General features: G+C 40.1%; 101 protein-coding genes, 1 other RNA gene and 13 pseudogenes (1 of these 115 only partly in view). 62 read left to right on the top strand and 53 right to left on the bottom strand.

The window, feature by feature from the left end; all coding sequences use genetic code 11:
* Positions 1–315: 315 nt before the first annotated feature.
* Entirely contained in the window at positions 316–1,077 is a 762-nt protein-coding gene (locus JEU79_RS18890) for a spondin domain-containing protein (protein WP_198265355.1), read from the top strand.
* Positions 1,078–1,193: 116 nt separating this feature from the next.
* On the opposite strand, the gene JEU79_RS18895 is transcribed toward JEU79_RS18890, so the two are convergent.
* Positions 1,194–1,631 (bottom strand): sulfur globule protein CV1, encoded by a 438-nt coding sequence (locus JEU79_RS18895; RefSeq protein WP_198265356.1) that lies wholly within the window; start codon positions 1,629–1,631, stop codon positions 1,194–1,196.
* A gap of 250 nt (positions 1,632–1,881) precedes the next feature.
* Here JEU79_RS18895 and ssrA point away from each other — a divergent pair.
* From ssrA to istB (JEU79_RS18920), 5 genes and pseudogenes are all read left to right on the top strand, one after another.
* Positions 1,882–2,241: a transfer-messenger RNA gene (gene ssrA / locus JEU79_RS18900) on the top strand.
* A 328-nt stretch (positions 2,242–2,569) separates the two neighbouring features.
* Positions 2,570–3,253: a hypothetical protein gene (locus tag JEU79_RS18905; protein WP_198265357.1), complete on the top strand. Its 684-nt coding sequence runs from the start codon at positions 2,570–2,572 to the stop codon at positions 3,251–3,253.
* Positions 3,247–4,143, top strand: a complete 897-nt coding sequence (locus JEU79_RS18910; protein WP_198265358.1) for an IS66 family transposase — start codon at positions 3,247–3,249, stop codon at positions 4,141–4,143. The genes JEU79_RS18905 and JEU79_RS18910 overlap by 7 nt, the downstream gene beginning before the upstream one ends.
* A gap of 48 nt (positions 4,144–4,191) precedes the next feature.
* A pseudogene (gene istA, locus JEU79_RS18915) lies at positions 4,192–5,683 on the top strand (IS21 family transposase).
* Positions 5,684–5,737: 54 nt separating this feature from the next.
* Positions 5,738–6,429: pseudogene (gene istB, locus JEU79_RS18920) on the top strand (IS21-like element helper ATPase IstB).
* A 650-nt stretch (positions 6,430–7,079) separates the two neighbouring features.
* Here the strand turns inward: istB (JEU79_RS18920) and JEU79_RS18925 are convergent.
* Together JEU79_RS18925 and JEU79_RS18930 are read right to left on the bottom strand one after the other, a co-directional pair.
* Complete coding sequence (locus JEU79_RS18925; RefSeq protein WP_198265359.1) at positions 7,080–7,451, bottom strand: hypothetical protein; 372 nt, start codon at positions 7,449–7,451, stop codon at positions 7,080–7,082.
* An 81-nt stretch (positions 7,452–7,532) separates the two neighbouring features.
* A complete protein-coding gene (locus tag JEU79_RS18930; RefSeq protein ID WP_198265360.1) occupies positions 7,533–7,859 on the bottom strand; it encodes a hypothetical protein in 327 nt (108 codons plus the stop codon).
* Positions 7,860–8,375: 516 nt separating this feature from the next.
* On the opposite strand from JEU79_RS18930, the gene JEU79_RS18935 reads away from it, so the two are divergent.
* The 4 genes from JEU79_RS18935 to JEU79_RS18950 all read left to right on the top strand — a co-directional run bounded on the left by JEU79_RS18935 (position 8,376) and on the right by JEU79_RS18950 (position 11,258).
* Complete coding sequence (locus JEU79_RS18935) at positions 8,376–9,344, top strand: transposase (RefSeq protein WP_281400979.1); 969 nt, start codon at positions 8,376–8,378, stop codon at positions 9,342–9,344.
* A gap of 56 nt (positions 9,345–9,400) precedes the next feature.
* A complete protein-coding gene (locus JEU79_RS18940) occupies positions 9,401–9,748 on the top strand; it encodes an antibiotic biosynthesis monooxygenase family protein (RefSeq protein WP_198265362.1) in 348 nt (115 codons plus the stop codon).
* Positions 9,749–9,941: 193 nt separating this feature from the next.
* Positions 9,942–10,385 (top strand): hypothetical protein, encoded by a 444-nt coding sequence (locus JEU79_RS18945; RefSeq protein WP_198265363.1) that lies wholly within the window; start codon positions 9,942–9,944, stop codon positions 10,383–10,385.
* 441 nt (positions 10,386–10,826) lie between these two features.
* Positions 10,827–11,258, top strand: coding sequence for a hypothetical protein (locus tag JEU79_RS18950; protein ID WP_198265364.1), 432 nt, complete (start codon positions 10,827–10,829; stop codon positions 11,256–11,258).
* A gap of 177 nt (positions 11,259–11,435) precedes the next feature.
* On the opposite strand, the gene smpB is transcribed toward JEU79_RS18950, so the two are convergent.
* A complete protein-coding gene (smpB, locus tag JEU79_RS18955) occupies positions 11,436–11,909 on the bottom strand; it encodes an SsrA-binding protein SmpB (RefSeq protein ID WP_198265365.1) in 474 nt (157 codons plus the stop codon).
* A gap of 109 nt (positions 11,910–12,018) precedes the next feature.
* Between smpB and JEU79_RS18960 the strand changes: the two genes are divergently transcribed.
* From JEU79_RS18960 to JEU79_RS18970, 3 genes are read left to right on the top strand one after another with little or no spacing between them, the layout of a single operon-like run.
* Positions 12,019–13,485 (top strand): sodium-dependent transporter, encoded by a 1,467-nt coding sequence (locus tag JEU79_RS18960; RefSeq protein WP_198265366.1) that lies wholly within the window; start codon positions 12,019–12,021, stop codon positions 13,483–13,485.
* A gap of 32 nt (positions 13,486–13,517) precedes the next feature.
* A complete protein-coding gene (locus JEU79_RS18965; RefSeq protein WP_198265367.1) occupies positions 13,518–13,949 on the top strand; it encodes a type II toxin-antitoxin system RatA family toxin in 432 nt (143 codons plus the stop codon).
* A gap of 33 nt (positions 13,950–13,982) precedes the next feature.
* Positions 13,983–14,354: an RnfH family protein gene (locus tag JEU79_RS18970; RefSeq protein ID WP_198265368.1), complete on the top strand. Its 372-nt coding sequence runs from the start codon at positions 13,983–13,985 to the stop codon at positions 14,352–14,354.
* Here JEU79_RS18970 and JEU79_RS18975 read toward each other — a convergent pair.
* Positions 14,336–14,926, bottom strand: a complete 591-nt coding sequence (locus JEU79_RS18975) for an outer membrane protein assembly factor BamE (protein WP_198265369.1) — start codon at positions 14,924–14,926, stop codon at positions 14,336–14,338. The genes JEU79_RS18970 and JEU79_RS18975 overlap by 19 nt on opposite strands.
* Positions 14,927–15,087: 161 nt before the next feature.
* Between JEU79_RS18975 and fur the strand changes: the two genes are divergently transcribed.
* The gene (fur, locus tag JEU79_RS18980; protein ID WP_198265370.1) at positions 15,088–15,507 is read left to right on the top strand and encodes a ferric iron uptake transcriptional regulator; all 420 of its coding nucleotides are present in this window, start codon (positions 15,088–15,090) and stop codon (positions 15,505–15,507) included.
* Between the two features lie 16 nt (positions 15,508–15,523).
* Here fur and recN read toward each other — a convergent pair whose 3' ends face one another.
* Together recN and JEU79_RS18990 are read right to left on the bottom strand one after the other, a co-directional pair.
* Positions 15,524–17,236, bottom strand: coding sequence for a DNA repair protein RecN (recN, locus tag JEU79_RS18985; protein WP_198265371.1), 1,713 nt, complete (start codon positions 17,234–17,236; stop codon positions 15,524–15,526).
* Positions 17,237–17,271: 35 nt separating this feature from the next.
* The gene (locus JEU79_RS18990; RefSeq protein WP_198265372.1) at positions 17,272–18,177 is read right to left on the bottom strand and encodes an NAD(+) kinase; all 906 of its coding nucleotides are present in this window, start codon (positions 18,175–18,177) and stop codon (positions 17,272–17,274) included.
* Between the two features lie 299 nt (positions 18,178–18,476).
* Between JEU79_RS18990 and hrcA the strand changes: the two genes are divergently transcribed.
* From hrcA to tnpB (JEU79_RS19050), 12 genes and pseudogenes are all read left to right on the top strand, one after another.
* Positions 18,477–19,523: a heat-inducible transcriptional repressor HrcA gene (hrcA, locus tag JEU79_RS18995; RefSeq protein ID WP_198265373.1), complete on the top strand. Its 1,047-nt coding sequence runs from the start codon at positions 18,477–18,479 to the stop codon at positions 19,521–19,523.
* A gap of 70 nt (positions 19,524–19,593) precedes the next feature.
* Positions 19,594–20,223 (top strand): nucleotide exchange factor GrpE, encoded by a 630-nt coding sequence (gene grpE, locus JEU79_RS19000; protein ID WP_198265374.1) that lies wholly within the window; start codon positions 19,594–19,596, stop codon positions 20,221–20,223.
* Positions 20,224–20,325: 102 nt separating this feature from the next.
* Complete coding sequence (gene dnaK / locus JEU79_RS19005) at positions 20,326–22,245, top strand: molecular chaperone DnaK (protein WP_198265375.1); 1,920 nt, start codon at positions 20,326–20,328, stop codon at positions 22,243–22,245.
* 142 nt (positions 22,246–22,387) lie between these two features.
* Entirely contained in the window at positions 22,388–23,545 is a 1,158-nt protein-coding gene (dnaJ, locus tag JEU79_RS19010) for a molecular chaperone DnaJ (protein ID WP_198265376.1), read from the top strand.
* Positions 23,546–23,723: 178 nt separating this feature from the next.
* On the top strand, positions 23,724–24,314 hold the full coding sequence (locus JEU79_RS19015) for a DsrE family protein (protein ID WP_198265377.1): 591 nt from the start codon (positions 23,724–23,726) through the stop codon (positions 24,312–24,314).
* Positions 24,315–24,346: 32 nt separating this feature from the next.
* On the top strand, positions 24,347–25,153 hold the full coding sequence (dapB, locus tag JEU79_RS19020; protein ID WP_198265378.1) for a 4-hydroxy-tetrahydrodipicolinate reductase: 807 nt from the start codon (positions 24,347–24,349) through the stop codon (positions 25,151–25,153).
* A gap of 328 nt (positions 25,154–25,481) precedes the next feature.
* Positions 25,482–25,829, top strand: a complete 348-nt coding sequence (locus JEU79_RS19025; RefSeq protein WP_198265379.1) for a fibronectin type III domain-containing protein — start codon at positions 25,482–25,484, stop codon at positions 25,827–25,829.
* 50 nt (positions 25,830–25,879) lie between these two features.
* The gene (locus JEU79_RS19030; RefSeq protein WP_198265380.1) at positions 25,880–27,352 is read left to right on the top strand and encodes a tail fiber domain-containing protein; all 1,473 of its coding nucleotides are present in this window, start codon (positions 25,880–25,882) and stop codon (positions 27,350–27,352) included.
* A gap of 207 nt (positions 27,353–27,559) precedes the next feature.
* A pseudogene (locus JEU79_RS28845) lies at positions 27,560–27,730 on the top strand (helix-turn-helix domain-containing protein); the annotation flags it as partial.
* A gap of 18 nt (positions 27,731–27,748) precedes the next feature.
* Entirely contained in the window at positions 27,749–28,081 is a 333-nt protein-coding gene (locus JEU79_RS19040) for a transposase (RefSeq protein ID WP_198265381.1), read from the top strand.
* Positions 28,082–28,160: 79 nt separating this feature from the next.
* Positions 28,161–28,484 carry an IS66 family insertion sequence element accessory protein TnpA gene (tnpA, locus tag JEU79_RS19045; protein WP_198262602.1) on the top strand — a complete coding sequence of 108 codons (324 nt, stop codon included), beginning with the start codon at positions 28,161–28,163 and terminating at the stop codon, positions 28,482–28,484.
* Positions 28,481–28,648 carry an IS66 family insertion sequence element accessory protein TnpB gene (tnpB, locus tag JEU79_RS19050; protein WP_198265382.1) on the top strand — a complete coding sequence of 56 codons (168 nt, stop codon included), beginning with the start codon at positions 28,481–28,483 and terminating at the stop codon, positions 28,646–28,648. Before tnpA (JEU79_RS19045) ends, tnpB (JEU79_RS19050) begins: the two co-directional genes overlap by 4 nt.
* A gap of 108 nt (positions 28,649–28,756) precedes the next feature.
* Here tnpB (JEU79_RS19050) and istB (JEU79_RS19055) read toward each other — a convergent pair whose 3' ends face one another.
* Genes istB (JEU79_RS19055) through JEU79_RS19065 form a run of 5 tightly spaced genes read right to left on the bottom strand, consistent with a single transcriptional unit; the run spans position 28,757 to position 31,446 of the window.
* Entirely contained in the window at positions 28,757–29,518 is a 762-nt protein-coding gene (istB, locus tag JEU79_RS19055; protein ID WP_425511178.1) for an IS21-like element helper ATPase IstB, read from the bottom strand.
* A 13-nt stretch (positions 29,519–29,531) separates the two neighbouring features.
* Complete coding sequence (locus JEU79_RS28130) at positions 29,532–29,828, bottom strand: hypothetical protein (protein ID WP_343074973.1); 297 nt, start codon at positions 29,826–29,828, stop codon at positions 29,532–29,534.
* Positions 29,803–30,300, bottom strand: a complete 498-nt coding sequence (locus JEU79_RS28135) for a Mu transposase domain-containing protein (RefSeq protein ID WP_343074988.1) — start codon at positions 30,298–30,300, stop codon at positions 29,803–29,805. Before JEU79_RS28135 ends, JEU79_RS28130 begins: the two co-directional genes overlap by 26 nt.
* Before the next feature lie 14 nt (positions 30,301–30,314).
* Positions 30,315–31,055, bottom strand: coding sequence for an IS21 family transposase (istA, locus tag JEU79_RS28140; RefSeq protein WP_343074989.1), 741 nt, complete (start codon positions 31,053–31,055; stop codon positions 30,315–30,317).
* Positions 31,048–31,446 (bottom strand): hypothetical protein, encoded by a 399-nt coding sequence (locus tag JEU79_RS19065; RefSeq protein WP_198262753.1) that lies wholly within the window; start codon positions 31,444–31,446, stop codon positions 31,048–31,050. The genes istA (JEU79_RS28140) and JEU79_RS19065 overlap by 8 nt, the downstream gene beginning before the upstream one ends.
* A gap of 750 nt (positions 31,447–32,196) precedes the next feature.
* Between JEU79_RS19065 and JEU79_RS26835 the strand changes: the two genes are divergently transcribed.
* Genes JEU79_RS26835 through JEU79_RS27680 form a run of 3 tightly spaced genes read left to right on the top strand, consistent with a single transcriptional unit; the run spans position 32,197 to position 33,726 of the window.
* The gene (locus tag JEU79_RS26835) at positions 32,197–32,637 is read left to right on the top strand and encodes an IS66 family transposase zinc-finger binding domain-containing protein (RefSeq protein ID WP_246540406.1); all 441 of its coding nucleotides are present in this window, start codon (positions 32,197–32,199) and stop codon (positions 32,635–32,637) included.
* Positions 32,606–33,166 (top strand): IS66 family transposase, encoded by a 561-nt coding sequence (locus JEU79_RS27675; RefSeq protein WP_281400982.1) that lies wholly within the window; start codon positions 32,606–32,608, stop codon positions 33,164–33,166. Before JEU79_RS26835 ends, JEU79_RS27675 begins: the two co-directional genes overlap by 32 nt.
* Entirely contained in the window at positions 33,130–33,726 is a 597-nt protein-coding gene (locus tag JEU79_RS27680; RefSeq protein WP_281400983.1) for an IS66 family transposase, read from the top strand. Before JEU79_RS27675 ends, JEU79_RS27680 begins: the two co-directional genes overlap by 37 nt.
* Positions 33,727–33,930: 204 nt before the next feature.
* Here JEU79_RS27680 and JEU79_RS19075 read toward each other — a convergent pair whose 3' ends face one another.
* From JEU79_RS19075 to JEU79_RS19085, 3 genes are all read right to left on the bottom strand, one after another.
* A complete protein-coding gene (locus JEU79_RS19075) occupies positions 33,931–34,275 on the bottom strand; it encodes a hypothetical protein (protein ID WP_198264664.1) in 345 nt (114 codons plus the stop codon).
* Between the two features lie 135 nt (positions 34,276–34,410).
* Entirely contained in the window at positions 34,411–34,608 is a 198-nt protein-coding gene (locus JEU79_RS19080) for a hypothetical protein (protein ID WP_198265383.1), read from the bottom strand.
* Positions 34,609–34,642: 34 nt separating this feature from the next.
* A complete protein-coding gene (locus JEU79_RS19085) occupies positions 34,643–35,065 on the bottom strand; it encodes a hypothetical protein (RefSeq protein WP_198265384.1) in 423 nt (140 codons plus the stop codon).
* 466 nt (positions 35,066–35,531) lie between these two features.
* Here JEU79_RS19085 and JEU79_RS28850 point away from each other — a divergent pair, with 466 nt between their 5' ends.
* From JEU79_RS28850 to JEU79_RS27685, 5 genes are all read left to right on the top strand, one after another.
* Positions 35,532–35,735 carry a transposase gene (locus JEU79_RS28850; protein ID WP_484637336.1) on the top strand — a complete coding sequence of 68 codons (204 nt, stop codon included), beginning with the start codon at positions 35,532–35,534 and terminating at the stop codon, positions 35,733–35,735.
* A gap of 169 nt (positions 35,736–35,904) precedes the next feature.
* Positions 35,905–36,234, top strand: a complete 330-nt coding sequence (gene tnpA / locus JEU79_RS19090) for an IS66 family insertion sequence element accessory protein TnpA (RefSeq protein ID WP_198265385.1) — start codon at positions 35,905–35,907, stop codon at positions 36,232–36,234.
* On the top strand, positions 36,231–36,596 hold the full coding sequence (tnpB, locus tag JEU79_RS19095; protein ID WP_198262804.1) for an IS66 family insertion sequence element accessory protein TnpB: 366 nt from the start codon (positions 36,231–36,233) through the stop codon (positions 36,594–36,596). The genes tnpA (JEU79_RS19090) and tnpB (JEU79_RS19095) overlap by 4 nt, the downstream gene beginning before the upstream one ends.
* A 105-nt stretch (positions 36,597–36,701) precedes the next feature.
* Positions 36,702–37,745: an IS66 family transposase gene (gene tnpC / locus JEU79_RS19100; RefSeq protein WP_281400984.1), complete on the top strand. Its 1,044-nt coding sequence runs from the start codon at positions 36,702–36,704 to the stop codon at positions 37,743–37,745.
* A 49-nt stretch (positions 37,746–37,794) separates the two neighbouring features.
* Entirely contained in the window at positions 37,795–38,193 is a 399-nt protein-coding gene (locus tag JEU79_RS27685; RefSeq protein ID WP_281401081.1) for an IS66 family transposase, read from the top strand.
* Between the two features lie 236 nt (positions 38,194–38,429).
* On the opposite strand, the gene JEU79_RS19105 is transcribed toward JEU79_RS27685, so the two are convergent.
* Complete coding sequence (locus JEU79_RS19105) at positions 38,430–38,987, bottom strand: hypothetical protein (protein WP_198265386.1); 558 nt, start codon at positions 38,985–38,987, stop codon at positions 38,430–38,432.
* Between the two features lie 61 nt (positions 38,988–39,048).
* Here JEU79_RS19105 and JEU79_RS28855 point away from each other — a divergent pair.
* The 3 pseudogenes from JEU79_RS28855 to JEU79_RS19130 all read left to right on the top strand — a co-directional run.
* Positions 39,049–40,107 (top strand): annotated as a pseudogene (locus JEU79_RS28855) (IS3 family transposase); the annotation flags it as partial.
* 620 nt (positions 40,108–40,727) lie between these two features.
* A pseudogene (locus JEU79_RS19125) lies at positions 40,728–41,889 on the top strand (IS3 family transposase).
* Between the two features lie 581 nt (positions 41,890–42,470).
* Positions 42,471–43,007: pseudogene (locus tag JEU79_RS19130) on the top strand (IS30 family transposase); the annotation flags it as partial.
* Between the two features lie 286 nt (positions 43,008–43,293).
* Here JEU79_RS19130 and JEU79_RS19135 read toward each other — a convergent pair.
* The 5 genes and pseudogenes from JEU79_RS19135 to JEU79_RS28860 all read right to left on the bottom strand — a co-directional run.
* A pseudogene (locus tag JEU79_RS19135) lies at positions 43,294–43,572 on the bottom strand (IS3 family transposase); the annotation flags it as partial.
* Positions 43,573–43,600: 28 nt separating this feature from the next.
* Positions 43,601–45,128 (bottom strand): annotated as a pseudogene (tnpC, locus tag JEU79_RS19140) (IS66 family transposase).
* Positions 45,129–45,203: 75 nt separating this feature from the next.
* Positions 45,204–45,560, bottom strand: a complete 357-nt coding sequence (gene tnpB, locus JEU79_RS19145) for an IS66 family insertion sequence element accessory protein TnpB (protein WP_198262841.1) — start codon at positions 45,558–45,560, stop codon at positions 45,204–45,206.
* Positions 45,557–45,880, bottom strand: coding sequence for an IS66 family insertion sequence element accessory protein TnpA (gene tnpA / locus JEU79_RS19150; protein ID WP_198262602.1), 324 nt, complete (start codon positions 45,878–45,880; stop codon positions 45,557–45,559). Before tnpA (JEU79_RS19150) ends, tnpB (JEU79_RS19145) begins: the two co-directional genes overlap by 4 nt.
* An 84-nt stretch (positions 45,881–45,964) precedes the next feature.
* Positions 45,965–46,846, bottom strand: a pseudogene (locus JEU79_RS28860) (IS3 family transposase); the annotation flags it as partial.
* A gap of 231 nt (positions 46,847–47,077) precedes the next feature.
* On the opposite strand from JEU79_RS28860, the gene JEU79_RS19170 reads away from it, so the two are divergent.
* Together JEU79_RS19170 and JEU79_RS19175 are read left to right on the top strand one after the other, a co-directional pair.
* A complete protein-coding gene (locus JEU79_RS19170; protein WP_198265390.1) occupies positions 47,078–47,413 on the top strand; it encodes a hypothetical protein in 336 nt (111 codons plus the stop codon).
* A gap of 83 nt (positions 47,414–47,496) precedes the next feature.
* Complete coding sequence (locus tag JEU79_RS19175) at positions 47,497–48,045, top strand: hypothetical protein (RefSeq protein ID WP_198265391.1); 549 nt, start codon at positions 47,497–47,499, stop codon at positions 48,043–48,045.
* Between the two features lie 389 nt (positions 48,046–48,434).
* On the opposite strand, the gene JEU79_RS19180 is transcribed toward JEU79_RS19175, so the two are convergent.
* Both JEU79_RS19180 and JEU79_RS19185 read right to left on the bottom strand, forming a co-directional pair.
* Positions 48,435–48,626 carry an Alvin_2107 family globule sulfur oxidation protein gene (locus JEU79_RS19180; protein ID WP_198265392.1) on the bottom strand — a complete coding sequence of 64 codons (192 nt, stop codon included), beginning with the start codon at positions 48,624–48,626 and terminating at the stop codon, positions 48,435–48,437.
* A gap of 245 nt (positions 48,627–48,871) precedes the next feature.
* Positions 48,872–49,996, bottom strand: a complete 1,125-nt coding sequence (locus JEU79_RS19185) for an anthranilate phosphoribosyltransferase (protein ID WP_198265393.1) — start codon at positions 49,994–49,996, stop codon at positions 48,872–48,874.
* Positions 49,997–50,361: 365 nt separating this feature from the next.
* Here JEU79_RS19185 and JEU79_RS19190 point away from each other — a divergent pair, with 365 nt between their 5' ends.
* From JEU79_RS19190 to JEU79_RS19220, 7 genes are all read left to right on the top strand, one after another.
* On the top strand, positions 50,362–50,793 hold the full coding sequence (locus JEU79_RS19190; RefSeq protein WP_198266080.1) for a tetratricopeptide repeat protein: 432 nt from the start codon (positions 50,362–50,364) through the stop codon (positions 50,791–50,793).
* Positions 50,794–50,874: 81 nt separating this feature from the next.
* Entirely contained in the window at positions 50,875–51,918 is a 1,044-nt protein-coding gene (locus tag JEU79_RS19195) for an AAA family ATPase (protein WP_198265394.1), read from the top strand.
* 32 nt (positions 51,919–51,950) lie between these two features.
* Positions 51,951–53,237, top strand: a complete 1,287-nt coding sequence (locus JEU79_RS19200; protein ID WP_198265395.1) for a vWA domain-containing protein — start codon at positions 51,951–51,953, stop codon at positions 53,235–53,237.
* Positions 53,238–53,280: 43 nt separating this feature from the next.
* Positions 53,281–54,453 carry a sulfur reduction protein DsrS gene (locus JEU79_RS19205; protein WP_198265396.1) on the top strand — a complete coding sequence of 391 codons (1,173 nt, stop codon included), beginning with the start codon at positions 53,281–53,283 and terminating at the stop codon, positions 54,451–54,453.
* Between the two features lie 133 nt (positions 54,454–54,586).
* The gene (locus tag JEU79_RS19210) at positions 54,587–54,844 is read left to right on the top strand and encodes a glutaredoxin domain-containing protein (protein ID WP_198265397.1); all 258 of its coding nucleotides are present in this window, start codon (positions 54,587–54,589) and stop codon (positions 54,842–54,844) included.
* A gap of 41 nt (positions 54,845–54,885) precedes the next feature.
* Complete coding sequence (gene cysG / locus JEU79_RS19215; protein ID WP_198265398.1) at positions 54,886–56,331, top strand: siroheme synthase CysG; 1,446 nt, start codon at positions 54,886–54,888, stop codon at positions 56,329–56,331.
* A 48-nt stretch (positions 56,332–56,379) separates the two neighbouring features.
* Positions 56,380–56,655: a segregation and condensation protein A gene (locus JEU79_RS19220; RefSeq protein WP_198265399.1), complete on the top strand. Its 276-nt coding sequence runs from the start codon at positions 56,380–56,382 to the stop codon at positions 56,653–56,655.
* 223 nt (positions 56,656–56,878) lie between these two features.
* On the opposite strand, the gene JEU79_RS19225 is transcribed toward JEU79_RS19220, so the two are convergent.
* The 10 genes and pseudogenes from JEU79_RS19225 to JEU79_RS19265 all read right to left on the bottom strand — a co-directional run bounded on the left by JEU79_RS19225 (position 56,879) and on the right by JEU79_RS19265 (position 63,950).
* Positions 56,879–57,409 (bottom strand): hypothetical protein, encoded by a 531-nt coding sequence (locus tag JEU79_RS19225; RefSeq protein ID WP_198265400.1) that lies wholly within the window; start codon positions 57,407–57,409, stop codon positions 56,879–56,881.
* 30 nt (positions 57,410–57,439) lie between these two features.
* Positions 57,440–57,682, bottom strand: a complete 243-nt coding sequence (locus tag JEU79_RS19230) for a hypothetical protein (RefSeq protein WP_198265401.1) — start codon at positions 57,680–57,682, stop codon at positions 57,440–57,442.
* A 94-nt stretch (positions 57,683–57,776) separates the two neighbouring features.
* Positions 57,777–58,088, bottom strand: a complete 312-nt coding sequence (locus tag JEU79_RS19235) for a hypothetical protein (protein WP_198265402.1) — start codon at positions 58,086–58,088, stop codon at positions 57,777–57,779.
* Between the two features lie 277 nt (positions 58,089–58,365).
* Positions 58,366–59,526 (bottom strand): annotated as a pseudogene (locus tag JEU79_RS19240) (IS3 family transposase).
* Positions 59,527–59,720: 194 nt separating this feature from the next.
* A complete protein-coding gene (locus JEU79_RS19250; RefSeq protein WP_198265403.1) occupies positions 59,721–60,497 on the bottom strand; it encodes an IS4 family transposase in 777 nt (258 codons plus the stop codon).
* A 764-nt stretch (positions 60,498–61,261) separates the two neighbouring features.
* Positions 61,262–62,022, bottom strand: a pseudogene (gene istB / locus JEU79_RS28865) (IS21-like element helper ATPase IstB).
* Between the two features lie 13 nt (positions 62,023–62,035).
* A complete protein-coding gene (locus JEU79_RS28155; protein ID WP_343074942.1) occupies positions 62,036–62,806 on the bottom strand; it encodes a Mu transposase domain-containing protein in 771 nt (256 codons plus the stop codon).
* Positions 62,807–62,810: 4 nt separating this feature from the next.
* Positions 62,811–63,173: a DDE-type integrase/transposase/recombinase gene (locus tag JEU79_RS28160; RefSeq protein WP_343074991.1), complete on the bottom strand. Its 363-nt coding sequence runs from the start codon at positions 63,171–63,173 to the stop codon at positions 62,811–62,813.
* A gap of 62 nt (positions 63,174–63,235) precedes the next feature.
* Complete coding sequence (locus JEU79_RS28165; RefSeq protein WP_343074992.1) at positions 63,236–63,559, bottom strand: hypothetical protein; 324 nt, start codon at positions 63,557–63,559, stop codon at positions 63,236–63,238.
* Positions 63,552–63,950, bottom strand: a complete 399-nt coding sequence (locus JEU79_RS19265) for a hypothetical protein (protein WP_198262753.1) — start codon at positions 63,948–63,950, stop codon at positions 63,552–63,554. The genes JEU79_RS28165 and JEU79_RS19265 overlap by 8 nt, the downstream gene beginning before the upstream one ends.
* A 514-nt stretch (positions 63,951–64,464) precedes the next feature.
* Between JEU79_RS19265 and JEU79_RS19270 the strand changes: the two genes are divergently transcribed.
* Genes JEU79_RS19270 through JEU79_RS19280 form a run of 3 tightly spaced genes read left to right on the top strand, consistent with a single transcriptional unit; the run spans position 64,465 to position 65,919 of the window.
* Positions 64,465–65,079 (top strand): transposase family protein, encoded by a 615-nt coding sequence (locus tag JEU79_RS19270; protein ID WP_198265404.1) that lies wholly within the window; start codon positions 64,465–64,467, stop codon positions 65,077–65,079.
* 34 nt (positions 65,080–65,113) lie between these two features.
* Entirely contained in the window at positions 65,114–65,419 is a 306-nt protein-coding gene (locus JEU79_RS19275; RefSeq protein WP_198263231.1) for a hypothetical protein, read from the top strand.
* A 26-nt stretch (positions 65,420–65,445) separates the two neighbouring features.
* Positions 65,446–65,919 carry a hypothetical protein gene (locus JEU79_RS19280; protein WP_198265405.1) on the top strand — a complete coding sequence of 158 codons (474 nt, stop codon included), beginning with the start codon at positions 65,446–65,448 and terminating at the stop codon, positions 65,917–65,919.
* Here JEU79_RS19280 and JEU79_RS19285 read toward each other — a convergent pair.
* Complete coding sequence (locus tag JEU79_RS19285; protein ID WP_198265406.1) at positions 65,904–66,146, bottom strand: hypothetical protein; 243 nt, start codon at positions 66,144–66,146, stop codon at positions 65,904–65,906. The genes JEU79_RS19280 and JEU79_RS19285 overlap by 16 nt on opposite strands.
* Positions 66,147–66,335: 189 nt before the next feature.
* Between JEU79_RS19285 and JEU79_RS19290 the strand changes: the two are divergent.
* Positions 66,336–66,590, top strand: a pseudogene (locus JEU79_RS19290) (YtoQ family protein); the annotation flags it as partial.
* Between the two features lie 146 nt (positions 66,591–66,736).
* Here JEU79_RS19290 and JEU79_RS19295 read toward each other — a convergent pair.
* Positions 66,737–69,106 carry a reprolysin-like metallopeptidase gene (locus JEU79_RS19295; protein ID WP_198265407.1) on the bottom strand — a complete coding sequence of 790 codons (2,370 nt, stop codon included), beginning with the start codon at positions 69,104–69,106 and terminating at the stop codon, positions 66,737–66,739.
* 262 nt (positions 69,107–69,368) lie between these two features.
* Positions 69,369–69,926, bottom strand: a complete 558-nt coding sequence (gene mepK / locus JEU79_RS19300) for a peptidoglycan L,D-endopeptidase MepK (RefSeq protein WP_198265408.1) — start codon at positions 69,924–69,926, stop codon at positions 69,369–69,371.
* 220 nt (positions 69,927–70,146) lie between these two features.
* Here mepK and JEU79_RS19305 point away from each other — a divergent pair, with 220 nt between their 5' ends.
* Together JEU79_RS19305 and JEU79_RS19310 are read left to right on the top strand one after the other, a co-directional pair.
* Complete coding sequence (locus JEU79_RS19305; RefSeq protein WP_198265409.1) at positions 70,147–71,733, top strand: L,D-transpeptidase family protein; 1,587 nt, start codon at positions 70,147–70,149, stop codon at positions 71,731–71,733.
* Between the two features lie 99 nt (positions 71,734–71,832).
* A complete protein-coding gene (locus JEU79_RS19310) occupies positions 71,833–72,084 on the top strand; it encodes a glutaredoxin domain-containing protein (protein WP_198265410.1) in 252 nt (83 codons plus the stop codon).
* A gap of 66 nt (positions 72,085–72,150) precedes the next feature.
* Here JEU79_RS19310 and JEU79_RS19315 read toward each other — a convergent pair whose 3' ends face one another.
* The gene (locus JEU79_RS19315) at positions 72,151–72,564 is read right to left on the bottom strand and encodes an SEL1-like repeat protein (protein WP_214660631.1); all 414 of its coding nucleotides are present in this window, start codon (positions 72,562–72,564) and stop codon (positions 72,151–72,153) included.
* A gap of 456 nt (positions 72,565–73,020) precedes the next feature.
* On the opposite strand from JEU79_RS19315, the gene JEU79_RS19320 reads away from it, so the two are divergent.
* The 4 genes and pseudogenes from JEU79_RS19320 to JEU79_RS28870 form a co-directional block, all read left to right on the top strand.
* The gene (locus tag JEU79_RS19320) at positions 73,021–73,458 is read left to right on the top strand and encodes a hypothetical protein (protein WP_198265412.1); all 438 of its coding nucleotides are present in this window, start codon (positions 73,021–73,023) and stop codon (positions 73,456–73,458) included.
* 200 nt (positions 73,459–73,658) lie between these two features.
* Entirely contained in the window at positions 73,659–74,507 is an 849-nt protein-coding gene (locus JEU79_RS19325; RefSeq protein ID WP_198265413.1) for a response regulator, read from the top strand.
* A 125-nt stretch (positions 74,508–74,632) separates the two neighbouring features.
* On the top strand, positions 74,633–75,151 hold the full coding sequence (locus JEU79_RS19330) for a DUF3087 family protein (RefSeq protein ID WP_198265414.1): 519 nt from the start codon (positions 74,633–74,635) through the stop codon (positions 75,149–75,151).
* A gap of 287 nt (positions 75,152–75,438) precedes the next feature.
* A pseudogene (locus tag JEU79_RS28870) lies at positions 75,439–76,387 on the top strand (IS3 family transposase); the annotation flags it as partial.
* A gap of 59 nt (positions 76,388–76,446) precedes the next feature.
* On the opposite strand, the gene JEU79_RS19345 reads toward JEU79_RS28870, so the two are convergent.
* The 12 genes from JEU79_RS19345 to JEU79_RS19400 all read right to left on the bottom strand — a co-directional run bounded on the left by JEU79_RS19345 (position 76,447) and on the right by JEU79_RS19400 (position 89,633).
* Complete coding sequence (locus JEU79_RS19345; RefSeq protein ID WP_198265415.1) at positions 76,447–77,787, bottom strand: hypothetical protein; 1,341 nt, start codon at positions 77,785–77,787, stop codon at positions 76,447–76,449.
* 262 nt (positions 77,788–78,049) lie between these two features.
* Positions 78,050–78,298, bottom strand: a complete 249-nt coding sequence (locus JEU79_RS19350; RefSeq protein ID WP_198265416.1) for a hypothetical protein — start codon at positions 78,296–78,298, stop codon at positions 78,050–78,052.
* Entirely contained in the window at positions 78,295–78,570 is a 276-nt protein-coding gene (locus JEU79_RS19355) for a type II toxin-antitoxin system RelE/ParE family toxin (RefSeq protein WP_246540418.1), read from the bottom strand. Before JEU79_RS19355 ends, JEU79_RS19350 begins: the two co-directional genes overlap by 4 nt.
* A gap of 17 nt (positions 78,571–78,587) precedes the next feature.
* Positions 78,588–78,809 carry an addiction module protein gene (locus tag JEU79_RS19360; protein ID WP_198265418.1) on the bottom strand — a complete coding sequence of 74 codons (222 nt, stop codon included), beginning with the start codon at positions 78,807–78,809 and terminating at the stop codon, positions 78,588–78,590.
* A 367-nt stretch (positions 78,810–79,176) separates the two neighbouring features.
* Positions 79,177–80,040 carry an IS3 family transposase gene (locus JEU79_RS19365; protein ID WP_198263029.1) on the bottom strand — a complete coding sequence of 288 codons (864 nt, stop codon included), beginning with the start codon at positions 80,038–80,040 and terminating at the stop codon, positions 79,177–79,179.
* Positions 80,018–80,164 carry a hypothetical protein gene (locus tag JEU79_RS19370; protein ID WP_198265419.1) on the bottom strand — a complete coding sequence of 49 codons (147 nt, stop codon included), beginning with the start codon at positions 80,162–80,164 and terminating at the stop codon, positions 80,018–80,020. Before JEU79_RS19370 ends, JEU79_RS19365 begins: the two co-directional genes overlap by 23 nt.
* 215 nt (positions 80,165–80,379) lie before the next feature.
* Entirely contained in the window at positions 80,380–82,323 is a 1,944-nt protein-coding gene (locus tag JEU79_RS19375) for a cytochrome b/b6 domain-containing protein (RefSeq protein ID WP_198265420.1), read from the bottom strand.
* Between the two features lie 163 nt (positions 82,324–82,486).
* Entirely contained in the window at positions 82,487–84,007 is a 1,521-nt protein-coding gene (locus JEU79_RS19380) for a multiheme c-type cytochrome (protein WP_198265421.1), read from the bottom strand.
* A gap of 277 nt (positions 84,008–84,284) precedes the next feature.
* Complete coding sequence (locus JEU79_RS19385) at positions 84,285–84,953, bottom strand: pseudouridine synthase (protein ID WP_246540419.1); 669 nt, start codon at positions 84,951–84,953, stop codon at positions 84,285–84,287.
* Positions 84,946–86,415 carry an exodeoxyribonuclease I gene (sbcB, locus tag JEU79_RS19390; protein ID WP_198265422.1) on the bottom strand — a complete coding sequence of 490 codons (1,470 nt, stop codon included), beginning with the start codon at positions 86,413–86,415 and terminating at the stop codon, positions 84,946–84,948. The genes JEU79_RS19385 and sbcB overlap by 8 nt, the downstream gene beginning before the upstream one ends.
* A gap of 3 nt (positions 86,416–86,418) precedes the next feature.
* Entirely contained in the window at positions 86,419–87,789 is a 1,371-nt protein-coding gene (locus tag JEU79_RS19395; RefSeq protein ID WP_198265423.1) for a hypothetical protein, read from the bottom strand.
* Complete coding sequence (locus JEU79_RS19400; protein WP_198265424.1) at positions 87,789–89,633, bottom strand: VWA domain-containing protein; 1,845 nt, start codon at positions 89,631–89,633, stop codon at positions 87,789–87,791. The genes JEU79_RS19395 and JEU79_RS19400 overlap by 1 nt, the downstream gene beginning before the upstream one ends.
* A 408-nt stretch (positions 89,634–90,041) precedes the next feature.
* On the opposite strand from JEU79_RS19400, the gene fabB reads away from it, so the two are divergent.
* Together fabB and JEU79_RS19410 are read left to right on the top strand one after the other, a co-directional pair.
* The gene (gene fabB, locus JEU79_RS19405) at positions 90,042–91,289 is read left to right on the top strand and encodes a beta-ketoacyl-ACP synthase I (protein ID WP_198265425.1); all 1,248 of its coding nucleotides are present in this window, start codon (positions 90,042–90,044) and stop codon (positions 91,287–91,289) included.
* A 152-nt stretch (positions 91,290–91,441) separates the two neighbouring features.
* The gene (locus tag JEU79_RS19410) at positions 91,442–92,347 is read left to right on the top strand and encodes a response regulator (RefSeq protein WP_198265426.1); all 906 of its coding nucleotides are present in this window, start codon (positions 91,442–91,444) and stop codon (positions 92,345–92,347) included.
* 16 nt (positions 92,348–92,363) lie between these two features.
* Here JEU79_RS19410 and JEU79_RS19415 read toward each other — a convergent pair whose 3' ends face one another.
* Positions 92,364–93,038 carry a hypothetical protein gene (locus JEU79_RS19415; RefSeq protein WP_198265427.1) on the bottom strand — a complete coding sequence of 225 codons (675 nt, stop codon included), beginning with the start codon at positions 93,036–93,038 and terminating at the stop codon, positions 92,364–92,366.
* A gap of 85 nt (positions 93,039–93,123) precedes the next feature.
* Between JEU79_RS19415 and JEU79_RS19420 the strand changes: the two genes are divergently transcribed.
* Positions 93,124–93,324: a hypothetical protein gene (locus tag JEU79_RS19420; RefSeq protein WP_214660632.1), complete on the top strand. Its 201-nt coding sequence runs from the start codon at positions 93,124–93,126 to the stop codon at positions 93,322–93,324.
* Positions 93,302–94,165, top strand: coding sequence for an IS3 family transposase (locus JEU79_RS19425; RefSeq protein ID WP_198263029.1), 864 nt, complete (start codon positions 93,302–93,304; stop codon positions 94,163–94,165). The genes JEU79_RS19420 and JEU79_RS19425 overlap by 23 nt, the downstream gene beginning before the upstream one ends.
* Positions 94,166–94,200: 35 nt before the next feature.
* Here JEU79_RS19425 and JEU79_RS19430 read toward each other — a convergent pair whose 3' ends face one another.
* The 3 genes from JEU79_RS19430 to JEU79_RS19440 all read right to left on the bottom strand — a co-directional run bounded on the left by JEU79_RS19430 (position 94,201) and on the right by JEU79_RS19440 (position 97,800).
* Complete coding sequence (locus JEU79_RS19430) at positions 94,201–94,545, bottom strand: response regulator (protein ID WP_198265429.1); 345 nt, start codon at positions 94,543–94,545, stop codon at positions 94,201–94,203.
* Positions 94,542–97,061 carry a PAS domain-containing sensor histidine kinase gene (locus JEU79_RS19435; protein WP_198265430.1) on the bottom strand — a complete coding sequence of 840 codons (2,520 nt, stop codon included), beginning with the start codon at positions 97,059–97,061 and terminating at the stop codon, positions 94,542–94,544. The genes JEU79_RS19430 and JEU79_RS19435 overlap by 4 nt, the downstream gene beginning before the upstream one ends.
* 82 nt (positions 97,062–97,143) lie before the next feature.
* Positions 97,144–97,800 (bottom strand): histidinol-phosphatase, encoded by a 657-nt coding sequence (locus JEU79_RS19440; protein WP_198265431.1) that lies wholly within the window; start codon positions 97,798–97,800, stop codon positions 97,144–97,146.
* 141 nt (positions 97,801–97,941) lie between these two features.
* On the opposite strand from JEU79_RS19440, the gene JEU79_RS19445 reads away from it, so the two are divergent.
* Both JEU79_RS19445 and ptsP read left to right on the top strand, forming a co-directional pair.
* Positions 97,942–98,433 carry an RNA pyrophosphohydrolase gene (locus tag JEU79_RS19445; protein WP_198265432.1) on the top strand — a complete coding sequence of 164 codons (492 nt, stop codon included), beginning with the start codon at positions 97,942–97,944 and terminating at the stop codon, positions 98,431–98,433.
* Between the two features lie 87 nt (positions 98,434–98,520).
* Positions 98,521–100,000 carry the 5' portion of a phosphoenolpyruvate--protein phosphotransferase gene (gene ptsP, locus JEU79_RS19450; protein ID WP_198265433.1) on the top strand. It continues 803 nt past the right edge of the window, so the window shows 1,480 of its 2,283 coding nt (coding positions 1–1,480); the start codon lies at positions 98,521–98,523; the stop codon falls past the right edge of the window.

The following is a 100,000-nucleotide window of genomic DNA, read 5'->3' on the forward strand; positions in this document are numbered from 1 at the left end:
TGTTTGTTAAAAAATTCGTGGGGATCCCTCAGCTGTTAATTATTAACTAAAATCCAGCCTAGTCAAATTCAAAACACATTTTATCACAAATATCACCAAGCAAAAATATTCTCTTTACATATCATTGTGCTTATTTGTAGCGTTAGTTATTGTGTGATTCATAACTCAATTCAAACCGAAATAATCACAATTCAGACACGTTTTAATCACGAATAAGTTAAACAATCGTGATTATTTTGTGATGATTCAACGATGAAAATACAAGGATAATACAAACTCATTTTATTGACATGGTTTCAAAACAAGGAGAGAACAATGAGTTTTAAACTAAAATCCCTATCAGGTACAATCAAAACATCATTACTTATGATGTCCTTAGCGCTACCAATGGCTGCACAGGCGAAAGATATTTCGGTAAAAATAACCAACCTGACAAATGGTTTTTATTTCACCCCGTTAATCGTCACTGCCCATAATGACGATGTAAATTTTTATGACTTGGGTGAACCGGCCAGTGATGCACTACAGGCGATGGCTGAAGGTGGTAATATCAGCGGCTTAGTTGCCGAAGCGGAAGAAGAAAATGCTGATGTGGCGACTAATCCTGCCGGTGGTTTATTGGCACCGGGCAAATCAGCAACAGCCGTTCTAAAGAAGCTGAATCACCATAATAAATATCTGTCAGTGGCGGCGATGCTATTGCCAACCAATGATGGCTTCTTTGCTGCAGATGGCATAAAAATCCCGAAGCGCGCAGGCACTTATACTTATTATTTGAATGCTTATGATGCAGGCACTGAAGCTAATGATGAAATTATCAATGGCGGTGGCGCACCTAACTCACCGGGAATCCCAGTTGCCCCCGGTGGTGACGGTGGTATTGGTGCTTCGGGTGTAACAACAGAAGAAGCGAATAAAACCGTTCACGTACACCGTGGTACTTTAGGTGATGACATTGCTGAAGGTGGCCGCAGTGACTTAGATAGTAGTATCCATACTTGGCTAAACCCGGTAGTAAAAATGGAAATCACCGTTAGCTGTAATAAACGCCATTATTATGGCAAAGGCTGTCGTTAAGACTCATTTTTAATATTCCAGTAAAACAAAAAAACCGGAAGCATGCTTAAATGTTTCCGGTTTTTTTATGGATAGAAGCCTAGCTTAAAAATGCTAGTGCTCGCTATTATCAATACTTATTTAGTTGCCGTCGGTGCTACTGCTGGTGCAGCAACAGGTGCTACAGGAGCACGATAGCCATAAGGAGGATAACCATTAGGTGCATAACCACGGTTATCATAGCGGTTGTCGCCATAAGTGTTCATGCGATTATCCCAATTGTTATAGCCATTGCCATAGGCATTTCCCGTCATGGCGCTGCGTGAATTACCACGACCGCGACCGCGACCACTGCCTTTAATAGTGATTTCAAAATCACCATCCATATCGGCATCACCAGAACCATCACCCCAACCATTGCCATAGCCATTACCATAAGCATTGTTGTTCATGTTGTTATAGCCGTTGCCATTCCAGTTAGTGTTACTATTGCTGTCATCAGCCCACCAAGCGCTAGCGGTCATAGAAAGGCTAGTCAGACCTGCCACAGCAGCTGCAATTATTAGCTTTTTCATTTTATACTCTCCAGTATCCTGTTTCTCAGCATTGTTAATCCCTTTGTCGTTTTTTTAGGATTATTAATACTTTAATCGTGTTTTCTTAATGTGTGTGATAAGTATATTTGTATTTATTAATATAAACAATTAGTGATTCCCCTAATGTTTTACATTTTTCTTAATATATACCACAAGTTAAGCCTATTTTCTCTGTTTTGAGACCTTAGAGATTGAAAAAGCCCGGCTTCGCCCCTATAATTATACATAAGGGGATGAAATGGCTTCGACAGAGATTGGACCCCTAATGTTCATGCCGAGTGATTTCAGTACTCTCGTTAAAAAGTCTGGAAACCTAAAGTAATTGCAAACGATGATAATTACGCTCTAGCCGCTTAAAAACCAGCTAGCTTTTGACAACCTTTATCTGTGGGGGTTACTCAGAAGTCACTTTACACAGTTTTCGCCCGCTATTCAGTCCGAGTTTAGCAGGTTAAACTTAAACGGACTCGTGAGCTTCTGTCCTGGCTACCCGCCAGAAACTCATTAAAACTATCGGTAGTGCTAAGCATGTGAAAGGCAGAAGGCAGAATGTTTTTGGACGCGGGTTCGACTCCCGCCATCTCCACCAATCATACTAAAGCGATACTAAAAAGGACTCATTTGAGTCCTTTTTTATTGCCTCAAATAAGCGTAAAATCAGCATCTTACTAAGGAATTCTGTAACTTCTCAATAAGTCTGTGCAAAACTTGAAATAAAAACAAAAAAAGTCTTGACAGCATTTTAGAGGACAAAAATTGCATTTTCACTGCCCCATGTAATTTATCCCTATAAATGATCCTGTCGATCTGTCTCAGATCGAAATAGAATATTTTTGAATATTATCTTAACTGAGAGGGAGTTTGATCAACACAGGGCAAACTAAAGAGCCTTAAAAAGCCATGATACAATTGTTTTATTGAAAACAACCTGTATTGATTATAGTGAAAAATTACCTCCAATTCCAGAGATACCTGAAGAAGAAAAGACACCGGTAGTCCGATTACTCCTTGCTTTCATGGAGCAACAACAGGAAATCATTCAAAACCAACAGGTTGAAATCGATGCCCTTAAAACAGAAGTTGCTAAGCTTAAAAAGCTACCTCCAAAGCCTAAAATAAGAGCCAGTAAATTGCCAAAGGATGATGACAATGATAATCCGACAGGTCATTCAGGAAGCAAGAAAAACAACTCAGGAAATGGGACTAGTAAAAGTCGTAAACGAAAGAAGAAATTGGCTATTCATAAAACCACCGTTATCAAACCAGATAACCTGCCAGAACATTCACGTTTTTTAGGGTATCAGGATTATTTTGTTCAGGAGCTGCTGATTAAGCCTTTCAATACTCGTTATCGATTGGCTCGCTATAAAACACCTGATGGTGATACCTGTATAGGAAAATTGAGCTTTGATACACATATAGGACATTTTGGCCATACATTACAGAGTTATATCGTTTATCAATATTATCACCAGAGAGTGACTCAGCCATTGATAATACAACAATTAACAGAATTAGGTTTTGATATTTCAACGGGTCAGATCAATGAGATTTTAATCCATGACAAAGACCATTTTCATACTGAAAAAATACATTGCTAACTGCCGGTATCAACAATAGTACTTATATCCATGTTGATGATACGGGTAGTCGTCATGATGGAAAGAATGGTTATTGTACTCACGTTGGCAATGAAACCTTTGCCTGGTTTTCAAGTACTCGATATAAGAGCCGGATTAATTTTCTACAATTGTTACGAGGTGCTGCTGTTGATTATACGCTCAACGATGCAGCACTTGATTATATGAGAGCAGAAAAATTACCTCACAAGCCATTGAGCGTTATTGAACAAAGTCATCAGACTTGCTTTGATAATGAAGAAGCCTGGAAATACTATCTGCAGAACAATAGTATCATAACACAACGGCATGTTCGCATTGCCACAGAAGGCGCTTTACTGGGGGCATTAATTAACAGTGGCTTTCCAAGTGATTTGGTGATTGTGAGTGATGATGCAGGACAATTTGATATTTTGTTGCACGCATTATGTTGGATACATGCAGACAGAGTGTTTCAGCGGATACTACCACTCAATGAGCGACATGATAAAGAACTGAACTGGGTACATACTCAGATTTGGGAACTATTTTATGATCTCAAACAATATAAACTTGAGCCAGATGATCCGTTGAAGTCAGCGATTGCTGAACATTTTGATGAATTGTGCCGGACTAAAACAAGCTTTGAAACGTTGAATCAGGCACTGAAACGATTGGCAAGAAATAAAACAGAATTACTGCTGGTATTGGAACGGCCTGATATTCCTCTTCATAATAATTTGAGTGAAAATGATATTCGAGAATATGTTATTAAGCGTAAAATTAGTGGTAGTACACGCTCAAAGGATGGGCAACTTTGCAGAGATACCTTTGTCAGTTTAAAGAAAACTTGTATTAGGCGACAATTAACTTGTCCGGTCGGCGACAACTAGCTTGGCCGGTTTGATACACTCCAGACACATTAATCGAGAAGGATTTTTATGTCTGGAAAATCAATTACCCAAGAACAGGTCAAGTTATACATGTCACATCGAAAACAACCGAATCACACTCAAGCTTCATCAGCAGCCAAAGCAGGATTTTCAGAAAGATCAGCGCGACGCATTGATACAGGTAAGCACCCCGGCGGCGGCACACAGCCCAGACAGTACAAAACTCGAAAAGATCCCTTAAATGGTGCTTTTGAACAACATTTAGTGCCCTTACTTGAGATTGAGCCCAAACTACAGCCCATTACCTTATTAGAAGCACTGGAAGAGCTAGAACCCGGTCAATTTGACAACACTCACCTAAGAACACTGCAACGCCGAGTCAAACGCTGGCGTGCTCAGGAAGGACCGGAGCAAGAAGTTATTTTTCAACAAAAACACATTGCCGGTGATATGGGTATTTCAGATTACACCTGGGCTAATGAGCTTAAAATCACGATTGACGGAGAAGAGTTTAAACACAAACTTTATCACTACCGATTGGTTTATAGTGGCTGGACTTATGTTCAAGTTGTCTTAGGTGGAGAGAGCTTTGAATCTCTTTCTTCAGGCTTACAAAATGCGCTATGGCAATCAGGCGGTGTCCCTGTAAGCCACCGAACCGATAGCCTAAGTGCTGCATTTAACAATCATTATGAACAAGAAAAGCTGACCGAGCGTTATGAAAATTATGTCAATACTATGGTATAAAAGCCACTCGAAACAATAAAGGCATTGCCCATGAAAATGGAGCCATTGAATCCCCTAATGGTCATTTAAAACGCCGAATCGAACAAAAGCTACTCCTTCGTGGCAGTCGAGATTTTACCGCCTTATTGGATTATGAAGCCTTTATTGATGACATCGTTCGCCAAATAAACATACGCTGTAAAACACGATTTAATGAAGAAAAAGCACACTTAAAACCGCTTCCCAGCCGCCGCACCAATGGCTTTAGTGAGCTCTATGTTAAAGTCACCACAAGGAGTACCATTTCAGTTAAACGAGTCACTTATACCGTACCCTCCCGATTGATTGGTACCACGTTATTGATCCATATTTATGATCAACATTTAGATTGTTTCTATGGTCATGAATTGACCTTAAGTTTAAAGCGTATTTATGCACACCGCCATATCCGTTCGCGTTCAATCAATTATAAACATATCATTCACTCGTTAGCCAAAAAGCCCAATGCCTTTAAATCATCGGCTTACCGAGATGATATTGTCCCAGAAGGTGATTTCACCCTGATTTGGGAAAATCTCAAACAAACGGGCATTCATGATGATGATTGCCGTTACATGGTGAGCTTGCTGTCCATTGCCGATGCCTATGATTGTGAAGCAGCGCTGGGTCGTTTTGTCTTAGCCTCGTTAGAAGCCGGCAGTCGAGTTTCCATCAAAGCGTGCCGTGACTTTTTGCGCCCATGTCGGTTGATAGACCTCAGTACACCAGTCAGCAACATGACTTATCGACCTACAATGTATTACTGGGGAATTAATATGGCCAATGCACAAAGTTTACCGTTTTACTCAAAGAATTACGTTTAACGACCATGGTCAAACAATGGCAGCAGGTTTCACAAAAGCCATTGAATTAGATTGGGAGCCTGAATTATTTTTAGCCCATTTATGTGAATTAGAAACCAGTTACCGGCATGACAATAAATTAAAGCGCTTATTAAGAGAAAGCAAACTACCCATTGGTAAACAGTTATCACAGTATGACTTTAATGAAATAACCGGTGTGACAGCCCAACAGCTCAAACAAAAATTACTCAGTTAGACTGGCTCAGGCAAGGACATAATCTGCTTTTATTTGGTGCCAGTGGTCTGGGGAAAACGCATTTAGCCGCCGCTATTGGTTACGCACTCATCGAGCAATCAGTGCGGGTTAAATTCATGAGCAGCACTTCATTGGTGCAAATGCTTCAAAAGGCAAAAGAAGCGTTATCTCTGGAATTTGAACTGAAAAAGCTGGATAAATATGAGTTACTTATTCTTGATGATATTGGCTATGTCAAAAACCAATAGTGAAAGCCAGGTACTATTTGAATTAATTGCGCACCGATATGAACGCAATAGCTTGCTCATTACCTCAAACCAGGCTTTCAGTGAATGGGATAGTATCTTCACTGACAATATGATGACAGTGGCTGCCATTGACCGACTCATTCATCATGCGTCTATTTATCAAATTGAAGGCGACAGTTATCGTAGAAAACAAGCGATGAAAGGCTTAGATTAATGGCTAACTCATTGATCGCTGAACATTTTAAAAGCAAGATAAAAAGCATAGAGCGGGCGAAAAGCCAAAAAGCTCAAAGTGGCCTCGTGCAAGAGCAAAAGCCGCACATCGGTCGCTTTTCGCCCTAGAGCCAGATCAAGAGCAGCGACTAAAGAAAAATCAAGTTAAAAAGAAGAGCAGACAATTAAAGGAGAATAATCGATTGTAAAAAACTCACTATGAATAAAATAATAAATTAGAAACCGGCCAAGCTAATTGTCGCCAACCGGACAAGGTAGTTGACGCCAGATAGAAAGGCAAAGTTATCAAAGTTGATACTTTTACTGGGAAATTAACCGCTGAAAATGTTGAACGGGTACGTCAAAATGGAATTAATTTTAAAAAGTCACCAATTATTTGCAGCAGTGTAGGGAAGTCTATCTTATCGTCTAAATCAAAATTATCAGAGGCATGGGATGAGATCTACTTAATTATGACGAGTACGAAAAATTCTTCTTGGGCTCCTGATACTGCAGAAGACAATAAAAGACGAATCGAAATTCATATAAAACCAACAATAACAGTTTCTGCCTCTCGCTCAACACTCGCCCAAACCCGCTTATTTCTAATGGGGGTTCGAAAAGGAACGACATTATCATCTTCTGCTACTTTCATAATAGATTCAGCAGCACGAATATGAGATTGTACGGTATAAACGGCAGCCACTTGTGCCATACGTTTTCGGTCTTTTTCTCTCCCTGATTCAGACGACTTTTGAGCTTCTTATTCTTCTGGGCATTTTTCTTTGTGCATTCTCTTAAACCTTCAGGTCGCATAACTATCCCTTTTCCATCAAGGTTAAGACCAGCAAATCTGATGTTTTTCGGGTTCAATAAATCGTTTTTCTTATAAAAACCTTCAAAATCCTGAGCAACATCTCTCACTATATTGAGGCGCTGTCTTTTGGGCACATGACCAGCAGTTGTACTATCAATACTTTCAACGACATCATCGAATGAACCTCGAATGGCTTCTTTAGACACTCTGAAATAAATACCATCACTGTAGCTGTTAGTTGATAAATTCAGTTCAGCATCAATAGGAAATAAACTGTCTTTATTTCTTTAACTATAACCATTTATGGTGGCAGTGACCTGACCAAACAAACTATTCAGCGAACGATGGGTGTTTGTACGGACATAATTCAGCTTGTCTCCTGAAACGGTGTTAACACAGCTTCTTTTTTCCTCGTTGGCGGCTTTTAAATCAAGCCAGCCCTGCAGTAGTCGTCTTAAAATTTCCTGACCTTCCTTGTTAATAAAATCTTCTATGTCACCATGTTCACAATTTTTATGTTTATCTGTTTGTAATTGTTTAATCAACTGTTCAAGTTGATCCTGAGCACCAGAAAAGAATGAATAATCGTTTGAATTTAGGTATGCTATGTTCATGAGAGAGGTCTTTTTATTGGGTTATGAAACTAAGAAGCTTATAAAACAATATTTTGATCTTTCTTCACTCATCAAAGCGGAGAAGAGCCATTAACTATTAAATTTATTGTTTATTTTCATCGTTTTAGAAGATCTGCACACATAAAGTTTCACCTCTTCGAACAGCAACCAAAGAGGCTGGTAAATTGTTGCGTTCAAATAAACTCTACGTAAACAAATGGTAGTAATATGGAAGTACTATGTGTTACTGATTAGCTCAGACTTTATCTGGCAGTTCCCCATTTTTTTAAGATGTCTGTCAGATGAGATTTTATCTAAATTCTTTTTTTCCAAAAATAATTACCATCAATTTAAGTACCGATTGGAGCAAGTCCACATAGTTGTGGGCGAGTAATAAATTTTCATACTGAGTAATATAGATTCATACTAAATATTAGGTCGTATTAGTCAAAAGTAAAGAATAAAGGGGTCAAGAATAATATTCACTATTTATTTTAAATTTGTTATGCTTGACATATGCCCAGACCACTACGAGTTGAATACGAAAATGCCTGTTACCATGTCATGAATAGAGGGCGTGCTCGTCACGATATATTTCATGATAAAAAGTACTACCAGTTGTTTTTAAACACACTTGCAGAAGCTCATAAACGTTTTGGTATACAAATACAAAGCTACTGCTTAATGCGAAATCATTACCATCTCCTGATAAAAACGCCAGAAGGAAATTTGGGGCGTGCTATGCGGCATGTTAATGGCTTATATACTCAACGCTATAATCGTATGAGAACCACTGACGGCCCCCTTTTTAGGGGGCGATACAAGGCAATATTAGTAGAAGAAGATAGTTATCAGTTGCAATTATCACGTTATATTCATAGAAACCCGCTTGAAGCAGGTATTGATGTGGAATTAGAACTCTATCCCTGGAGTAGTTATGCTTATTATTTGGGTAAAGAAGTTGCGCCAGAGTGGCTCTATCCTCAGGAGATATTAGCTCAGCTTAATACGCTCCATAATGTGTTTGAAAAATATCAAGCTTATGTTGCCCAGGGGGTTGATGAGGAATTAAAAGAATTTTACAGTAAGGGAAATATCGTTCCTTTTTTAGGGAGTGAATCATTTCGTGAATGGGCATATCAACAAAGACAAACAGACGAACAGGAATTAACAAAAGAAATTCAGAAGATATTTCGCCCGAGTATTGAAAGTATAATAATAAAAACAAGTGAACATTTTAAAGTAAGCAAGCAATCAATCACTCAAAGTCAACGAGGTCGAGTAAAAAATAATATACCTCGATGGGTGGCAATGTATTTGGCACAGGAAATTGCAACAGCTAAGCTTAAAGAAATTGCTGAAAAATTTGGTTTGAAAAGTGTCGGAAGTATTCCAACGACTATTAAAAAACTAAAGTGCCTACTAGATAAAGATAAAGTATTATTAAATATCATTGAAGAAATAAATGATGAATATGATTCTTGACCCCTTTTGTCTTTTGTGACACCTTTTTTTTTCTTTTGTAGTTAAGGAAGCAAAAAATGATTGCAGTAATTTTTGAAGTCTTTCCTGCACCAGGGAAAAAAGCTGAATATTTAGAGATAGCAGCAGAATTAAAGCCGCAACTGGAAAAAATTGATGGTTTTATTTCAATAGAACGTTTTGCTAGTTTAGCAGAGGAGGGCAAGGTCTTATCCTTGTCTTTTTGGCGGGATGAAGAGGCGATTGCGACATGGCGAAACCTAGAGTCACATCGTTGCGCTCAGGCCAAGGGGAATGACAGTGTGTTTAGTGATTATCGTTTGAGAGTTGCTGATGTGAGCCGTGACTATGGCATGAATGAACGAGATCAAGCGCCAGAAGATAGCCAATATAAACAAAGTTCCTGAGTGCTAGGTGGAATAGGCGAGTTTAAAGTTAAAAAGAGTAAATGAAATTAAAAAATGCAATTTGATAAGATATTAGAAGAGCTGAACAAAGCTTCTCTGTTTGAGCTTTATCGTTTAAGTCAGGCTATTTGGACTCAATTAGATGATCCTGAACGCAATTAACAGATAAGACATCAGCTTCGAATGGGTCAGGATGTCAGTTATTAGTTATTTTGATATGCAAGAAAATAGGTTAATTGATGCGATTATTTTGGGTGTAAAAAGAACACGGGTATTAGTCAAGAATAAACATAATGGCGAACAATGGAATATTTATTTTTATCAACTCAATTTAGATGCGACGAATGTGGATATAAAACCTCGTCAAGAAGCAGGCATCGATAGAAATTCTTTAAAAGTGAATGATTATGTCAGTTTTATTGATAATACCGGTCAGGAAGTTTTTGGTCAGGTGTTTAAATTAAACCCTAAAACAGCGGGTGTGTTAGTGGGACAGTCGAGATGGCGTGTTAATTATCGTTCTTTAAATTCCGTACTGGATGGGCAAATGGGTGAACAACTGATTTTAGATTGTGATGTGATTAACCTAAAAAAATCAGTTGAACCTACTGCGACCGCCTTATGCACTGAATCTTAAGGATTTTCCAGAACATTTTGACTTCACCCGTAGGGTGACTACGAATAAAGCCAAAATAACCTATAAAACCCTTAACCTTCAGCACCTAAGTCGTTCTCGCTACGATTCAACTGATTATTTTAGGATTAAGAAAGAATAAATAGGGCGCTGAAAAATTGATCATAAAAAAGCTAGTGCTAGCGCATGGCTCTAAGGGCATTCACTGTTAACCTAGAAGAATAATTTTTAAAAAGATTTAAAAAAACAATATTAGTTGTTGCTAATGTAATAAATCGGATATATACTCTACTTAACTAATAAAGAAAATGAAAAAAGAGCTTGTTTGTTTTGAGTTGTTTTTATCATTTTTAATGTACATCGAGCTATATTTTATTTGTTACCCCGCTTTTTTTAGGTAGCATAAAACACACTAAAATAACGTTCTATACTTTGGAGAGTATCATGAAAAAATTATTAATTGCTGCAGCAATCGCTGCTACTACTGCGTCTATGGCTGTTTCAGCTTCTTCTTGGAACCCAATGGGTGACGGAAACAACAACTCAAACTGGAATGGTAACGGCTATAACAACATGAACAACAATGCTTATGGCAATGGCTATGGCAATGGTTGGGGTGATGGTAGCATGGACAGCGACATGGACGGTGATGTTGAAATCACTATTAAAGCACGTGGCCGTGGCCGTGGAAAAGGTAACACTCGTGGTTCAGCTTACGGAAATGGTAACAGTAACTACAATGGTTATAACAACATGAGCAACCGTTTCAATGGTTATAACAACTATGCAAATCAGCCTGGTTATGGTTATTACCCACAACGTCCTATGGCGCCAGTAGCTGCACCTGTGCAAGCTCCAGTACCTGCTGCTAAGTAATCTTTTTGCAGTAGTTTTGATTTGCCTCAGTAAACCCTCGGTAAACGAGGGGGTTACTGGGGCTGATCATCCATGTCTTTAGCAATATCCTTCTTTATAAATACCTTCTTTATAAATACCTTCTTTATAAATACCACAGTCATTTCAGACTACTTATTATCTATTTTTTAGCATCCACTATTTCATTTTTGCTATGCGTGCTTTGTCACGATTCCAGTCTTTCTCTTTTTCTGCCGCACGTTTATCATATTGGTGCTTACCTTTAGCTAGCGCTATCTTTAATTTAACTCGGCTACCTTTCCAATATAAAGACAATGGCACAACCGTATAGCCTTTGCGCTCTACCGCACCGACTAGACGTGATAATTCAGCGGCATGCAACAAGAGCTTTCGACTACGCTGTTGCTCTGGTGAGACGTGGCTTGAAGCTTGAATGAGTGGCGTGATCACGGCACCATAAAGAAAGGCTTCACCGTTGATTAACTGGATATAAGCTTCACTGATTTGTGCTTTGCCCGCACGAATACTTTTGACTTCCCAGCCTTCAAGAACCAAACCCGCTTCAAAATCACCTTCTAGGCTGTAATCATGACGCGCTCTTTTATTTTGAGCAATCGTGTTGCTTGATGTTTTCTTTTTCTTTTTTCCCATAATCGTAATTATACAAAAAAATGCTACAATACGGGAAAAAATAAGCATAAAAATACATATTTAAAGTTATTCATTCAGTCCAAGCCATTAAATCAAGGAAAAGTCTTACATGTCCGAAGCCGTGACAACTGCAAGCGAATCATCACAGGGGAATTTAGGCGGTCGTGAACAATGGTCTTCGCGACTAGTTTTTATTCTGGCAGCGACCGGTTCGGCGGTTGGTTTAGGTAATATCTGGAAGTTTCCTTATATTACCGGTGAAAATGGTGGTGGTGCTTTTGTCTTAGTTTATCTGCTCTGTATTGCGGCTATCGGTATCCCGATTATGATGGCAGAAATTATGCTGGGACGTCGTGGTCGCCAGGATCCCGTCAGCACCATGAAAAAACTGGCACAAGAATCAGGCCACTCTCGCTCTTGGGGCTTATTGGGCTGGATGGGGGTGATTGCTGGGTTCTTAATTCTTTCTTATTATAGTGTGATTGCCGGTTGGGCAATGGCCTATGTGCCTCGTATGGCATCGGGTGTTTTTACTGGCATGGATTCGGCAGCCGTGAACAATGTGTTTGCTGAACTGGTGAGTAATCCCGAAGTTTTGATTACCTGGCATAGTTTGTTTTTATTTATGACCATGGCAGTAGTGGCTCGCGGGGTTCGAGGTGGTCTGGAAAAGGCTGTTACTTATTTGATGCCAATGCTATTTGTACTACTGCTTATCCTTATTTTTTATGCCATAGGTACTGGTCATTTTGAACAGGGACTACAGTATTTATTCACCCCCGATTTTTCTAAGATCACCACCGAAGGTATCCTCAGTGCCATGGGACATGCCTTTTTTACCCTGAGTTTAGGCATGGGCGCGATTATGGTTTATGGCTCTTATTTGCCCCCGGGTACTTCGATTGCCAAGGCTTCTATTGCTGTGGCGTGTATGGATACACTGGTGGCTATCATGGCGGGTATGATTATCTTTCCCATTGTTTTTGCCAATGCTTTAGAGCCTTCTGCCGGTCCTGGGCTGATTTTTAAAACCCTGCCGCTGGCATTTTCGCACATGGACTATGGTCGCTTTTTTGGTACTTTATTTTTTCTACTCTTAGTTTTTGCAGCTTGGACTTCTAGTATTTCGTTGATTGAACCTGCAATCACCTGGGCTATGAAAACCTTTCAAATTACACGTATAAAAGCAGCGGTGATTTCAGGGGGATTGGTTTGGTTTGCTGGTTTATTGACAGTATTTTCCTTTAATTTGACCAGTGAATTGACTATTACTTCAACAATTTCAACTCAGTACGGTGAATTTGTTATTCTCAAAGATGCGACGGCATTTGATTTTCTGGATTATTTGACTTCAAACATTATGTTGCCATTGGGTGGCTTGTTGATTGCCGTTTATGCGGGTTGGTTGATGAAAAAAGAATATTCCCGAGAAGAACTTAATGTTAACCGATTCTGGTATACTATCTGGTCTCTTTTAGTGCGCTTTGTCGCTCCCATAATGGTGGTAATTGTGTTCCTCAATGCTATGGGTGTAGTGGCATTTATTCGTACTATGTATGGTAGCTTTGGCTTTTAGATTTTTGATAGAAAGATGTCTGTGGAGTGTGTGTGACCAGTATTAGTAAAACCGCTTTGATCCCTTATAGTGCAGCAAAAATGTATGATTTGGTGGCTGATGTTGATAGCTATGAACAATTTTTACCCTGGTGTGGCGCATCAAAAATTCTCGATAAAACTGATGATGAAGTCACTGGACGGGTGGAAATTCAACACCTGGGCTTAAACAAAACCTTCACCACGCTCAATCGAATGCAAAAAAACAAACTGATTGAAATGCGCTTAGTTGATGGCCCGTTTAAGCAATTGCATGGTTTCTGGCGCTTTGATGCCCTGGATGAAAATGGTTGTAAAATCTCTTTGGATTTGGAGTTTGAATTTTCCAGTAAAATGATGAGCATGGCCTTTGGCCCGATTTTTAGTCAAATTGCCAATAGTATGGTTGATGCGTTTTGTAAGCGTGCAGTCGTAGTTTATGGTTAATCTATTTTCAGGGAGCTTATAGTGGACAGTGAAATGATTGTGAATAAACATCCAAGACAAATCATTGTGGAAGTTGCTTACGCAACACCCGCATCACAGCTTATTTATACTGTTGAAGTGGATGAAAATGCCACAGTAGAAGAGGCTATTTTGGCTTCAGGAATCATGGATGAATACCCAGAAATTGATTTAAGCGTCAATAAAGTGGGCGTTTTTAGTAAGCTAACGAAGCTGGATAAACCACTACAACACAAAGATAGAATTGAAATATACAGAAAACTAATCGCCGATCCCAAAGCAGTCAGAAAACAACGCGCCGCAGAAGGCAAAAAAATGAAAAAAGGGGGGCAATTAACCATTGCCCCCCCCCTCAAAATAATTAAATATCACTCACCACTGGTTTGAGGCGATGGGTCAATAACGCCTGTCGGTGTTTCGCCTTCACCGCGTGGATTCACTGGAACATCACCATCTGTAGGAATACCCCGGTGTTCATCAGACCATGAGAAAAATTCTACAAGGTTATCCCAATAACCTTTTTCGCCTTGCTCCGAGCCTTCTTCATAGTCTTCCAATGGCACCACAACGATTTCTGTGGATGAACGTACTTTTTCAGCTTTATCACCCGGACGGAAAGTGCCTTGCAAATTAACCAGCTTGCCTGTTTTATTAAAGAAAACAGTGACTTGTTTCTGTTCTAATTCACCATAACCAGGCTTAAAGCGGTAGAGGTAATCCCAACGATTATCATGAAATGAATCATCCAGCATGGGAGTGCCCATAATAAAGCGTACTTGCTGTTTATTCATGCCGGGACGTAGTTGATTGACCTGATCCTGTTCGACTACATTGCCCTGAGGGATATCAATTTTATGTACCCTAGGTAGGCCAATATCGGAGAGATCAGGTGCCCATGAACAGGAGGATAAAAGCAGGATTAGCATCGAAATGATACTGGTAATAATAATATTTCGCATTTGTATAATGATTTCTTTTTTAAATTCTGTATACTATTTTTAATTATCTGAATTGATTGAATGAACGGATAATACAATATTATCAGTTAAAAAGCACCTGCATTCTTGTATTAAGGGTGTATTAAAAGCGTATTTAAGAGAGTAATTAAGGCTTAATCTTTATGAATAATGTAGATCTCAAGAAAGCAGGTTTAAAAGCAACGCTGCCCCGATTAAAAATTTTAGAATTATTAGAAAAGGGTGATGCCAGACATTTAAGTGCTGAGGATGTCTATAAGAAATTGCTGGAGCTTGGTGACGATGTAGGTTTGGCGACTGTCTATCGGGTGCTGACGCAATTTGAGTCAGCAGGATTGGTGTCTCGTCATCATTTTGAAGGAGGTCATTCGGTTTTTGAACTGAATCAAGGCACTCATCATGATCATTTAGTCTGTGATAAGTGCGGTAGAATTGAAGAGTTTTATGAAGAAACTATCGAAAAATGCCAGCACAAGGTCGCTGATAAACTCGGTTATAAAATGACTGACCATAGTCTTTATATCTACGGTGTCTGCCCTGATTGTCAAAAGGATGAATTGTAATAAACTCAGGCTTTGATTAGCTGAGGTCAAGTACCTGCTTGCGCATTTCGCGTGCATGAGAGCGGGTTTGTTCTGTAATTGTCATCCCACCCATCATTCTGGATAATTCTTCGATGCGCTGCTCTTCATTGAGTAAATTAATATGGGTTTCTGTCTTTTGTTCATCACTTTGTTTATACACGTTGAGATGTTGATGCGCTTGTGAAGCCACCTGTGCCTGATGGGTGACACAGAGAATTTGTGCCTTTTTTGAGCGCGATTCGGTATTGTCTGGGTAAGAATTACTGCCTAGTAGACGTAGCTTCTGGCCGACCATTTCGGCAATTCCCCCACCGATACCGACATCCACTTCATCAAAAATCAGTGTTGGTGTTTGACTGAATTCGGCTGTGACCACCTGAATTGCCAGACTGATACGTGATAATTCACCCCCGGAGACCACTTTTGATAAGGGCCTTAAGGGTTGCCCAGGATTGGTGGTGACATAAAATTCAATGCTTTCCATGCCATGTAATTGGGGCTCGACTGATTCAATTGCTAAGGTTCTGATTTCAAAAATACATCGTTCCATTCCCAGCTCATGAATATGTTTGATGACTTGCTCTGCGAGTAGCAACGCGGCTTTATTACGTTGAGTGCTGAGCTTTTTGGCCAGTTTGAAATATTGCTTTTTTGTCTTGGCAACGGCAGCTTGTAATGTATCCAGATGGACATCTGCATTTTCTAGTTGTTCTAGCTCTTGAGTGAGAGTCGCAATGTGAGCAAACAATTCATGGGTTTCCACCCGATGCTTACGAGCCAGATCATAAATACCACTAATGCGTTCATCCAGCCATTTAAGCTGTTTCGGATCCAGCTCCAGAGTTTCTAAATAATGGCGTAACTCAGAGTCAGCTTCATCGACCTGAATAATGGCATTATTGATTAATTCGCTTATGGGCAGCAGGCTGGGATCGAGTTCGGCTATTGCCTGTAACTCAACGAGGCAATGGTTCAATAAGTGGTTGATGCCGTTTTGTTCATCCTGTGCTAATTGAAAATGGATCGTTTGTGAGGTTTCGATTAAACGATTCGCATTACTGAGTTTTCGGTGTTCGTCTTCTAAACCGGCAAGCTCATTTTCTTGCAGGTCAAATTCTTGTAATTCCTTAACCTGAAAGCGTAATAGTGCTAATTTGGCCTCTCGCTCGGCAGTATCTTGTTTTAGTTGTGCGTATTCAGAGGCTGTTTTTTTCCATTCTCGATAGCAAATATTCAATTCTTTACGTAGCGGTGTGGTGCCGGCAAAATTATCCAGCAATAATCGTTGCTCATCGGTTTTTAATAAGGCCTGATGCGTGTTCTGACCATGTATGTTGACCAATTGCTCGCCCAGTTCACGTAAAATTTGCAAGGGGATAGGATGGCCATTAATAAAACCACGGGAACGCCCTTTGGCATTTATGGTTCGACGGATCAGACACTCACCATCACTGTCTAAGTCATTATCTTTGAGCCATTGCTCCACCACCGGATCTTGCAGGTCAAATTCAGCGACAATATCGGCACGGTCGGCACCATGACGAATAGCAGAGGCCTCGGCGCGATCACCAAGCACCAGTCCCAGCGCATCAATTAAAATGGATTTACCGGCACCTGTTTCACCCGTCAACACGGTAAGGCCGGCATTCAGTTCTAGCTCCAATGAGTCAACGACAGCAAGGTTTTTGATGGTTATATGGCTTAGCATTTTTCTGTTTTCTTAATATTTGATTTTTTTGAGGGCTAATTACGCAGTTTTTCACCCCAACGCAATTTGGCGCGGAGGATTTCAAAGTAGTCATAATCTTTGGGGTGCAAAATAGTGATGTGTTTAGGGTGGCGCATGATTTTAACTTGATCACCGGGCAATAAATTAAAGTTAATCTGGCCATCATAAGTGACCTGAGCCTGAGTAGAAAAACGATCACTAACAATAATATCGATCTCACTTTCACCGGAAATTACCACAGGTCGATTGCTCATGGTATGAGGACAAATAGGCACTAACTCCATGACATTCAGTGAGGGGTATAAAATAGGCCCACCACCTGAGAGAGAATAGGCTGTAGAACCCGTTGGGGTAGAAATAATCAGGCCATCGGCATGCATAGAATGCATGAATTTCTTATCGATATAAGTCTCAATTTCGATCATTCGGGCAACATCAGACTTGTGAATAACGACATCATTAAAGGCATTGCCACCACCAAAATAGGCACCGTCGCGTTCGATTTCACTGATGATTAAAAAGCGGTTTTCTTCAGTATATTCACCGGCCATGATTTCATCTAGGGCTTTATGCACATCAATGGCACATAAATCCACCAGAAATCCCAGATGACCCAGATTAATGCCCAATAAGGGGACGCCAAAGCCAACCAATGTTCGGGCGGCACTGAGTAATGTGCCATCGCCACCAACAATAATGATTAAGTCACATTGTTCACCCAATTGTGTACGGGTGGCGATTTCAATTTCATGATCGGTGAATACGGCGGCGGTACTTTCATCGAGAAAGACATCACAACCCCGCTCGGTAAAATATTCGTGCAAGCTCACTAGGGCATCACCGACACTGGGATCGGCATATTTACCAATCAGACCAATACTGGAAAAGCTTCTTTTTTGTTGTGTGTCCGTTGTACTCACCGTTAGCAGGCCTTTTTAAGTGTTAATTAAGCTATGAAATTAGCACAAAAATAGCATAAACAAAACAAGCGTGTTTGTTTTTTTTGCTGATGTGAAACATTTTCTGAGGAATATAAGGCTTATTTTACTTGAAACTAACGAACTCAGCCTCATGTAGGCAATAGAACAATCATTATTTGTATGCGATTAAGCTTTGCTATGGTTCTTTACATTAATTGCTTTTGCAACTCATAAGTCGGCACTAGAAATCGTTTAATCTAGAAAAATCAATTGAACCCTATCAGGAAAAACTAAGCACTGTGAGTAAAAGCCAATTATTTGATGAACGTACCAGCCAATTAATGAAAGTCTTGGTGGAATCCTATATTAGCAATGGCCAGCCTGTCGGCTCAAAAGCATTGGTTGAATCATCGGGTTTGAAAGTGAGTTCGGCCACGGTGAGAAATGTCATGGCTGATCTCGAGCGCATGGGCTTGATCCATGCCCCTCACACGTCCGCTGGTCGAATACCAACCGTTCAGGGCTATCGTTTGTTTGTCGATTCGTTATTATCAGTTAAACAGCCGGATAAACAATTATTACAGCAATTGGCTTCTGATATCAACGATACCGATGAGCAGGCCAAAATTCTTGAAAATGCTATGGATACCTTGTCAGGCATGACCCAAATGGCCGGCTTGGTGGTGTTACCGAAAAAAGAATTAATTGCCTTAACGCAAATCGAATTTATTCCCTTGTCAAATAATCGTATTCTTGCCGTGTTGGTGCAAAGTGACGATGAAGTGCAAAACCGAGTTTTACAACTGGATCATGAATTTTCGCCAGCTCAATTACAGCAAATGAGCAATTATCTGAATACACTTTTAATCGGTAAATCCATTAAGTCGGTGTGTCAACTTTTGACTAATGAAATGGATAATACTCGGCAACAAATGGATGGCATGATGCGTTCGGCAATACAAATGGCTTCTCATGCCTTTGCCGAGCATGAGGAAGCGGAAGATGATTTTATGATCACCGGTGAAACCAACTTGATGCAATATGCCGATAATACCGATATGGAGCGGATGCGGCAATTATTTGAAGCCTTTCATGAGAAACAGCATATTCTTAATTTACTCAAACAGGTTGGTGATGCCGATGGTGTGCAGCTCTTTATCGGACAGGAATCCGGTTATGGTCCTCTGGAAGATTGTTCAGTGATTGCAGCACCTTATCAGATAGAAGGACAGAGTATGGGAGTGCTTGGTGTTATTGGCCCGACGCGAATGGCCTATGATAAAGTGATTCCAATTGTGGATTTAACTGCAAAATTACTGACCTCAGCCTTGAATCACGAGAATTAAGCCCTATTTAGAGTGTGTTAATTATTTTTTTACCAATATACATAAAGTAAGTAGAAATAGGATCTAAGTAATGGTCGATGAACAAAAAGTAGACGAACAAGTGGAAGACGACACAGCTCAAGCGAGTGGTAGCAGCAGCGAAGAAGCTGTCAGCAATGATGAAGCAATGGATGACTCTACTGATAGTAACGAAGAAGTATCCGATGAACTGGCTGCTTTAGAAGCAGAGGAACTCATCGTTCGAATTAAACAGGCACAGGCTAAGGCCGATGAAAATTGGGATGTAGCACTGCGTACTAAAGCGGAAATGGAAAATGTTCGTCGTCGTACTGAAAAAGAAGTATCCAATGCCAGAAAATTCGGTATTGAAAAAATGATTAATGAGATTCTGCCGGTTAAAGATTCGATGGAGCTGGGCTTAAAAGCAGCCATTGAAACCGATATTGAAGATGAAGCCGTACACAAAATTCGCGAAGGTATGGAGCTGACGCTAAAAATGATGAATGATGCCCTGAAAAAAATTGGCATTAGCGAAATAGCACCTGAGGAAGGTGAAGTCTATAGCGCAGAATTCCATCAGGCCATGTCTATGCAGGAAATTCCAGGCAAAGAAGCAAACACCATTGTGGCCGTGATGCAAAAGGGTTATTTACTGAATGAACGTATGATTCGTCCCGCCATGGTGATGGTTGCTAAATAAACGCACAAAATTTAAAAGTAAGCTCTTGAAAAATGGGGGAAATAACCCCACCTATAGAAACATAGAGCAACAATATATAAAGATTTATTTGAGGAGAAAACAATGGGTAAGATAATCGGTATTGACTTGGGTACAACCAATTCATGTGTAGCTGTCATGGACGGCGATAAGCCAAAAGTAATTGAAAATGCAGAGGGTGATCGCACCACCCCTTCCATCGTCGCCTATACAGATGATGAGGTATTAGTCGGTCAACCTGCAAAACGCCAGGCAGTCACTAATCCTGCTAATACCATTTATGCGGTTAAACGTTTAATTGGTCGTACATTTAAAGAAGACGCAGTACAAAAAGACATCGACTTAGTGCCTTATAATATTGTTAAAGCAGACAATGGTGATGCCTGGGTTGAAGCGCACGGTACTAAAATGGCACCTCCTGAAGTCTCAGCAAAAATTCTTGCGAAAATGAAGAAAACCGCTGAAGACTATCTGGGTGAAGAAGTGACTGAGGCGGTCATTACCGTTCCTGCTTACTTCAACGATTCTCAGCGTCAGGCAACTAAAGATGCCGGTAAGATTGCGGGCTTAGAAGTTAAACGTATCATTAACGAGCCAACAGCAGCAGCATTGGCCTATGGTATGGACAAATCATCAGGCGACTCAACAGTTGCAGTATTTGATTTGGGTGGTGGTACATTTGACGTATCCATCATTGAAATTGCTGAAATTGACGGCGAATATCAGTTTGAAGTGTTATCAACCAATGGTGATACGTTCTTAGGTGGTGAAGATTTCGATATGCGCTTGATTGATTATCTTGCTGATGAATTCAAGAAAGATCAGGGCATGGACTTACGTGGTGATCCACTGGCCATGCAACGTTTGAAAGAAGGCGCAGAAAAAGCCAAGATTGAACTATCAACAACGATGCAAACTGATGTCAATCTACCTTACATTACTGCTGATGCCTCTGGACCTAAGCACTTAAACGTTAAAATTACCCGTGCTAAATTAGAGTCATTGGTTGAAGACTTAATCAAGCGCACTATAGACCCTTGTCGTACTGCGATTAATGACGCTGGCATATCTGTTGGTGACATTGATGATATTATTTTGGTCGGTGGTCAGATTCGTATGCCTAAGGTTCAGGAAGAAGTGCAAGCTTTCTTCGGTAAAGAGCCTCGTAAAGACGTTAACCCTGATGAGGCGGTTGCTGTTGGCGCGGCAATTCAAGGTGGTGTTTTAGGGGGGGATGTTAAAGATGTCTTATTGCTGGATGTCACACCTTTATCACTGGGTATTGAAACTGCCGGTGGTGTTATGACCAAACTGGTAGAAAAGAATACTACGATTCCAACCAAGGCATCACAAGTATTTACCACTGCGGATGATAATCAGACTGCCGTAACTGTACACGTCCTTCAAGGTGAACGTGAAGTGGTTTCGGGAAATAAATCACTGGGCCGTTTTGACTTATCTGATATACCACCAGCACAACGTGGTACACCTCAGATTGAAGTGTCGTTTGATCTGGATGCCAATGGTATCTTAAACGTATCAGCTAAAGATAAGGCAACGGGCAAAGAACAATCCATTGTCATTAAAGCCTCTAGTGGTTTGTCTGATGATGAAGTCGAACGTATGGTTCAAGATGCCGAAGTCCATGCTGAAGATGACAAGAAATTCCATGAGTTAGTCGGGGTACGCAATACCGCTGAAAACATGATTCATGCGACTAAGAAGTCTATGGAAGAAATGGGTGATAAGATCGAAGCCGATGAAAAATCAGCCATTGAAACGGCGATTAAAGACCTAGAAGAATCACTTAAAGGTGATGATAAGGATGACATCGAAGCGAAGACTAAAGCTCTGACTGATGCGTCTGCGAAAATGGCAGAACGTATGTACGCTGATAAGGGCGGCGAAGCCGCTGCAGAAGGCGCAGAAGGCGCGGCAGAAAACACTGCTGACGATGATGTGGTTGATGCTGAGTTTGAAGAAGTGGACGATTCTAAGAAGTAGAACGTTTTCTAAATTAAATTAAGCATGAGGGAGCACAGGATGGAGATTATCTCCGCCCTGTGTTTTCTGCGTTATGGCTTAAATTAAAATACCAGTGAATTTTAGTTATATCCCCATTATGTTAAAAAGATAGTTTAAAATTATGTCCAAAAGAGATTTTTACGAAGTACTTGGCGTTGATAAAACTGCCAGTGATGCAGAACTGAAAAAAGCCTATCGTCGTTTGGCGATGAAGCACCATCCCGATAGAAATCTGGATGATCCTGATTCTGAGGTGCATTTCAAAGAAGCAAAAGAAGCCTATGAGGTATTATCCAATGCTCAAAAGCGTCAAGCCTATGATCAATTCGGCCATGCTGGAGTGGATCAAAGTGCTGGCATGGGTGGTGGCGGTGCCGGTGGCAACTTCAGCGATATCTTTGGTGATGTCTTTGGCGATATCTTTGGTGGTGCAGGCGGCGGTGGCGGAGGTCGTCGTGGTGGCGAACGTGTTTACCGTGGGGCTGATTTACAGTACAACTTAGAGCTTAGTCTCGAAGAAGCTGTGCATGGTAAATCAGTAAAAATACGCATACCTACCATGGTAGGCTGTAAAAAATGTGATGGTTCAGGGGCGAAAAAAGGCTCTAAAGCAGAAACCTGTCAGACCTGTCAGGGTGTTGGTCAGGTACGTATGCAGCAGGGCTTCTTCTCCTTGCAACAAACCTGCCCCACTTGTCATGGTAGTGGCAAAACCATTAAAGATCCCTGTGATGCCTGCCATGGTGAAGGGCGTATTCAGGAACATAAAACCCTATCGGTCAAAGTCCCTGCAGGTGTGGATACCGGCGATCGCATTCGTCTGTCAAATGAAGGTGAAGCCGGTCAGAATGGTGGTCCTTCAGGCGATTTATACGTGCATGTGCAGGTTAAACCGCATGATATATTCACCCGTGAAGGTAGTGACTTGTTTTGTGAAGTGCCTATTAATATCGCGACTGCCTCATTGGGTGGAACCTTAGATGTGCCCACTCTGGATGGGCGTGTTAGCCTAAAAATTCCTCATGGTACGCAGACGGGCAAGATGTTCAGAATGCGTGGAAAAGGTGTAAAGTCTGTTCGCGGTGGCATTCAGGGTGATTTATTGTGTCGTATTGTTGTTGAAACACCTGTGAAACTCAGTGCCAGACAAAAAGAATTACTGGTGGAGTTTCAGGAAACACTGGAAAAAGGGGGGGAGAGCCATAGTCCCAAAGCCCATAGCTGGCTGTCGGGTGTGAAGCAATTCTTTGATGATATGAAGCAAAATATTGGTTCTTGATGAATTGAGTTGTGCTAATAGAGCTACCTGCAAAGGCGTATAAATCGGATGATTTTTACGCCTTTGTATTTTCTATAAAGGTGTTTTAATATAGAGGGGCTTTAATGCAGAGCTGCTTTAATAAAAAGCTGCTTTAATAGAGAGTGAGGGCGCGGGAATCGATGGGGAACAACAAAACATGATAAAACAAATAGCACAAAGCATTAAATACTATTTTTCACCTGAGAAAAATAATGATTCGAGTATAAAAAAAGTCATAACGCGAGCAAGCAATAACTCTCGTCGTCAGGCTTTATCGAAATTATTAGCCACTGGCGGTGCTATGGCAATTGGTGCATCCGCTGCGACAGCGAATGCCCATAAAATGGCAAGCAGCGAAGAAAAAGAAGAACGCTTTCCCGGTGATCCACCAGAGCATTTTATTATCTATCAGCTCAATGAGTCTGATATTGACTACCACAAACATGTGCTCAATTCTGTAGGTGCCATGATTGGTAAATATGAAGACAATATCGATATTGTTGTCGCTTGTTTTGGACAGGGCATTCATGTCTTAGCCAAAAAACCAGCCAGACCAGTGGACGATGCCATTAAAGAAAAAATCGCCAGTCTGGTAGGGCAGGGGGTAAAATTCCATGCTTGCGGTCGTACCATGACCTCTTTGCAATGGACAGATAAAGATATGTTACCCTTTGCCAAAATTGTTGATGTCGGCGTCGCTGATATTATGGAACTACAAGAACAAAACTATGCCTACTTTTCTTGGTAGCGCATGATGCAAACAATAGAGATGAGAACCGAATGAGCAAGATTTTAGTAACCGGCGCTGCCGGAAGAATGGGAAGATGTTTAATTACCGCCGTTAATGAGGGTGATGAACTTAGCCTTGGCGCAGCCACAGGTCGTCAAGGCAGTAGCATAATCGGCGTTGATGCCGGAGAGCTTGCGGGTCTGGAGAAAAATAATGTTGCCTTAGTTGATGACATCAATAGTATTTTAGACCAATTTGATATCTGCATCGACTTCACCTCACCCGTAGTCAGTATAGAAAATATAAAAGCCTGCCGTCAGGCGGGGAAAAAAATGATCATCGGCACTACAGGCTTCACCGATGAACAGAAACAAGTCATTCAGGATGCTGCACAAGACATTGCTATCGTCTTCGCCCCCAATATGAGTGTCGGTGTCAACCTGACCTTTAAGTTGTTAGACATTGCTGCACGTGTATTAGGTGATAGTGTTGATATTGAAGTCATTGAAGCCCACCACCGCCACAAAGTAGATGCCCCCTCCGGTACTGCTCTGCGCATGGGTGAAGTGGTCGCCGATGCCTTAGGCCGTGATCTCAAAGAATGTGCCGTTTATGGTCGTGAAGGCCAAACCGGTGAACGCGATCGCAAGACCATTGGTTTTGAAACCATTCGTGCTGGTGACATTGTAGGTGAACATACGGTTATGTTTGCCGATATCGGCGAACGAGTGGAAATCACTCACAAAGCCTCTAGTCGTATGACCTTTGCCAATGGCGCAGTACGTGCTGCACAATGGTTAAAAGAATATGACAAAGGCTTATTTGATATGCAGGATGTTCTGGGTTTAAGAGATTAATCTTTATTTCTGCTGTAATGGGCTAGAGTGACTGCAATAACATTTCAAATCTTGTAATTTTTTAATTATGAAACTAGACTTATAATTTCCTTGTGTTGTAAAAGGGTATATAACAGAAACTAAAGTGATAATAGTGTCATGCTTACTGATTAACTGGGTATATTTTGTTCGGGGGAAATAAAATGGGTCAAGTAATATTGTGAAATGTATCAGTTAACTAAGGACAATCTATGTGGTCAAGTTGTATTAAAGTAGGATTTAGCCTTTTGTTTTTTTTCTCCTCGGTTCATGCTGGAACTTGGGGGACGATGGATTATAAATCAGGTAAATGGGGGCGTTTCCTGATGTTTATACGATTACACTTGTTGCCGCTAGTGATAATAGTGATGAGCTCATTGTAACATTTTCGCTTAATGGTAATGTAGGAGCCGCGCCTGAAACACAAGCGACTTTATTTACAGTAAGTTGTGGGAATGTTACTCAGACCAGTAATGGTTCACCTGTGATTTTAACTGGATTGAGTGCTGGCGAAGACTATACCTGTACAGTTGTTGCGAGCAATGCCACAGGTAGCAGCTCTGCATCTACAGGTGTCATTGGCACTACTAAAAGTGGTTTGTCTCGCTCTAGTGCCCTAAAAATCATCCTCATGCTTTCCCCACCAGTACAAAATTAATAAGCTGCCTTGAAACCATTATAATAAATAATAATTTGGAGAAAAGATTCATGCATATAAAAATAGCCACCCTGTCCCTTATGCTTATGACGATTTTAAGTTCTTATGTGCAAGCCGTTAGCCTTCCGAATACGATGACCAATGGTTCAGTTGCAGATGCCGATGAGATCAATGCTAATTTTACAGCGCTTGGAAATGCAATTAATGATTTAGAGGGTGGGGTATTTGTAACGAATAATATTTCTTTGTCGAATAATGATAATGGTCTAAGGAATACCATTTTTGGGTATTTTGCTGGAAAAAATTTGTTATCAACGGCGTTGAATAACACGGCGATAGGTTATAAAGCTTTAAACTCGAACACTTCGGGCGATGGCAATATTGCTAATGGCGCTTATTCGCTTTATAAAAATACCTCTGGCTCCAATAATATGGCTCAAGGCACACAAGCCCTTACTAATAATACCGTTGGGAGTAATAATATCGCAAAGGGTTATCAGGCTCTATACTCTAATACGAGAGCTAGTAATAATATCGCTAATGGTAATAAGAGTCTTTATTATAATACTCAGGGACAGAATAATATTGCAAATGGCAATAAGGCATTGTTCTCAAATACTACCGGTAATGACAATATCGCGACAGGTTATCAAGCGCTTATATCAAATGCCATAGGTAGGAATAATATAGCAATGGGCTATCAGGCTCTTTTGTCTAATACGACAGGCCAAGGCAATATTGCGATGGGAAATAATGCTCTTTTCTTAAATACAACAGCTTATAATAATATTGCTATCGGGCATGCTGTTCTCAGTGATAACACGACAGGCGTAAATAATACTGCTGTAGGTAGTAGTGCTCTGTTATTAAATACCACTGGATATAATAATACAGCCCTTGGAGATATTGCTCTTATTGCTAACAAGACTGGATATTATAATACGGCAGTTGGTTATGATGCACTTAACATCAATGCATTTGGTTATATTAATACCGCTTTAGGGGTTAGTGCTGGTCCAACCTCAGATAACTTAAAAAATACGACAGCCCTAGGTTACGATGCAAAGGTTGAGGTATCAGATAAAGTGCGCATCGGTAATACCAATGTATCTATTATTGAAGGTCAGGTTGCTTTTAGTGCTTCATCCGATCGACGTCTTAAAGAAGATATTACCACGACTACTTTAGGGGTAGACTTTATTAATGATTTGAATCCTGTTCAGTACCATCGCATTAATAATGAAAATACAGATATTGAAATGGGTATTATTGCTCAAGAATTGGCCAAGGTATTAAAAAAACATCAGATGACAGAGCTTGGTATGATTAATCAAGTTGGGGATGGCTATATGAGCGTGAGATATAATGATTTATTTGCCCCATTAATTAAATCAGTGCAAGAATTGAGTGCGGAAAATACTCGTTTAAAAGTGAAAACAATAACGATGGAAACCCAAATTTTTAATATAAAAAAAGAACTTGATGAACTCAAAAAATTGCTAATGAAGCGTGTACAACATTGACTCTACTTTTTTATATGCTTCACTCAAACTGTCTATACCAGTGATCAATGAAAGTGCTTGATTTTTATAAAAAATGGGATCAAAATTAGTGCATGCCGCAAATAATCCTTACAGCCCATCAAAAATCAGCTCTTGAGTTACAGCATAAGCACTAAAAAATGGTAAAGAACGAGATCGAATCAAAGCAATATTACTTTGCTCTGAAGGCTGGAACACACCTATCATCACCAAAAGGATATCGTTGCCTATATTAAGTCGACTTGGTCACTTGAATATACGGTTGCTGGACTCAATAAATGTCTCCATCAAAATAAATTTAGTTATAAGAAACCCAAAGGTTTACCTTATAAAGCAGACACAGAGAAGCAAGCTGAATTTATCCAGACCTATGAACAATTGAAAGAGATAATAGCATCAGATGAGTCTATTTATTTCATAGATGCGGTACATCCGACCCAAGCAACAAAAATTACTTCTGGCTGGATAAGAACTGGAACTGATAAACCCATAAAAACAACAGGTAGCAGAACGCGTGTCAATATTGTTGGTGCAATCGAGTTAGGTCGAATCGCAGAAACAGTGACATCTCAATACGATACAGTCAATGCCATATCAATGATGGATTTTATAGAAACGCTTCGCTGGGAAAGCCACACAACAGGTACTATTCACTTAATTCTTGATGGCGCAGGTTATCATAGAGCCCAAGTATTAAAAGATAGAGCGTAAACGTCAATTAAAACCCACGTTCACAATAAGCTTCAGTTAGCTCAAACTATGATCTTCAATTCGTAATTTGGAGATACAAATGAGCAACCATTCAAAAGATGCTTCGATGAAGCAACACATAGAGGCCTGCCAAGCCAGTAACTTAAGCCAGGCAGTTTATTGTCAACAACATAAGATACCCTCTCATATTTTTAGCTATTATCGAAAGAAGTTGGGTTATGTTAGCTCATCAAAACAGGTCAACACCAACAATCAACTCATTCCCATTAATTTACTGGCCAATTCCCCCACAAGCAATGCAATTAAAGTAAGCCATACCAATGGTTTCAGTTTGGAAATCAATTCTGATACGAACCTGAATCAGCTCAAGTCCATTCTGGATTTGCTCAGGACTGTTTCATGATAACGGGCATCACAGTCAATCAGGTTTATCTGGTTTCTGGTGTTACCGATATGAGAAAAGCAACCAATGGGCTATCACTGATTGTCTCAGAGCAATTGGAACACAATCCCTTTGATGGCAGTGTCTTTGTTTTTTGTAATCGTCAGCGAGATAAACTTAAATGACAGCGGTCTCGTGAATTTGTAAAGAGTTGGCCATTTGAAATTGTTTCGGCCAGATCACCTCAATGACTCCCAGATCAAGTCATGATCTGGGATTTGAATGACTTCCCTTTAACTTTCAATCTGATCTTTCATACGATAGCTTTTTCCTTCAATAACCACTGTCTGAGCATGATGCAGTAATCTATCCAGCAATGCTGAGGTCAATGTGCTGTCATTGTTAAAGATCTCTGGCCAGTCCTTAAAGGCACGATTGGTGGTGATCACCGTTGAGCCCACTTCATAACGACCAGAGATGATTTGAAACAGCATATCGGCTCCATTCTTATCAATGGGTAAGTAGCCCAGTTCATCTAAAATGAGGATTTCAGGTTTAATGTATTTGCGCATTTCCAGTTTCAAACGACCCGATTTCTGTGCCACAATGAGTGAGTTAATGGCATCCACCGTATTTGTAAACAAGACCCGTTTTCCATTGAGACAGGCATGATGACCTAAGGCGGTGGCCAGATGCGTTTTTCCTAAGCCAACGCCACCCAGTAAAATAATATTAGTGTGTTGCTTTAAAAACTGTAGCCGAAAGAGATCCTTGATCTGCAGTTGATTAATTTTCTTTGGCCAGTTCCAACTGAACTGCTGTAGTGTTTTCACAAATGGGAATCGAGCCGTTTTCACTTTACGTTCAATTGCTCTTTCCTGTCGCCTATTATTTTCCAACTCAATTAACTGAGTCAGGTAATTAACATGAGACCAACTGTCTTTATTAGCCTTTAAAGCCGTCTCTTCATAATGCTCGGCAATACCAGGCAACTTAAAGTATTTCAACTGTTCAAGTAGTCTTTCGACTTCTTTATCAGTGGGCATATCAAGCATCATTTGAATGGCTTCACTTTTCTTCTTTGTTTGATTGTTTTGTTTCAAACTGGATGGTTGAGTCATAAGTTGTTCCTTTGATTTCTTTAGGTTGATAAATATTGATGTCGGGTTTTTCTAACGTAATGTCGAGTAAGTCTTCACTGCGGGTTAAATGCAAAGCACCTGCTTCGGGTAATTTGTTGAGTCGCTGTTCCAATAAATTGGCCACATACTCACTACTGAAGGCTTCAAAGACAAAGGCATCCAGCATGGCTCGTTCAGTGGCTTCAATGCCATAGATTTCACTGAGGCCAACAATCTTTCGCACAACTTTTAGGGTTTAAACGCTTCTGAGCCAGCTTTTGATAGTAATCACTGGCACGAGGTGACAGTGCAATAAAGCGTTGAAACAGTTTTTGATCTTCTGAACGTCTGCGCTGGGCTAGCAATTCTTTGGGATGGTCCGGATCTTCAAAATCACGATGGCGCTCAAAGCTGCGAATGTGTCGGGCAATGAGTTTTTCCTGATCATAAACACAAAGTCGCTCGGGATAGATTTTTAAGGTCAGTGACTGGCTGGCATATTCTGCGGGCACTGAATAGCGGTTAGAATCCAGACTGATGCGAAACAGTTTGGTCGAGCGGACGGTTTCAATCCGTGCAATGTCATATCGGTTAATGGGCAAAGAGCGCATGGCCTGCACATCTTCAGGCAAACAATCCACTGGCTTTTTTCGGGTTTCGCCATGGATGCGCACATTAGCAATGTCAGCCATCCAGATTTTAATGGCTGGATTCAAGATCTCAAACTGAGTCAACTCCAGGCCATTGAGGAAGTTTTTTTGACATAACCCACCCCGTTTTCAACCCGACCTTTTTCATTGCCCTTACGAACGCCACAGGCTTTAATTCTAAAACCATAATGATGTGCAAAGTCTAAGTATTTAGGGTTAAAAACAATATCTTCTCCTGCAGGGCGAGAGAGAACGCCCGTCTTCAAATTATCAATCATGACTTTTTCCGGCACGGCACCAAAGAACTCAAAAGCATGTTGATGACAGGCCAGAAAGTGTTCCATGCTTTGTGATAAAGTGAATTCTACGTACATCATTCTGGAATGGCATAACACCATCACAAAGAAGTTCAGCTTGCGAGTGGTTTCACCCACTTGAATGGTTTTGTACAGGCCCCAGTCAACCTGAGCAGCTTCACCTGGTGCAAAGGCTAAGGTTAAAAAAGCGGGCTTTCGTTTGGGTCGAACCTGATGAACATAACGTTTGACCACAGAGTAGCTCCCGTCATAACCCTCCTCCTGTACTCGTTGAAAGAGCTGAGTCGCCGTATAAGCATGCTTTTCCAGCAAACTGACAATATCATCCTTATAGGGATCGAGTTTGCTGTTTTGTGCTGCCGGTTTCCGTGGTCGATAATGTTTTTCCTGTAGCCAGCTCTCTACTGTGCGGTGATCTGAATCCATCTTTTGTGCAATCTGACCTACGTTCAGCTTATCCTGTTGATACTGTTTCATACGGCACCAGGCTTCATAATCAATCATGATGGCCTCCAGCATTTAATTGTTTGAGTATTTGTTTTATGTGGACAGGTGAAGATGAGGTTTGTCTAACGGGGTCAGATTTGGCTGATGGGGATAAAGATAGGACTTGATACAAAGGATGTTTATAAGTGATTAGTTTGGCCTGAATGAGTTCTGTTCGTGCCTGAGTGAACTTTAATGTCCCTATATTCAACTGTTTCATTAAGCTCGGTTGTGAGTAATAACTCAGCCCATTTTGATCGGCAACGGTAAGTAAAAATAAATAAAATGCCATTGATTCACAAGAGCAAGACTCAAAGTGGCCATCACGAACCAGGCGGTGATCGATCCAACTGAACTGAGAGGGGATTTGACGTAATTGCCCTGGATTGGGCATAGGATGCTCGGTCATTGTTTTCTCCATGTTTTAGGTGAGTGTTGAGTAAAAGATCCTCGCCTAATTCTCGCAGTTTCAGACCACTCTCGACTATGTCATCTTGTAACGTACTACCGATAAGATGTGCAATTAATCCTATTAAAACAGTGGGTTGGGACTTTAAGATCTCTTGTAACGCATTGGCGTTAAGATCGTCTGTTTTCTCTTTTATATCAATCGCTTGCGTGATTAAGGTATCTTGTAACGGTAATGGGTTATCCAATGATTGTTGTACAATTTTCCAGTATTTTGGATTTTGGGAACGCCATTGCTGAACACGCTGGACATTGACAGTGCCACAGAAGTAGTTTTTATTTTGAGGTTTTTGCAGCCATTTTTTTTGACTGGCGGCCTTATGGCTTGTCGACACTCAGGTGCTGAGCAGAATTTCTGACGACCTTTAGAGCGGGGGTTGGGTTTGAAAAAAGTGTGGCAGTGCAAGCACTTGCAAGTTCCTGAACGTGGCATTGAGTATTTCCTCTACCTGAGATAGTTGAGGAAAAGCAAGAAAAAGTACAGCAAAGAAAAGAACGGAAGAAGACAGAAGAAAATCCAAGTAGAACAAAAGATTTTTTTAAAATTGGGAAGAAAAAGCAGAAGAAGAAATGACATTTTCAAATGGCCAAGATTAGGACACTTTCAGGAGACCCCTGACAGTCCCTTTAGATGCGCATTAAACAGAATAAATACAAGCATTTAACGCTCATTTTTAGTATAATATGACGCATGAGTTCAACAGGCAAAATACTACCAGAAGACATACCAACGCTCAAAAACAGGGTGCTTGAACTCCAGTCAAAAGTGGACTGGTATGAGGAACAATTTCGTCTGTTGCAACATAAACGGTTTGGTACTTCCAGTGAAAAAGAAGTTCACCCCGACTTCTTTAATGAGGCAGAAACGTTCGCCGAAGAAGCACCGGAAGTCCGTGAAACCATTACTTATGAGCGTAAAAAGCCCGGTCGTAAGCCTTTACCTAAAGACCTACCTCGTAAAGTTGTTCGTCATGAGTTATCTGAAGCAGAACAAGTCTGTGACTGCGGTCATCACTTGCATGAAATTGGTGAAGAGACCTCAGAGCAACTGGAAATTGTTCCTGCTCAGGTATATGTTGTAGAACATGTTCAGGTTAAATATGCCTGTCGTGCTTGTGAGAGAAGGCGTTAAAACTGCTCCTAAGCCTGCACAGCCCATTCCTAGAAGTTTTGCATCACCCAGCCTGCTGGCCTATATCATTGTTTCTAAATTCCTAGACAGCTTGCCTCTCTATCGACAGGAAGCGATATTTAAACGCTATAAGATAACACTTTCCAGAGCCAGTATGTCCAACTGGGTGCTTAAATCAGCTGAATTACTCAAACCCTTTTATAATCGGTTGTTGTATTATCTCATTAGGCAGAAAATCATCCAGGCCGATGAAACAACGATGCGAGTGATCCATGATGGACGTGAGAATTGCCCTAAATCTTATATGTGGCTCTATCAAGGTGGCGGCTATCATTCCAAGTGTCCCATTGTTTTGTATGAGTATCAGCCTACTCGTGCAGGCCAACATGCCAAAACCTTTTTAACGGGGTTTTCAGGTTACCTGCAAACGGATGGCTTTCCCGGTTATCATATATTCGAAAATGAGAACAGTGAAGTCACTTTATTAGGCGCATGGCACATGCTCGTCGCAAGTTCCATGATGCCTTAAAAGTATTACCCAAGAACAGTCAGAAAAAGCCTGGCATGGTACAAATGGCGATCAGTAAAATTGCTAAATTGTATGCGATTGAAAAACAAATCAAACCGCTCAATGCTGAACAACGTTACCTGATCCGTCAGGAAAAAAACAAACCACTACTGGATGACTTTAAAAAGTGGTGTGATGATAAAGTGACTAAAACAACAAAAGACAGTAAGTTGGGTGTCGCTATTCGTTATGTGATCAATCAATGGAAGTATCTGACTGTCTATCTTGAAGAGGGCAACCTCCAGATTGATAATAATATGGCAGAGCGGCGGATCAAACCCTTTGTGATTGGGCGCAAAAACTGGGTCATGAACCAAAATCCTCGTGGTGCTGAGGCCAGTGCTATTTTATATTCAATCGTGCAAACAGCGAAAGCAAACAACCTAGAGCCCTTTGCCTTTTTAATACACATTCTGACTGAGTTACCTAAGCTGGGCAGGCATTATGATGATGAGGCTTTAGAGCAATTGTTGCCATGGAATTTGACTGAAAAAATTCAGCCTTTAAATAAAGTGGAATGATACGTCAACGTGGGAAGTTTTGACGTATACGATAGAGCACAAGAACTCAGCAAAACTCGGTGAAGTAACTTATTCTTATGAATTAAGCTGAAAACAGCATTTTTTGTTTGCCTGATGCTTTTTAAAATTTTTTTTGTTCTTTCTTTCTAAATAGCAGGCACGGGAGATGCTGCGTTTAATCGACGCATTTTCCCTAAAATAGGTTTATTTTCTTATTTTTACAGGTCTCATCTCCTCATAATCGTCTCTGTACAATAAAAAATCCATTAAATGTTCCCAGGAGTCCATCACAAAAAAGGTAATAACCCCTCTGAACTTTTCCCACATTAATTTTTTAGAGCCAAACTTTTTACGACAAGCTTGATAAGCCCCATCGGTTAATTCAAAAATTTGATGGAAATAAAAAGCCAGCAAGGTTAACAGATACATATTAAAGCTCAGGTGCTTCTTCCCATGACCATAATTATGCTCAATGTGATAGCCTTGGTTCTTTAATGTGTTGAAACATTCGTTTTCTATTTTCCAACGACATCGACCCGCCTGGGTCATTGTTTGAATATTATGTTCACTGATCTTTATGTCGGTGACCCAGCTATTTCGGTAGATAATTTTCCCTGCGGTATTGGTGAGGGTATATTCAAAAAAGTTAACTTCAATGGCATTTTTTCGCCATGTAAAGGGACATTATTTTTCCATCGATAATGATGTTGGTGCCCTTTTTTCGTCAATCCAGTCCATTGATGGGAGTTCAGAAAATGCTTCAAGCCATTCAAATAAATATGTGTGATCACCAGGTTTGGCAACCAATAAATAATGCATCATTTCTTCAATTATATCTTCTATCATAGGTTGATGTGACATCAAACCATCACCACAAATCATAAATCCTTGTCTTGGATGTGCTTTTTTAGATTGGCTATAAAACGTTTGGCTGCATTACTTTCACAATCCTGTTTTTTGTACCATCCGTATTTTGTATTGCTTCAGGCATGACAGGGAGCACTTGTTTTTTATCGGGGTGCATAATGGCACCTTGTAAAACAGCATGACTGTAGGTTATTTCACCCGTTCTATGTTCTTTATGAAGACAACAGTCACAATGGATTTGCTTAGAGGAATAATATTGCGTGCCATCAATAACACAAAGCAATGTGTTGGGTAATATGGCATACTCTTCAAGATGCTTATGTCGTCTGAGTCGTTCAAATAAATCTTTAAATGCAGGTGCAAATGTTTTAGAGGGTATGAGATCCAAAATGTCTCTTAGTTGACTATTTTTAGGAATTTTTTCAACATTAAAAAGAGTGCGTAAATTATTTTGATTCTGTTCCTCTTCCATCTGTTTCTGAAATTCACTTAAAGAGGATCTTGAAAATACATGCAGGCAAAAGCACTCTCATGTTGACTGTAATCACACTTTCCTTGTACTCGGCTATCTTTGATTGCATGAAAGTGCAATGAGATGGCCTGTTTCAGGGCAGAAAAACTTAAATGTTTTTTTTGCTGACTTAAAGAGGCCAAAATTCACAGTACCAAGCATATAAAAGGGAAATATTTTTTAACATGAAGTCATTCAACCAATTGAAAAACAAGAGTTTGATCTCTTGTTTCTCAAAATGCAAGCTTTTTATTCGATTTTTTTAATTTTGCTAAAGTTACTGCGAAAAGTTTTTTTATTTCTGCTTGGTAAGTACCACTACAACTCAATTGTTCATCTCAGCGAGAATTGCTGATTCCCTTGGTTGGTAGAAGACCTCGCTAAACTGAGTTCAAAGCAATAGCAGTTAATCAGCGCACTGGAATTATTGCGACTCGAAGAGTATTTGCCTTATTACTGTGGCTGTGTAGGACGACCATCTGCAGAACCTTCAGTGATTGCCAGAGCCTTTATTGCCAAGGCTGTTTATAACATGCCAACCACAATAATATTAATCGACAGATTAGAGTCTGATATCAAAATCAGGCGAATTTGTTATAAATACACATGTCTTATTATCTGGTATCAATAATTTATTTCCTTATCTACCAAAATGACCTTATAAGTATTCTCTATTTTTTACAATGATACAAATCATGCTTTCATTTGGTTTTATAGTAAGCGCTTAACCATCTAGCGTTATTCAAAAAATATCTCCCCTGCCTCATAATCAATCCATCGATTAATTATGAGACATATCAATGAAACCAGAAACCCAAGCCAACTCAAAACAATTTTGGCAAGACCACGTTAATCAATGGAATGAAAACAGTATCAGCCAGGCATCCTATTGTCAGGAACATGGGCTATCCATCAAACGTTTTGGCTATTACAAGCGTAAGTTGCTGGGTGCAACAACGCAAACCAGTGCGATGACAAAGGGGAATGGTTTTATTCAACTATCTTCCCCGACACACTATTCAGCCCGCACCTCAGCATTAATTGTAGAATTACCCAATCAGCTACGCATTGAAGGGGTGACTGCCGATAATGTACAGCTGGTAAAACAATTAGCAGGATTGTTCCAATGAAGTCAGCCATACTTCCATCACTCAGCCTGCCACAGGTGTATCTCTATCTGAAGCCTGTTGATTTTCGTAAAAGTTTTATTGGCCTCAGTGCCATTGTTGAATGTGAATTAGGTCATAATCCTTTTGCAGGCCATCTGTATGCCTTTACCAATCGTCAGCGTAATAAAATTAAATGCCTCTTCTGGGATAATACCGGTTTTGTACTCTATTACAAAAGTCTCTCAGAAGAAAAGTTCAAATGGCCAAAGGGTGAAGATGACCTGATGAATATCACCGGACAACAAATCAACTGGCTATTAGACGGCTATGATATCAGTGTCATGAAACCGCATAAGAAATTGCATTATGAGTCTGTATTTTAAGTACTTTTAGTCTATTTTTTGTTATAATAAAGCCATGCAAAACAAGGCTGAATCCACAAAAACGACTCTATATTTTCCGCTTTTTCACACGCGGACAAGAATGAATTGTTGAGTGTCATTGAACAGAAAAACCACCGTATAAAAATACTGGAAGAAGCCCTTCGTCTGGCTCGTAGTAAACGCTTTGCACCCAGCAGTGAAAAAAGTGATGGTCAGGAACGCTTATTTGATGAAGCTGAGCAGGCGGCTGACGATGAGGGGCTCCCTGAACCTAAAACCACTTCGCCTAAGAAGAAAGAAAAAACAGGCAGGAAGCCTTTCTCAAAGACTATTCCAAGAGTCCCTGTCTTCATCGATCTGACAGATGAAGAAAAAGCCGGTGCCATTGAGGTTTTTTACACTAAAGTCAGAGAAGAGCTGGATATCATTCCAGCTAAAGTCCAAATACTGGAATACTTCCAGGAAAAAGCCGTCTTTGCAGGCACCAATGACACAGACAGTCGTTCAATGAAAGCTGCGGTCATGCCAAAACATCCATTACCTAAATCAATGGGCAGTATTCACCTGATGGCACACATCATTATCTCAAAATATGCCGATGGTTTGCCTCTGTATCGAATGGAAGGCATATTATCACGCTATGGCGGCGATATAACCCGAGCCACCATGGCCAATTGGGCTATTAAACTGGCTCATCAGTTCCAGCCGCTCATCAACCTCATGCGAGAACATCAACTGTCGGGTGACATCATCCAAATGGATGAAACGGTGCTCAAAGTATTAAAAGAGCCGGGACTCAGTGCTCATTCGAACAAATACATGTGGGTCAGTCGTGGCGGGCCACCTGGACAACCCAGTGTGCTGTTTGAATACGATCCTTCTCGTAAGAAGGAAGTACCACTGCGCCTGCTTGATGGCTTTAGCGGCTATCTGCAAACCGATGGCTATGCCGGTTACAATGCCGTGTGTGCACAAAATAATGCCACATCGGTCGGCTGCTGGGATCACACTCGCCGTAAATTCAAAGATTCTCAGACGGCACAACCAAAGAAAAAGAGCAATCAAAAGCCTACAAAAGCCGATGTGGCACTGGCCCATATCAATAAGCTGTATTTAATTGAGCGTGAGATAAAAAGAAGCCAGTGTTAATGAAAAATTTAAGGTTCGTCAGAAACAGAGCCTGCCGCTTCTTGAGAAAATAAGAACATGGGTCGATAACACCCTGGGCAAAGTGCCGAACGACAGCTTGACAGGAAAAGCACTCACCTATATTAATAATCAATGGCCTAAGCTGACTGTTTATTGTGAAGATGGTCGGTTGAATATCAGTAATGTGCTGGCAGAAAATGCTATCCGTCCATTCTGCGTGGGTAGAAAGGCCTGGTTATTTTCAGATACGCCAAAGGGTGCACATGCCAGTGCAGTTCATTATAGTTTTATTGAAACCGCTAAGGCCAATGATATTGAGCCATATGCGTATATGGTCTATGTATTAACCCAATTACCTTATGCGGATACGGTTGAAAAGCTGGAAGCATTGCTTCCCTGGAATTTTAAAAAATCAGAATTGGAAAAGGTAAAGAACGCTGTTCGTTAAGCGCTTACGTTTTATAAATCAAACAATATAAGAGTCTCCTTATGTTTCAGGCTGTTGATAATAAGAGATAAAGACAATTCTGTTTTTTAAATCGGGAAGAAATCACCTAAAATATTATTTTTTCTAAACATATATTGATGCTGTAAGGCAATGTAAAGAGCCAGCATATTCTAGAGTGGGTGAATAAATAAACTCAGTCTTAAAACCATGCTTTTTGAGTGCATTTCTTGTCCTAATCAAATCTTCTTTTTAGTAATATCATACTTTGGAATCAATAACCGTCGATCAATTTGAATCCAGTTGAGCAAACTGGCATATTGCTCATTAATACTACGAATTGGAATTTTTAAAATCTTAGCATCTGGTTTATATAATTTTAATTTCTTAATCAACTGCATACTTGTATCACGATCATCACTTGATGAAAGGTTCCATGCTACAGCAAATAAGTTATCGCCTAGAACACGTATATGAATATCAGCATGACCTGTAATTTCATTCTTAAATCCAGAAAAAACCAACCAGTGATGAACTCCAAAAACAACTTTAAAATTATCCAAATCTTTGGTAGCTAAATTGTTTTGCGTCAATACATCATCAGTGACTATTATTAACCCATTTGAACCTGTAACCATATTTCCTTGAGCTAAGAATTCTATCGGCGAAAATGGGTGTTTATCAGCACAAATCAAACTGAATAATTGATCATCATTGGGACGGTCCATTTTTTCAATACGTGGAATACACCATTGTATTTTATGACCATTAATGTGGCTATACTTAACCGGACACACAACTTAAAACAACTAAAAGATAAAAAGTGTGACCTAAAATGAATGATCAAACAAAAAACCTGCCAGGGAGCTAGGTGTTAATGTAAATACTCTACATACCTGGATCAGTAAATATTCCAAACCGGTGAAGACGGTAGCCAATAGAAGTGATGAACACATTTATGATGAAGTAAAACGTCTGAAAAAAGAATTGGCAAAAGTGATTCAGGAGCGTGATTTATTAAAAAGGCCACAGCGTACTTTGCAAGGGAAACTTTGTGAAGTACGCATGGATAACTGATCAGGCTAAAGATTACCCGGTAACGATTCTGTGCCGTTTTATGGATGTTTCCCGTAGTTGCTATTATGATTGGGTTAGCTCTCCTAAAACGGATAGAGAGAAAGAAAATGAAGCGCTTACTGAGCAGCTAAAAAACTGTTTGAAGACAGTCGCAAGACTTATGGAACCCGTCGTCTTAAAAGAAAACTGGCTGAAAAAGGCGTTCATATAAGCCGCCGGAGAATTGGTCGATTAATGAAAAAAGCCGGTTTGTTTTGTAAAACGAAGAGACGCTTTAAAGCGACGACTAATTCCAAGCATAATAAGCGTATATCTCCAAATTTACTGGAAAGAGAGTTTACTGTCTCTCAACCTGATCGCTACTATGTGGGTGATATTACCTATATTGCCACCAAGGAAGGCTGGTTATATTTAGCGGTTGTCATTGACTTATTCTCTAGGCAAATTGTTGGCTGGTCGATGGATGAGCGAATGAAAGCCAAGCTAGTCAATGATGCTTTACTGATGGCCATATGGAAGCGTAAACCAATGGATGGATTGCTTTGGCATACTGACCGAGGTAGCCAATATGCCTCTGATAGTCATAGAAAAATATTGTCGGATCATAACATAATTCAGTCTATGAGCCGCAAAGGAAATTGCTGGGACAATGCTGTATCAGAGAGCTTCTTTCATAGTTTGAAAACTGAATTGACGCACCATTGTCGATTCAAAACCAGAGTAGAAGCAAAGCAGGCAATATTTGAATATATTGAGGTATTTTATAATCGGGAGCGACTTCATTCGGCTAATGATTATTTGTCACCAGTCGATTATGAAATACAGCAGGAAATAGCTTAAATCGATTGATTGAAGAGGGGTAAAAGGCGACATAAATGCCGCCCATTACCGTTGACGGCCATCGGCTCCTCAGCCTGTGCCGTGAAGATATTGTAACAGGATCATTACCGTTGTGAAAATACCTTGGGTGAATGGAACGGCTCTATCGTTCCAGAGGGCAAAGCCCTTTCTCTTCATCTGTTTAAAGTTAACATGAGAAACTAAAATGATAGGAAATACAAAATGACAAAAATCACTTGAAACAGCCAAAAAATATTTAGAAAACTGTCCGGAAAAGTGTTGACACATCATTACCCGCTTTCCAGGAAGTGGTTTTGGATTAGAATTACTTGTTGGACTTTTTATTCTTCGTTTACCAATACGACCTTCAATTTTTTCTTATTCATTTCATTGTTATATCCAGGCTTCACATATCGCCGGCGCCCACCTAGCTCGGAAGCAATTGACGTAACAGGTGATGATACGAAAGCGGTGGTCGCTATCAGTAATGCTTTTGTCGTTTTATTTAAACACATTTTCTCTTCCTCTGTATTATAAATTTTTATTGGTATAATGTGGCTATACTTAACCGGACACACAACTTAAAATAACTAAAAGATAAAAAGTGTGACCTAAAATGAATGATCAAACAAAAAAAACCGAATAAAAGCTATACATCAGAATTTAAAGAATCAGCTGTCAAATTAGCTAATGAGACGGATCAACCCGTTTCTCAGACTGCCAGGGAGCTAGGTGTTAATGTAAATACTCTACATACCTGGATCAGTAAATATTCCAAACCGGTGAAGACGGTAGCCAATAGAAGTGATGAACACATTTATGATGAAGTAAAACGTCTGAAAAAAGAATTGGCAAAAGTGATTCAGGAGCGTGATTTATTAAAAAGGCCACAGCGTACTTTGCAAGGGAAACTTTGTGAAGTACGCATGGATAACTGATCAGGCTAAAGATTACCCGGTAACGATTCTGTGCCGTTTTATGGATGTTTCCCGTAGTTGCTATTATGATTGGGTTAGCTCTCCTAAAACGGATAGAGAGAAAGAAAAATGAAGAAGCGCTTACTGAGCAGCTAAAAAACTGTTTGAAGACAGTCGCAAGACTTATGGAACCCGTCGTCTTAAAAGAAAACTGGCTGAAAAAGGCGTTCATATAAGCCGCCGGAGAATTGGTCGATTAATGAAAAAAGCCGGTTTGTTTTGTAAAACGAAGAGACGCTTTAAAGCGACGACTAATTCCAAGCATAATAAGCGTATATCTCCAAATTTACTGGAAAGAGAGTTTGCTGTCTCTCAACCTGATCGCTACTATGTGGGTGATATTACCTATATTGCCACCAAGGAAGGCTGGTTATATTTAGCGGTTGTCATTGACTTATTCTCTAGGCAAATTGTTGGCTGGTCGATGGATGAGCGAATGAAAGCCAAGCTAGTCAATGATGCTTTACTGATGGCCATATGGAAGCGTAAACCAATGGATGGATTGCTTTGGCATACTGACCGAGGTAGCCAATATGCCTCTGATAGTCATAGAAAAATATTGTCGGATCATAACATAATTCAGTCTATGAGCCGCAAAGGAAATTGCTGGGACAATGCTGTATCAGAGAGCTTCTTTCATAGTTTGAAAACTGAATTGACGCACCATTGTCGATTCAAAACCAGAGTAGAAGCAAAGCAGGCAATATTTGAATATATTGAGGTATTTTATAATCGGGAGCGACTTCATTCGGCTAATGATTATTTGTCACCAGTCGATTATGAAATACAGCAGGAAATAGCTTAAATCGATTGATTGAAGAGGGGTAAAAGGCGACATAAATGCCGCCCATTACCGTTGACGGCCATCGGCTCCTCAGCCTGTGCCGTGAAGATATTGTAACAGGATCATTACCGTTGTGAAAATACCTTGGGTGAATGGAACGGCTCTATCGTTCCAGAGGGCAAAGCCCTTTCTCTTCATCTGTTTAAAGTTAACATGAGAAACTAAAATGATAGGAAATACAAAATGACAAAAATCACTTGAAACAGCCAAAAAAATATTTAGAAAACTGTCCGGAAAAGTGTTGACACATCAGTATACCCTAAAAGAGTAAGCCGCACACAAAGTAAAAATAATAATACTTAGATTCAACTCATAAGTGCAACACTATTTGGTTGTATTTGTGATATTTGCTGGTTTATCGCTGGCTCATGAAATTCCCGGGGTGGCCGAGCGTAGCGATGGCCACCCCGGGAATTTCATGAGCCAACCGACGCGCCTGACGGCGCTACTAAAAAAATCATAAGTACAGCAATGATTTGCTCGAAAAAATGGCCAATTGCTTGTAAAATCGGCCATTTTCTCCTGCAAGAGTAAAGTGACTTATGAGAACTTACAAGCAATTGACACAAGAACAAAGATACTACATTTCGACTGAGATTAAAAATGGCATTTCCCAGTCTAAAATTGCTCAGGCGATTGAGGTGAGTAAATCTACTATATGCCGTGAAATTAAACGCAACGCTGGTTTACGTGGCTATCGATTTAAGCAAGCTCAAGAAAAAGCCGTTAAGCGTCGCTACAATGCTTCTAAAGCAATTAAAATGACGGATGACATGATTGCCCTTATTGATGAAAAGCTTTCACAGCACCAGTGGAGTCCTGAACAGATATCAGGTTGGTTACTGAATGACAAAATGCTACTTCTTAGCCATGAACGTATTTATCAACACATATGGGATGATAAGAAGCAAGGTGGTGATTTACATCAGTATTTAAGGCGTCAGGGAAAGAAATACCAAAAGCGTGGTAGTAACGGTAAAAGCAGTCGAGGACAAATAATTAATCGAATTTCCATTGATGACCGTCCTAAGATTGTTGATGATAAACGTCGTGTTGGTGACTGGGAAATTGATATGATGTGTCAACACTTTTCCGGACAGTTTTCTAAATATTTTTTTGGCTGTTTCAAGTGATTTTTGTCATTTTGTATTTCCTATCATTTTAGTTTCTCATGTTAACTTTAAACAGATGAAGAGAAAGGGCTTTGCCCTCTGGAACGATAGAGCCGTTCCATTCACCCAAGGTATTTTCACAACGGTAATGATCCTGTTACAATATCTTCACGGCACAGGCTGAGGAGCCGATGGCCGTCAACGGTAATGGGCGGCATTTATGTCGCCTTTTACCCCTCTTCAATCAATCGATTTAAGCTATTTTCTGCTGTATTTCATAATCGACTGGTGACAAATAATCATTAGCCGAATGAAGTCGCTCCCGATTATAAAATACCTCAATATATTCAAATATTGCCTGCTTTGCTTCTACTCTGGTTTTGAATCGACAATGGTGCGTCAATTCAGTTTTCAAACTATGAAAGAAGCTCTCTGATACAGCATTGTCCCAGCAATTTCCTTTGCGGCTCATAGACTGAATTATGTTATGATCCGACAATATTTTTCTATGACTATCAGAGGCATATTGGGTATACGTCAAAACTTCCCACGTTGACGTATCATTCCACTTTATTTAAAGGCTGAATTTTTTCAGTCAAATTCCATGGCAACAATTGCTCTAAAGCCTCATCATCATAATGCCTGCCCAGCTTAGGTAACTCAGTCAGAATGTGTGTTAAAAAGGCAAAGGGCTCTAGGTTGTTTGCTTTCGCTGTTTGCACGATTGAATATAAAATAGCACTGGCCTCAGCACCACGAGGATTTTGGTTCATGACCCAGTTTTTGCGCCCAATCACAAAGGGTTTGATCCGCCGCTCTGCCATATTATTATCAATCTGGAGGTTGCCCTCTTCAAGATAGACAGTCAGATACTTCCATTGATTGATCACATAACGAATAGCGACACCCAACTTACTGTCTTTTGTTGTTTTAGTCACTTTATCATCACACCACTTTTTAAAGTCATCCAGTAGTGGTTTGCTTTTTTCCTGACGGATCAGGTAACGTTGTTCAGCATTGAGCGGTTTGATTTGTTTTTCAATCGCATACAATTTAGCAATTTTACTGATCGCCATTTGTACCATGCCAGGCTTTTTCTGACTGTTCTTGGGTAATGCTTTTAAGGCATCATGGAACTTGCGACGAGCATGTGCCATGCAGCCTAATAAAGTGACTTCACTGTTCTCATTTTCGAATATATGATAACCGGGAAAGCCATCCGTTTGCAGGTAACCTGAAAACCCCGTTAAAAAGGTTTTGGCATGTTGGCCTGCACGAGTAGGCTGATACTCATACAAAACAATGGGACACTTGGAATGATAGCCGCCACTTTGATAGAGCCACATATAAGATTTAGGGCAATTCTCACGTCCATCATGGATCACTCGCATCGTTGTTTCATCGGCCTGGATGATTTTCTGCCTAATGAGATAATACAACAACCGATTATAAAAGGGTTTGAGTAATTCAGCTGATTTAAGCACCCAGTTGGACATACTGGCTCTGGAAAGTGTTATCTTATAGCGTTTAAATATCGCTTCCTGTCGATAGAGAGGCAAGCTGTCTAGGAATTTAGAAACAATGATATAGGCCAGCAGGCTGGGTGATGCAAAACTTCTAGGAATGGGCTGTGCAGGCTTAGGAGCAGTTTTAACGCCTTCCTCACAAGCACGACAGGCATATTTAACCTGAACATGTTCTACAACATATACCTGAGCAGGAACAATTTCCAGTTGCTCTGAGGTCTCTTCACCAATTTCATGCAAGTGATGACCGCAGTCACAGACTTGTTCTGCTTCAGATAACTCATGACGAACAACTTTACGAGGTAGGTCTTTAGGTAAAGGCTTACGACCGGGCTTTTACGCTCATAAGTAATGGTTTCACGGACTTCCGGTGCTTCTTCGGCGAACGTTTCTGCCTCATTAAAGAAGTCGGGGTGGGCTTCTTTTCACTGGAAGTACCAAACCGTTTGTGTTGCAACAGACGAAATTGTTCCTCATACCAGTCCACTTTTGACTGGAGTTCAAGCACCCTGTTTTTGAGCGTTGGTATCTCTTCTGGTAGTATTTTGTCTGTTGAACTCATGCGTTATATTATACTAAAAATGAGCGTTAAATGCTTGTATTTATTCTGTTTAATGCGCATCTAAAGGGACTTTTTTTAGTTGTTTTCCAGACCATGAATTTCAGGGTGAGCATGGTGTTGTGTGCAAGATAAACCATCCAGTAACCACTGTAATTCTCTCAGTGTTAACGAAAGAGTGGGTTGTTCTTTTTCCATCGGCCACTGGAATTTCCCTTTTTCAAGTGTACGATAGTAAAGCCAGAAACCATTACGCTCCCAGTACAGTATTTTAAGTTTATCTCGCTGACGATTACAAAAAACAAAGACACTGCCATCAAAGGGATTGTGTTCCAATTGCTCTGAGACAATCAGTGATAGCCCATTGGTTGCTTTTCTCATATCGGTAACACCAGAAACCAGATAAACCTGATTGACTGTGATGCCCGTTATCATGAAACAGTCCTGAGCAAATCCAGAATGGACTTGAGCTGATTCAGGTTCGTATCAGAATTGATTTCCAAACTGAAACCATTGGTATGGCTTACTTTAATTGCATTGCTTGTGGGGGAATTGGCCAGTAAATTAATGGGAATGAGTTGATTGTTGGTGTTGACCTGTTTTGATGAGCTAACATAACCCAACTTCTTTCGATAATAGCTAAAAATATGAGAGGGTATCTTATGTTGTTGACAATAAACTGCCTGGCTTAAGTTACTGGCTTGGCAGGCCTCTATGTGTTGCTTCATCGAAGCATCTTTTGAATGGTTGCTCATTTGTATCTCCAAATTACGAATTGAAGATCATAGTTTGAGCTAACTGAAGCTTATTGTGAACGTGGGTTTTAATTGACGTTTACCATATTGGCTACCTCGGTCAGTATGCCAAAGCAATCCATCCATTGGTTTACGCTTCCATATGGCCATCAGTAAAGCATCATTGACTAGCTTGGCTTTCATTCGCTCATCCATCGACCAGCCAATAATTTGCCTAGAGAATAAGTCAATGACAACCGCTAAATATAACCAGCCTTCCTTGGTGGCAATATAGGTAATATCACCCACATAGTAGCGATCAGGTTGAGAGACAGTAAACTCTCTTTCCAGTAAATTTGGAGATATACGCTTATTATGCTTGGAATTAGTCGTCGCTTTAAAGCGTCTCTTCGTTTTACAAAACAAACCGGCTTTTTTCATTAATCGACCAATTCTCCGGCGGCTTATATGAACGCCTTTTTCAGCCAGTTTTCTTTTAAGACGACGGGTTCCATAAGTCTTGCGACTGTCTTCAAACAGTTTTTTAGCTGCTCAGTAAGCGCTTCATTTTCTTTCTCTCTATCCGTTTTAGGAGAGCTAACCCAATCATAATAGCAACTACGGGAAACATCCATAAAACGGCACAGAATCGTTACCGGGTAATCTTTAGCCTGATCAGTTATCCATGCGTACTTTCCCTTGCAAAGTACGCTGTGGCCTTTTTAATAAATCACGCTCCTGAATCACTTTTGCCAATTCTTTTTTCAGACGTTTTACTTCATCATAAATGTGTTCATCACTTCTATTGGCTACCGTCTTCACCGGTTTGGAATATTTACTGATCCAGGTATGTAGAGTATTTACATTAACACCTAGCTCCCTGGCAGTCTGAGAAACGGGTTGATCCGTCTCATTAGCTAATTTGACAGCTGATTCTTTAAATTCTGATGTATAGCTTTTATTCGGTTTTTTTGTTTGATCATTCATTTTAGGTCACACTTTTTATCTTTTAGTTATTTTAAGTTGTGTGTCCGGTTAAGTATAGCCACATTATTTCAATTAACATAATAAAAATACTCTTTTAAAAAAATTTTGTTAAAACTTTCTATAAAAAACTCTTTGTAAAAATATGTTTAGCTAGTTTATCAGGGATATTGAACTTTATACAATAGACCCCATATTATTAATCATTTGAAGTTTTAAATAAGCGAGATGAGTATGCTACGAGTTTTAAATGTTGTTATTGATGGCGAGACCTATGCCGTCAATGTTGAAGAGGAAATGATACTCTCAGGTTCAACTTTGTTCAATAAAATGGATGAAGATATGAACAAGGGATGGACTTTAAGTAAAGAATTTGTGGAAAATCCTAATGTCACTCAACGTTGTCAAATTGTGGGTGATAAATTACTCACCGCCATTGAAGACGAAAATGAGCAAATGAAAACTATGATGGCAGGCTATATTCTTTCCAGAGTGCCTAATATTATGACCATCTATATTGATAATACCGGTGAAATATTTGAGACTCAACTTGAGTTAGCACCTCAATAATTAGCGCGTTATTAGTGAGTAACTCATTAATAGGCAAATAATAACTATTTAATTATTCATCTGTCAGGAAAAAACTTATGAGAATGAAGTCAAAATGGGGCAAAAGCGGTAAGACACGCTCCGTAGCAGATAATGCCAGTGCTGCTGCTTTTCTTACCTGGAGAATTGCTCAGGATGCCTTGCTGGATCTTGAGGACGAGCAGTATCAGACTGATAGCATGAGTCAAAGAATGGATGTGATTGTCGAATTCGTCATATTTCTTGCTCATATCGCTGACCGAATCACTTATGAACGCATGGATGTTGAAGAACGGCAGGAGTTTGTGACTGTAATGGTTAAACATTTGGCCAGAACACATCAGGCGAGTATGGAAGGCATTGCTGGTATCAAGGACTATAAAGAAGACTTTATCAATCTGGTTAATGAACGAATGTCCGACTATGCTGATATGCCCTATGAAGACGGTGAGCCAAGTTTTGTGATGAAGCGTTATCTCGGAACGCGCGTACAAGCTGTGATGGGGGAGCATTATAATAAATGGATCGAAACACAGGTATTAGAAATTAATGCGCCTACCGCGATTAAGCTCTTAAATAAAGCGATTGAAGATTTGTATAAACCGGCTTTTTAGGTTTAAACCTAAAATAATCAGTAGAATCGTAGCGAGAGCGACTTAGGTGCTGAAGATTAAGGGTTTTACAGGTTATTTTGGCTTTATTCGTAGTCACCCTACGGGTGAAGTCAAAATGTTCTGGAAAATCCTTAAGATTCAGTGCATAAGGCGGTCGCAGTAGGTTCAACTGATTTTTTTAGGTTTAAATAGGCCTGTGTTTTATTTCTAAGATAAAAAGCGACAAGATCAAAAAAACCGACATTTGCCGGTTTTTTTGTAGTCATTTCCTTTTTAACTAGATTTAAAAGCACTTAGTTTTAAAAGCACTTAGTTTTAAAAACCTAGGTTTAGAAATGACTTAAACTTATTAAGTGCTATCCTGTATCAGGAATTAGCTCAAGATAAATTTATTTCCAGTCAGCAAAGCCGTCTGTTTTCTTTTCTAGACCGTCTTCGTAGCCAGCGGTATAAGCTTCATTGACGCGTTGCTCTTCACGCTCAGGGTTACAAACGTAACCACCCTGCCAACCCTGGATATACTCTGGGTTTACGCCTTCAGATTCCATTTTCACAGTTGTATCATGATATTCTTGGTTCATAGTTTTTTCCTTGGTATTTCCAGTCGATTAAAGTCTAAGTCTTTATACTGACTTGTTGTTAAATACTGCTTATTAAAAACTGCTCGTCTAATAAACGAGCCAAGTTAATAAAGATAATGTAAAGCAGACTGTGACAAAATAATAATCCGCTTATATTAAACGATTTAGATATAAAATTCCAGTGTTTTTACTCAAATTTCCTTAGTAATTAACGGAAATACTCTCTTATATTATCAGCCTTTTATTTAGGCATTAAATCGTTTTAATGCTTCGCCAGAATCAATGGCCTGTCTGGCAATGTCAGCACCTGCTGACAGTGATTCTGCTTTACCGGTTCTAAATAAAGCGATAGAAGCAGCCAAAATCAATGAATCCCGGCTACTGCTTTGCTCACCATTCAGTGCGGCTAGACCGGCTTTTACCGTTGCCTTAACGGCAGCATCAAGATCAAATGAAGGCTTATCTTCTGCTTCAGGCGCGTCATAAATTTCAATGTCTTTAGGCAAGGGTGTCGAACGTGTTTTATGGTTCATGCCTAAATCTTCAGTGGCATTGACAACAAACATCTGGTCTTCACCATCATCTTCATAAAAATGTACTTTTGCAGGCTGTTGTAATGATGGAATTAAGCCACCTTCAACGCCACGGGCAATAATCGCACCATCAAAACCAACCATTTTTGCCAGGTCAGTGTAGACGGGTGGATAGGCCTTGTGTACAAAACCAGTATAGAGGGTGGTCTTCTTTGTGCCCCTTAAAGGACCCACTAAACACTCTAGCGTGGTGATGGCAGTACGTTTTACAATGGTCGTCCGTAATGGAATCAAATCGTGTAGAGTCGGGCAATAGGTTTTCTGGTCGACATAGGCCCAGCCAATAGCAGGATCGGCAATGCGTTGTGCCGCTTCTTTCATGCTAAGTTCTGCTGAAAGGCCGGTGGCTTTTAATACCAGATTAGTGGTAATGCCAAATTTAGGACCTACGCTTTCTACCCCATGGGAAGCTGCAGGTAAACCACAGGCGGCGAGTACTGCAGGCAAAAATGGGATAACAGGCAAGTCTCTGACATGGCCATTATAGGCATCGGCAATGTCAATTAAGTCATTAACTGCGACGGTGGTTATGGTTGAGCGATCAACAATCGCTTGCAATAAGCCTTTGTTTTCTTCCTGAGTTTCGCGTTTCATTCTCAGGCCAACGAGTAAAATAGAAATTTGAACCGGATCAGCATTACCACTTAAGATATAATCCATGGCCGCTTTTGCATCATCATAAGGGAGATTTTTACTGTATTCAGGGCCAGTACAGACGCGTTGTATACAGGACCTCAGATGCATTTTGTTTTGTTGATCAGTCATATTTTTATTCATTTGGAGTTTCCTATAAATCGATAATGGGTCTTATTTGTTAAATGTATTTTTAACATTTCTTTTAACAATTACTTTAATATAAGGCTAAAAGATTATTGCTACAGCTTAGCGATAATAAGTGCTAAGCTATTGACCTTAAACTTTTTATTCTCTATCTAAAAGAAGCTGATTACGATTAAACTCCAAGCACTCAGCGGAAGTGAGTATACTTTATTGCTGGAGTTCAACGGTATATCTCTATGGTATAGGATTGAAAAAAAATTTTGTCAATGTAGGTAATAAAGGGTATTATATATCAAATAACCAAGTAAAACACTCGGATAATATTTTGGTTTAAGAGTGTTAAATCATTAATGAGGTCAGAGATGAATTTAAGCGAAGAAGAAACAATGGATTTAAACAGTGGTTTAAAAGCACTGGAAGACAAACATTTTACCAGAGCGGTGCAATTGCTATCGCCTTTGGCGGAAAAAGGTGAGCCTGAAGCGCAGCATCGTATGGCTGTTATGTATCAAAACGGCCTCGGTGTGCACCGTAATGAGACGGCATCAGCTTTATGGATGAAGATGTCAGCGGATCAAGGCTATGAATTGGCATGGCATGGTATGGGCTTTATGTATATGGAAGGCGAGGGTGTTGATAAAGATCCGCAAGAAGCCATAAAATGGTTTACCAAGGGGATTGATGCCGGGTTGATTGGCTCTATGACCACTTTAGCAATGATGTATAAAGAAGGTAATGGGGTAGAAAAAAATCCTGAAGAAGCTGAGCGTTTATTAAAAATGGCTGGCTTTTAAGCACTTCTTTTAAGCACTTCTTTTAAGTGCTTTTTTAAGTAATAAGGTAAGCAATTGTAAAGCAATGATAGTGAGAAATAAATGAGAGCGTCGCAATTATTTGTGGTATTAGATCAAGAGTTTAAAGGTGCACAAACCGGGCATCATACGCCGGTTATGATTTGGGGCCCGCCAGGTGTGGGTAAATCTCAATTAGTGAATCAGGTGGCTGTTAAACATGGCCGCACCCTGATTGATATTCGCCTGTCACAAATGGAGCCCAGTGATTTACGCGGTATTCCTTTTAAAGACGGCGATAAAGTAGAGTGGGCAGTGCCTTCTATGCTACCCAATGTGGAAAAACATGGCAGCGAAGGTATTTTGTTCCTTGATGAAATCACCTCTGCACCGCCCAGTGTTTCTGCTGCGGCTTACCAACTTATTCTTGATCGACGTTTAGGTGATTATCAAATACCGGATGGCTGGGCAATTTTTGCTGCCGGTAATCGCCAAGGTGATCGCGGTGTCACTTATAGTATGCCGGCGCCACTGGCCAATCGTTTTTCTCACTATGAAATTGATATCAACCTAGATGACTGGGTTGCTTGGGCTTATCAGGAAGGCATAGATGAACGTATTATTGCCTTCTTGCGCTTCCGCCCTGACTTATTATTTGATTTTGATCCCGCCCATAATCCGGTTGCATTTCCGTCGCCAAGAACCTGGGAATTTGTGCATCGGGCATTAACCAAGTTTAATGATCATCCGGAATTATTTGTCGGTGCCTTACAGTCCTGTGTCGGGCCGGCAGCGGGTATTGAACTCAATGCCTTTATTGCTAACTTGGATCAAATGCCCGATCTGGATGCCATTATTAACGGTGAAGATGTACCGACACCGACAGAAATTGACTTGCAATATGCGGTGGCTTCGGCGCTAGTGGGACGTGCTATTCGTGCCCGTGGTACAGATGAGGCTGATAAAACATATACCAATATTCTTAAATACGCAGCGAGTTTCAGACAAAAAGAAATGGGTGTCATGTTAGTGTCGGATATGCATCGTGCCATTGGCGAAGACTTATTTGCCGTGGAAGAATTTGCTAATTGGGCCGATGCCATTGCTGATATTATGCTCTATGGGTGATTATATGGGTGCTTTTATAGGTATTAGTATCGATGCATAAGTCTGGTCTGGATGAAGAAATAGAAACAAAGCTAGGTGCTGCCCGTACCAAGCTTATCTTGGATAAGCCTTTTTTGGGTGCGCTAGTGCTGCGTCTACCCATTGTGGCCGCCGATCCGTCCTGGTGTGAAACCACTGATACGGATATGAAAAAACTCTATGTCAATCCTGAATACATCAAACAACTCAGCGTGGAAGAAACCCAGTTTGCGCTGGCACATGAGGCATTGCACTGTGCTTTGTCTCATTTTGCCCGGCGCATGCATCGGGTTAAATTACGCTGGGATATGGCCTGCGATTTTGCCATTAACCCTATTTTGATTGAAGATGGCCTAAAGCCACCGCCACATATTCGCTATTTACGTGAATATGCCGGTATGACGGCGGAAGAAATTTATCCAACTCTGATCGATAATGAAAATGATGCCGAACATGAACTGGGTCAGAATAATGATCAGGGTGATGATGAGCAGGGTGAACAATCCGATCAGGGTGAGGCCAAAGATACTGACAGCCAAAAGCTCAATAATCAACAAGAAAATGATGGTGAAGAGGCTAAGGGGCAAACTGGGGAAGGTAAAGAAAGCGGTGATTCGGAATCCGGTGATGGTACACAAAAAGAGCCGCCACCCACACCGAATAATGATGAAATACAAAACTTAAGTGCACAGTGGCAACAACGCTTAGCCGGTGCGGCACAACAAGCTTTGCAAGCAGGCAAACTGAGTCAGTCAATGGCTCGCTTGGTCGATCATTTATTGCAACCGCAATTGCCCTGGCGTATGTTATTAGCGCGTTATATGACGGCGACGGCAAGAGAAGATTATAGTTATGCTCGGCCATCAAGTCGTCGTGGTGAACCAGCAATTTATCCACGTTTGCGTAGCCACATGGTTAATATCGTTGTGGCGCTGGATATTAGTGGTTCGATTGCTACCAAAGAGATCCGTGAGTTCTTGTCGGAAGTCGATCAAATTAAAGCACAAGTGCGGGCAAAAATAGTACTCCATGCCTGTGATACCGAAGTCACTGATGAAGGCCCTTGGGAATTTGAACCCTGGGATGAACTAAAACTACCGATAAAATTTAAAGGGGGTGGTGGTACACGTTTTACTCCTGTTTTTGACTGGGTTGAAAAACAAGAGATGTGCCCTGATCTCCTTATTTACTTTACTGATGCTGATGGTGAATTTCCAGAGCAAGCCGCTATTTATCCAGTGATTTGGCTGGTCAAAGGTAAAGAGCCTGTTCCCTGGGGACAGCGAATACAATTGAATTAAATTTTTAACCCTTAATTATTAACCATAAGTCGATCAAAATTAAATGCCCTTATCGAATGAAGACAGCCTGAGATTAAATGTATTATTAGCACAAAAAGTCAGTGCTATTCGTATTGATGAAGGCAAATTAATGCTCTATGCGCTGACCCAAAAAGGCGAAGCAAAAATACAGCTTAATCCAACGGTTAGAAATGCTAAATATATCAAGGAAGTGAAAGACTTTTTATCGACTAAGGCGCTCGGTGCTCCCGGTGGTTTTCCCATGTTTATTTCCCGTTGGAATCGTATGGGAGATTTACGTAATAGCAGTCTTGATAAGCTCTTACTCTTGGGTGAAGAAGAAGCGGTTGCTGCGGTGGTCAACAATAAAAGTATTACGCCGGAGATAGCTAAAAGTGCCTGGTGGGCCATACAATCAGCTGAAAATGCCCGTAGCATGTTGGCTAATGAAGTGGTTGTACAATCTGAATTTGGCACCGAATTAGCTAACTTTCTGATTGAATTCCTACCCTTTGAAGAAGATCCCCTGAGCATGTTGAGCAGTGCGCGCCTGGTGTTACAGGAAGGGCTTATTTCTGATGAGGAAGTACTGAAATTATGGAAAAAAGGCAAGTCTAAAACCACGCTCTATGTTGGTTTTTTAGATATCAGACCGGATGCAATTCCTGAACAGTCTGATGAACATCATCAGTATCAGGCAAGCTTTGCTAAATTATCGGCTCTAGTGGCAGAAGACAATCCTTATGCTCTGATGTTAAATAAATTACTCAGTGCCTCAGGCCAGACTTTTTTAAAGACCGCAGAAGCTTCATTTAAGCGTCCTCCCAACTATGATATTGTCGCGGCACTCATAGAAAGTATTAGACGTTACGTGTTTGTGAAGCAAGCAGAAGCGGGGCAGAGCCAGCAACATCATGAATTAAGCCTCAGTCTACAAGGCGAGCCTGAAACCGATATTAATGCCATTCATAGCTTCAGTCAGGCTATTTTTCATGCAGAAAATGAACTCTGTTGTAGTGATGCGCTTAAGTCTGTACAGCAGACAGTACCTGAATTGGCAGAGCAATTACAAGCGATTTTATTCTTAGGTCGAACCTCACAAACTGTGCTAGCACCCACTATTGCTAATAGCACCGCAGTAGGCAGTTTAATGAGAAAAAAATTAAAACCCGTGTTTGATCCCATTATAACGAATTTGAGACTGCTACAATTATAGTTAATCGATAAACAATTGATAAATTGTCAATAAATACCCATAATGGTGTAGTGGAAATTATATCATGAAAGGTTAATATACACGGTTAAGATTAGTTATATTGAACCAATGTTAAAACGCTAAAGGTAAACTTATGGCTCAGGTAAAAATGTATTGTACAGATAGCTGTCCATTTTGTAGAAATGCAGAAAAACTCCTCGTATCAAAGGGTGTTGAAATAGAAAAAATTGACAGCGAAGAAAATGCCGAAGAGTTTGCCAAAATTGCCGCTGAAGTCGGTAGCGATAGCGTACCGCAGATTTTTATTGATGGTAAACACATCGGTGGTTTTGATGATTTATCTGAATTAGATATGGATGATGAGCTTGATCCACTGCTTGGAATTGCTTAGACCTTATAGTATAAAACGAAAAATTTGACGAGGTAATACCAGTGGATTTTTTTCCAATTTTCATGAATATCAATGGTCGCCAATGTTTAGTGATTGGCGGCGGTAAGGTCGCAGCACGAAAAATTGCTTTGCTATTAAAAGCCAAGGCACAAGTGCAGGTGGTTGCTCCAGAACTTTGTCGTGAAGTGGCCGAGATGGCTAAAACTGGGCAAATCAAGCATATCGAACGCGGTTTTGATGAGCTGGATATTTGTGATTCAAACTTATGTGATAGTGTGTTAGTGATTGCTGCGACCAATGATCAGGAAACCAATAAGAAAATTTCTGAACTGGCCAAGGCGCGTTCCATGCCAGTTAATGTGGTTGATCAACCTCATCTCTGTAGTTTTATTATGCCTTCCATTGTGGATCGATCACCCATTCAAATTGCCATTTCAACGGGGGGCAGTTCGCCGGTTTTAGCGCGTTTATTGCGGTCTCGTTTAGAGAGTTATATACCTTCAGCCTATGGTAAATTAGCCCAATTAGTTGATGGTTTTCGCTCTAAGGTGATCGAAAAATTTCCTAAAGCTGAGCAACGTCGTCATTTTTGGGAAGTTGTTCTCGAAGGCCGTGTAACTGAGTTATTATTTCAGGGTAATGATCATGGTGCCAAACATGCCCTGCAACGTGCTATTGATGAAGATTTTGTAGAAGAGACCGGTGAAGTTTATTTGGTCGGTGCAGGCCCTGGTGATCCCGACTTATTAACCTTTAGAGCTTTGAGGCTCATGCAAAGAGCCGATGTGGTTGTTTATGATCGTCTGGTTTCACAAGGCATTCTGGATTTAGTGCGTCGTGATGCTGAATTAGTTTATGTGGGTAAAGAAAGAAATAATCATTCCGTGCCACAGGAAAATATTAACCAGCTCTTAGTGCGTTATGCACAAAAGGGCAAACGGGTGTTACGACTTAAGGGTGGTGATCCCTTTATCTTCGGTCGTGGTGGTGAAGAAATTGAAACCCTCAAAGAAAACGATGTCAGTTTTCAGGTTGTACCTGGTATCACAGCGGCGGCTGGTTGTTCCAGTTATGGTGGTATTCCGCTAACACATCGTGACTATGCGCAGTCTTGTGTGTTTGTGACGGGGCATTTAAAAGATGGCACCGTGAACTTAAACTGGCAGGCGCTGGCACATCAAAACCAGACAATAGTCTTCTATATGGGCTTACAAGCGGTCAAAGTGATCCATAAAGAATTAGTCGCAAATGGATTGACGGATGAGACACCTGCGGCCTTAGTTGAGCAGGGTACTACTGAGAACCAACGGGTACATATTGGTACTTTATCGACCCTGGCAGAAATAGTTGAACGTGAACAAGTCAAAGCACCGACATTAATTATTGTCGGTGATGTGGTGACTTTGCATGAGAAGCTAAACTGGTTTAATCCAACCAGTGAACGTACGACATCTTTTCAAAGCGCCAGAGGCCGTCGCGAGACATAAATTGAAAAAGACAGATAAAAATTTAATTTTAAGCAATAGGAATAAATGATGGATTTTAACTCACTCTCTAAAGAGCAACAGGTGATGGTCGCCATGCGTAAAACACTGGCTAATATCATTAAAGATACAACACCTGAACCCGGTATGATTCATCCCTTGTCAGAGGCAACTGTGGTCGATGTTAAAGCTTGTTTCGCCTTGATCGCGGCAAGAGAAAGAGAACTATTAAGTGATATGGGTGTAGAAAATAAATCACGTCCGCATTTTACTGATGAACCTAAAAAGTCAGCTGAAGTGGTTTCTTTTATTAAACCCTCTAAATAAACCCTCTAAAAAAAGGGCATTTAAAATGCCCTTTTTTTAACTTTAACCTAAAATAATCAGTTGAATCGTAGCGAGAGCGACTTAGGTGCTGAAGATTAAGGGTTTTACAGGTTATTTTGGCTTTATTCGTAGTCACCCTACGGGTGAAGTCAAAATGTTCTGGAAAATCCTTAAGATTCAGTGCATAAGGCGGTCGCAGTAGATTCAACTGATTATTTTAGGTTTAACGCTTTGTTGTACGTCTTTTCTTTTTACGTTTTCTTTCCGGTAATTTAAAATTCACAATTGCTTTGACGAGCTCATTGTATGGAATGCCTGCCAATGATTGATATTGCTCTACAGCTTCTTTGACTGTACCGTAAATGTTTTCAATGGGGGCATGTTCCTGTGATTGCTCGCCAAACTTCGCATCATCATCATTTAAAACATCAGTTTGAGTCAGATCTTTGCTGGACAATAATTGTTGTAAGCCAAACATGCCACCCACTTGCACTTTAATTTCTTTCGCATGGGGCAAGGGACCATCAATTTGTGTCACTTGTAATGAAAAACGAGCACTGGAACGGAGGTTTTCGATGAGTTTGAAACATTGCTGTTGAGCAAATTCAGAACCACAGGCAAAGGCTTCACGCTCTGCTAATAAAAGCTTGCTTGCTTTCTCACAACCACCATAGCGCATTAATAGCATTTTCTCGAAATAGCACCGAGTTGGATTTTTTTCTTTATAAGCAATACGATAATTATCTTCGTCCATAGCCTTTCTCGATTGTTGTTAGTAAGAGAGCTATTTTTCCCACTCTTTCATGATCGGTTTTTCACGAAACTCAGACAGTTTTTCTTCTGCATCTAAAGGGTTATCAGCAAAAATGACCTTGATAATATCAACTGGATCATTGGCCGGATCTTGTCTCGATTCACGAGCAAAGTTACGTGCTTCTTTATAATTTTCAAACTCGTCCAATAGATCCATTGGTTTAACCAGGTTGGCAACAGTGGGAGAAATTTTATATACGTAATAGGCGGCCATTATGATTTCCTGCTAAAGTAAATTGGATTGAGGCTAATAGAAGCCAGATTGGCGTATTTTAGCATGTTATTGCTGAGGGATCCCCACGAATTTTTTAACAAATGTCAACAACTTGTTGCGTAAAATTTGAAATATTTTCAAAAACCATTTTAATTTCCTTCTTTTTAATTTTATACCGTTTATCTCGAATAATTTGAATCCCAATATAAACGTTAGAAAGCACAGTTCTATGCCTGATTGTATTGGCTTGTAAGTCATAGTGATATTTTTTATTCACAGCAACTTTGCCAATACACCAAAGTAAAAACTGTGTCAGTGCTGCGACTAATAATAAATTATTATATCGCTTTGCAGATTTAGATTTTGCTTGTGCAAGACCAATACCATACTGTTGATGTGTCAACACTTTTCCGGACAGTTTTCTAAATATTTTTTTGGCTGTTTCAAGTGATTTTTGTCATTTTGTATTTCCTATCATTTTAGTTTCTCATGTTAACTTTAAACAGATGAAGAGAAAGGGCTTTGCCCTCTGGAACGATAGAGCCGTTCCATTCACCCAAGGTATTTTCACAACGGTAATGATCCTGTTACAATATCTTCACGGCACAGGCTGAGGAGCCGATGGCCGTCAACGGTAATGGGCGGCATTTATGTCGCCTTTTACCCCTCTTCAATCAATCGATTTAAGCTATTTCCTGCTGTATTTCATAATCGACTGGTGACAAATAATCATTAGCCGAATGAAGTCGCTCCCGATTATAAAATACCTCAATATATTCAAATATTGCCTGCTTTGCTTCTACTCTGGTTTTGAATCGACAATGGTGCGTCAATTCAGTTTTCAAACTATGAAAGAAGCTCTCTGATACAGCATTGTCCCAGCAATTTCCTTTGCGGCTCATAGACTGAATTATGTTATGATCCGACAATATTTTTCTATGACTATCAGAGGCATATTGGCTACCTCGGTCAGTATGCCAAAGCAATCCATCCATTGGTTTACGCTTCCATATGGCCATCAGTAAAGCATCATTGACTAGCTTGGCTTTCATTCGCTCATCCATCGACCAGCCAACAATTTGCCTAGAGAATAAGTCAATGACAACCGCTAAATATAACCAGCCTTCCTTGGTGGCAATATAGGTAATATCACCCACATAGTAGCGATCAGGTTGAGAGACAGTAAACTCTCTTTCCAGTAAATTTGGAGATATACGCTTATTATGCTTGGAATTAGTCGTCGCTTTAAAGCGTCTCTTCGTTTTACAAAACAAACCGGCTTTTTTCATTAATCGACCAATTCTCCGGCGGCTTATATGAACGCCTTTTTCAGCCAGTTTTCTTTTAAGACGACGGGTTCCATAAGTCTTGCGACTGTCTTCAAACAGTTTTTTAGCTGCTCAGTAAGCGCTTCATTTTCTTTCTCTCTATCCGTTTTAGGAGAGCTAACCCAATCATAATAGCAACTACGGGAAACATCCATAAAACGGCACAGAATCGTTACCGGGTAATCTTTAGCCTGATCAGTTATCCATGCGTACTTCACAAAGTTTCCCTTGCAAAGTACGCTGTGGCCTTTTTAATAAATCACGCTCCTGAATCACTTTTGCCAATTCTTTTTTCAGACGTTTTACTTCATCATAAATGTGTTCATCACTTCTATTGGCTACCGTCTTCACCGGTTTGGAATATTTACTGATCCAGGTATGTAGAGTATTTACATTAACACCTAGCTCCCTGGCAGTCTGAGAAACAGGTTGATCCGTCTCATTAGCTAATTTGACAGCTGATTCTTTAAATTCTGATGTATAGCTTTTATTCGGTTTTTTTGTTTGATCATTCATTTTAGGTCACACTTTTTATCTTTTAGTTGTTTTAAGTTGTGTGTCCGGTTAAGTATAGCCACATTATGTTGATTTTTTGTATCTCTGAAACCTTCTTCAATTTGCATGCGAAATTTATACAGCCTAACGACTTTCTTTGGCTTGTTGATTTCTTTAGGTAAATGAGAAACTAATAGCCAGGGTTGTTTTGCTTTTTAGAATAGTAAAGGCTCTTTGCATCTTGAGAAATTCCTCCACGTTTTTTCTTTTATGTTTTCCTTTTCAGTCCCATGAAATAAAGTACCCTCACAAGGAAATGCTGTGCTTTTGCTATAGAAGATCGTACCTAATCCTGTTGGCGTTGTGGTCGCTTGCTTCATTATAGTAGTACAACCTTCAAATTTTTCACCCTCTAATGAGATCTGTACATTGCCCCGAACTCGACCAACCCAAAACCATCCCTTTGCTTCAATTGTTTCAAACCAGGGTGTTTTAAAAATTGCATCGGATAAGATAATGGGTTGGCAACCCTCTGGCAATATTGCTTCAAGTTCATCCAGAAAAGTATTATGAACCTGAGTATTATTCAATTTCTTTTCTTCGAAACATTCTTCATAAATAGTAAGTGAACGACCACCCATTGGTATGGATATTCTGAGTAGTTGAAAAATTTCACTACCTGGTATTGGCGACCAATCAGCTATAAGAACAGGGTGCTTTTGTTCACCAACCAATTGCAATGTCAAATACTGATAGAGATCTTTACGTTCATTGTGCAGGTGTATATTGCCAATTAATCTGTCCATTCTTTTGATATCATGCTTTGTTTTCGTTTTTGAATGAGCCCTCAAGTTTCTGCCCAAGCCAGTCACTGTTACCTGATGCTCAGATATTGCTGAATTAACACCTGCGATGAGTGCCTTTAATCTGATTTTATGCATATCAGGGCATGCAGATAATAATTTTTTATGTAATAATTGTGTTGCTTTCATGGCGTTCTCCAAATTGCTTTGTGGTGAACTAATTTGATCATAGTTCGCCATGAAAGTCGATCAATTTCTAAAATTTCAACGAGTTACTAAAAAAAATCGTGGGGATAACTCAGATGTTATTGTTTTAAAGTTGATGAGTTAGGCTTGATTAAAAAACAGTACAACTGATAGGTGAAAATTAAAACCCCTGTCAGATTTGAGGAGGAAAGGAGTGTCGTATTTCAGTCATGTACTGAGCGGTTAAATAACCTAATAATAAAATAAAAGAAACTTGCCTAGTTGACCATTCGCAAAATCAATCAGATAAAGACGATTCAAATATTTTTCATTATTAGACAATAACCAAGTAAAATAGTCAAATATATTTGTATGAAAATGAGTGATTTATTGGAAATTACTAATATACTTATTTTTTTGCTAATAATTAGTATTTTAGCTTAAGGATTTAATAATTTTTATTGCTTATGTTGATAATCAAAATAACCACAATAACTGAAGGCAAAACCGAACCAGGGATGATTAACGATGAATCTCATATTAAAATCATTGGGATTATTGTGACTGACATGTTCTTCAATAACAGATTTTCCTATTAAAACATGCAAGGGAATGGGTATTAATTTGTTGCCTATTTTAATAACATAGCCTTTATCTGACAGCGGTCTCGTGAATTTGTAAAGAGTTGGCCATTTGAAATTGTTTCGGCCAGATCACCTCAATGACTCCCAGATCAAGTCATGATCTGGGATTTGAATGACTTCCCTTTAACTTTCAATCTGATCTTTCATACGATAGCTTTTTCCTTCAATAACCACTGTCTGAGCATGATGCAGTAATCTATCCAGCAATGCTGAGGTCAATGTGCTGTCATTGTTAAAGATCTCTGGCCAGTCCTTAAAGGCACGATTGGTGGTGATCACCGTTGAGCCCACTTCATAACGACCAGAGATGATTTGAAACAGCATATCGGCTCCATTCTTATCAATGGGTAAGTAGCCCAGTTCATCTAAAATGAGGATTTCAGGTTTAATGTATTTGCGCATTTCCAGTTTCAAACGACCCGATTTCTGTGCCACAATGAGTGAGTTAATGGCATCCACCGTATTTGTAAACAAGACCCGTTTTCCATTGAGACAGGCATGATGACCTAAGGCGGTGGCCAGATGCGTTTTTCTAAGCCAACGCCACCCAGTAAAATAATATTAGTGTGTTGCTTTAAAAACTGTAGCCGAAAGAGATCCTTGATCTGCAGTTGATTAATTTTCTTTGGCCAGTTCCAACTGAACTGCTGTAGTGTTTTCACAAATGGGAATCGAGCCGTTTTCACTTTACGTTCAATTGCTCTTTCCTGTCGCCTATTATTTTCCAACTCAATTAACTGAGTCAGGTAATTAACATGAGACCAACTGTCTTTATTAGCCTTTAAAGCCGTCTCTTCATAATGCTCGGCAATACCAGGCAACTTAAGGTATTTCAACTGTTCAAGTAGTCTTTCGACTTCTTTATCAGTGGGCATATCAAGCATCATTTGAATGGCTTCACTTTTCTTCTTTGTTTGATTGTTTTGTTTCAAACTGGATGGTTGAGTCATAAGTTGTTCCTTTGATTTCTTTAGGTTGATAAATATTGATGTCGGGTTTTTCTAACGTAATGTCGAGTAAGTCTTCACTGCGGGTTAAATGCAAAGCACCTGCTTCGGGTAATTTGTTGAGTCGCTGTTCCAATAAATTGGCCACATACTCACTACTGAAGGCTTCAAAGACAAAGGCATCCAGCATGGCTCGTTCAGTGGCTTCAATGCCATAGATTTCACTGAGGCCAACAATCTTTCGCACATGAACTTTAGGGTTTAAACGCTTCTGAGCCAGCTTTTGATAGTAATCACTGGCACGAGGTGACAGTGCAATAAAGCGTTGAAACAGTTTTTGATCTTCTGAACGTCTGCGCTGGGCTAGCAATTCTTTGGGATGGTCCGGATCTTCAAAATCACGATGGCGCTCAAAGCTGCGAATGTGTCGGGCAATGAGTTTTTCCTGATCATAAACACAAAGTCGCTCGGGATAGATTTTTAAGGTCAGAGACTGGCTGGCATATTCTGCGGGCACTGAATAGCGGTTAGAATCCAGACTGATGCGAAACAGTTTGGTCGAGCGGACGGTTTCAATCCGTGCAATGTCATATCGGTTAATGGGCAAAGAGCGCATGGCCTGCACATCTTCAGGCAAACAATCCACTGGCTTTTTTCGGGTTTCGCCATGGATGCGCACATTAGCAATGTCAGCCATCCAGATTTTAATGGCTGGATTCAAGATCTCAAACTGAGTCAACTCCAGGCCATTGAGGAAGTTTTTTTGACATAACCCACCCCGTTTTCAACCCGACCTTTTCATTGCCCTTACGAACGCCACAGGCTTTAATTCTAAAATCATAATGATGTGCAAAGTCTAAGTATTTAGGGTTAAAAACAATATCTTCTCCTGCAGGGCGAGAGAGAACGCCCGTCTTCAAATTATCAATCATGACTTTTTCCGGCACGGCACCAAAGAACTCAAAAGCATGTTGATGACAGGCCAGAAAGTGTTCCATGCTTTGTGATAAAGTGAATTCTACGTACATCATTCTGGAATGGCATAACACCATCACAAAGAAGTTCAGCTTGCGAGTGGTTTCACCCACTTGAATGGTTTTGTACAGGCCCCAGTCAACCTGAGCAGCTTCACCTGGTGCAAAGGCTAAGGTTAAAAAGCGGGCTTTCGTTTGGGTCGAACCTGATGAACATAACGTTTGACCACAGAGTAGCTCCCGTCATAACCCTCCTCCTGTACTCGTTGAAAGAGCTGAGTCGCCGTATAAGCATGCTTTTCCAGCAAACTGACAATATCATCCTTATAGGGATCGAGTTTGCTGTTTTGTGCTGCCGGTTTCCGTGGTCGATAATGTTTTTCCTGTAGCCAGCTCTCTACTGTGCGGTGATCTAGATCCATCTTTTGTGCAATCTGACCTACGTTCAGCTTATCCTGTTGATACTGTTTCATACGGCACCAGGCTTCATAATCAATCATGATGGCCTCCAGCATTTAATTGTTTGAGTATTTGTTTTATGTGGACAGGTGAAGATGAGGTTTGTCTAACGGGGTCAGATTTGGCTGATGGGGATAAAGATAGGACTTGATACAAAGGATGTTTATAAGTGATTAGTTTGGCCTGAATGAGTTCTGTTCGTGCCTGAGTGAACTTTAATGTCCCTATATTCAACTGTTTCATTAAGCTCGGTTGTGAGTAATAACTCAGCCCATTTTGATCGGCAACGGTAAGTAAAAATAAATAAAATGCCATTGATTCACAAGAGCAAGACTCAAAGTGGCCATCACGAACCAGGCGGTGATCGATCCAACTGAACTGAGAGGGGATTTGACGTAATTGCCCTGGATTGGGCATAGGATGCTCGGTCATTGTTTTCTCCTTGTTTTAGGTGAGTGTTGAGTAAAAGATCCTCGCCTAATTCTCGCAGTTTCAGACCACTCTCGACTATGTCATCTTGTAACGTACTACCGATAAGATGTGCAATTAATCCTATTAAAACAGTGGGTTGAGACTTTAAGATCTCTTGTAACGCATTGGCGTTAAGATCGTCTGTTTTCTCTTTTATATCAATCGCTTGCGTGATTAAGGTATCTTGTAACGGTAATGGGTTATCCAATGATTGTTGTACTATTTTCCAGTATTTTGGATTTTGGGAACGCCATTGCTGAACACCAGCAATTCTCGCTGAGATGAACAATTGAGTTGTAGTGGTGCTTACCAAGCAGAAATAAAAAAACTTTTCGCAGTAACTTTAGCAAAATTAAAAAAATCGAATAAAAAGCTTGCATTTTGAGAAACAAGAGATCAAACTCTTGTTTTTCAATTGGTTGAATGACTTCATGTTAAAAAATATTTCCCTTTTATATGCTTGGTACTGTGAATTTTGGCCTCTTTAAGTCAGCAAAAAAAACATTTAAGTTTTTCTGCCCTGAAACAGGCCATCTCACTGCACTTTCATGCAATCAAAGATAGCCGAGTACAAGGAAAGTGTGATTACAGTCAACATGATGTGCTTATGAGTGCTTTTGCCTGCATGTATTTTCAAGATCCCTCTTTAAGTGAATTTCAGAAACAGATGGAAGAGGAACAGAATCAAAATAATTTACGCACTCTTTTTAATGTTGAAAAAATTCCTAAAAATAGTCAACTAAGAGACATTTTGGATCTCATACCCTCTAAAACATTTGCACCTGCATTTAAAGATTTATTTGAACGACTCAGACGACATAAGCATCTTGAAGAGTATGCCATATTACCCAACACATTGCTTTGTGTTATTGATGGCACGCAATATTATTCCTCTAAGCAAATCCATTGTGACTGTTGTCTTCATAAAGAACATAGAACGGGTGAAATAACCTACAGTCATGCTGTTTTACAAGGTGCCATTATGCACCCCGATAAAAAACAAGTGCTCCCTGTCATGCCTGAAGCAATACAAAATACGGATGGTACAAAAAACAGGATTGTGAAAGTAATGCAGCCAAACGTTTTATAGCCAATCTAAAAAAGCACATCCAAGACAAGGATTTATGATTTGTGGTGATGGTTTGATGTCACATCAACCTATGATAGAAGATATAATTGAAGAAATGATGCATTATTTATTGGTTGCCAAACCTGGTGATCACACATATTTATTTGAATGGCTTGAAGCATTTTCTGAACTCCCATCAATGGACTGGATTGACGAAAAAGGGCACCAACATCATTATCGATGGAAAAATAATGTCCCTTTACATGGCGAAAAAAATGCCATTGAAGTTAACTTTTTGAATATACCCTCACCAATACCGCAGGGAAAATTATCTACCGAAATAGCTGGGTCACCGACATAAAGATCAGTGAACATAATATTCAAACAATGACCCAGGCGGGTCGATGTCGTTGGAAAATAGAAAACGAATGTTTCAACACATTAAAGAACCAAGGCTATCACATTGAGCATAATTATGGTCATGGGAAGAAGCACCTGAGCTTTAATATGTATCTGTTAACCTTGCTGGCTTTTTATTTCCATCAAATTTTTGAATTAACCGATGGGGCTTATCAAGCTTGTCGTAAAAAGTTTGGCTCTAAAAAATTAATGTGGGAAAAGTTCAGAGGGGTTATTACCTTTTTTGTGATGGACTCCTGGGAACATTTAATGGATTTTTTATTGTACAGAGACGATTATGAGGAGATGAGACCTGTAAAAATAAGAAAACAAACCTATTTTAGGGAAAATGCGTCGATTAAACGCAGCATCTCCCGTGCCTGCTATTTAGAAAGAAAGAACAAAAAAAATTTTAAAAAGCATCAGGCAAACAAAAAATGCTGTTTTCAGCTTAATTCATAAGAATAAGTTACTTCACCGAGTTTTGCTGGCTGAACACGCTGGACATTGACAGTGCCACAGAAGTAGTTTTTATTTTGAGGTTTTTGCAGCCATTTTTTTTGACTGGCGGCCTTACTGGCTTGTCGACACTCAGGTGCTGAGCAGAATTTCTGACGACCTTTAGAGCGGGGGTTGGGTTTGAAAAAAGTGTGGCAGTGCAAGCACTTGCAAGTTCCTGAACGTGGCATTGAGTATTTCCTCTACCTGAGATAGTTGAGGAAAAGCAAGAAAAAGTACAGCAAAGAAAAGAACGGAAGAAGACAGAAGAAAATCCAAGTAGAACAAAAGATTTTTTTAAAAATTGGGAAGAAAAAGCAGAAGAAGAAATGACATTTTCAAATGGCCAAGATTAGGACACTTTCAGGAGACCCCTGACAAAAATTAATGCCATAAGAACTCAAACGCTGATCAAAAAATGTGATATTGCGGTTATTCGTTTTGGCGCTAAATATAAACAATGGAATGCTGCCTTTGATGCGGGAAATTGTGCGGCCTTAGGCAAACCTTATATTACCTTGCATGATGAGAATATAGTACACCCACTCAAAGAGGTTGATGGCTCAGCAATGGCATGGGCAACCACAGCAGAACAAGTAGTCGAAATTCTGCAATACATTATTAGCAAAGAGTGATTTAATGCGTGAGCATTATCAAAATTTGTTTATACTTCAGATGTAGGATGTGGTGAGGAACGAACCGCATCAATGGTTTTAAATGTAGATTTTTGATGCGGTTCGTTCCTCACTCTCGCATCCTATTAACGTAAAGACAAATGGGTTTATTTGAGCTGTCCAGTGATAATTAATAACACATTGCTTTTTCGCCGATAATTATAAAAATCAGCCACTACTGTACAGGCTGAATTAATATTGGCAGTTGTAAACGTATTTACAGAAAGTGACCCTCCACAAGTTCCACTCACTCTATTAATGCTATAGCCTTCATTCGGGCTAATAATAAATTGTGCTTTATTATTATAGTCTACTGTTTGACTATTGCTGATAGTGCCGCCGTTATTTGCCGATGCACTAATAAAATAGCTGGTATTAAAGGTTTCAATGCCATCAACCCAGGCGGCATCAAGACCATTATTGAATGCTGCATCTTTACTATAAATCCACTTCAACTCATGACTGCCAGCGCTTAAAGTCATTGATTTTTTCACCCAGTCAACTTCACCGGATAGTGCCTCAATTTCAACATTATCAATATAAAATTTAACAAAATCCGCATTGAATTGTGAAGAAACTTTCCAATAAAAATTGACTACTTTTGGGCCACTTAAACGGGTTTGTATAATACTTTGCTGATTATTTGCCAGTACCCCACTTTGCAAGGCACTTTGACCAATATTAAATTCGCTACTTTGGGTACGCCAGAGCGCATCACCTGACGATGTCCAGCTTAAACCGGGATAATCAATGGCACTTGCTATGCTAATGGTGGAAAAGCTAAAGCTAACAGAACAATCAGCATTTATGCTACTGATAGTATAAATATCATTATTCCAACTGCCGGGGGCGCAAGTGCCTCCAACGCTACTGTCGGTAGTATATGAGCTTTCATTGATAACAGTAAAGCTGGCTGTATTACCAGCATTGACCAATTGATAGGTTGGGGAAATGCCACCGCCTGCACTGCTAGTGGCGGTGACCGTATATTGTGGTATGAAAACTGCCGTGACAGTTAAGTCTGAAGTCATACTGATGGCGCAAGTGTTATTGACGATAGCAGGGCAGTTATTCCATGCTGAAAAAACAAAGCCGGTGGCGGCGATGGCAGTCAACACGACATCGGTGTTTTGGATATACACCTCACTGCAATCAGCACCACAATTAATGCCAATGATATCACTATTAATTGCGCCTGATCCTGTCAGTGTCGTGTTCAAGGTATAATTGATAGTCGCCACATCATTTCTAAAGTTGGACAGTAAGTCTTTGTCAGTATTTAACGAGCGAGCAGCATCATAGTCGATTGTGCCACAGGGTGAGTTATCGCAGTTTGAAATATTGGGATTAGAGAAGAAATAAAGTCCAGGATAAAAATTACCCATGATGGTGCCGAATCGGCCACTAATTCCATAACCATGTGAATAAGGGTGAGAACCCGTCAAGCCACCGGAACTGGCAATATCATGAGAAATACCCATGATATGACCCAATTCATGGGTAAAGGAAATATCATCGCAATAATAATTAGAGCCACCGATGTCATTGCCATCGCCCACTGTCGCATAAGCATAATCAGCATCCAATGAAGAATTTATCCATGCGATGCCACAATTGGTATGGTTGGTATTGCTATAGGGACGTACCAGAATGACAAGATCAGCACCCAATTGATTCCTCAAGGCAAAGATATCGGTGCCGGGAATGGTGTTATTGGTTAGGTCATCCAGAGCATTATTATTATCAATATTATTGTTATAAGTGATCTGTTGTGTGCCCACGAGTCTGATTTGCATTGCAACCTGACTATCAGAATAAGCCTGATTGGCTATTGAGACCAGATGATCAAGCCGGGTAGAAATAGCCCCGGCATTTTCACTGGCAAAGCTGCCATTATATAAAACCAGTACATCAACGATGGTATTGCCATTGATACTAGTCGGCGCTGCGGCGGTTTGCACTGTTTGGCTGCCTTGACTGTTGGTAGCTTGAGCGGTTTGAGGTGCTGGGCTTATAGTGGGCGGTATGATGCTGTCGTTTTCAGTGGCAAACTGAGCGTGTTGAAAATTTTCAAGGTTAAAATCAATCAGCCGCAATTGGCCATTGATGGTTTTTAATTGCAAAATGCCATCGGGAGTGCTGATGCGCCCCATGATGATTTTATTATTTAAGGAAAGGTGTGCCCGATATTGAGTACCCAAGCCTTTCAGATGGCCTATCCAGGTCATTGAATGACCCTTTCTATGTTGCTTATTATTTTTTAGTTCATCAAAAACAATAATATAGCGCTTGCTAGTTAAAGAGGCTATGCTTAATTCATCGCCAGGCTTTAATGCCAGTAATTTTTTACTTAAACTAATCGCTATGCCCTTAGGGATGGATGATTTACCTAAACGATTGTTAAGATTTCTTTGAAAAGAGCTAAATTTAGCACTATTTATAGATTGCTTGGCTGATACCGTAAAGAGTTTATCCATTGAAAATGCAGGAAATGGCAAAACTGTGAGACACACGAATAATATTAGGTATTTTAAATGACTAATAGCGGTCCCATTTGAAGCCCAATGACTTATTCGAAAAATGCAGTGAGATTGATTTAATCGCATAAAATATTTTCTAAAATTTTATAAAGTCTGAATGTAGCATAAATATGATGTAAAATATTTGATGTACTACTACATATTCAAATTCAGTGATTATATAAAAAATATTTTGCTGACTTTATTGTTGCTTAACTGCTTACCAGAAGCGCACTCGACCGGTGTCCAGATGTATAAAGTTGGAGCGAGAATAATAGCCCACGCCACCTAGCTTCATATTAATCGCTAGTTCTTGCAAGTTTTTTGTTCTTGCGCCTGCCAAACGAACATCAATGGCCTTGCCTTGCATGTGCAAACTGCGCTTAGCCACGCCTTTACTTTTATTTCTTAACTGGGCATTGGTTTTGGGGGAGCGATAGCCTGAAATGACTTCAAAATGATTTTCAATACCGGATTTTTGTTGCAATAGGTACAAGAGATCCAACAAGCGAGGATCAATGTCATGTACCTCACCGGTGCGAAAATCACCCAGAAATAGGTTGACCTGTTGTAATGCAAGGGGTAAATGATTAGACCCGTCATGATAAACAATGTCTAAACGCTTACTGGTATGGGTGTGATAAAATGAAAGCGATCGTGCTTGCTGTTTTATCGGTGATGATAAAGCCAAAGTATTGGCTGCATAGGGCAGGCTGAGAGCACCTGCTATACCGGTAAAAAACCGACGTTTTGAATGTTGAACTGATGAACTTTGCATTTGTCTTAATTTCAGCCTGTGATTATACTGTGCATCTCTAAATTTAGACCGATATTGATCGTATTAGTTGCACTTATTGCTTGAATTCAGGCTTCTCTTTTTAGATTATAACTATTTTTAGGATAATAATAAAATAATGACTTCTCAAATTTCATCTCTTCTGCGTATGATTTTCTTGAGCGTGTTTTTACTGTGTTTATATGGTTCAGTACATGCTGCTATGACACCTCTGCAACAGCAATTGCAAACAACTGAAAAAGGTCGCCTAATGATAGGGCAAAGTGACATTGCGGTGCAGGGTATTATTAATAAAATGTACGAATACAATGAATATCAATTATTCTGGAAGCAACCGGCTATGACTGATGTGTTGCTCACCGCTATTCGTCATAGTGAGACTTTAGGCCTAGCACCCAATGATTATCACTTAGATGCTTTAAGCAAACGTTTAGAAATAGGCTTAATGGACAAATTATTAGGTGCATCTGAGCAGGAACAGGCACAATTGGACATCTTATTAACCGATGCGGTTTTGCGTTTAGCTTATCATTTGAACTTCGGCAAAGTTGTTCCTGATACACTGGATCCGGATTGGAATCTAAGACGGGAATTTTTTACCCATGATCCCGTGGCAAAAATGGTTTATACGCTTCGTTCGGCAGAAAAATTGGATAAATTTCTTGAAACGAGTATTAATACAGGTTTAGTTCATAACAACTTAGTGGCCGCTTTAGCTAAGTATAAAAAAATACAAGCGCAAGGCGGTTGGCAAACTATCGCATCGGGTAAGACATTAAAACCAGGTATGAGTGACGAACGAGTACCCGCTATCAAAGCGCGTTTGCAAGCCAGTGGCGATTTAGAAAAGGCTCCCATTCCGGTTGATGATTTTAGTTATGATTCAACAACAGAGGAAGCTGTCAAAAGAATCCAGTATCGACATAATTTGGACGTTGATGGGGTGATTGGCAAGGGCACTTTGCAACAATTGAATGTGACAGTAGCACAGCGTATCGATAGTCTTCGTGTCAATCTTGAACGCTGGCGTTGGATTGCTAAAAATCTGGATGATGAATTTGTGTTGGTTAATATTGCCGGATTCAAAGTCTATTATGTTAAAAATAATAAACTGGTATGGGAGTCTAAGGCTCAGGTCGGCACGGATTATCGAAAAACACCGGTCTTTAGAGATGAAATTTCCTATTTGGTGTTTAATCCTACCTGGACTGTGCCACCGACTATTTTACGCAAGGACATCTTACCTAAACTGAGAAAAAATCCAGCCTATTTAAAAAATAAAAATATGAATGTGGTTGATGCGAAGGGCAAGATTATTGATGCCTCAGGCATTGACTGGTCCAACATGACGGCTGGAAACTTCCCCTATATGATCCGTCAGGAACCAGGACCGAATAATGCGCTGGGCAGAGTAAAAATAATGTTTCCGAATAAGCATTTAGTTTACTTGCATGATACGCCCAGCAAAAGTAAATTTAATCGTACTCAACGGGCTTTTAGTTCCGGCTGTATCCGTATCGAAAATCCTTTTGAACTGGTGGAAATGCTGCTAAAAGATAGCCAAAACTGGAATCAAAGTCGCTTTGATACAATTTTAGCCGGTGGCAAATTACAAAACGTCACATTGCCGGTAAAAATACCGGTGTTATTGCTCTATTTTACCGTTGAAGTGGATACGGAAGGCCGTGTTATCTTTTATAAAGATATTTATAAACGAGATGATAAAGTCATTAAGGCATTAGATGCGCCATTTCATTTTGTTTTACCCGAAATGAATAATGCGAGTTAAACAGAGAGGGTTTGTCTGACTAAAAACTGATTTGTTGATGCTCGAAAGCTTCAGGTCGTTTATAATAGCGCATTAATTGTTTAGAAAAATAGGTATTTTATGAGTGAAGTAAAAATTTATAGCACCGGTACTTGTCCCATGTGTACCCGCGCAAAGGGATTGTTTGATAAGTGGAACATTGAGTTTCAAGAGGTGCGTGTTGATCAAGATCGTGCGGGTTTGATGGAAATGAGTAAAGTGACCAATGGTGCGCGGACAGTGCCTCAGATCACCATTAATGGAAAATGGATCGGTAGTCTGACGGAGTTGACAGAGTTACACATGGATGGCGAACTCGATCATTTGATGTAAAACGCTCAATTTAAAGACGCTGTACTTCCCAAAAAAGTCTCATGAGTATGGGGTTTCTTAGAGCGTTTATTTTCTCTGAGAGACAGGTGGTATTTGTTGTGGCGGTGCTTTATCCAATTGTTGTTTAAGACGCTGTTGCTCGGCAGCTGTAACGGCCTTTAGGTATTCAGCGCGGGTCATCATTGATGATGCTGCATCACGGAAGCGTTCGGATTCACGCTCTCCTGTTAAATAGCCCATGTGAAACCAGATATAGGCTTGATGATAATCTTTGGGCGTTCCAAGGCCATAAAGATACATACTGCCCAGCTTGCCATAAGCGCGTGCATCTCGTTTATGTGCGGCAATTGTAAATTCTTTAAAGGCCGTTTGTCGATCACCCTGCTGATTGGCTTCTTCGGCGGTCACATAATGAGAAGTGAGATTGATTTGCGGGCCGGTTGCAAACAAATTGCTGCTGAGCATTGATAATAATGTCAAACTTCCAATCAAGGTGAGCTTTAAAAATAGTTGTTGCAAAATATTCTACCCATTTTTATTTAGACTTTTTTAATGAAACATTAGTGTAGCTAAGTTTGATCAGACTGGCAATCACTCATAGGAAATAGTCTTGATACAAATCAGAGTGTTGCGCCATGGTTAAGTTTTCTAAATTTGACGGTTTCACTCAGGTATTGGTAGTGAATTACTATGTTAATATGTTCTTATAAATATTAGGGTTATTATTGCTTGACATTGTTTATCAATCTATCTAATACTTAAGTAACAGCCGATATAATTTACATTTAGGGCTATATAAAACTTTTAAATTATTTATCGATTAAATATTATGAATCCTGAATAAGGACTCACGTTAAACACATAAATTTTAAATAGAATACCAATAAACAAAGTAACCATCATATGGACGTACCGGTTATTAAGGAGGATACAAAGATGATATCTTTTAAGGAACTCAATGAGCAAAATCATAAGATTGTAGAACGCAGTAAAATTATTTTATATATGATTCAAGATCGGACAATCTGTGATAGTGATGTAACCTGTGATTTATTTTTTGATTTGACTGATAGAATTAAAAAACACATGGATATTGAAGAGCGAGAGCTCTATAAAAATATGTTGACACATAGTGATCATGGTATTAAACAAACGGCGGAAAATTTCTTGTCGGGCTCGGCAGAAATTAAACGTGTGCTGAAGCAATATATGAAACGCTGGTGTCATAGTCATCATTTACGTATTAAAGATCATGATCAGTTTGTTAGCGAAACTGAAGAAATATTTGAGATGATTCAAGTGCGTATTATTAATGAGACTGAGAAATTTTATCCTGCGGTACGTTCAGTTTATGGCGAAAAAATGGTCGCTTAATAGTCAAGCATAAATGCCTCCATAGTTTTTTTGCAAACTATAGGGGCATGTCTTAACTCTTTTTTTCATATCGCACTGCAAAAAACACCCTATTTTTATCCTCAATTTTCTGGAATTCCCACCAATCTCTGTCTAAACTGTTAGAAGCTGTTTGTTATTAAAAAACGACTATTGGCTTTGGGATCCTTAGAAAAATAATTATGCAAAAAATAAAAATACTGATTGTTGATGATGCTTCTTTTATGCGCGACATTGTGCGCAAAGGCGTACGTAGCCAATATCCGGGCTTTGCAACCAAAGAGGCTGCTGATGGTAGTCAGGCAAAAAACATTTTGAGTCAGGAAGACTTTGATTTAATTCTCTGTGATTGGGAAATGCCTAAAATGACCGGCGAAGAGTTATTAGCCTGGTTACGCACCGAGGGGCCAAAACCAGAAACGCCTTTTATCATGATCACCAGTCGGGGTGATAAGGATCACGTCGTTAAAGCATTGTCCCTAAAGGCAAATAACTATGTAGTAAAACCCTTTACCAATGAAAAATTAAGCGAAGTGATCACCAAGCAATTATGTCAATCATTGGGTTTGAAACCTGATAAACTGCGTCAACTTGGCGCCTCATCCGCTACAGGTGTGGCACCGGGTAATAATGATGCCATGAGCTTGCTTACGGGGGGAACTAAGACGGTAAAAGCAGCTGATTCAGAGGAAGACAAGGTATTAAGTGCCAAGCCAAAAGAACAGAGCATTGCTCAAATCCGCTGGAAAGATTTAAAAACCAAGTGTTTGATTAAAGAAATCAATATGAACTCGGTGACTGCAGTGATTCGTGGCGATAATAATATTCCCTCAATCATGGAATTAGTGGTCTTTGATTTGGTCACGAATGGTGGCAAGGATATTTCTCGAATCAACGGCTATACCTACCAATTACAGGCACGCGAAACCAATGCTGAGTCTGAGTTCGTGAATATTACCCTACGTTTTATTGATGGTAATGATCCCGATAAGCAAGCGCATCTAGAGCGCTATATAAGCTCACTTAAATAAACTCATTTAAAAATGCTCACTTAAAAACGCTCACTTAAAAACGTATGAAGGGCAATAAAGTCTCACTCCGATAGAAAAGTCATCTATAATAATCGCTTTTTCATTTTGCCAAGCTTGGAAATAACATGTTTAAAATTGAAGAGATTGACCCGGTTCACTATCGAAAGCAGACACGTAAATCAACCCTGATCATTATGGGAATTTTTATTGTCATTGGTTTTACCACCGCTAGGTATACGGTCGTCTACTTTGGTGAATATTCAGATAGTCATATAGTTCTCAATTTTCTGGGTGCATTTGTTGGTTTACTGATCACATTCGGGATAGTAAATACTTTCTTTAAAGATGCCAACTGGATGAAAGAAGCCATGTATGCATGGCGTTTGAAACGCCACATCATGTCTATTTATAATGCGATGAAGCCCCTTCAGGAAGCGGCTGATCAAGGCGACATTGAAGCCATCAAAATCCTTCGTTTTTATCATCTGGGAACAGAACAGATGTATCAATTGGACAATAATAGTCACGGGTTGATGGAATTGAAAAGTCAAATGCAAGCACTCGAAGCCAAAATGAAAGAGATGGATATAGAGGCGAATCAAACTGAATTTAATATGGAATCAGTGGCTGCTTACCGCAACTAAAACTGGGGTTTAAGGGCAGAAGCTCTATCTGTAAAGGGTTGTGGATGGCTCTTAAAACCCGCACCACCAAGCATTATGGCCGATAATGCGTCAGAGCAAGTTGCCATCATTGTACATTGATTTCATATCAACAACTCTGATCCCCTTGATTTGCAACTTAGTTTTGATGTTTATTTTATGGTTGTCTCTAAAGACTTATGAACTTTGTAAGCCATAATTACAGGGGGAGGATCATATTTATGTTGCCATTTATCAACATTGGGTAATGATAAATAGAGGGTTAATGTGAACGTCTGAAAAAAGAATTGGCAAAAGTGATTCAGGAGCGTGATTTATTAAAAAGGCCACAGCGTACTTTGCAAGGGAAACTTTGTGAAGTACGCATGGATAACTGATCAGGCTAAAGATTACCCGGTAACGATTCTGTGCCGTTTTATGGATGTTTCCCGTAGTTGCTATTATGATTGGGTTAGCTCTCCTAAAACGGATAGAGAGAAAGAAAATGAAGCGCTTACTGAGCAGCTAAAAAACTGTTTGAAGACAGTCGCAAGACTTATGGAACCCGTCGTCTTAAAAGAAAACTGGCTGAAAAAGGCGTTCATATAAGCCGCCGGAGAATTGGTCGATTAATGAAAAAAAGCCGGTTTGTTTTGTAAAACGAAGAGACGCTTTAAAGCGACGACTAATTCCAAGCATAATAAGCGTATATCTCCAAATTTACTGGAAAGAGAGTTTACTGTCTCTCAACCTGATCGCTACTATGTGGGTGATATTACCTATATTGCCACCAAGGAAGGCTGGTTATATTTAGCGGTTGTCATTGACTTATTCTCTAGGCAAATTGTTGGCTGGTCGATGGATGAGCGAATGAAAGCCAAGCTAGTCAATGATGCTTTACTGATGGCCATATGGAAGCGTAAACCAATGGATGGATTGCTTTGGCATACTGACCGAGGTAGCCAATATGCCTCTGATAGTCATAGAAAAATATTGTCGGATCATAACATAATTCAGTCTATGAGCCGCAAAGGAAATTGCTGGGACAATGCTGTATCAGAGAGCTTCTTTCATAGTTTGAAAACTGAATTGACGCACCATTGTCGATTCAAAACCAGAGTAGAAGCAAAGCAGGCAATATTTGAATATATTGAGGTATTTTATAATCGGGAGCGACTTCATTCGGCTAATGATTATTTGTCACCAGTCGATTATGAAATACAGCAGGAAATAGCTTAAATCGATTGATTGAAGAGGGGTAAAAGGCGACATAAATGCCGCCCATTACCGTTGACACATCAGGTTCCACTTGATTCATCATAAGTGCCACCAGCGATTCGAGGGCGCATTGTTTTTCCTTTCGGGTCGTCTATGGTGTTAAAAGGTGTGTTAAATCTCCCACGTGCATACGGCTTGACTTCATAAGGTTGCTTAACACCTTGTTTTACTGCAATCATATCGGCCATATCAAAGAGCCAATAATAGTGTTCAGTATCGGCACGTTTAAATTGACAGGGGCCTTGGCAAATATGACCATTGTCTTGCATTATTTTATATCCACCACCACTTAGGCGCATGCTAAATTGCCCGAAAACTGCATAAGTACGTGTGCCGGGGATAATCAATCCATAGTTTGCACTGGCACTATCAGTCCAAATATCATTATTACCGACGTTTTTAGGATCATAAGCATCAAGAAACTCTTTGCCAAAAATAGTGGGAAACCAGACATCCGTTTGATAATTAAACTGAATAACACCACTGTACTTTGAAAAGGGTAGCCAACCAGAAGGTGTATCGGCCATAATATGTGCTAGACTAAAATCTAATATCGCCGTTGAAGGTATTTGTCCACTGCTTGCTTGTTTGCCAATAATATCCGATGAGTTAAAAATCCAGGCGCTGGGTCCCATGGAAGAGCGGGCATTGATTGATACCTGATCGGCACTGGATGCGCCACTGATATAGTCACCCCCGAGGATAGCTTGATATTCAGGAGGAATAGGTGAAACCCATAGTATTTCATGTGCCTTGCCCGAGAATTCAAAAAAACCATCGATATTTGAGGTTGATAAGTTGTTAGCATCTCTTGCGACTAAAGACGTGTGGGTATTGTTTGCACCACCGTCAAAATAGTCATAGACCTGGATTAATAATTCACCATTAATGTATTCCATACCACCGACACGATTAATATTTTGCGTGTTACCTGTGTCAGATTCAGATAAAACCTTTCTAAATTCTTGTCTATAAGCACCTATATTTAAATCAGTTATTTGATCGCTGATAACCAAAGGGGGAATCTCAAACTCTGCTATTGAACCGTGTAAATTAAAACCACTGAGAAATAGTGAATTATGATCAGAGTTAAAGGCAAGTCGGCCATGGCTATAGCTTGGTTTAGATTCTCCCTTAGTGCCTGATTTTATTCTGAATGCGCCCTGATATGTAAAATCTGAAATGTTAATCAAAGGTAGTGCTAATATGTTTGCAGGGACATCAGTCGAATTATTGGTATTTTTTTGAGTATTTAAATTAGTTACCATACTAATAATAGATAATGAGGAAGATTTTACTTGAGTTGCAAAGCTAATATTGGTTAATAATAGACAGACAAATATAAATGTTGAGTTTTTCATTATTACTAAACTCCAAGTCGTAGTAGGGCATAAGGGTTATGTCTAAAATAGACTAATAGACTTAGCTCTTACTCGATAATAGTCATTTCATTATGGGTAAGGGGATACTTATTTCATCTCAGATATTAACTGAAAGGTAATTTAATTATATTTCTAATGATTGTTCAAGATATTTTTCCGAATTTTCCCAGTCACATATAACGCCTGAAGCTCTACCAAAATTAAAAGAGTATAATGCTTTTTTTGTATCGGGTAAGCTTCCCTATTCAACGTTCGCTAAAGCTCTGCCATATGCAATTTTAGCTTCGTTCCATTTGCTTTGATTAGCTAAGTTCATACCGTCATTGTAATACCTATCAGCTATCATTACATTTAATGGGTTAGTACATGATGCTATTAAAAACAGTAATATAATGATTGATGTATTTTGTAACATATTTTTTACTCTAACGCCAAAATCATGGGTGCGTCTTTTTGCATCCCATGCATTTTTTTTGGTTATGCTTTTCATTCTCTGTTTGACCAGTAATCTGGTATTCTGTGTAAATGAGAAACTGCAACAATTAAAATTTCTTCCTGAGCTTCCATATACTGATAAATAATGCCATATGGGAACTTCTGAACTAAACACCTGCGAGAATACTTACCTATCTCTTCGTATGAAAAAGGAAAATTGGTAATTCTACTTTTAGAAAGTTCAACCTCAGTTATAAATCGGAATCCTAAGCCGCTTTGGACTGATTCATAATATTCAAAAGCATCATCTAGCTCTGCTTCTGCCACTTTAAGAAAAGTTACCTTCACGTTTTACGGTACTTAGCAAAGACCTTCTCTGCTGAAACAGCTTCAATTTCACCTTTTTTATACGCTTCAACACGTGAATCTGCCTCTTTTGCCCACAGAGCATCAATTGTTGAGTCTGGTCTATCAAGACTAAAAAGTAGTTTCTCTGCAACATCTGCACGCTCTGATGCACTCAGCTCAAGAGCTTGGTCTAAAATCATATTTACTGAATTTGTCATAGTATAAATCCTCTGTCAGAATTTTAGCATATTTCAAACTTTCTTGAGCATAACATCTTAGCATTTATACGTTGTGCGCAGCATTACGTATAAATGTCTGTTGGACGTCAGTGGCCTTAACTGATGAGGTTTTGGCTTTAAGGTTTATAGGTGGGTGATGAGATGGACGCCTGATGTGTCAACACTTTTCCGGACAGTTTTCTAAATATTTTTTTGGCTGTTTCAAGTGATTTTTGTCATTTTGTATTTCCTATCATTTTAGTTTCTCATGTTAACTTTAAACAGATGAAGAGAAAGGGCTTTTGCCCTCCGTCAACGGTAATGGGCGGCATTTATGTCGCCTTTTACCCCTCTTCAATCAATCGATTTAAGCTATTTCCTGCTGTATTTCATAATCGACTGGTGACAAATAATCATTAGCCGAATGAAGTCGCTCCCGATTATAAAATACCTCAATATATTCAAATATTGCCTGCTTTGCTTCTACTCTGGTTTTGAATCGACAATGGTGCGTCAATTCAGTTTTCAAACTATGAAAGAAGCTCTCTGATACAGCATTGTCCCAGCAATTTCCTTTGCGGCTCATAGACTGAATTATGTTATGATCCGACAATATTTTTCTATGACTATCAGAGGCATATTGGCTACCTCGGTCAGTATGCCAAAGCAATCCATCCATTGGTTTACGCTTCCATATGGCCATCAGTAAAGCATCATTGACTAGCTTGGCTTTCATTCGCTCATCCATCGACCAGCCAACAATTTGCCTAGAGAATAAGTCAATGACAACCGCTAAATATAACCAGCCTTCCTTGGTGGCAATATAGGTAATATCACCCACATAGTAGCGATCAGGTTGAGAGACAGTAAACTCTCTTTCCAGTAAATTTGGAGATATACGCTTATTATGCTTGGAATTAGTCGTCGCTTTAAAGCGTCTCTTCGTTTTACAAAACAAACCGGCTTTTTTCATTAATCGACCAATTCTCCGGCGGCTTATATGAACGCCTTTTTCAGCCAGTTTTCTTTTTAAGACGACGGGTTCCATAAGTCTTGCGACTGTCTTCAAACAGTTTTTTAGCTGCTCAGTAAGCGCTTCATTTTCTTTCTCTCTATCCGTTTTAGGAGAGCTAACCCAATCATAATAGCAACTACGGGAAACATCCATAAAACGGCACAGAATCGTTACCGGGTAATCTTTAGCCTGATCAGTTATCCATGCGTACTTCACAAAGTTTCCCTTGCAAAGTACGCTGTGGCCTTTTTAATAAATCACGCTCCTGAATCACTTTTGCCAATTCTTTTTTCAGATCTTTTAGTTGTTTTAAGTTGTGTGTCCGGTTAAGTATAGCCACATTAGCAGAACTGTTGATTATGGTTCATGGGCAAAGTTCAGAAAGCAATTCCTAAGTATCCTAAACACGTAGGGTGGGCACAAAAAGCGTGCCCACCCTACCAAGACTACGATCGTAGGGTGCTGCTGAGGGACGAAGCGCACCATCTTCAGAAGTCCGCTTCAGCTATGCCTAGCATAAAGCCATTCCCAGCATAAAGGTTTAAACAATCCATGTTAAAACAATCCATGTTGAAAGAATCCATTAACCACAAGCACCAATAGAATCAAACCAGTACCAAGCAGTGTAAAGCCAAGAATATGAGAAACAATATTCCAGGTCTTTGAAGGCCCTTTGACGATGTATTTTTCTAATTCGCCGGTGGCAACAAGACGCTCATACTCTTCAGGACGCTCTTCTTTGAGTTCTTCTAAATCCCAAGTGCCGGTGAACATCACTGTATCCAATGGAAACTTAGCCGGTCTGAAGTGGTTATTGAAAAAATGCACCACAAATAATGTTAATACCGCTAAAAATGCTTCTAAACCGTGAGCAATAGTGGCCAGGTTAAACATCCAACCGGGAATGTAAGGGCCGATATCTTCATAGAACCAGAGCATAATGCCGGATGTACCGATAACAAAAGCACCCCAATAAACAGCCCAATAATCAAATTTTTCCCAATAGGTCCAGCGATCAAAGCGAGGTTGCTTGCCCTTGCCAAAGTACCAGCGGAACTGACCCTTCATGTCTTCCCAGTCTTTCTTTCTTGGTAGTAATGAATCTGGGCCGAACCATTCAAAATCTTTATTTTTAAAGATATTGAATAGCACGACAGCCCCGTGACCAAAAATGGCTAATAAGAAAATCATGCCAGCCCAATGGTGTAAGACATTCAATGTTTCAGAGCCACCTAATGCAGGCACTAAATACATTGCCCAGGTGGTATTGGGATACATAACGACCATGCCGGTTAAGACCAGAAACATTAATGATAGCGCCAACATCCAGTGATTAACACGCCAATACCAGGGGAAACGCTGGAAATAAATACCACTATGCTTTTTCTCAGGCTTAATGCGAATAGGATAACTGCGTGATTCACTATGCTGATAAATAACCGGGCGTTCTTTCTTCTCACGCCAGAACCACAGCACTGAATGCAGGTAGAAAAAGATAAGCACAGCAATAACCAATGCGCCCATACCCTTGCCTAAAATCCAAAGCTCGGGGTATTTCTCCCAATTGCGTGTCGTACCATGAGGGTGGTACTTAACAAAGTTTTCATTGGCACTTTCATGACATTGCTGACAAGTTTCAACCAAGTTTTTTTGGTTAATGGGAGATGTTTCACTATTTGCATGAGCAATGGTATGGCTATCATGACAATCCACACATTTAGGGGCATCGTTGCCACCATGCCATGCTAGTTGTCCATGTGGACTGGACATATAACCATCAAGCTCAGATTGATGACACTCACCACAGCCCTCAGTAATAATTCGATGTGCAGGTAATTTTTTTATGTCACTGATTTGATGTGATGAATGGCAATCAGAACACGTCGCAGAGTCGCCTTTCCAAGGTGTTTTTAATGCGGCACCATGCATCGATTGACGATATTCCTTGAGCGCTTCTTCATGACAACTGCCACAAATTTCAGGTGAATTTAAACGATAAGTACTGGCACGTTTGTTTTCGGAAGGAAAAACATAATGTGCGGTATGGCAGGTTGAACATTTAGCATTGTTTTTTATGCCTTGATCGCCATGTGCAGAGACTTTGTATTCTTCGGTATAAGTCACTACTCGTTTAGGCGGTGGTCCACCGAAAAAAGAGTTGCGCTTTTTGCTGGCTACCGTATCATTTTCGGTTAATTTTTCATGGCATGAAACGCAATCAACTGTACTCAGTCCGCGCTTACGATGAGGCACTTTTTCAATGTCATTGTGGCAATCAGTACACTGATTACTGCCATGAACACTGTCTTTGAACGTTGCGGTATCAACAAATAATTTTTGTTTTCCAGGCTGGCCATGCTTGTTTGGCACACTGAAACCACGTTCACCATGACATTCGGTACAGTCTTCATCAGGAAATGATTTAGCCTGGAGTGAATTGAGACTGGCAAGAAGAATGACAGCAGAAAATAACACAGAAAAAGTTTTCAATATTTGCATAAAAGATTCTTTGAGAAGGGTAATAGTAAATAACGTATTGAAATATCCCCGCTCTTTACTCTGTAATAAAGTGCTCTGTAAAAAACAGTAGTGAAGAGAAGAGTTATTTCAATAAGTCTTCTCAGCTCCGATTGACATCAGGGCTGAGAAGAAAAGCTAATGTTTATTTATTAGCTTCTTTCATTTTGGCTTCGTGAGTGGTTTTGTTTTCTTTAAAACCATGATCATCACTATCAATAGGACGCCAGAATTTAGGTGGCTTCTTACCGATATACCAACGGTGCAGAGGTGACTCAAGGGTTTCATTCAACAGTTTTTCAACGGCATCAGCACCTTTTATATTACCATCAGCACGGGCATGTTTAATTTTTTCTTTAATCGCTGGAATGATTTCATGATAGAAACGTTCAGCCATTACAAACATACCTTCCCAGTGTGCATAGTCTGGAGCAAACATGGCAGCACCATGACGAGCACGGCGACCTTCGTGGTGCCATAATAAGAACCATTTCCACTCTAACTCTTCATTGAACTTAACATTGTCAAGCAGTTCATACTTCAACATAGTCGCAATCAATGCTTTAGTAGGAAGGGCGAATTTATTGTTGTAATTATCAATGAAAGCATCGAGTTGAATAAAGTGATTATCAACCGTGTTGGTTGCATGGCAATTCATACAAACATTTTTCATATCTTTACGACGTTGTAACCAAGGCTTCACTTTTTTACCTTGCTTGATGGCTTTAGCATCAATCTTGGTAGAAATAGGTGCTCTTAGATTCCAGGAAATACGTGCGCCAATATCGTGAGTACTGGGTAGGTCTGGCGTCGCTGCCATGTGACAAGTCGCACAAGTGGGTGCGGCACTATAATCTTCGCCAACCACCCATTTTGAAGAATCCATATTCATCTTGTCGATGTTAGCTCTGAAAGCAACACCATGAGCAGACTCTTCATAGATCTCTTTTTGTGGATGATCAGGACCTAAGTGACAACGACCGCAGTTATCGGGGTGACGTGCTTGCTCTGAGCTGAAAGTATGACGTAGGTGACAAGCAGAGCATGAACCTTTAGAACCATCGGGATTGATTCGACCAATACCGGTGTTAGGCCAGCTTGATGAATTTAAAGTACCGTCAGAGTTAACGCGAACAATTGAACCGTGACAACCAGCACAACCGACTGTAGTGACAGGTGATGTACCACCGAGGTTAGGTCCGCCTTCAACAACTTCAGCTAAGACATTGTCCAAAGAACCTAAAATATTACCCGCTGTCGCGTGATGACTTTGATCAAATTCTTTGGCTGTTCTTTCATGACATTGGCCACAATCTTTAGGCGAAACTAAAGGTGAAATGACAAAATCTTTATGCATGATGGCATCTTTGTCTGATTTTTTCGCTTCGTGACACTCATAACAACCGACATTCGCACCATAATGTTTAGAGCTACCCCATTGCTTATAAATAGCGGGGGTCTTTTCTTTGTGACAAGAGGCACAGGTTTTACTCTCATCACTGAGATGGCTGAGTCCTTGATTGACCTTGCTGGGCTTTTCTTCTTCTTGCGCACTACCGGTGGCAGAAGATGTATTGGCATACAACGGGTTGGTGGACAGTGCGAATAAAAGCAAAGATGCACTAAAGGCAACTTGCTTAATTGTTCGCAGATAATTAAATTTCATAAATACCTCTCATGTGAAAAAAACAGGGGGTTAGCTGAGTTAAAAATATTAACTCAGAAACTTTGCAACTTATATGCCAAACTGCTGTCTAAGCGGACGATACAATTAACTTGTTGATTAAAAGGTTAATTTTTCAGATAGAGAATAATCAATTGCTATAATCTAATAGAAGAATAAACTAATTTTGTTCTATATTGGTGCATGAGAAAAAGTCTTGCCCCCAAATAATTCTAAAGCGAATCAGTAGGTTATGCATTTTTTTGTAAAGAAAAGGCTTTTAAAAAGGGGGGCAGGATTGGAATTTAAGCTGAGTTTTATGCTGAGGATGGGTAAATTCAAGCTCTGTGGCATGTAATAACAATCGCTCTGATTGATTAAGTGCCTCTGAATGAGCATACAATGGATCACCTATAATCGGATGACCAAGGGCAAGCATGTGTACTCGGAGTTGATGAGAACGGCCTGTGATGGGGGTTAATAATACACGGCTGGTATTATTGAGTGGTCGGGAATCAGTTGGCGATGCAATGATTTGCCAATAGGTTTGAGCCGCTTTGCCTTGCTCATGATCGACCATTTGCAGTGGCCGATTATCCCAGTCACAGCGCAAGGCTAAATTGATTTCGCCCTGATCTTGTTCTGGCTGACCATAAATAACGGCAGTATATTTTTTGTATACCTGTCGTTCTTGAAATTGCCGACTTAAAAAACGCTGGGTTTCTTTGTCTAAGGCTAAAACAGTTAATCCGGATGTTTCCCAGTCAAGACGATGGACAGTCAAAATGCTCGGATACTTCACTGCCAAGCGACTGATCAAGCAGTCTTGTTTCGCCTCGCCCCGACCGGGTACAGAGAGTAATAAGCTAGGCTTATTAACCACCAGCAAAAATTCATCTTCATAGACTATAGTAATTTTTTCATTACTGCTCTGAAAGGGTCTACTCAAGGTTTAAACCAATAAGTTCTGGGTAAGCTTCCAATTGAGCCAGTAAATCGGGGGACATGTTAATGGATTCGTCCATACGAAATTGTTTGAGAATATCTTGGTATTCATCCAGTTTAATGCTGGCATCTCCATTGGGGCTGGTCATGCGATGAATCCGGTATTGGTTCCACCGTTCGATTTCGTCCATGAATAAGGTGTCTGGATAATTACGACAGCGGTAACGAAAGAGCATTTCTTCCAGACGCTCATCTTCAAAATTTAATGCCAAGTCACCAAGTTTAGTCGCTGCTGTGTTACGAATGATTTGCATTTTTTCTTTGTCATTGTTGGAGAAAAAACCACCTGAATATAAGCTTTGATCAGGGTCATTGCTGGTTTCACTATAAGTGATTGTAAAGGCTTGCTTAATGCGTTCGGGTAAACTTTGATCGGTTTTCAAACGTTCCAGATTGTGAGCACAAGCTGTCAGATCGATAGCCCATTGCTTAATGTTTTCTGGGGTCAGTGTTTTTAATGGCACTAATACAGGACATTTATTTAAGTGAATGGTTTTTAATGGTAGTCGTTGTTCACCTTCCAGTAAATCACTCGTTTTAGTAAAGGTCAGGTGTTTAATTTGTTCTGCTGACATATTAAGTAATGCCGTTGGATCAGAGTGTAACTCATAGACAATGACGGCATTTTTATTGGTGGCATCCATAGCGATAGGCACAACAATGCCCAGATGTCCCTTTTCGGGTGGGTACATGCCACTGATATGAACTAAAGGACGTTGCTGTTGCAGGTTGATCAAATCCTGTGTTTTATATTTAAAGCGTTGCTCATAGATGTACTGATACAAACGCGGTTGGCGTTGTTTGATGAGTTTAGCTACTTCAATGGTAGCCAATACATCCGATAATGCATCGTGAGCTGACTCATGAGCAATATTGTTGGCCTGACTCAGTGCTTCGAGTTTAAAACTAGTAAAACCATCGTCGCGCTTAGGCCAATTGATGCCTTCAGAGCGAAGAGCCTTGGTTAGCCGTAATAAGTCAATAATATCCCAACGGGAATTGCCATCTTGCCATTCACGGGCATAGGGATCGAAAAAATTTCGGTATAAAGTATAGCGGGTAAACTCATCATCAAAGCGGATGTTATTATAACCCACAGTGCAAGTACCAGGCCGTGAAAATTCGGCATTAATTTTAGCAATAAATTCAGCCTCACACAGGCCTTCTTTAAGCGCTAATTGAGGGGCGATACCGGTGACCTGACAGGCGTGCGGACTGGGTAAAAAATCATTCGCCGGTTGGCAATAAATAACTAATGGCTCACCAATAATGTTAAGTGCTTCATCGGTGCGAATGCCAGCAAACTGTACCGGCCGGTCACGTCGTGGATCAATGCCAAAGGTTTCATAATCATGCCAATACAAGGTATTAGCAGAAGGGGAGGCGTTTGAAGGTGTTTTTGGCATAAATTATTTCTTTTCCGATTGGTCTTGTTCAGCCAAGGCGGCAGCCCAAGGGTCATCTTCTTCTGTCGCCTCAGCGGTGGCTTGTTCCGCCAAGGCATCGGCCCAGGGATCGGCTTCTGCTTCAGCAGGTTCGGTGGCTTCTGATGAAGCCTCTGAAGTTGCTTGTTCTTCTAGTGCCTCAGCCCAAGGATCGCTTTCTTCTGCTGTTTCGGCTTGCGTACTATCGTTAGCTGTTGCATCAGCTGTTGCATCAGCTGTTGCATCAGTTTCTGCGGTGGCTTGCTCGGCGAGTGCGTCCGCCCAGGGATCGGCTTCTTCAGTGCTTTCTGGTTCGGGCTCTGATTCGGAGGCTGCTTGCTCTGCTAGAGCATCACCCCAGGGATCAGCTTCTTCTGAAATTGTTTGTTCCGCTGTATTTTCAGTTTCTAAAGTGGGGATGTCTTCATCAAGCTTGGTCTCTTCCAGGTTTATGGTATTGCTATCACCGGTTGTAGTGGCTGGATCGTTCTCGGTGCTTTGTTTTTCCAAGCTTTCCTCTTCTAAGTTATCGAGATCTATATTCAGTTCGTCTTTAATACCCAGACTGATTGAGTTGCTGTCATCTAAGGTGGCATCCGGTTCAGCTAAATCGACAGAATCCAGATCAAAACTATTCACTTGATCATGTTCGTCAGCAGGAGGAGTCAGTGCTGTTGGATTATTGTCTTTTCCTAGCCGATTGTCTCGCAGATAAATAATCGCCTCAAGCACTTTTTGAGCATTGGTATCGACTTCTTCTCCGGTTTTCTTACCATGTTCAGTCATCAGTGAAGTAATGGTTTCCAATGCTTCAAAAAGATGCTCATTAAGCTCGGTATTTTTCAGGCGTAATTCAGATAATTCTTTTAAATGTGCTTCATTGGCTTCGGCTTGCTCACGGGCAAGAATAGTGGCATTGGCTGTTTCTTCACTTTGTGATTCAGGTGTTACTGCAACTTCGGGTGCTTGCGTGACGGTTGTTGCCTGACCTGTACCGCTGGTTTTAAGAAAAATATTATTACTGTCTATGAGATGTTCGGGATAATCCAGCAAGCGATAAGTATCACGGCGAAGGTAGAGGGTGACAAACTCCTTGATAATGCTTTTTTCATTTTGGAACAGCTTTTCAGCCTGTTCATCCAGGTTGCCACTATAACTGATGGTTGTTAATTGTTTTTTTAGTGAGGCAATGCGCTCTTCCCGATTGCCGGTATAATCTTTGACCAGTTCATTCACTGCATTGAGGTCTTTTCGTTTGGCCTTCATGTTAAAGATGATCATTACAATCAAGATCAAGAGGAGAACAATGCTGGCCTCTGCTGTGAGAATAAAGAGTTTAGGGATTAATGCTTCCATTATTCAAGTTCTCCAGTCAGTTCTTCATAGGCCAACTCTCGTCCTTGCTTCCATTTTCGGAAACCAATCCAACCGCCTATAGCAACAATAATATTCACAATAATGGCAATAATGATGCCGATGAGCCAGTCAGAATCGCCGTCATCAGACGCATCTGTTTCAGCTACAGGGGCTTCATCAAGCACCTCTTGTATGGGCTCTGCAATTTCTGGCTCTGGTGCTAAGAGCAAGTTGTCAAATGTGGGTAAGTTCAGCTGAATGGGTCGGGAGGTGTAATCAATAGGGCGGCCGGAACGGGTTTTTGTTTGCATATGAATAATGAGGTGATAGTCTTTTTCTGGATCTAAAGACTCACTTTCATAGGACCACTCCAGAACTTTTGGATTGCTTTGTTCTAGCACAATGTTTTCGCCGGTATCATTATCCAGTAAAGCTTCACCCGTGACTAAAGAGGCACTCATCCGCATGGATGCAGGATTGACAAACTCGATGTTTGGACTGACCAAAATCTGATGGTAGTTGGTATTATTTTTTGTTAATTGTTCAACACGGGTATTTAATAATTGAATGTCATGCACGATAACAGAATGATTGATTTCCCGTTGTAAGGTGTCAGTACTGGCACGAAAGACAAACTTGTTTTTTCCTAATGACAATGTGTTCCTCACTTTGACATCAAAAAATCCATCATGGGCTTTGCTGTCACCGCGTAAGCCATTGTCATGTAAGAACCAGCGTTTTTTATTGTTGTTTTCAGAGCTGGACAGATCTTTTTGTATGGCTGACATGGAAATAAATTGTAAAAAGTTATCATCGTTTATTTTGTTATTATTGTCGCTCATAAATAGAGACACATTCAGGTTTTCACCCATAAATAAATTGTTTGGGATGCGATTGGTTTGAATTTGCAAATTGGTGACGACCAACACGCGGTTGTCCGGATCGGTTTGGGCATTAATAGACCAGTTGCCAGTCTTTGGGCGGGTGATGGTGATGAGATCATAGTTTTTTTCTGATAGCCACTTAACATAGGATGGCGCTTGCTTTTGGGTGTATTTTTTTTCATCCGGCTCAATCACTTCAGTGGGGCGGGCATCTTTTACTTTAAAAACTAATAATGTCAGTTCAAGAATTGACTCATCAACGACAAAATTGTTATCAATTAGAGGCACCGTATCAGGCTGTGTGGTTTTTTCAAATAGGCGTAAAAAAATTCTTTCCAGTTGAGCAGCACTATTGGTTTGCTCATAACCCCCGTCAGTTTTAGTGGAAAGTTCTTTTAAAAATTCATGGTCGGCATTTTTTGATAGGGCAATAGTGTGAATGCTCGCTCCGGTTTTAACAATTTCGGGCAACATTTTTTTAAGAATTCGTTGACGTTCCTGAGTGTTTTTGGCTGTATCCTTGCCAATATCAATCATGCCATCAGTTAAAAGAATAATACTGCGTTGGTTTGATTTGGATGGCTTTTTATCCCAATCGCTGCTGGCTGCTTTGAGTGCCAGACCAATATTGGTATAAAGATCGCGTGAATGAATTTTTTTGCTGGCTGCCAGGGCATTTTTTTTCCATTGTTCATTGGCCAGTCCCAGCGGGACTAAGGGCACAGTTTTTGTGCCGAAGTTCCATACCGCTGCATGGGCATCAGCAGGTAATAGGCCAATTAATAGACGTAGTGCCGGTAAGCGTAGGTTTTGGGGGTCATTCTTTTTCATGCTACCGGAGACATCAATGAGAACCCGGATATCACTGCTCTGCTGCACCTGTGCTGCCAGTCCAGTGATTGGAGTCATCAGGGCAATAAAAAAAGCCATGAAAAGAACAAACAGAGAAAGTTTGCTCATGTAAATTTTTTTTGCCGAAGCAAATGTTAAAGGCATGCAAAAAACCTAATAGTTAAAACAGCTAATAGTTAAAACGGATTGTAATTAAAACAATAATGATTATTATCTATATCGGCCAAAAATTCAAAAGCTTAATCATTCGAGTCAGATCTTTACACCGATAATATGATGTTACTGCTAATTTTAGGATGATTTACAGATATAGCCAATAAATAATAGCGCTTCTTTTGTCTCGAACCGCTCTGAATGCGATTTAAAGCCTCGATTTAGCAAATTTTTGAGGCTAAATCTATGAATTTATATGATATTAGGCAAACGTGCGCACTTTTTTTGCAAGAACTAATGACGAAGACGCTGAACAAGGCTAAAATAGCTAACTAATATTAGGTAAGAATGGTAGATTGAATAATGAAGCGAGTAGTTGTGACTGGAATGGGCATTGTGTCGTGTCTGGGCAATGATAAACAGGCGGTTTTAGAATCACTGCGCAATGGACAGTCTGGAATTCAGTTTAAAGAAGAATACAAAGAATTGGGCATGCGCAGTCATGTTGCCGGCAGCATTCACATAGACTTAGATGAGTTTATTGACCGTAAAGTGAAGCGCTTTATGGGCAATGCGGCGGCCTATGCCTATATTGCAATGCAACAGGCCATTGCTGATTCAGGTTTAACTGAAGAACAGATTTCTAACGTCAGAACCGGACTAATCGCTGGTTCAGGTGGCGCGTCATCAGAAAATCAAGTGATTGCCGCAGATACCTTGCGTGCCAAAGGCATTCGTCGAGTCGGGCCGTATATGGTGCCAAGAACGATGGCCAGTACGGTGTCGGCCTGTCTGGCAACCCCATTTAAGATCAAAGGGGTGAATTATTCCATTAGTTCTGCTTGTGCGACCAGTACGCATTGTATTGGTAATGCGGTAGAACAAATTCAATTTGGCAAGCAGGATATTGTTTTTGCCGGTGGTGGTGAAGAAGAACACTGGTCACTCAGTATGTTATTTGATGGTATGGGCGCTTTGTCCAGTAAATATAATGATACGCCTGAGACCGCTTCTCGACCTTATGATGAAACACGTGATGGTTTTGTTATCGCAGGCGGTGGCGGTATGCTAGTCTTGGAAGAACTAGAGCATGCTAAAGCCCGTGGAGCAAAGATATACGCCGAAGTAACCGGTTATGGTGCTTCATCAGATGGCGTGGACATGGTTGCGCCATCAGGTGAAGGGGCAGTGCGTTGTATGCAACAGGCTTTGAGTACAATTGACACACCTGTTGACTACATTAATACTCATGGCACCAGTACCCCTGTTGGTGATTTGAAAGAATTACAGGCGATTCGCGAAGTTTTTTCTGATACCTCAAACGCATATTCGGCCAAGGGCGTGCCACCACTGAGTTCAACTAAGTCCTTAACGGGGCATTCCCTGGGTGCAGCTGGAGTGCATGAAGCCATTTATTGTCTGCTGATGATGGAAAATAATTTTATCACCGCTTCGGCCAATGCCAATGTTGTTAAAATGGATGAGAACTTTGTTGATATGCCAATTGTGACTGAAATGCAGGCAGATCAGCAGTTGAATACAGTAATGAGCAATAATTTTGGTTTTGGTGGCACCAATGCTTGTTTGGTGTTGCAAAAGTTTGTTGAGTAGCAAATTTTTCTGGTATGAATTTGAAAAACATTTCAGGCTACACTAAACTGGCATTTATAAAGCTTACTACTTAAAGTTCCAAGGACGTCTCTATTGAAGAAGAATAAATATAAAATCATCGTTCATGGGTCGTATTATTCATGGAGCGTATTATGAATCGTTCTAATGCGACGGTTTTAGTTGTTGATGATGAGCCGTTTAATCTGGAAATTATAGAAGAATACCTTGAAGGCGAAGGCTATAAACTTTTTACTGCTGCCGATGGGCAGGATGCCTGGACACAATTAGAAAGTGAACCCAGCAAATTTGATGTCATTTTGCTTGATCGGATGATGCCGAAATTGGATGGCATGGAAGTGCTGGCAAAAATAAAATCTCACCGAAAACTTAAATCTACCCCCGTTATTTTACAAACTGCGAAAGCCTCTCAACAAAACATCATTGAAGGCATGAATTCCGGTGCTTATTATTATCTAACCAAGCCTTTTGACGATGAAATGCTACGTTCAATTGTCCGCACGGCAATTGAAGATAAAATGCGCTATGATTTACTGACCTCTAAGTTAGAGGAGAGTGTCCGTGGCCTATCGACTTTACATGAAGCTATTTTTGAATTTCAAAGCATTGATGAAGCCAATGATTTAGCCAAGGTATTAGCCAACGCCTGCGCTTATCCTGATAAGGTAGTAACCGGTATTTCAGAGTTGTTAATCAATGCTGTAGAGCATGGTAATTTAGATATTTGTTATGCCGAAAAGTCAAAACTAATGGTTAAGGATCTTTGGGAGTCTGAGGTAACAAAACGTTTAGATTCTTTGGAACATAAAGACAAACGGGTGCGAGTACGTTTTAAGCGCGGTGCATCAACGAATAAAATATTAATTGTTGATGAGGGCAAGGGCTTTGAATGGCAAAACTTTTTGGAGCTGGATCCGCTTCGTGCCTTTGACTCTCATGGTCGAGGTATTGCCATGGCTAAAATGACCAGTGTTGATGAAATCAAATATTTGGGCAGTGGTAATCGAGTGGAAATCACAGTTCAAGGTAATAAAAGGTAAAGCGTGCTCTTAAATTTTAGTTCGTTAGCTTTTTTAGGGTTTTTTCTAGGGCAATTATTTTTTCTTCTATGGTCATTTCTGCCGATGAAATGGCCTCGTTTCGAGCTAAAAATTCTATATTCATTGATTTAATTTGTTCTATCTGTGAATTATTAAGGCCAAGTCGGCTGTCGTCATTCTCAAGCTCAGTTAAATGTTTTTGTATGTTTTCAGACTGTTTGCCTTGTATCGATTCAGCGTGCTGTGCAAAATCATTTAAGTGAAACTTAAGTGCATCCAGAGTGCGTTCATATTGCCGATCGAGTAGCCATTCATTCAGCAATGATTTAATGCGTGAATTCACCCCTAGACCGATCACTTCCATTAAACCTTTTAGTGCATTATATTGCGGACTATCAGCCATAGGCATATTTTTGAATAATAATTCTACATGCGGGAAGCTAATCATTAGCTTGTCATTAAAACCAAAGAAGTGCTCAGCATTCATTGTTTGAGTAAATAAAGATTTCTCTAGTGGTGAAATTTCATTATGGGTTGAAAATAGACTGTTTTCTAGTTGAGAGCGAAACTGAAATGAGCAATCCAGGCCTAGGTTCTGACATGAATTTAATAATAACTCTGCTAAGTTTTCCTGTGAATGACTGCTACAGCAAGCGGCTAAAAAAGAGGCACTGATTTCAGCAATATCCACTTTGTCTATTGTTAATGGTGGTGTTGTTTGGGTATTAGAGACTATAGTTTGGGGCTCCGTGACTATAGACTGTTGGTTTGCCTCTATGGTTTGTTTTATTCGTATTAATGTGGCTATACTTAACCGGACACACAACTTAAAACAACTAAAAGATGATGAACACATTTATGATGAAGTAAAACGTCTGAAAAAAGAATTGGCAAAAGTGATTCAGGAGCGTGATTTATTAAAAAGGCCACAGCGTACTTTGCAAGGGAAACTTTGTGAAGTACGCATGGATAACTGATCAGGCTAAAGATTACCCGGTAACGATTCTGTGCCGTTTTATGGATGTTTCCCGTAGTTGCTATTATGATTGGGTTAGCTCTCCTAAAACGGATAGAGAGAAAGAAAATGAAGCGCTTACTGAGCAGCTAAAAAACTGTTTGAAGACAGTCGCAAGACTTATGGAACCCGTCGTCTTAAAAAGAAAACTGGCTGAAAAAGGCGTTCATATAAGCCGCCGGAGAATTGGTCGATTAATGAAAAAAGCCGGTTTGTTTTGTAAAACGAAGAGACGCTTTAAAGCGACGACTAATTCCAAGCATAATAAGCGTATATCTCCAAATTTACTGGAAAGAGAGTTTACTGTCTCTCAACCTGATCGCTACTATGTGGGTGATATTACCTATATTGCCACCAAGGAAGGCTGGTTATATTTAGCGGTTGTCATTGACTTATTCTCTAGGCAAATTGTTGGCTGGTCGATGGATGAGCGAATGAAAGCCAAGCTAGTCAATGATGCTTTACTGATGGCCATATGGAAGCGTAAACCAATGGATGGATTGCTTTGGCATACTGACCGAGGTAGCCAATATGCCTCTGATAGTCATAGAAAAATATTGTCGGATCATAACATAATTCAGTCTATGAGCCGCAAAGGAAATTGCTGGGACAATGCTGTATCAGAGAGCTTCTTTCATAGTTTGAAAACTGAATTGACGCACCATTGTCGATTCAAAACCAGAGTAGAAGCAAAGCAGGCAATATTTGAATATATTGAGGTATTTTATAATCGGGAGCGACTTCATTCGGCTAATGATTATTTGTCACCAGTCGATTATGAAATACAGCAGGAAATAGCTTAAATCGATTGATTGAAGAGGGGTAAAAGGCTGACACATCATATTTCCAGCTCGGAATGATTAAATGGTTTGGTAATATAATCATAACCACCGACTTCATAGGCCTTAATTTTATCTTCAAGCGTGCCTCGTGCTGAGACAAAGATAACGGGAATATGTTGTGTTAGCGTGTCTTTTTTCAGAGCCTGACAGGTTTCATAGCCATCCATTCCAAGCATTGAAACGTCCAGAAGAATGAGGTCGGGTTGAATGTCATGGATGTTTTTTAGACATTCTTCACCTGATGATGCTAGGCTAACGTCAAATGTTGTGGCAAACAACTCCTCAACAATAGCTTGATTGATAGGTTCATCGTCAACAGATAATAGTTTATACATACTCATTTCTTTTTCTTGGGGCTCGGACTTTCTGTTTGTTTGATAGGATCAGAATGGGATTGTACTGGAATACTAAAAGAAATAGTCGTTCCCTGACCAAAAACACTCTGCGCCTTAATTATACCATGGTGGCCTTCAATAATTTCTTTACAAATGGCCAAACCTAGCCCAGTACCACCAGCACCGGTGTTAGTCTTACTACTCTGGGCAAACTGGTCAAAGATACTCTCAAGTTCATTGACTGGCACGCCAATGCCTTCATCTTTGACATCGACTCTAATCGCCGATTGTTTTTTTATCAGACGCTGATCATCATTGTGCTTGTCTTCAATTGTAGTATATGAAAATGCGATTGTAATTAACGAATCAGATTGAGAAAATTTAATCGCATTGGACAGCAAGTTATGAATGACCTGCATAATGCGCTCTTTATCGCAGGTTACGCTGGTGTCAATTTCATTACCGATCATTTTTACGCTCAAATGCTTTTCTTCAATTAAAGCATTTAGCTCTGATATGACCAGTGATATCAGCTCATCCAAAGAGTGATAGGTCATATTGTAATCCATCTTTTCTGCTTCTAGCTTGGATAAATCCAGTAAATCATTGAGTAGTAGCAATAAACGCTGTCCACTCTGATGAATTCTATCAAAGTAATTAAGCAATTTATTGGGAGAGTTACTATGACTATTTTTTATCCCGATACTGGAGAAACTGAGAATGCCATGCATTGGCGTACGAAGTTCGTGCGATATGTTGGCTAAAAATTCAGATTTTGCTCGGTTGGCTTGTTCGGCATTTTCCTTTGCTTGTTTGAGATCGGCTGTTTGTACGCTGATCAGCTCTTCGAGATGAGAGCGATTACGATCCAATTCTCGTTCGGCATTTTTTCTCATGGTGATATCACTATGGGTACCAACGGCTCTTAAAGGGTTGCCCTTGGAATCAACCTGTACTATTTTGCCACGATTCAAAATCCATTTATATTGACCGGTTCGGGTCTTAAAACGGTATTCAATATGAAAGAAATTGATTTTACCCTGTTTAATTGACTCATATAGCTGTAGCACTTTTTGCTCATCATCAGGATGTAAGAGCTTTTTCCAGGCCATTAGTTCATTGGGGATTTCGCCAATCCGATAGGCCATCATGGAAGACCATCGAGGACTCACATAGAGTTTGCCGGTGGTGATATCTATATCCCATAAGGCATCATTACTGCCCTCAAGGGCAAACTTGAGGCGTTCCTGACTTTCTAATAAGGCATTTTGAGTTTCATTTTTCCCTTTCGCCTCAAGCTTAAGCATTTCATTGGCTTTTCTTAAGTCCATGGTGCGCTTAAATATCTCATCCTCAAGAATATCCTGATTTTCTTTGAGTTGTTTCTCAACAGCAAGACGATTGTGTTCTTCGCGAAAGAGTTTGACCAGAAAGGCGATGGATATCAAAGTCAAAGAAATAAACAAGATACTGGCATTGAGCCATCGGGAAGCAATGTAATTTCGGGTGAAAACAGTGTCAGGAAAAACATTCAGTACCCAGTCAGTACCTTTAATAGGTGCTTGAAAAAGCTTTTTTTCACGCGTGGCATAATTAAGCTGGCTACCAAATAAACGGCTGGCTTGTACGCCGTCGGTACTGACAATAATATGATCGGGGGATTTAACATGTGTAATTAATAATATCTGATTAGATAATTGATTACGTTTGAGTATTTTGATTAAGCCATCCATACTAACGTGGATTAAAAATATAAAGGGTTTTCCAGAGTTATCTCTCAGAATTTTACGAATTTCAAAATGATAATCATGGTCTTTCTTACCATGGAGTGAGAGAGGAATATTTAATCGGGTATTTTTTAAAATTTTATTCAGTTCTATGCGACACAAGGAACTAATTTTAATTGATTCTTTAGTAATCAGTGGAATACCATCAGGGTTGATGAGGTTATAGGTTAATACACTCCCAAAATGTTTATCTATTTCAAAATTTAGCTTGGTAATTAAAGATTCATTATTCGCTGATTCCATGAGTTGTTGTAATTCAGGCTTGAGAAGATGGGCGAAGCTTTCCAGTAAAAATTGTTTATTTTGAATGTATTGATTGATCGTCGCCTGGGTGTTTTTGACTGATGAAATCCCTAGCTCCTTTTGATAACTTTCAAATTCTCTGATGTTTTTAAGGGTTGTCCAAACAATGATATTCGTAAATGAGACCATAAACAATAGGACGAAAATAATTGCTGTTCTACGACTATCAATAATTCCCTTATGTGCTGATAAATAATAAAAGACACTGAGAATGATGATGAGGATACTGAAAAATATAATGAGTGTGCTAGTGGAAAATAAAAAATCAGACGGGGCTAATTGATTATGAATAAAGGAAAATATTTTTTCATCAAGTGAAGAGGCATCATTAGCTATGGTTTGATGATTATGTTCAGAATTTGTTGCGCCAAGATATGGGGCAAAAAAAGAAAAAATAATCAAAACTAATAAGCGAACGGGTTTTATCTGCATGTATTTATAGAATTATTTTTTTGGTGGGATTCATTAAAACATATGCTCTGGCTAAAAAGAAGTTTCTACCTTAAATGATCACTTAATCTCTCAATGAAATGATAGGCCACTGTTGTTCTTTGGCATATTGTTCAAGCTTTTCATCAGGATCAACTGCAACCGGATGAGAAACCTTGAGGAGTAATGGGAGATCATTAATAGAATCACTATAAAAATGACTATTGTCCAAGGAATAGTCATGTTCCTTTAACCAAAGATTTAGACGTTCAACTTTTCCCTCCTGAAAACAAGGAATACCTAATACTTTTCCCGTATATTGATTGTTTATTTGTTCCGGCATCGTGGCGATAATATCATCAACAGCCAATTTTTTAGCAATAGGTGCTGTAACAAAATGATTTGTGGCAGTAATTATCAATAAAAAATCATTGTTTTGGCGATGTTGGGCTAATAGCGCTTCCGCCTTAGGTAGCCAGATTTCTTCAATCTTATCCTGGATAAATTCATCATGTAATTTATTCAGAGTAGTGATAGAATGTTTGCTCAATGGTGCTAGGCTAAACTCAAGAAAGTCATATATATCAAGAGTTCCAGCTTTATATTCATCGTAGAAATGCTGATTTTCACGTTCGTAGAGAATGGGATCGACCAGCTCTTTTTCAACTAAAAATTTCCCCCAGAGGTAATCACTATCACCGCCTATTAGGGTATTATCTAAATCAAATATTGCTAAATTCACTGCTTATCCCTGATTTTTTATAAAAAGAGACTGATTTTACCACTTTTCTTGAAAAAAACAGTGATATAATTTATCGTAAATCCTAAGTTTAGACTCTTTGAAGCGATTGTTAATTATGTATATAACGACTGGTATGAAATATTGATTGATTCGGACGGCTATCGGGCAAATGTGGGTATTATCATCTTTAATGATGAGGGTAAACTCTTCTGGGCTCGCAGAATAGGGCAAGATGCCTGGCAATTCCCCCAAGGTGGCATAGCACACTCAGAATCACCCGAGCAGGCCGTCTTTCGCGAACTGGACGAAGAAACCGGCCTGCAGGAAAAAGACGTGCAATTAGTTGCTCAAACTGAGGGCTGGCTACGTTATAACCTGCCCGACCATTTGGTGCGTCGCTATAAGCATCCGGTTTGTATCGGTCAAAAACAAAAGTGGTTTATGCTACGCTTGCTGTCAGATGAGCAATCAATATCCTTTGATCATAATCATCGCCCTGAATTTGATATTTGGAAATGGACAGATTATTGGACACCATTGAGTGAAGTGATCGCATTTAAACGTGATGTTTACAAACAGGCGCTGGAATTTTTTGAACCAACATTTTTAAATCAGCCACATAATTACAAATAAAATAAAAATTTAGCATCATTCGTAAGGGTTTTAGTCAATTTAACCACATTCATAGCTTATCATCTATAAAAAAAGGAAGGGTACTGTATGTTGCAGACCTTGCGACGCATTGTTCAGGAAATTAACTCAACGAGAGATCTCAGTGAGGTACTGGAAATCATCGTTAGAAGAGTCAAAAAGGCTATCAATGCTGATGTCTGTTCAATTTATTTATTTGATACCAATGATACGACTTTTACCTTGATGGCCACCGATGGCCTCAACTCAGAACTGGTTGGTCAAGTACAAATGGAACATGGCGCGGGTTTAGTCAGTCTGGTGGCGCAAAGAACCGATCCGCTTAATCTTGATGACGCCCAGGAACATCCTCGTTTCAAACTTTTCACATCACTTAATGAAGAGCGTTTTCACGGTTTCACCGGGATACCCATTACTCATCACCGAGAAGTACTGGGCGTATTAGTGGTGCAGTCAGAGTCACGTATCCGCTTTTCTTCTGATGTAGTGAATTTTTTAGTGACCATTGCCGCGCAATTGGCCGGGGCAATTATCAATGCTCAGGCGAGCAGACAAATTCCTGTTCATAGCATGAAAAATATTTCCAAAATAAGGCAGGACTATCGCCCAATGGTCGGCCAACCCGGCTCTCCGGGAATTGCTGTTGGCAACGCCGTGCCGATTGCCTCATCAGTCTCATTGAACGCCGTGCCGGATCGTCCGGCAGAAAATATTGATGACGAAATCAATGTCTTTCGTCAGGCGTTGGAATCTGTGCGAAAAGACATTAAATCAATCTCCTTCCAATTGCTTTCCGATGGCTTACCGACTGAAGATGTGGCTGTTTTTGATGCTTATTTACTCATGCTGGATTCAAATACATTGATCGAAAGCACCATCAAAAATATTCAAATGGGTAACTGGGCTGCGGGTGCCTTAAGGGATACCATTTTTGATCACATAAAATTATTTGGTGAAATGGACAATCCCTATTTGCAGGAACGGGTAAAAGATATTAGAGATTTAGGTCAGTGTATATTTGACCAAATGCAGGGTATTAATGACCTGCCCGTCGAAAAATTGACCAAAGATAGCATTATCGTAGCCGATGATATTTCTGCGACACTTTTAGCCGATATAGAAAAAACCAATGTGGCCGGTATTGTTCTAAAAAGTGGCTCCAGAACGTCTCATGTTGCAATTTTGGCCAGAGCAATGGGAATACCTACAGTTGTTGGAGTCAATGAACTGCCTATTATGCAATTGGATGGCAGTTTGCTCGTGGCTGATGGCTATAGTGGCAAGGTGTATATTTCACCTTCTGAACATATTATTAAAGAATACTCACGCCTCATTTTTCAAGAAGAAGAGCTTTCACAGGAACTGAAAGAGTTAATTGATCTACCGGCGACGACCTTGGATGAAATAAATATTCCTCTTTATGCGAATACAGGCTTAGTGGCAGATATTACCCCGAGTAAACAAAGTGGTGCTGAAGGTATCGGCTTATATCGAACCGAATATCCCTTCATGATCCGTCAGCGTTTTCCAGGGGAAGAAGAACAAAGTA

The sequence above is a fragment of the sulfur-oxidizing endosymbiont of Gigantopelta aegis genome, from assembly GCF_016097415.1.
Taxonomy (GTDB): Bacteria; Pseudomonadota; Gammaproteobacteria; order GRL18; family GRL18; genus GRL18.

Excerpts from the sequence above, each read along its gene's own strand:
- JEU79_RS19325 (WP_198265413.1), top strand. The coding sequence starts at position 73,659 with ATGCAAAAAATAAAAATACTGATTGTTGATGATGCTTCTTTTATGCGC.
- JEU79_RS19380 (WP_198265421.1), bottom strand. The coding sequence starts at position 84,007 with ATGAAATTTAATTATCTGCGAACAATTAAGCAAGTTGCCTTTAGTGCA.
- JEU79_RS18945 (WP_198265363.1), top strand. The coding sequence starts at position 9,942 with ATGTCAGTTATTAGTTATTTTGATATGCAAGAAAATAGGTTAATTGAT.
- JEU79_RS19065 (WP_198262753.1), bottom strand. The coding sequence starts at position 31,446 with ATGACCGAGCATCCTATGCCCAATCCAGGGCAATTACGTCAAATCCCC.
- tnpB (WP_198265382.1), top strand. The coding sequence starts at position 28,481 with ATGATAACGGGCATCACAGTCAATCAGGTTTATCTGGTTTCTGGTGTT.
- JEU79_RS18930 (WP_198265360.1), bottom strand. The coding sequence starts at position 7,859 with ATGAACATAGCATACCTAAATTCAAACGATTATTCATTCTTTTCTGGT.
- JEU79_RS19265 (WP_198262753.1), bottom strand. The coding sequence starts at position 63,950 with ATGACCGAGCATCCTATGCCCAATCCAGGGCAATTACGTCAAATCCCC.
- recN (WP_198265371.1), bottom strand. The coding sequence starts at position 17,236 with ATGCTAAGCCATATAACCATCAAAAACCTTGCTGTCGTTGACTCATTG.
- JEU79_RS19015 (WP_198265377.1), top strand. The coding sequence starts at position 23,724 with ATGATAAAACAAATAGCACAAAGCATTAAATACTATTTTTCACCTGAG.
- JEU79_RS19190 (WP_198266080.1), top strand. The coding sequence starts at position 50,362 with ATGAATTTAAGCGAAGAAGAAACAATGGATTTAAACAGTGGTTTAAAA.
- JEU79_RS26835 (WP_246540406.1), top strand. The coding sequence starts at position 32,197 with ATGAGTTCAACAGGCAAAATACTACCAGAAGACATACCAACGCTCAAA.
- JEU79_RS18940 (WP_198265362.1), top strand. The coding sequence starts at position 9,401 with ATGATTGCAGTAATTTTTGAAGTCTTTCCTGCACCAGGGAAAAAAGCT.
- JEU79_RS19275 (WP_198263231.1), top strand. The coding sequence starts at position 65,114 with ATGATTTGTGGTGATGGTTTGATGTCACATCAACCTATGATAGAAGAT.
- smpB (WP_198265365.1), bottom strand. The coding sequence starts at position 11,909 with ATGGGAAAAAAGAAAAAGAAAACATCAAGCAACACGATTGCTCAAAAT.
- JEU79_RS19180 (WP_198265392.1), bottom strand. The coding sequence starts at position 48,626 with ATGAACCAAGAATATCATGATACAACTGTGAAAATGGAATCTGAAGGC.
- JEU79_RS19320 (WP_198265412.1), top strand. The coding sequence starts at position 73,021 with ATGATATCTTTTAAGGAACTCAATGAGCAAAATCATAAGATTGTAGAA.
- tnpA (WP_198262602.1), bottom strand. The coding sequence starts at position 45,880 with ATGAGCAACCATTCAAAAGATGCTTCGATGAAGCAACACATAGAGGCC.
- JEU79_RS18950 (WP_198265364.1), top strand. The coding sequence starts at position 10,827 with ATGAAAAAATTATTAATTGCTGCAGCAATCGCTGCTACTACTGCGTCT.
- JEU79_RS19400 (WP_198265424.1), bottom strand. The coding sequence starts at position 89,633 with ATGAGCAAACTTTCTCTGTTTGTTCTTTTCATGGCTTTTTTTATTGCC.
- istB (WP_425511178.1), bottom strand. The coding sequence starts at position 29,518 with ATGCTTGATATGCCCACTGATAAAGAAGTCGAAAGACTACTTGAACAG.
- JEU79_RS18975 (WP_198265369.1), bottom strand. The coding sequence starts at position 14,926 with ATGCGAAATATTATTATTACCAGTATCATTTCGATGCTAATCCTGCTT.
- JEU79_RS19225 (WP_198265400.1), bottom strand. The coding sequence starts at position 57,409 with ATGGACGAAGATAATTATCGTATTGCTTATAAAGAAAAAAATCCAACT.
- JEU79_RS19085 (WP_198265384.1), bottom strand. The coding sequence starts at position 35,065 with ATGGAAGAGGAACAGAATCAAAATAATTTACGCACTCTTTTTAATGTT.
- JEU79_RS19175 (WP_198265391.1), top strand. The coding sequence starts at position 47,497 with ATGAAGTCAAAATGGGGCAAAAGCGGTAAGACACGCTCCGTAGCAGAT.
- JEU79_RS19080 (WP_198265383.1), bottom strand. The coding sequence starts at position 34,608 with ATGATTTGTGGTGATGGTTTGATGTCACATCAACCTATGATAGAAGAT.
- JEU79_RS19430 (WP_198265429.1), bottom strand. The coding sequence starts at position 94,545 with ATGAGTATGTATAAACTATTATCTGTTGACGATGAACCTATCAATCAA.
- JEU79_RS19435 (WP_198265430.1), bottom strand. The coding sequence starts at position 97,061 with ATGCAGATAAAACCCGTTCGCTTATTAGTTTTGATTATTTTTTCTTTT.
- tnpA (WP_198265385.1), top strand. The coding sequence starts at position 35,905 with ATGAAACCAGAAACCCAAGCCAACTCAAAACAATTTTGGCAAGACCAC.
- tnpB (WP_198262804.1), top strand. The coding sequence starts at position 36,231 with ATGAAGTCAGCCATACTTCCATCACTCAGCCTGCCACAGGTGTATCTC.
- JEU79_RS19195 (WP_198265394.1), top strand. The coding sequence starts at position 50,875 with ATGAGAGCGTCGCAATTATTTGTGGTATTAGATCAAGAGTTTAAAGGT.
- JEU79_RS19410 (WP_198265426.1), top strand. The coding sequence starts at position 91,442 with ATGAATCGTTCTAATGCGACGGTTTTAGTTGTTGATGATGAGCCGTTT.
- JEU79_RS19230 (WP_198265401.1), bottom strand. The coding sequence starts at position 57,682 with ATGGCCGCCTATTACGTATATAAAATTTCTCCCACTGTTGCCAACCTG.
- grpE (WP_198265374.1), top strand. The coding sequence starts at position 19,594 with ATGGTCGATGAACAAAAAGTAGACGAACAAGTGGAAGACGACACAGCT.
- JEU79_RS19310 (WP_198265410.1), top strand. The coding sequence starts at position 71,833 with ATGAGTGAAGTAAAAATTTATAGCACCGGTACTTGTCCCATGTGTACC.
- dapB (WP_198265378.1), top strand. The coding sequence starts at position 24,347 with ATGAGCAAGATTTTAGTAACCGGCGCTGCCGGAAGAATGGGAAGATGT.
- JEU79_RS19250 (WP_198265403.1), bottom strand. The coding sequence starts at position 60,497 with ATGAAAGCAACACAATTATTACATAAAAAATTATTATCTGCATGCCCT.
- JEU79_RS19360 (WP_198265418.1), bottom strand. The coding sequence starts at position 78,809 with ATGACAAATTCAGTAAATATGATTTTAGACCAAGCTCTTGAGCTGAGT.
- JEU79_RS19200 (WP_198265395.1), top strand. The coding sequence starts at position 51,951 with ATGCATAAGTCTGGTCTGGATGAAGAAATAGAAACAAAGCTAGGTGCT.
- JEU79_RS19205 (WP_198265396.1), top strand. The coding sequence starts at position 53,281 with ATGCCCTTATCGAATGAAGACAGCCTGAGATTAAATGTATTATTAGCA.
- mepK (WP_198265408.1), bottom strand. The coding sequence starts at position 69,926 with ATGCAAAGTTCATCAGTTCAACATTCAAAACGTCGGTTTTTTACCGGT.
- fur (WP_198265370.1), top strand. The coding sequence starts at position 15,088 with ATGAATAATGTAGATCTCAAGAAAGCAGGTTTAAAAGCAACGCTGCCC.
- JEU79_RS28165 (WP_343074992.1), bottom strand. The coding sequence starts at position 63,559 with ATGATTGATTATGAAGCCTGGTGCCGTATGAAACAGTATCAACAGGAT.
- JEU79_RS19295 (WP_198265407.1), bottom strand. The coding sequence starts at position 69,106 with ATGGATAAACTCTTTACGGTATCAGCCAAGCAATCTATAAATAGTGCT.
- JEU79_RS19420 (WP_214660632.1), top strand. The coding sequence starts at position 93,124 with ATGGTTTGTTTTATTCGTATTAATGTGGCTATACTTAACCGGACACAC.
- JEU79_RS19285 (WP_198265406.1), bottom strand. The coding sequence starts at position 66,146 with ATGCCACGTTCAGGAACTTGCAAGTGCTTGCACTGCCACACTTTTTTC.
- dnaK (WP_198265375.1), top strand. The coding sequence starts at position 20,326 with ATGGGTAAGATAATCGGTATTGACTTGGGTACAACCAATTCATGTGTA.
- JEU79_RS19185 (WP_198265393.1), bottom strand. The coding sequence starts at position 49,996 with ATGAATAAAAATATGACTGATCAACAAAACAAAATGCATCTGAGGTCC.
- JEU79_RS27675 (WP_281400982.1), top strand. The coding sequence starts at position 32,606 with ATGCCTGTCGTGCTTGTGAGAGAAGGCGTTAAAACTGCTCCTAAGCCT.
- fabB (WP_198265425.1), top strand. The coding sequence starts at position 90,042 with ATGAAGCGAGTAGTTGTGACTGGAATGGGCATTGTGTCGTGTCTGGGC.
- JEU79_RS19025 (WP_198265379.1), top strand. The coding sequence starts at position 25,482 with ATGGGGGCGTTTCCTGATGTTTATACGATTACACTTGTTGCCGCTAGT.
- JEU79_RS18970 (WP_198265368.1), top strand. The coding sequence starts at position 13,983 with ATGATTGTGAATAAACATCCAAGACAAATCATTGTGGAAGTTGCTTAC.
- JEU79_RS19330 (WP_198265414.1), top strand. The coding sequence starts at position 74,633 with ATGTTTAAAATTGAAGAGATTGACCCGGTTCACTATCGAAAGCAGACA.
- JEU79_RS19170 (WP_198265390.1), top strand. The coding sequence starts at position 47,078 with ATGCTACGAGTTTTAAATGTTGTTATTGATGGCGAGACCTATGCCGTC.
- istA (WP_343074989.1), bottom strand. The coding sequence starts at position 31,055 with ATGATTGATTATGAAGCCTGGTGCCGTATGAAACAGTATCAACAGGAT.
- tnpB (WP_198262841.1), bottom strand. The coding sequence starts at position 45,560 with ATGATAACGGGCATCACAGTCAATCAGGTTTATCTGGTTTCTGGTGTT.
- JEU79_RS19030 (WP_198265380.1), top strand. The coding sequence starts at position 25,880 with ATGCATATAAAAATAGCCACCCTGTCCCTTATGCTTATGACGATTTTA.
- JEU79_RS18895 (WP_198265356.1), bottom strand. The coding sequence starts at position 1,631 with ATGAAAAAGCTAATAATTGCAGCTGCTGTGGCAGGTCTGACTAGCCTT.
- tnpA (WP_198262602.1), top strand. The coding sequence starts at position 28,161 with ATGAGCAACCATTCAAAAGATGCTTCGATGAAGCAACACATAGAGGCC.
- JEU79_RS18935 (WP_281400979.1), top strand. The coding sequence starts at position 8,376 with ATGCCCAGACCACTACGAGTTGAATACGAAAATGCCTGTTACCATGTC.
- JEU79_RS27680 (WP_281400983.1), top strand. The coding sequence starts at position 33,130 with ATGGCACATGCTCGTCGCAAGTTCCATGATGCCTTAAAAGTATTACCC.
- sbcB (WP_198265422.1), bottom strand. The coding sequence starts at position 86,415 with ATGCCAAAAACACCTTCAAACGCCTCCCCTTCTGCTAATACCTTGTAT.
- JEU79_RS19210 (WP_198265397.1), top strand. The coding sequence starts at position 54,587 with ATGGCTCAGGTAAAAATGTATTGTACAGATAGCTGTCCATTTTGTAGA.
- JEU79_RS19305 (WP_198265409.1), top strand. The coding sequence starts at position 70,147 with ATGACACCTCTGCAACAGCAATTGCAAACAACTGAAAAAGGTCGCCTA.
- JEU79_RS19075 (WP_198264664.1), bottom strand. The coding sequence starts at position 34,275 with ATGACCCAGGCGGGTCGATGTCGTTGGAAAATAGAAAACGAATGTTTC.
- JEU79_RS18960 (WP_198265366.1), top strand. The coding sequence starts at position 12,019 with ATGTCCGAAGCCGTGACAACTGCAAGCGAATCATCACAGGGGAATTTA.
- JEU79_RS19280 (WP_198265405.1), top strand. The coding sequence starts at position 65,446 with ATGACCCAGGCGGGTCGATGTCGTTGGAAAATAGAAAACGAATGTTTC.
- JEU79_RS19220 (WP_198265399.1), top strand. The coding sequence starts at position 56,380 with ATGGATTTTAACTCACTCTCTAAAGAGCAACAGGTGATGGTCGCCATG.
- dnaJ (WP_198265376.1), top strand. The coding sequence starts at position 22,388 with ATGTCCAAAAGAGATTTTTACGAAGTACTTGGCGTTGATAAAACTGCC.
- JEU79_RS19345 (WP_198265415.1), bottom strand. The coding sequence starts at position 77,787 with ATGAAAAACTCAACATTTATATTTGTCTGTCTATTATTAACCAATATT.
- JEU79_RS19350 (WP_198265416.1), bottom strand. The coding sequence starts at position 78,298 with ATGAAAAGCATAACCAAAAAAAATGCATGGGATGCAAAAAGACGCACC.
- JEU79_RS18890 (WP_198265355.1), top strand. The coding sequence starts at position 316 with ATGAGTTTTAAACTAAAATCCCTATCAGGTACAATCAAAACATCATTA.
- JEU79_RS19375 (WP_198265420.1), bottom strand. The coding sequence starts at position 82,323 with ATGCAAATATTGAAAACTTTTTCTGTGTTATTTTCTGCTGTCATTCTT.
- JEU79_RS19395 (WP_198265423.1), bottom strand. The coding sequence starts at position 87,789 with ATGGAAGCATTAATCCCTAAACTCTTTATTCTCACAGCAGAGGCCAGC.